This window comes from Synechococcus sp. MW101C3 (assembly GCF_002252635.1).
Taxonomy (GTDB): Bacteria; Cyanobacteriota; Cyanobacteriia; order PCC-6307; family Cyanobiaceae; genus MW101C3.
On record NZ_NQKX01000001.1, the window covers coordinates 278,900 to 388,055 of the forward strand.

Annotated in this window: 113 protein-coding genes, 4 tRNA genes and 1 other RNA gene (2 of these 118 cut by a window edge); 63 read left to right on the forward strand and 55 right to left on the reverse strand. The window is 68.3% G+C overall.

Annotated elements, in window-relative coordinates:
- A protein-coding gene (locus CJZ80_RS01360; protein WP_233132702.1) for an MFS transporter crosses the window boundary here: on the forward strand, positions 1-1,193 show its 3' portion. The gene continues 49 nt to the left of window position 1, outside the view; the window shows 1,193 of its 1,242 coding nt (coding positions 50-1,242); its start codon lies off the left edge, out of view; the stop codon is at positions 1,191-1,193.
- On the opposite strand, the gene CJZ80_RS01365 is transcribed toward CJZ80_RS01360, so the two are convergent.
- Together CJZ80_RS01365 and ychF are read right to left on the reverse strand one after the other, a co-directional pair.
- Positions 1,149-1,487 carry a hypothetical protein gene (locus CJZ80_RS01365; RefSeq protein ID WP_094510278.1) on the reverse strand — a complete coding sequence of 113 codons (339 nt, stop codon included), beginning with the start codon at positions 1,485-1,487 and terminating at the stop codon, positions 1,149-1,151. The genes CJZ80_RS01360 and CJZ80_RS01365 overlap by 45 nt on opposite strands.
- A 133-nt stretch (positions 1,488-1,620) precedes the next feature.
- Positions 1,621-2,712, reverse strand: coding sequence for a redox-regulated ATPase YchF (gene ychF / locus CJZ80_RS01370; protein ID WP_094510279.1), 1,092 nt, complete (start codon positions 2,710-2,712; stop codon positions 1,621-1,623).
- Between the two features lie 208 nt (positions 2,713-2,920).
- Between ychF and CJZ80_RS01375 the strand changes: the two genes are divergently transcribed.
- Positions 2,921-3,997 carry an efflux RND transporter periplasmic adaptor subunit gene (locus CJZ80_RS01375; protein ID WP_315856314.1) on the forward strand — a complete coding sequence of 359 codons (1,077 nt, stop codon included), beginning with the start codon at positions 2,921-2,923 and terminating at the stop codon, positions 3,995-3,997.
- A 46-nt stretch (positions 3,998-4,043) separates the two neighbouring features.
- On the opposite strand, the gene wecB is transcribed toward CJZ80_RS01375, so the two are convergent.
- Complete coding sequence (gene wecB / locus CJZ80_RS01380) at positions 4,044-5,165, reverse strand: non-hydrolyzing UDP-N-acetylglucosamine 2-epimerase (RefSeq protein ID WP_369802964.1); 1,122 nt, start codon at positions 5,163-5,165, stop codon at positions 4,044-4,046.
- A 137-nt stretch (positions 5,166-5,302) separates the two neighbouring features.
- On the opposite strand from wecB, the gene CJZ80_RS01385 reads away from it, so the two are divergent.
- Complete coding sequence (locus CJZ80_RS01385) at positions 5,303-6,472, forward strand: type IV pilus twitching motility protein PilT (RefSeq protein ID WP_094510281.1); 1,170 nt, start codon at positions 5,303-5,305, stop codon at positions 6,470-6,472.
- A 41-nt stretch (positions 6,473-6,513) separates the two neighbouring features.
- Here the strand turns inward: CJZ80_RS01385 and CJZ80_RS01390 are convergent, their stop codons facing one another.
- On the reverse strand, positions 6,514-6,753 hold the full coding sequence (locus CJZ80_RS01390) for a hypothetical protein (RefSeq protein WP_094510282.1): 240 nt from the start codon (positions 6,751-6,753) through the stop codon (positions 6,514-6,516).
- Between the two features lie 38 nt (positions 6,754-6,791).
- Positions 6,792-7,889 carry a tRNA (adenosine(37)-N6)-threonylcarbamoyltransferase complex transferase subunit TsaD gene (tsaD, locus tag CJZ80_RS01395; RefSeq protein ID WP_094510283.1) on the reverse strand — a complete coding sequence of 366 codons (1,098 nt, stop codon included), beginning with the start codon at positions 7,887-7,889 and terminating at the stop codon, positions 6,792-6,794.
- Between the two features lie 76 nt (positions 7,890-7,965).
- Between tsaD and CJZ80_RS01400 the strand changes: the two genes are divergently transcribed.
- Both CJZ80_RS01400 and psaJ read left to right on the forward strand, forming a co-directional pair.
- Positions 7,966-8,445, forward strand: a complete 480-nt coding sequence (locus CJZ80_RS01400; protein WP_094510284.1) for a Photosystem I reaction center subunit III — start codon at positions 7,966-7,968, stop codon at positions 8,443-8,445.
- 49 nt (positions 8,446-8,494) lie between these two features.
- The gene (psaJ, locus tag CJZ80_RS01405; protein WP_011935127.1) at positions 8,495-8,611 is read left to right on the forward strand and encodes a photosystem I reaction center subunit IX; all 117 of its coding nucleotides are present in this window, start codon (positions 8,495-8,497) and stop codon (positions 8,609-8,611) included.
- Between the two features lie 92 nt (positions 8,612-8,703).
- On the opposite strand, the gene gmk is transcribed toward psaJ, so the two are convergent.
- Complete coding sequence (gmk, locus tag CJZ80_RS01410; protein WP_094510285.1) at positions 8,704-9,288, reverse strand: guanylate kinase; 585 nt, start codon at positions 9,286-9,288, stop codon at positions 8,704-8,706.
- Positions 9,289-9,392: 104 nt separating this feature from the next.
- Between gmk and CJZ80_RS01415 the strand changes: the two genes are divergently transcribed.
- Together CJZ80_RS01415 and tatC are read left to right on the forward strand one after the other, a co-directional pair.
- Positions 9,393-11,105, forward strand: a complete 1,713-nt coding sequence (locus tag CJZ80_RS01415) for an NFACT family protein (protein ID WP_094510286.1) — start codon at positions 9,393-9,395, stop codon at positions 11,103-11,105.
- On the forward strand, positions 11,102-11,890 hold the full coding sequence (gene tatC / locus CJZ80_RS01420; RefSeq protein ID WP_094510287.1) for a twin-arginine translocase subunit TatC: 789 nt from the start codon (positions 11,102-11,104) through the stop codon (positions 11,888-11,890). The genes CJZ80_RS01415 and tatC overlap by 4 nt, the downstream gene beginning before the upstream one ends.
- A gap of 8 nt (positions 11,891-11,898) precedes the next feature.
- On the opposite strand, the gene CJZ80_RS01425 is transcribed toward tatC, so the two are convergent.
- Entirely contained in the window at positions 11,899-12,300 is a 402-nt protein-coding gene (locus CJZ80_RS01425) for a DUF3067 family protein (protein WP_094510445.1), read from the reverse strand.
- Between the two features lie 99 nt (positions 12,301-12,399).
- Between CJZ80_RS01425 and petC the strand changes: the two genes are divergently transcribed.
- The 4 genes from petC (at position 12,400) to cobM (ending at position 15,709) form a co-directional block, all read left to right on the forward strand.
- Positions 12,400-12,936, forward strand: a complete 537-nt coding sequence (gene petC, locus CJZ80_RS01430; protein WP_094510288.1) for a cytochrome b6-f complex iron-sulfur subunit — start codon at positions 12,400-12,402, stop codon at positions 12,934-12,936.
- A 44-nt stretch (positions 12,937-12,980) separates the two neighbouring features.
- Positions 12,981-13,913 carry a cytochrome f gene (gene petA / locus CJZ80_RS01435; RefSeq protein ID WP_094510289.1) on the forward strand — a complete coding sequence of 311 codons (933 nt, stop codon included), beginning with the start codon at positions 12,981-12,983 and terminating at the stop codon, positions 13,911-13,913.
- A 63-nt stretch (positions 13,914-13,976) separates the two neighbouring features.
- Positions 13,977-14,840 (forward strand): prolipoprotein diacylglyceryl transferase, encoded by an 864-nt coding sequence (lgt, locus tag CJZ80_RS01440; RefSeq protein WP_094510290.1) that lies wholly within the window; start codon positions 13,977-13,979, stop codon positions 14,838-14,840.
- Complete coding sequence (gene cobM, locus CJZ80_RS01445) at positions 14,837-15,709, forward strand: precorrin-4 C(11)-methyltransferase (RefSeq protein WP_094510291.1); 873 nt, start codon at positions 14,837-14,839, stop codon at positions 15,707-15,709. The genes lgt and cobM overlap by 4 nt, the downstream gene beginning before the upstream one ends.
- Here the strand turns inward: cobM and CJZ80_RS01450 are convergent.
- Positions 15,652-17,148 carry an FAD-dependent oxidoreductase gene (locus CJZ80_RS01450; protein ID WP_233132704.1) on the reverse strand — a complete coding sequence of 499 codons (1,497 nt, stop codon included), beginning with the start codon at positions 17,146-17,148 and terminating at the stop codon, positions 15,652-15,654. The two genes, cobM and CJZ80_RS01450, sit on opposite strands and share 58 nt — an antisense overlap.
- A gap of 79 nt (positions 17,149-17,227) precedes the next feature.
- Entirely contained in the window at positions 17,228-18,100 is an 873-nt protein-coding gene (locus CJZ80_RS01455; RefSeq protein ID WP_233132705.1) for an EamA family transporter, read from the reverse strand.
- Between the two features lie 80 nt (positions 18,101-18,180).
- Here CJZ80_RS01455 and CJZ80_RS01460 point away from each other — a divergent pair.
- Positions 18,181-18,252: transfer RNA gene (locus CJZ80_RS01460), tRNA-Val, on the forward strand.
- Positions 18,253-18,326: 74 nt separating this feature from the next.
- Here the strand turns inward: CJZ80_RS01460 and CJZ80_RS01465 are convergent.
- The gene (locus CJZ80_RS01465) at positions 18,327-18,833 is read right to left on the reverse strand and encodes a tellurite resistance TerB family protein (RefSeq protein WP_369802965.1); all 507 of its coding nucleotides are present in this window, start codon (positions 18,831-18,833) and stop codon (positions 18,327-18,329) included.
- Positions 18,834-18,917: 84 nt separating this feature from the next.
- Positions 18,918-20,618: a Ppx/GppA phosphatase family protein gene (locus tag CJZ80_RS01470; RefSeq protein WP_094510294.1), complete on the reverse strand. Its 1,701-nt coding sequence runs from the start codon at positions 20,616-20,618 to the stop codon at positions 18,918-18,920.
- 75 nt (positions 20,619-20,693) lie between these two features.
- Between CJZ80_RS01470 and CJZ80_RS01475 the strand changes: the two genes are divergently transcribed.
- Together CJZ80_RS01475 and CJZ80_RS01480 are read left to right on the forward strand one after the other, a co-directional pair.
- The gene (locus tag CJZ80_RS01475) at positions 20,694-21,575 is read left to right on the forward strand and encodes a 4-hydroxybenzoate polyprenyltransferase (protein WP_094510295.1); all 882 of its coding nucleotides are present in this window, start codon (positions 20,694-20,696) and stop codon (positions 21,573-21,575) included.
- Positions 21,572-22,531, forward strand: a complete 960-nt coding sequence (locus CJZ80_RS01480) for an LD-carboxypeptidase (protein WP_233132706.1) — start codon at positions 21,572-21,574, stop codon at positions 22,529-22,531. The genes CJZ80_RS01475 and CJZ80_RS01480 overlap by 4 nt, the downstream gene beginning before the upstream one ends.
- Here CJZ80_RS01480 and ispD read toward each other — a convergent pair.
- Positions 22,515-23,201 (reverse strand): 2-C-methyl-D-erythritol 4-phosphate cytidylyltransferase, encoded by a 687-nt coding sequence (gene ispD / locus CJZ80_RS01485; RefSeq protein WP_094510296.1) that lies wholly within the window; start codon positions 23,199-23,201, stop codon positions 22,515-22,517. The genes CJZ80_RS01480 and ispD overlap by 17 nt on opposite strands.
- 76 nt (positions 23,202-23,277) lie before the next feature.
- Between ispD and CJZ80_RS01490 the strand changes: the two genes are divergently transcribed.
- From CJZ80_RS01490 to fabG, 3 genes are read left to right on the forward strand one after another with little or no spacing between them, the layout of a single operon-like run.
- On the forward strand, positions 23,278-24,159 hold the full coding sequence (locus CJZ80_RS01490; RefSeq protein WP_094510297.1) for a glycosyltransferase family 9 protein: 882 nt from the start codon (positions 23,278-23,280) through the stop codon (positions 24,157-24,159).
- A 39-nt stretch (positions 24,160-24,198) separates the two neighbouring features.
- Positions 24,199-25,329 (forward strand): TrkA family potassium uptake protein, encoded by a 1,131-nt coding sequence (locus tag CJZ80_RS01495; protein ID WP_094510298.1) that lies wholly within the window; start codon positions 24,199-24,201, stop codon positions 25,327-25,329.
- 46 nt (positions 25,330-25,375) lie between these two features.
- On the forward strand, positions 25,376-26,134 hold the full coding sequence (fabG, locus tag CJZ80_RS01500) for a 3-oxoacyl-[acyl-carrier-protein] reductase (protein WP_198948193.1): 759 nt from the start codon (positions 25,376-25,378) through the stop codon (positions 26,132-26,134).
- Positions 26,135-26,149: 15 nt separating this feature from the next.
- Here the strand turns inward: fabG and CJZ80_RS01505 are convergent, their stop codons facing one another.
- Complete coding sequence (locus tag CJZ80_RS01505) at positions 26,150-26,389, reverse strand: hypothetical protein (protein ID WP_144036866.1); 240 nt, start codon at positions 26,387-26,389, stop codon at positions 26,150-26,152.
- 159 nt (positions 26,390-26,548) lie between these two features.
- Here CJZ80_RS01505 and groL point away from each other — a divergent pair, with 159 nt between their 5' ends.
- Positions 26,549-28,213 (forward strand): chaperonin GroEL, encoded by a 1,665-nt coding sequence (gene groL, locus CJZ80_RS01510; RefSeq protein ID WP_094510299.1) that lies wholly within the window; start codon positions 26,549-26,551, stop codon positions 28,211-28,213.
- A gap of 37 nt (positions 28,214-28,250) precedes the next feature.
- Here the strand turns inward: groL and CJZ80_RS01515 are convergent, their stop codons facing one another.
- From CJZ80_RS01515 to CJZ80_RS01540, 6 genes are all read right to left on the reverse strand, one after another.
- The gene (locus CJZ80_RS01515; RefSeq protein ID WP_094510300.1) at positions 28,251-29,000 is read right to left on the reverse strand and encodes an N-acetylmannosamine-6-phosphate 2-epimerase; all 750 of its coding nucleotides are present in this window, start codon (positions 28,998-29,000) and stop codon (positions 28,251-28,253) included.
- A gap of 57 nt (positions 29,001-29,057) precedes the next feature.
- Positions 29,058-30,962, reverse strand: coding sequence for a hypothetical protein (locus CJZ80_RS01520; RefSeq protein WP_144036867.1), 1,905 nt, complete (start codon positions 30,960-30,962; stop codon positions 29,058-29,060).
- 8 nt (positions 30,963-30,970) lie between these two features.
- Positions 30,971-31,843, reverse strand: a complete 873-nt coding sequence (locus tag CJZ80_RS01525) for an ABC transporter permease (protein ID WP_198948194.1) — start codon at positions 31,841-31,843, stop codon at positions 30,971-30,973.
- A 40-nt stretch (positions 31,844-31,883) separates the two neighbouring features.
- Complete coding sequence (locus CJZ80_RS01530) at positions 31,884-32,903, reverse strand: ABC transporter ATP-binding protein (RefSeq protein ID WP_233132707.1); 1,020 nt, start codon at positions 32,901-32,903, stop codon at positions 31,884-31,886.
- 75 nt (positions 32,904-32,978) lie between these two features.
- Positions 32,979-34,067, reverse strand: coding sequence for a heme o synthase (locus tag CJZ80_RS01535; RefSeq protein WP_094510302.1), 1,089 nt, complete (start codon positions 34,065-34,067; stop codon positions 32,979-32,981).
- Entirely contained in the window at positions 34,060-35,007 is a 948-nt protein-coding gene (locus CJZ80_RS01540; RefSeq protein WP_233132708.1) for a heme A synthase, read from the reverse strand. The genes CJZ80_RS01535 and CJZ80_RS01540 overlap by 8 nt, the downstream gene beginning before the upstream one ends.
- 186 nt (positions 35,008-35,193) lie before the next feature.
- Here CJZ80_RS01540 and CJZ80_RS01545 point away from each other — a divergent pair, with 186 nt between their 5' ends.
- From CJZ80_RS01545 to CJZ80_RS01560, 4 genes are all read left to right on the forward strand, one after another.
- On the forward strand, positions 35,194-36,111 hold the full coding sequence (locus CJZ80_RS01545; protein ID WP_094510304.1) for a cytochrome c oxidase subunit II: 918 nt from the start codon (positions 35,194-35,196) through the stop codon (positions 36,109-36,111).
- Positions 36,112-36,246: 135 nt separating this feature from the next.
- Positions 36,247-37,917 (forward strand): cytochrome c oxidase subunit I, encoded by a 1,671-nt coding sequence (gene ctaD / locus CJZ80_RS01550; protein ID WP_094510305.1) that lies wholly within the window; start codon positions 36,247-36,249, stop codon positions 37,915-37,917.
- Positions 37,918-38,120: 203 nt separating this feature from the next.
- Positions 38,121-38,735 (forward strand): cytochrome c oxidase subunit 3, encoded by a 615-nt coding sequence (locus CJZ80_RS01555; protein ID WP_094510306.1) that lies wholly within the window; start codon positions 38,121-38,123, stop codon positions 38,733-38,735.
- 109 nt (positions 38,736-38,844) lie between these two features.
- Positions 38,845-39,204 (forward strand): AbrB family transcriptional regulator, encoded by a 360-nt coding sequence (locus CJZ80_RS01560; RefSeq protein WP_094510307.1) that lies wholly within the window; start codon positions 38,845-38,847, stop codon positions 39,202-39,204.
- 15 nt (positions 39,205-39,219) lie between these two features.
- Here CJZ80_RS01560 and CJZ80_RS01565 read toward each other — a convergent pair whose 3' ends face one another.
- Together CJZ80_RS01565 and CJZ80_RS01570 are read right to left on the reverse strand one after the other, a co-directional pair.
- Complete coding sequence (locus tag CJZ80_RS01565) at positions 39,220-39,789, reverse strand: HdeD family acid-resistance protein (RefSeq protein WP_233132737.1); 570 nt, start codon at positions 39,787-39,789, stop codon at positions 39,220-39,222.
- A 229-nt stretch (positions 39,790-40,018) separates the two neighbouring features.
- Positions 40,019-40,687 (reverse strand): riboflavin synthase, encoded by a 669-nt coding sequence (locus CJZ80_RS01570; RefSeq protein WP_094510309.1) that lies wholly within the window; start codon positions 40,685-40,687, stop codon positions 40,019-40,021.
- A gap of 54 nt (positions 40,688-40,741) precedes the next feature.
- Here CJZ80_RS01570 and CJZ80_RS01575 point away from each other — a divergent pair, with 54 nt between their 5' ends.
- On the forward strand, positions 40,742-41,359 hold the full coding sequence (locus tag CJZ80_RS01575; protein ID WP_094510310.1) for a bifunctional nuclease family protein: 618 nt from the start codon (positions 40,742-40,744) through the stop codon (positions 41,357-41,359).
- Between the two features lie 58 nt (positions 41,360-41,417).
- Positions 41,418-42,479 carry an aldo/keto reductase gene (locus CJZ80_RS01580; RefSeq protein ID WP_094510452.1) on the forward strand — a complete coding sequence of 354 codons (1,062 nt, stop codon included), beginning with the start codon at positions 41,418-41,420 and terminating at the stop codon, positions 42,477-42,479.
- A 25-nt stretch (positions 42,480-42,504) separates the two neighbouring features.
- Here the strand turns inward: CJZ80_RS01580 and CJZ80_RS01585 are convergent, their stop codons facing one another.
- The 5 genes from CJZ80_RS01585 to topA form a co-directional block, all read right to left on the reverse strand.
- Positions 42,505-43,599: a hypothetical protein gene (locus tag CJZ80_RS01585; protein ID WP_094510311.1), complete on the reverse strand. Its 1,095-nt coding sequence runs from the start codon at positions 43,597-43,599 to the stop codon at positions 42,505-42,507.
- Between the two features lie 9 nt (positions 43,600-43,608).
- On the reverse strand, positions 43,609-44,757 hold the full coding sequence (gene cobT, locus CJZ80_RS01590) for a nicotinate mononucleotide-dependent phosphoribosyltransferase CobT (RefSeq protein ID WP_094510312.1): 1,149 nt from the start codon (positions 44,755-44,757) through the stop codon (positions 43,609-43,611).
- Between the two features lie 116 nt (positions 44,758-44,873).
- Positions 44,874-45,527, reverse strand: a complete 654-nt coding sequence (locus tag CJZ80_RS01595) for a DUF2232 domain-containing protein (protein WP_094510313.1) — start codon at positions 45,525-45,527, stop codon at positions 44,874-44,876.
- 9 nt (positions 45,528-45,536) lie between these two features.
- On the reverse strand, positions 45,537-46,157 hold the full coding sequence (locus CJZ80_RS01600) for a hypothetical protein (protein ID WP_094510314.1): 621 nt from the start codon (positions 46,155-46,157) through the stop codon (positions 45,537-45,539).
- Complete coding sequence (gene topA / locus CJZ80_RS01605; protein WP_094510315.1) at positions 46,157-48,964, reverse strand: type I DNA topoisomerase; 2,808 nt, start codon at positions 48,962-48,964, stop codon at positions 46,157-46,159. Before topA ends, CJZ80_RS01600 begins: the two co-directional genes overlap by 1 nt.
- Positions 48,965-49,075: 111 nt before the next feature.
- Between topA and CJZ80_RS01610 the strand changes: the two genes are divergently transcribed.
- A complete protein-coding gene (locus CJZ80_RS01610; protein WP_094510316.1) occupies positions 49,076-50,728 on the forward strand; it encodes an NAD(P)H-quinone oxidoreductase subunit N in 1,653 nt (550 codons plus the stop codon).
- Positions 50,725-51,447 (forward strand): ABC transporter ATP-binding protein, encoded by a 723-nt coding sequence (locus CJZ80_RS01615; RefSeq protein ID WP_094510317.1) that lies wholly within the window; start codon positions 50,725-50,727, stop codon positions 51,445-51,447. Before CJZ80_RS01610 ends, CJZ80_RS01615 begins: the two co-directional genes overlap by 4 nt.
- Positions 51,448-51,450: 3 nt before the next feature.
- Here CJZ80_RS01615 and CJZ80_RS01620 read toward each other — a convergent pair whose 3' ends face one another.
- From CJZ80_RS01620 to CJZ80_RS01640, 5 genes are read right to left on the reverse strand one after another with little or no spacing between them, the layout of a single operon-like run.
- The gene (locus tag CJZ80_RS01620; RefSeq protein WP_233132709.1) at positions 51,451-52,620 is read right to left on the reverse strand and encodes a M23 family metallopeptidase; all 1,170 of its coding nucleotides are present in this window, start codon (positions 52,618-52,620) and stop codon (positions 51,451-51,453) included.
- A gap of 26 nt (positions 52,621-52,646) precedes the next feature.
- Positions 52,647-53,426 (reverse strand): biotin--[acetyl-CoA-carboxylase] ligase, encoded by a 780-nt coding sequence (locus tag CJZ80_RS01625; protein WP_094510454.1) that lies wholly within the window; start codon positions 53,424-53,426, stop codon positions 52,647-52,649.
- Positions 53,427-53,454: 28 nt separating this feature from the next.
- A complete protein-coding gene (locus CJZ80_RS01630; protein ID WP_094510318.1) occupies positions 53,455-54,669 on the reverse strand; it encodes an aminotransferase class I/II-fold pyridoxal phosphate-dependent enzyme in 1,215 nt (404 codons plus the stop codon).
- Positions 54,656-55,009, reverse strand: a complete 354-nt coding sequence (trxA, locus tag CJZ80_RS01635; protein WP_233132710.1) for a thioredoxin — start codon at positions 55,007-55,009, stop codon at positions 54,656-54,658. Before trxA ends, CJZ80_RS01630 begins: the two co-directional genes overlap by 14 nt.
- A 43-nt stretch (positions 55,010-55,052) precedes the next feature.
- Positions 55,053-55,826: a PspA/IM30 family protein gene (locus CJZ80_RS01640; RefSeq protein WP_094510320.1), complete on the reverse strand. Its 774-nt coding sequence runs from the start codon at positions 55,824-55,826 to the stop codon at positions 55,053-55,055.
- 81 nt (positions 55,827-55,907) lie between these two features.
- Between CJZ80_RS01640 and CJZ80_RS01645 the strand changes: the two genes are divergently transcribed.
- A complete protein-coding gene (locus CJZ80_RS01645; protein WP_094510321.1) occupies positions 55,908-56,432 on the forward strand; it encodes a DUF721 domain-containing protein in 525 nt (174 codons plus the stop codon).
- Here CJZ80_RS01645 and CJZ80_RS01650 read toward each other — a convergent pair.
- Genes CJZ80_RS01650 through CJZ80_RS01660 form a run of 3 tightly spaced genes read right to left on the reverse strand, consistent with a single transcriptional unit; the run spans position 56,426 to position 60,430 of the window.
- On the reverse strand, positions 56,426-58,294 hold the full coding sequence (locus CJZ80_RS01650) for an ArnT family glycosyltransferase (RefSeq protein ID WP_369802967.1): 1,869 nt from the start codon (positions 58,292-58,294) through the stop codon (positions 56,426-56,428). The two genes, CJZ80_RS01645 and CJZ80_RS01650, sit on opposite strands and share 7 nt — an antisense overlap.
- Before the next feature lie 25 nt (positions 58,295-58,319).
- Positions 58,320-59,471, reverse strand: coding sequence for a glycosyltransferase (locus CJZ80_RS01655; protein ID WP_094510456.1), 1,152 nt, complete (start codon positions 59,469-59,471; stop codon positions 58,320-58,322).
- Entirely contained in the window at positions 59,468-60,430 is a 963-nt protein-coding gene (locus tag CJZ80_RS01660; protein ID WP_094510322.1) for a DMT family transporter, read from the reverse strand. The genes CJZ80_RS01655 and CJZ80_RS01660 overlap by 4 nt, the downstream gene beginning before the upstream one ends.
- Positions 60,431-60,483: 53 nt before the next feature.
- Between CJZ80_RS01660 and sppA the strand changes: the two genes are divergently transcribed.
- The 12 genes from sppA to CJZ80_RS01715 all read left to right on the forward strand — a co-directional run bounded on the left by sppA (position 60,484) and on the right by CJZ80_RS01715 (position 69,473).
- Positions 60,484-61,296: a signal peptide peptidase SppA gene (gene sppA / locus CJZ80_RS01665; RefSeq protein ID WP_094510323.1), complete on the forward strand. Its 813-nt coding sequence runs from the start codon at positions 60,484-60,486 to the stop codon at positions 61,294-61,296.
- Entirely contained in the window at positions 61,293-61,673 is a 381-nt protein-coding gene (gene aroH, locus CJZ80_RS01670) for a chorismate mutase (protein ID WP_094510324.1), read from the forward strand. The genes sppA and aroH overlap by 4 nt, the downstream gene beginning before the upstream one ends.
- A 90-nt stretch (positions 61,674-61,763) precedes the next feature.
- Positions 61,764-62,402 carry a DUF2808 domain-containing protein gene (locus tag CJZ80_RS01675; protein WP_094510325.1) on the forward strand — a complete coding sequence of 213 codons (639 nt, stop codon included), beginning with the start codon at positions 61,764-61,766 and terminating at the stop codon, positions 62,400-62,402.
- Between the two features lie 68 nt (positions 62,403-62,470).
- Entirely contained in the window at positions 62,471-62,608 is a 138-nt protein-coding gene (gene rpmH, locus CJZ80_RS01680; protein ID WP_006170261.1) for a 50S ribosomal protein L34, read from the forward strand.
- A 37-nt stretch (positions 62,609-62,645) separates the two neighbouring features.
- Positions 62,646-63,032, forward strand: a complete 387-nt coding sequence (rnpA, locus tag CJZ80_RS01685; RefSeq protein WP_094510326.1) for a ribonuclease P protein component — start codon at positions 62,646-62,648, stop codon at positions 63,030-63,032.
- Complete coding sequence (locus CJZ80_RS01690) at positions 63,029-63,481, forward strand: PH domain-containing protein (protein ID WP_094510327.1); 453 nt, start codon at positions 63,029-63,031, stop codon at positions 63,479-63,481. The genes rnpA and CJZ80_RS01690 overlap by 4 nt, the downstream gene beginning before the upstream one ends.
- A gap of 90 nt (positions 63,482-63,571) precedes the next feature.
- Entirely contained in the window at positions 63,572-64,711 is a 1,140-nt protein-coding gene (yidC, locus tag CJZ80_RS01695; protein WP_094510328.1) for a membrane protein insertase YidC, read from the forward strand.
- On the forward strand, positions 64,708-65,253 hold the full coding sequence (locus tag CJZ80_RS01700) for a DUF177 domain-containing protein (protein WP_233132711.1): 546 nt from the start codon (positions 64,708-64,710) through the stop codon (positions 65,251-65,253). The genes yidC and CJZ80_RS01700 overlap by 4 nt, the downstream gene beginning before the upstream one ends.
- Before the next feature lie 59 nt (positions 65,254-65,312).
- Positions 65,313-66,815: an AAA family ATPase gene (locus tag CJZ80_RS01705; protein WP_094510329.1), complete on the forward strand. Its 1,503-nt coding sequence runs from the start codon at positions 65,313-65,315 to the stop codon at positions 66,813-66,815.
- Positions 66,816-66,905: 90 nt separating this feature from the next.
- Positions 66,906-67,064 (forward strand): hypothetical protein, encoded by a 159-nt coding sequence (locus CJZ80_RS15405; protein ID WP_198948196.1) that lies wholly within the window; start codon positions 66,906-66,908, stop codon positions 67,062-67,064.
- A 212-nt stretch (positions 67,065-67,276) separates the two neighbouring features.
- Positions 67,277-68,272 (forward strand): 2-hydroxyacid dehydrogenase, encoded by a 996-nt coding sequence (locus CJZ80_RS01710; protein ID WP_198948197.1) that lies wholly within the window; start codon positions 67,277-67,279, stop codon positions 68,270-68,272.
- A gap of 19 nt (positions 68,273-68,291) precedes the next feature.
- The gene (locus tag CJZ80_RS01715; protein WP_233132713.1) at positions 68,292-69,473 is read left to right on the forward strand and encodes an aminotransferase class V-fold PLP-dependent enzyme; all 1,182 of its coding nucleotides are present in this window, start codon (positions 68,292-68,294) and stop codon (positions 69,471-69,473) included.
- A gap of 55 nt (positions 69,474-69,528) precedes the next feature.
- On the opposite strand, the gene aqpZ is transcribed toward CJZ80_RS01715, so the two are convergent.
- From aqpZ to yidD, 4 genes are all read right to left on the reverse strand, one after another.
- Positions 69,529-70,272, reverse strand: coding sequence for an aquaporin Z (gene aqpZ / locus CJZ80_RS01720; RefSeq protein WP_094510331.1), 744 nt, complete (start codon positions 70,270-70,272; stop codon positions 69,529-69,531).
- A gap of 135 nt (positions 70,273-70,407) precedes the next feature.
- Positions 70,408-71,940, reverse strand: coding sequence for a UDP-N-acetylmuramoyl-L-alanyl-D-glutamate--2,6-diaminopimelate ligase (locus CJZ80_RS01725; RefSeq protein ID WP_094510332.1), 1,533 nt, complete (start codon positions 71,938-71,940; stop codon positions 70,408-70,410).
- Between the two features lie 45 nt (positions 71,941-71,985).
- Entirely contained in the window at positions 71,986-72,288 is a 303-nt protein-coding gene (locus CJZ80_RS01730) for a glutaredoxin family protein (protein ID WP_094510459.1), read from the reverse strand.
- A gap of 28 nt (positions 72,289-72,316) precedes the next feature.
- Entirely contained in the window at positions 72,317-72,568 is a 252-nt protein-coding gene (yidD, locus tag CJZ80_RS01735; RefSeq protein ID WP_369802974.1) for a membrane protein insertion efficiency factor YidD, read from the reverse strand.
- Between the two features lie 98 nt (positions 72,569-72,666).
- On the opposite strand from yidD, the gene rpsD reads away from it, so the two are divergent.
- Positions 72,667-73,275: a 30S ribosomal protein S4 gene (gene rpsD / locus CJZ80_RS01740; RefSeq protein WP_094510334.1), complete on the forward strand. Its 609-nt coding sequence runs from the start codon at positions 72,667-72,669 to the stop codon at positions 73,273-73,275.
- A gap of 159 nt (positions 73,276-73,434) precedes the next feature.
- Here rpsD and trpC read toward each other — a convergent pair whose 3' ends face one another.
- The 5 genes from trpC to CJZ80_RS01765 all read right to left on the reverse strand — a co-directional run bounded on the left by trpC (position 73,435) and on the right by CJZ80_RS01765 (position 77,306).
- A complete protein-coding gene (gene trpC, locus CJZ80_RS01745) occupies positions 73,435-74,343 on the reverse strand; it encodes an indole-3-glycerol phosphate synthase TrpC (RefSeq protein ID WP_094510335.1) in 909 nt (302 codons plus the stop codon).
- Positions 74,344-74,412: 69 nt separating this feature from the next.
- Entirely contained in the window at positions 74,413-75,861 is a 1,449-nt protein-coding gene (lpdA, locus tag CJZ80_RS01750) for a dihydrolipoyl dehydrogenase (RefSeq protein ID WP_094510336.1), read from the reverse strand.
- 11 nt (positions 75,862-75,872) lie between these two features.
- Positions 75,873-76,670, reverse strand: a complete 798-nt coding sequence (locus tag CJZ80_RS01755) for an RNA methyltransferase (protein ID WP_233132714.1) — start codon at positions 76,668-76,670, stop codon at positions 75,873-75,875.
- A gap of 229 nt (positions 76,671-76,899) precedes the next feature.
- Complete coding sequence (locus CJZ80_RS01760; RefSeq protein ID WP_094510338.1) at positions 76,900-77,148, reverse strand: hypothetical protein; 249 nt, start codon at positions 77,146-77,148, stop codon at positions 76,900-76,902.
- Positions 77,149-77,222: 74 nt separating this feature from the next.
- Positions 77,223-77,306: transfer RNA gene (locus CJZ80_RS01765), tRNA-Leu, on the reverse strand.
- A gap of 170 nt (positions 77,307-77,476) precedes the next feature.
- Between CJZ80_RS01765 and murA the strand changes: the two genes are divergently transcribed.
- The 5 genes from murA (at position 77,477) to CJZ80_RS01790 (ending at position 82,200) form a co-directional block, all read left to right on the forward strand.
- Positions 77,477-78,778: a UDP-N-acetylglucosamine 1-carboxyvinyltransferase gene (gene murA, locus CJZ80_RS01770; protein ID WP_094510339.1), complete on the forward strand. Its 1,302-nt coding sequence runs from the start codon at positions 77,477-77,479 to the stop codon at positions 78,776-78,778.
- A 71-nt stretch (positions 78,779-78,849) separates the two neighbouring features.
- A tRNA-Leu gene (locus tag CJZ80_RS01775) sits at positions 78,850-78,931 on the forward strand.
- An 85-nt stretch (positions 78,932-79,016) separates the two neighbouring features.
- Positions 79,017-80,204, forward strand: a complete 1,188-nt coding sequence (locus tag CJZ80_RS01780) for an aspartate aminotransferase family protein (RefSeq protein WP_094510460.1) — start codon at positions 79,017-79,019, stop codon at positions 80,202-80,204.
- An 83-nt stretch (positions 80,205-80,287) separates the two neighbouring features.
- Positions 80,288-81,547: a folylpolyglutamate synthase/dihydrofolate synthase family protein gene (locus tag CJZ80_RS01785; RefSeq protein ID WP_233132715.1), complete on the forward strand. Its 1,260-nt coding sequence runs from the start codon at positions 80,288-80,290 to the stop codon at positions 81,545-81,547.
- Positions 81,548-81,672: 125 nt separating this feature from the next.
- Positions 81,673-82,200 (forward strand): pentapeptide repeat-containing protein, encoded by a 528-nt coding sequence (locus CJZ80_RS01790; protein ID WP_369802975.1) that lies wholly within the window; start codon positions 81,673-81,675, stop codon positions 82,198-82,200.
- A gap of 85 nt (positions 82,201-82,285) precedes the next feature.
- On the opposite strand, the gene CJZ80_RS01795 is transcribed toward CJZ80_RS01790, so the two are convergent.
- From CJZ80_RS01795 to CJZ80_RS01805, 3 genes are read right to left on the reverse strand one after another with little or no spacing between them, the layout of a single operon-like run.
- The gene (locus CJZ80_RS01795; RefSeq protein ID WP_094510342.1) at positions 82,286-83,728 is read right to left on the reverse strand and encodes an FAD-binding oxidoreductase; all 1,443 of its coding nucleotides are present in this window, start codon (positions 83,726-83,728) and stop codon (positions 82,286-82,288) included.
- Between the two features lie 35 nt (positions 83,729-83,763).
- The gene (locus CJZ80_RS01800; RefSeq protein WP_233132716.1) at positions 83,764-85,074 is read right to left on the reverse strand and encodes an amidohydrolase family protein; all 1,311 of its coding nucleotides are present in this window, start codon (positions 85,072-85,074) and stop codon (positions 83,764-83,766) included.
- Entirely contained in the window at positions 85,071-85,589 is a 519-nt protein-coding gene (locus tag CJZ80_RS01805; protein ID WP_233132717.1) for a DUF4359 domain-containing protein, read from the reverse strand. The genes CJZ80_RS01800 and CJZ80_RS01805 overlap by 4 nt, the downstream gene beginning before the upstream one ends.
- Between CJZ80_RS01805 and CJZ80_RS01810 the strand changes: the two genes are divergently transcribed.
- A tRNA-His gene (locus CJZ80_RS01810) sits at positions 85,576-85,648 on the forward strand. The genes CJZ80_RS01805 and CJZ80_RS01810 overlap by 14 nt on opposite strands.
- Here the strand turns inward: CJZ80_RS01810 and CJZ80_RS01815 are convergent.
- Positions 85,630-86,733, reverse strand: coding sequence for a DUF1611 domain-containing protein (locus CJZ80_RS01815; RefSeq protein WP_094510343.1), 1,104 nt, complete (start codon positions 86,731-86,733; stop codon positions 85,630-85,632). The two genes, CJZ80_RS01810 and CJZ80_RS01815, sit on opposite strands and share 19 nt — an antisense overlap.
- Complete coding sequence (locus tag CJZ80_RS01820; protein WP_094510344.1) at positions 86,727-87,872, reverse strand: dipeptide epimerase; 1,146 nt, start codon at positions 87,870-87,872, stop codon at positions 86,727-86,729. The genes CJZ80_RS01815 and CJZ80_RS01820 overlap by 7 nt, the downstream gene beginning before the upstream one ends.
- Positions 87,873-87,994: 122 nt before the next feature.
- Here CJZ80_RS01820 and miaB point away from each other — a divergent pair, with 122 nt between their 5' ends.
- The 5 genes from miaB (at position 87,995) to ftsZ (ending at position 93,178) form a co-directional block, all read left to right on the forward strand.
- Positions 87,995-89,431 (forward strand): tRNA (N6-isopentenyl adenosine(37)-C2)-methylthiotransferase MiaB, encoded by a 1,437-nt coding sequence (gene miaB / locus CJZ80_RS01825; RefSeq protein ID WP_094510345.1) that lies wholly within the window; start codon positions 87,995-87,997, stop codon positions 89,429-89,431.
- Between the two features lie 73 nt (positions 89,432-89,504).
- A complete protein-coding gene (locus tag CJZ80_RS01830; protein WP_094510346.1) occupies positions 89,505-90,602 on the forward strand; it encodes a D-alanine--D-alanine ligase family protein in 1,098 nt (365 codons plus the stop codon).
- A complete protein-coding gene (locus CJZ80_RS01835) occupies positions 90,599-91,009 on the forward strand; it encodes a hypothetical protein (protein WP_094510347.1) in 411 nt (136 codons plus the stop codon). Before CJZ80_RS01830 ends, CJZ80_RS01835 begins: the two co-directional genes overlap by 4 nt.
- Complete coding sequence (locus CJZ80_RS01840) at positions 91,006-91,848, forward strand: cell division protein FtsQ/DivIB (protein WP_233132719.1); 843 nt, start codon at positions 91,006-91,008, stop codon at positions 91,846-91,848. Before CJZ80_RS01835 ends, CJZ80_RS01840 begins: the two co-directional genes overlap by 4 nt.
- Before the next feature lie 169 nt (positions 91,849-92,017).
- A complete protein-coding gene (ftsZ, locus tag CJZ80_RS01845; RefSeq protein WP_369802968.1) occupies positions 92,018-93,178 on the forward strand; it encodes a cell division protein FtsZ in 1,161 nt (386 codons plus the stop codon).
- 171 nt (positions 93,179-93,349) lie between these two features.
- On the opposite strand, the gene ffs is transcribed toward ftsZ, so the two are convergent.
- Positions 93,350-93,446: signal recognition particle sRNA small type (gene ffs, locus CJZ80_RS01850), an RNA gene on the reverse strand.
- 46 nt (positions 93,447-93,492) lie between these two features.
- Here ffs and panB point away from each other — a divergent pair.
- Positions 93,493-94,305, forward strand: coding sequence for a 3-methyl-2-oxobutanoate hydroxymethyltransferase (panB, locus tag CJZ80_RS01855; protein ID WP_094510463.1), 813 nt, complete (start codon positions 93,493-93,495; stop codon positions 94,303-94,305).
- On the opposite strand, the gene hemW is transcribed toward panB, so the two are convergent.
- On the reverse strand, positions 94,187-95,488 hold the full coding sequence (hemW, locus tag CJZ80_RS01860) for a radical SAM family heme chaperone HemW (protein WP_144036869.1): 1,302 nt from the start codon (positions 95,486-95,488) through the stop codon (positions 94,187-94,189). The two genes, panB and hemW, sit on opposite strands and share 119 nt — an antisense overlap.
- Before the next feature lie 89 nt (positions 95,489-95,577).
- Between hemW and CJZ80_RS01865 the strand changes: the two genes are divergently transcribed.
- From CJZ80_RS01865 to CJZ80_RS01890, 6 genes are all read left to right on the forward strand, one after another.
- Positions 95,578-96,690 (forward strand): PIN/TRAM domain-containing protein, encoded by a 1,113-nt coding sequence (locus CJZ80_RS01865; RefSeq protein ID WP_094510350.1) that lies wholly within the window; start codon positions 95,578-95,580, stop codon positions 96,688-96,690.
- 30 nt (positions 96,691-96,720) lie between these two features.
- On the forward strand, positions 96,721-97,392 hold the full coding sequence (locus tag CJZ80_RS01870; protein WP_094510351.1) for an ATP-dependent Clp protease proteolytic subunit: 672 nt from the start codon (positions 96,721-96,723) through the stop codon (positions 97,390-97,392).
- 85 nt (positions 97,393-97,477) lie between these two features.
- Positions 97,478-98,080, forward strand: a complete 603-nt coding sequence (locus tag CJZ80_RS01875) for an ATP-dependent Clp protease proteolytic subunit (RefSeq protein WP_094510352.1) — start codon at positions 97,478-97,480, stop codon at positions 98,078-98,080.
- 59 nt (positions 98,081-98,139) lie between these two features.
- Entirely contained in the window at positions 98,140-99,135 is a 996-nt protein-coding gene (ilvC, locus tag CJZ80_RS01880; RefSeq protein WP_094510353.1) for a ketol-acid reductoisomerase, read from the forward strand.
- Between the two features lie 16 nt (positions 99,136-99,151).
- Complete coding sequence (locus CJZ80_RS01885; protein WP_094510354.1) at positions 99,152-100,441, forward strand: hypothetical protein; 1,290 nt, start codon at positions 99,152-99,154, stop codon at positions 100,439-100,441.
- Entirely contained in the window at positions 100,438-101,574 is a 1,137-nt protein-coding gene (locus CJZ80_RS01890) for a CobD/CbiB family cobalamin biosynthesis protein (protein WP_233132721.1), read from the forward strand. The genes CJZ80_RS01885 and CJZ80_RS01890 overlap by 4 nt, the downstream gene beginning before the upstream one ends.
- 123 nt (positions 101,575-101,697) lie before the next feature.
- Here the strand turns inward: CJZ80_RS01890 and CJZ80_RS01895 are convergent, their stop codons facing one another.
- Together CJZ80_RS01895 and CJZ80_RS01900 are read right to left on the reverse strand one after the other, a co-directional pair.
- On the reverse strand, positions 101,698-102,528 hold the full coding sequence (locus tag CJZ80_RS01895) for a sugar transferase (RefSeq protein ID WP_233132722.1): 831 nt from the start codon (positions 102,526-102,528) through the stop codon (positions 101,698-101,700).
- A gap of 259 nt (positions 102,529-102,787) precedes the next feature.
- Positions 102,788-103,981, reverse strand: a complete 1,194-nt coding sequence (locus CJZ80_RS01900) for a glycosyltransferase (protein ID WP_094510466.1) — start codon at positions 103,979-103,981, stop codon at positions 102,788-102,790.
- A 103-nt stretch (positions 103,982-104,084) separates the two neighbouring features.
- Between CJZ80_RS01900 and CJZ80_RS01905 the strand changes: the two genes are divergently transcribed.
- Complete coding sequence (locus CJZ80_RS01905; RefSeq protein WP_094510467.1) at positions 104,085-104,327, forward strand: hypothetical protein; 243 nt, start codon at positions 104,085-104,087, stop codon at positions 104,325-104,327.
- Between the two features lie 56 nt (positions 104,328-104,383).
- Here the strand turns inward: CJZ80_RS01905 and CJZ80_RS01910 are convergent, their stop codons facing one another.
- Positions 104,384-106,252: a GGDEF domain-containing protein gene (locus CJZ80_RS01910; protein ID WP_144036870.1), complete on the reverse strand. Its 1,869-nt coding sequence runs from the start codon at positions 106,250-106,252 to the stop codon at positions 104,384-104,386.
- Positions 106,253-106,502: 250 nt separating this feature from the next.
- On the opposite strand from CJZ80_RS01910, the gene CJZ80_RS01915 reads away from it, so the two are divergent.
- From CJZ80_RS01915 to CJZ80_RS15235, 4 genes are all read left to right on the forward strand, one after another.
- Complete coding sequence (locus CJZ80_RS01915) at positions 106,503-106,766, forward strand: DUF6737 family protein (RefSeq protein WP_233132723.1); 264 nt, start codon at positions 106,503-106,505, stop codon at positions 106,764-106,766.
- A 153-nt stretch (positions 106,767-106,919) separates the two neighbouring features.
- On the forward strand, positions 106,920-107,138 hold the full coding sequence (locus CJZ80_RS01920) for a hypothetical protein (protein ID WP_094510356.1): 219 nt from the start codon (positions 106,920-106,922) through the stop codon (positions 107,136-107,138).
- Between the two features lie 463 nt (positions 107,139-107,601).
- On the forward strand, positions 107,602-108,081 hold the full coding sequence (locus CJZ80_RS15410; protein WP_198948198.1) for a hypothetical protein: 480 nt from the start codon (positions 107,602-107,604) through the stop codon (positions 108,079-108,081).
- Between the two features lie 42 nt (positions 108,082-108,123).
- Complete coding sequence (locus tag CJZ80_RS15235; RefSeq protein WP_158217395.1) at positions 108,124-108,261, forward strand: hypothetical protein; 138 nt, start codon at positions 108,124-108,126, stop codon at positions 108,259-108,261.
- Between the two features lie 58 nt (positions 108,262-108,319).
- Here the strand turns inward: CJZ80_RS15235 and CJZ80_RS01930 are convergent, their stop codons facing one another.
- Both CJZ80_RS01930 and CJZ80_RS01935 read right to left on the reverse strand, forming a co-directional pair.
- Positions 108,320-108,739 carry a hypothetical protein gene (locus tag CJZ80_RS01930; RefSeq protein ID WP_094510357.1) on the reverse strand — a complete coding sequence of 140 codons (420 nt, stop codon included), beginning with the start codon at positions 108,737-108,739 and terminating at the stop codon, positions 108,320-108,322.
- An 82-nt stretch (positions 108,740-108,821) separates the two neighbouring features.
- Positions 108,822-109,156 carry the end of an ATP-binding protein gene (locus tag CJZ80_RS01935; RefSeq protein WP_094510358.1) on the reverse strand. 997 nt of this gene lie beyond the right edge of the window, so only the last 335 of its 1,332 coding nucleotides appear in the window; its start codon lies beyond the right edge, outside the window — the gene reads right to left on this strand; the stop codon is at positions 108,822-108,824.

A 109,156-nucleotide genomic window follows, 5' to 3' on the forward strand; every position in this document is an offset into this window, starting at 1 on the left:
TTCCCGCGCCCCTGCAGCAATTGTGCTGGATGCGGCTGCTGAGCGGCCTTGGCGGCGGCGGCGTGATCTATCTCACCGCTGTGGTGTTCCACAACGCCGGCTTCTCCGCCACCGCGGTCGGGCAGGGGCTGGCGGCAGCCGCATTGGCCGGTACGGCCGGTCGCTTGCTCTGCGGCTGGTGGCTCGACCGCGGCCGCTCCTGCAATGGCCCGATCGTGCTGGCCGCCTTGATCTCGGTGCTGGCCGACGCGCGCCTGTACAGCGCCACCAGCTTCCCCGCCTACATGAGCGGGCAGATGCTGATCGGACTGGCCCTCGGGCTCTGGTGGCCCGCGATCGAGCTTGCCGTGACCCAGAGCTGCGCGCCGTTGCCCTCCAGCCGCGCCTTCGCGTTGGTGCGCACCGCTGATGCGCTTGGTATCGCCACCGGCGTGCTGCTCGGCTCCGGGCTGGCGGCCCTTGGCCGCTTGCGGGGCATCTTCCTCGTCGACATCGCCTGCATGGTCGTGCTGCTGAGCCTGCTGCTGCGCCGGCCGCTGCCGCCGGCACCAGTCCGCAGTGCCGACATCCGACTCGATTCCTGGCAGGGATGGGTGCGGCCCCTGCTGCCCCTGCTGGCGATGACGGTGCTGTCCACCGGCATGGTGGCCCTGCTGCAGGGCGCCCTGCCCCTGGATCTGGTGCGAGGCGGGCTGGCCCGCCCTCCCCTGCCGGAGAGCACCGGTGCCCTGCTGCTTGCGCTGCAGCTGGGGCTCCTGCTGGCCCTGCAATGGCCGCTGGGGCGCTGGCTGTCAGAGCGTTCGGTGGCCTTCGGGCTCGGACTGAGCCTGCTGGGCTTCGCGCTCGGCAGCTCCCTGCTGGCCTTCTCCAGCCTGGGCTGGCACAGCCTCACGGTGCTGCTGCTGGCCCAGCTGCCGCTGGCGGCGGCTGTGGCCGCCTTTCTGCCCACGGCCACCGAAGCGGTGGTGGAGATCACGCCCCCCGCCCATCAAGGCATGGCCATGGCGCTGTTCTCGCAGTGTTTTGCGCTGAGTGCCTTCGTAGCGCCGCAGGTGGCGGGCCTGTTCCTCGATCAGCAGCGGCATGGGGGCGGCCTCTGGCTGGCGATGGCGGCGCTCTGCCTGCTGGGCCTCACCCTGGTGCGTCCCTTAGCCCGCGTCCACCCCCACGCCAGCCCCTCCAGTGTGATCTGAGGCCCCGGCCCCGCCAGGGGCGGGCCGGGAGATCCAGCCCTGCTGCTCGTGAGGCAGGGGCTCGGTGCCGTACTCCCAGTCGTCGTAGTCGGGGTCGTTGCGGATGCGCTGGTGCAGTTCCTTCTGAATGTCGAAGTTGTGTGCGCCGGCATTGCGCGCACCGGTGGCGGATCCCGCACCTCGGTCAGGGGGCGCCGCGGTGGCGCCTGTGACCTCGTCCAGCGGCGGCTCAGCGGCAGGCAGATTTGCAGGCGCTGCCGCGCTGCCAGCAGAGGGCTCCTGGGAGGGGTTCATCAGGCTTCGCCTCGTCGGACACCATTCTCGCCGAAGGCGGCCGCCGCCCCGGTCACGGAAGCCAAAGAGGAGGGCGGCTCAATGCTCTGCGCCTGCATCAGCCGCCGAAACGTCTGCTGAAGTTGAAACCGCTTCAGACGTTGAACAGGAACTCCATCACGTCGCCTTCGGCCACCACGTACTCCTTGCCCTCGCTGCGCAGCCAGCCTCGGTTGCGTGCTTCCGACAGGGAGCCCGCTTCGATCAACTGCGCGTAGGCCACGGTCTGGGCGCGGATGAAGCCCCGTTCGAAATCGGTGTGGATCACGCCGGCGGCCTGAGGCGCGGTCATGCCGGCTGTGATCGTCCAGGCCCGGGTTTCCTTTTCGCCGGTGGTGAAGTAAGTGCGCAGGCCGAGCAGCTGATAGGTGGCGCGGATCAGGCTCTGCAACCCGCCCTCGCTCACCCCCAGCCCGTCGAGATAGTCGGCGCGCTCGGCTTCGCCGAGTTCAACGAGTTCCGCCTCCACCTGCGCCGAAATCCGCACCACCTCAGCCCCTTCACGCTGGGCAAGGGCCACCACGGCCTCGCTGTGGCCGTTGCCTGCCGCCAGGTCGTCTTCCGACACGTTGGTGGCGTAGATGATCGGCTTGAGGGTGAGCAGGCCGAGCGGACGGATCGTCTCGCGCTCGTCGGCGCCGAGGGCAACCCCGCGTGCCGGTGCGCCGGCTTCCAGCGCAGCGGCGATGCGGCCCAGCACCTCGTCTTCTGCCTGGGCTTCCTTGCTGGTGCGAGCCTGCTTCTTGAGCCGTTCCCGCCGCTTCTCCACCTGGGTCAGGTCAGCGAGAGCCAGTTCCAGATTGATGATCTCGGCGTCCTGGGCGGGATCCACCTGACCAGCCACGTGGATCACGTCGTCGTCCTCAAAGCAGCGCACCACGTGCACGATCGCGTCCACCTCGCGGATGTTGGCGAGGAACTTGTTGCCGAGCCCTTCGCCCTGGCTGGCGCCCTTCACCAGGCCGGCGATGTCGACGAACTCCACCCGGGTTGGCACGATCTCGCGGGAACTGGAAACGTCTGAGAGCATTTTCAGGCGCCCGTCGGGCACCGCCACGGAGCCCACGTTCGGCTCGATCGTGCAGAACGGAAAGTTGGCGGCCTGGGCCTGGGCGTTGGCCACCAGGGCATTGAAGAGGGTGGATTTGCCCACGTTGGGCAGCCCCACGATTCCGGCTTTAAGCATGGGGCTAAATCTAAACGGCGCCCCCCGGGCCTCCCATGGCCACGTTTTTCGCCGCGACCATCAAGACTGGTTACAGCGACCGCTGACCGTCATTCCCCGCTCCGACCTTCGCCCTGCGCCGGTGCTGACACCGCCCCAGGAACAACCGGTCCCGGCCGCCCCTCGCCGGCCCGGTCCCAAAAAGCGGCGCTGGCCTCTCTGGGCAGGGGTGGCCGCGGCAGTGCTCGTGATCGGCGGTGTGGCCCTCTGGCAGCGCCAGCGCAGCACCACCCAGCAGCAGCAGTCGCTGGCCGCCTATGTGGTGAAGGCCGAGCGCGGCAGCCTGCCGGGCATCGTCACCTCCAGCGGGGAGCTGGAAGCGGCCCGCAGCGTCAACGTCAGCCCCAAGCGGGGCGGCGTGCTCGCCGACCTGTTCGTGGATGAGGGCGATCTCGTGCAGGCCGGCCAGCCGATCGCTCTGATGGACAGCGGTGACCTTCGCGATCGGGAGAATGAACTGCTGGCCCAAGAGCGGCAGGCGGCCGCCGAGTACGCCCGCAGCCGCTCGGAGTTCGAACGTCGCCAGAAGCTGTATCAGCAGGGCGCGATCAGTCAGGACGACATCGTCAGCTTTCGCACCCGCATGCTCACCAGCAAGGCGGCCCTTGATGCAGCCCGGCAGCGCAACGCTCAGCGGGACGTTGAACGCGGCGAGCTCACGATCCGCGCCCCCTTCAATGGCGTGATCACCCAGCGGTTCGCCGACCCCGGAGCCTTCGTCACCCCCACCACCTCCGCCTCCGCTAACGCGGGCGCGTCCAGTTCATCGGTGGTGGAGCTCGCCCGCGGCCTGGAGGCGGTGGCCAAGGTGCCGGAAAGCGACATCGGCCGCATCCGCCTCGGCCAGATCGCCACCGTGCGGGTGGATGCCTTCCCGGACCGCCGCTTCACCGCGCGCGTGCGCCAGATCGCCCCCCGGGCGGTGAAGATCAACAACGTCACCTCCTTCGATGTGAAGCTGCTGTTCACCGATCCCCACAGCGAGCTGAGGATCGGCATGACCGCCGACATCGACTTCAAGACCGGCACCCTGCCGGCTCAGACCCTTGTGCCCACTGTGGCAGTGGTCACCGAGGAAGGGCGGCCTGGGGTGCTGCTGGTGGGCAAGAACAACCAGCCCACCTTCCAGCCGGTGACGCTCGGCTCCAGCAGCGGCCGAAACACCCAGATCCTCTCCGGCCTCAAACCGGGTACCCAGGTGTTCATCGATCTGCCTCCCTGGGCAAAGAAACGCCCCGGCAGCTGAATCCCACTCCGATCAGGCCCACTGCCAGCTCAGGCCAGTGGCCAGCTCAGTTCCGTTCTGCCAGGAAGGCACGGCAGGCCGCCACGATCCTGCCGCTCGCCTGGCCGTCCCCGAAGGGGTTGTGAGCCATGGCCATGGCCGCGTAGGCCGCAGGGTCGTCGAGCAGGCGCCCGGCTTCCGTGGCGATCGCTGCCGCATCGGTGCCGATCAGGCGCGCCGTGCCGGCAGACACCGCTTCCGGACGTTCCGTGGTGCGCCGCAGCACCAGCACCGGTTTGCCCAGGGCTGGGGCCTCTTCCTGCAGGCCGCCGGAGTCGGTGAGCAGCAGCGTGCAACCGCGGATCGCTCCCACCAGCTCGTCGTAATCGAGCGGCTCGGTGAGAAAGGCCCGCGGGTGATCGCCCAGCATCTTCTGCAGGGGTTCCCGAACGGTGGGGTTGCGGTGCAGCGGAAGGAGCAGGGCGGTGTCGGGGTGTTGCTCCAGCAGTCGCAGGAAGCCATCACCGATGGCGAGCAGACGCTCTCCCCAGTTCTCCCGGCGGTGCACGGTGGCCAGGATCACCCGCTGCTGGGTCCAGTCGAGGCCAGGAAGCTGCAGCAGCGGCGCCTGCTTCGCCATCAGCAGCAGCGCATCGATCACAGTGTTGCCCGTGACCAGCACCCGGCCCACCACCCCGGAGGCCAGCAGGTTCGCCTCCGACACCGAGGTGGGGGCGAAGTGCAGTTGGCCGATCTGGGAAATCAGCCGGCGGTTGGCTTCCTCGGGGAAGGGGTCAAGCAGGTTGTCAGTGCGCAGGCCGGCTTCCACGTGCCCCACGGGGATCTGCTGGTAGAACGCCGCCAGAGCGGAAGCGAAGGCGGTGGTGGTGTCGCCCTGGACGAGCACCAGATCCGGCCGGTGCTCAGTGAAGTCCTGCTCCAGCCCCATCAGGGCGGCGCAGGTCACGTGGGTGAGCGTCTGGCGGGGCGTCATCAAGGCCAGGTCGCGATCAGCGGTGAGGCTGAAGAGCTCCATCACCTGCGCCACCATTTCCCGATGTTGGCCGGTGAGCACCACCCGGGTGCGAAAGCCTTCGGCTTGTTGGAAGGCGCGGATCACCGGTGCCAGCTTGATCGCTTCGGGCCTGGTTCCCAGCACGATGCTGACGAGCGGAGCGGTGGTGATCAAAGAGCCCATGCGGGGGTGTCGATCCTAAGGAGAGCCGGTGTCGCATTCACGTGGCGGAGCATCCCCGTACCGATCAGCAGCTGCATGTGAACTCAGGCGAGTACTTGCCCCAAAATGGCTGCAATGCTGTCCAGCCGATGACCAGTTCCCTGTTTCCCCCTAGCTCGGTGCCTGCGCCCGACTCCCACCCCGCCGGCGTGGATGGTGTAGATCCGGCCCCAGCGCCACCACGGCCATCCGTGGCTACGCCCTGCACACTGGAGGAGGTGGTGCGCGTGGCTTTTGAGGCCAAGTGCTCAGATGTGCACCTCGGCGTCGGTGAGGAACCGCGGTTGCGCTTTCGCGGCGATATGCAGATGACCGGTTGGCCGATCATCACGAACCAACGGTTCTCGGAGTGGCTGAATGAGATTCTCTCTCAGGAGGATCGTCAGGCTTTTCGCAGCGATAAGGAATTCGACGGATCACATTCTTTCGGTTTCGTGAGGGTGCGGATCAACCTCTTTGAATCGCTTCTTGGCCCAGCCATGGTGCTGCGGCTTATCCCCTTTGAGGTCCCCACACTGGAATCCCTTGGGTTTCCGGATGTCTTTAAGCATCTTCTCAAGTACACCAAGGGCCTGATCCTGATGACAGGCCCCACGGGCTGCGGCAAATCCACCACTCTAGCCGCAATGATCAATTGGATGAATTCAACTCAGTCGAAGCACATCCTCACCATTGAGGATCCAGTTGAATTCGTTCATGTCAGCAAATCCTGTCTGGTGCGGCAGCGTGAGATCGGCCACCACACAAAGTTGTTCTCCACTGCTCTGCGGGCGGCATTGCGGGAAGATCCTGATGTGTTGCTGATCGGGGAGATTCGCGACCAGGAAACCCTCTCCACTGCCTTGGAGGCTGCTCAGACCGGCCACTTGGTCTTCGGCACGCTCCACACTAACTCCGCCGTAAAAACCGTTGAGCGGATGCTGGGTATGTTTCCGTCCGAAGAACAAAAATCAATCCGCACAAGTGTGGCCGAATCGTTGTTGGCGGTGATCTCGCAGGGGCTGCTCAAGACGACTGAAGGTGGCCGAATCGCTTACCACGACATTTTCATCAACACCGATGCCTGCCGGGATTACCTCCTTCGCGGCGAATTCGACGAGGTGGAGGAAATCATGAAACGCAGTTCGTTTGAAGGCATGAAAACATTGAACCAGTCCCTTCTTGAGCTGGTAGTGGCAGGCAAAGTGAGTGCGGATGAGGCGTTGGCCGTGAGCCTCAAGCGTGGTGAGCTCTCCCAGGCCCTACGAGGCCGCGAATAGGGCGGAGTCCACTGGCAAAACGTTTGTTGACTTGGCCTGGCTCAGTGGGCCCTGGCCAGGCGGAGAAGCAGCAGGGTGGCGATGCCCAGCGAGAGCCCGAGCATGGCCAGGCGGCCATTCCAAATCTCGGCTTGGGGGGTGAAGCCCCGGCGCCAGGCGTTCAGCTCTTCCGGCCCCACTTCAACGGGCTGGCTGGAGCCGAGCCCCTCAGCAGCGGCTGGTGATGCTGCAAGAGAGCTGTTCGGCAGCAGTGCATTCTCTGTGGTGTCAGCTGAAGCCATCCACCCCCTTAACAACGGGTTCGGCCACCATAAAGGGATCAAAAGCAAGGCTGTTGCTCGTAGAGCGCGTCGCTTTGCTGCAATGGCAGGCGGGCCGCCACACCCAGGGCCGTGCTGCTGCTGGATCCGGCGGCAAGCCGCTGGGCTGCTGCCACGCCGATCATGGCGGCGTTGTCGGTGCAATAGGCAAGTGGTGCCCGGCGCCAGTGCAGCCCCAGCGCGCCGCAGCGTTCCTCCAGCCGCTGGCGCAGGCGTTGGTTGGCGGCCACCCCGCCCACCAGCACCAGGGTGCCGAGTCCCTCGTCGCGGGCGCAGCGGCAACTGCGCTCCACCAGCACGTCGACCACGGCCAGTTCGAAGCTGGCGGCCACATCAGCCAGGTCCTGCGGAGCCAATTCCCCAGTTGAAGGCGGATCCGCCGGCCCCGCGGCACCGGTGCCGGCGCGCAGCGACTGCACAAGGCGGAGTACGGCCGTCTTCAGCCCGCTGAAGCTGAAGTCGTAGGGGTGGTAGCCCCCTTCCGGCCTCGACACGCGCCCTTTCGGCAGTGGAAAGCGCAGGGGATCCCCCAGCGCTCCGGCCGCCTGGATCGCCGGACCGCCGGGATACCCCAGCCCAAGCAGCCGTGCCACTTTGTCGAAGGCCTCGCCGGCCGCGTCGTCGTGGCTGCGGCCAAGCCGCCGGTAGTGGCCGGCGCCGTCGACGCGGATCAGCTCGGTGTGGCCGCCGCTCACCAACAGCACCAGGAACGGACCCTCCGGCAGGGGGTCTCCCAGGTGGACGGAACAGAGATGGCCTTCGAGGTGGTGCACCCCCACGAAGGGACGATCGTGCAGCCGCGCCAGCGTGCGGGCTGTGACCGAGCCCACCAGCAGGGCCCCCACCAGGCCCGGCGCCACGGTGGCGGCGATGCCGTCGAGGTCGGCGAAGCCGAGGCCGGATTCGGCCATCACACTGGCGATCAACTGGGGCAGCGCCTCCACGTGCCGCCGCGAGGCAATCTCGGGCACCACACCTCCCCAGCGAGCATGTTCGGCGATCTGGGAAGCCACGGCACTGGCGAGCACCTGCTCGCCGCGCACCACGGCCGCCGCTGACTCGTCACAACTTGTTTCGACGGCCAGAACGGTGTTCAAGTGCCTCCATGGCCTCCCTTACTCTCCGCAAGTGACATCCTGCCCGCTGGCAGGCCTTTCCCCGGATCCGGATACGATGCGCCGCCTTTTCGCCGTTCTGATTTCCGCCCTGCTGATCTTCGGCTTCGCCCCTGTGGCCCATGCCGATGTGGCCGGGCTCACCCCCTGCTCCGAAAGCCCCCGCTTTCAGCAGCGTGCCGCCGCCGCTGCCACTCCGCAGGCCAAAGCCCGCTTCGAGATGTACAGCCAGGCCGTGTGCGGCACCGATGGCCTGCCCCACCTGATCGTTGATGGCCGCTGGAGCCATGCCGGCGACTTCATGATCCCTGGCATCGCCTTCCTCTACATCGCCGGTTGCATCGGCTGGGCCGGTCGCGTGTACCTGCAGGCCATCCGTGGCAGCAAGGACGCCACCATGCGCGAGATCCAGATCGATGTGCCCCTCGCCCTGAAGAGCACCATCGCTGCAGCCACCTGGCCTCTGGCGGCCTTCAGCGAATTCACCAGCGGCAAGCTGCTGGAATCCGATTCCAAGGTCACCGTTTCACCGCGCTGAATCTCGGTTCAGTCGACCAACCCCTCTGTTCTCCATCCGGAGCACGCCCATGAAGAAATTCCTCACCACAGCCCCTGTTTTCGCTGCGATCTGGTTCACCGTCACCGCCGGAATCATGATCGAATTCAATCGCTTCTTCCCGGATCTTCTGTTCCATCCCCTTTGATCCGCTGGCCTCCAGCCGGAGGCTCTGAACGTCACAAGCGGCCGTAAAGGCCGCTTTTTTGTGACTTGCACGTTGTGGCTGGCGCTGGAGCTTCAGCTGCCGGCCAGTTGCAGCAGGGCTTCCAGCTCGCCGATGGCGGTGTCCAAGTCGCCGTTCACCACCACGGCGTCGAACTCAGCGGCGGCCGCCAGTTCCTCCCGGGCCCGGCGCAGGCGCCGTTCGATCGCGCTGTCGTCGTCGGTGCCGCGGCCGCGGATGCGCCGCTCCAGTTCCTCCAGCGACGGAGGTTCGATAAACACCTGGAATCCCTGCGGGAAGCTGCGCCGCACCTGGCGGGCCCCCTCCAGTTCGATTTCCAGCAGCACCGGTTGCCCCTGGGCCAGATGCTCGCTGACGGGCGCCCGTGGCGTGCCGTAAAGGTTGCCGGCGAATTCCGCCCACTCCAGCAGCCCTTCGGCAGCCACCTGCTGCTCGAACTGCTCCCGGCTCATGAAGAAGTAGTGCTCCCCGTCCTGTTCGCCGCTGCGGGGCGCGCGCGTGGTGGCGGACACAGACAGCCAGATCTGCGGATGGCGCCGGCGCAGCGCGGCCACGAGTGTGCCCTTGCCCACGCCGCTGGGGCCGGTGATCACCGTGAGTTGTCCCGGACCCGCCGCTGCTGCCTTTGTTGCTGCCATTGCCACTGCCGCTGCCTCCGCCATCAGGCCCTCGCACGTGAGCCAGCAGAGTAAGGGGCATCCCTGTCCACGCGGTTCCCTTGACCTCCCGGACGCTCCAACCCATGGACGTCACCACCTTGCGGGCGGTGCTTGCCGAGCTGCGGCCGCAGCTGTTGCCCAGCCGCTTCGAGAAGGCCCAGCAGCCCAGCGCCCACAACCTCCAACTCGGCTTTCGCGCACTTGATGGTCGTCACTGGCTGGAGCTGAGCTGGTGGGCGGATGCGCCGCGCCTGCTGCCGATCGACCCTCCCGCCCGGCGCGGTGAGGGCAGCACTCTGGCCCAGCAACTGCAGCACGGCCTGGGCGGCCTGGCGCTGGTGGCGATCGATCAGCACGGCTGGGAACGGGTGGTGGAGCTGGGCTTTGCCCCCCGCCCCGGTGAGGCGATCTGCCGCACGCTGGTGGTGGAGCTGATGGGCCGCCACAGCAACCTCTTCCTCCTGGATGGCCAGCGTCGGGTGGTGGCCCTGGGCCGCCAGGTGAAGCCGAACGAATCCCGGCTGAGGCCGATTGCCAGCGGCGACACCTACAGCCCGCCGCCGCCCCTGCAGGCCGATCCCCCCGATGCCGGCGAAGCTCTGTGGCACTGGCGTCGGCGCCTGCAGCTCCTGCCGCTGCCGCTGGGCAAGGCGCTGCTGCAGAGCTACCAGGGGATCAGTCCTGCCCTGGCCCTGCAGTTGGCCGGCGATCATCCCGACACATCCACGGCGCTGCTGAAGCTGCCGGTGGAGCAGCTCAGCGAGCTGCAGTGGAGTGCCCTCTGGGTGGCCTGGCAGCAATGGCTGGGCGACCTGGCGGCGGACCGCTTTGGCTTCGTCACCGGTGGAGCCACCGCCTACCGCTGCTGGGGCGCCGAGCTGGCCGGCCCGGTGGGGCGCCCGCTGGCGCAGCTCTACGACCGGCAGCTGACAGCCCAGGCCTTCCAGCTGCGCCACGATCAGCTGCAGCGGCGCCTGTTCACGGCCCGGGATCGCCAGAGTGCCCAGCGGGCCGAGCAGCAGGCGTTGCTGGAGCAGGCCGCCGGCTGCGACCAGTTGCGGCGGCAGGCGGATGCCCTGCTCTGTCTGGCCGACCCCAGCCGCGAGCAGGTGGCTGAGGCACAGGCTCTCTATAAGAAGGCGCGCCGCCTGCAGCGCTCCTCCGCCGTGATCACCACCCTGCTGGAGCGTCACGACCTGCAGCTGGAGCGCATTGAGGCCAGCCTGGCCTTTCTGGAGCTGCACCGGCCCGAGGAGACCACCCCCCATGCCCTGCGCGGGGCGCTGGAGGATCTCGCCGCCCTCGAAGACGACGTGGAGGAACTGCTCAGCGTCGGCGGCCGCGAGCGGGACAAGGGACGAAGCAAGGCGCGCGCCCGGCGGCATCCCCTGCCATGCCAACCGCTGGAGTTCCTCACTGCCGGAGGGCTGCGCGTGCAGGTGGGCCGCAACCATCGCCAGAACGAATGGATCAGCCTGCGGCAGGCGCGGCGCGGTGATCTCTGGTTCCATGCCCAGGAGTGCCCGGGCAGCCACGTGATGCTCAAGAGCTCGGAAGCTCCCGCCACCGACGCCGACCTGCAGGCGGCGGCCGATCTGGCCGCCCGCTTCAGCCGTGCCCGCGGCAATGCCCGTGTGCCCGTGGTGATGGTGCCCAGCGACCAACTGCAGCGCATTGCCGGAGCCGGACCCGGCACCGTGCGCCACCGGGGCGGCGAGGTGGTCTGGGGCGATCCCGGCCGCGGCGCCACCCTGTGCAGTCGCTCCTTAGGCTCAGCTCCAGCGCCTGCGCCATGAGCGACTCCCCCCTCCCCGCACCTCCCCCACCGATCCGGGTGCCACCGGCGGATGAGTTTCCCGCCGAGGTGGAGATGAGCCTTGTGGACCACCTCGAGGAGTTGCGGCGGCGGGTACTGCGCAGCCTGCTGGCGGTGGTGGTGGCGGCCGGCGGCTGTCTGCTGCTGGTGAAACCGCTCGTTCGGCTGCTGGAACTGCCCGCCGTGGGCATGCGCTTCCTCCAGCTCGCCCCGGGTGAATTCCTGTTCGTGTCGATCAAGGTGGCTGGTTATGCCGGGCTCACGCTGGCGCTGCCCTACGTGCTCTACGAGGCGCTGGCCTTCGTGCTGCCGGGGCTCACGCGCCGGGAGCGGCGACTGGTGGCGCCAGCCGTGGCGGGGTCGGCGGTGCTGTTCGCCGCAGGGCTTGCCTTCGCCTGGTGGGCGCTGGTGCCGGCGGCGCTGCGGTTCCTGGTCAGCTACGGCGCGGATGTGGTCGAGCCGATCTGGTCGATCGAGCGCTACCTCGATTTCGTGCTGCTGCTGATGGTGGCCACTGGCCTGGCCTTTCAGCTGCCGGTGCTGCAACTGCTGCTGGGTGCCTTCGGCCTGATCCGCTCCGAAGCCATGTTGAAAGCCTGGCGCTGGGTGGTGCTGGTGGCGGCCCTGGCCGGCGCCGTGCTCACTCCTTCCACCGACCCCGTCACGATGCTGCTGCTCACCGGCTCGATCACGGCCCTGTTCCTGGTGGGTGTGGCCCTGGTGGCCCTCACCGAGCGGCTCCGGCCTGCGGCCAGCGGCGCCTGAGGCCAGGTTCAGAGCAGGAATTCACTGCTGCGCCCGCCCTCGGCCGGCTCCAGGGTGAGGCTCATCGCCCGTCCCAGTCGGGGTTTGTCGCGGGTGGTGGTGAGCCACTGGCGCACCTGATCGGCCACCCCGAGGCCGTTGAGCAGCTCGATCAGCTCCTGCAGCTTGGCCTCATAGCCCTCGGCATCGAGTGGAAAGGACTGCTGCTCCAGGTAGGCCCACATCACCTGCAGGTAGAGGCGGCCGCGCCGCTGTACAAGCTGGAGGTCGTAGGACGCGTGCCAGCGCTCACGCAGCACCTGCAGCACTTCATCGAGCCGGAGGGGGGCGAAGCGGCCGCTGGAGCCGGGCTCAGCAGCCGGATCAGGCAGGGACACGGCGGCGAGGGTGAGGACACTCCACAACAGCATGTTGCGCCGCAGGCGCAAGCTGCGTCCTGGCAAAACGTGACGGCCAGGGCAACGTCCATAATGGGCGCCTCGTTGCTTCGGCACCCAGGAACGTTCCGTATGACCCAGATCCCAGTGAGCGATGTGCCCGGAATGGGCCGTCGTCAGTTCATGAATCTGCTGACTTTCGGCTCCGTCACTGGTGTCGCACTGGGTGCTCTCTACCCCGTCGCCCGCTACTTCATTCCCCCCCGGCCCGCCGGCGGTGGCGGTGGCACCACCGCCAAGGATGAACTGGGCAACAACGTCACCGCCTCGGGCTGGCTCAGCACCCACAAGGAGGGTGACCGCAGCCTCGTGCAGGGCCTGAAAGGTGACCCCACCTACCTGCTGGTGGAAGGTCCCGACGCCATCGGCAGCTACGGCATCAACGCCATCTGCACCCACCTGGGTTGCGTGGTGCCCTGGAACAGCGGTGCCAACAAATTCATCTGCCCCTGCCACGGGAGCCAGTACGACCCCACCGGCAAGGTGGTGCGTGGTCCTGCTCCGTTGTCGCTTGCCCTGGCCAACGTCTCCGTCGAAAGCGACAACGTTTTCCTGAGCACATGGACCGACACCGATTTCCGCACCGGTGAAAAGCCCTGGTGGGCCTGATCGTCCGACCGTCCATCTCCTCCCGTCGCCCGTCCGCCCACCCCATGCGCCGCACCCTTTCCCTGCTGCTCTCCACCGTCCTGGCTTCGGCCGCCCTCTTCCTGGCGCCATCTGCCTCCTGGGCCTACCCCTTCTGGGCCCAGCAGAACTACGAGAGCCCCCGCGAAGCCACCGGCAAGCTCGTCTGTGCCAACTGCCACCTCGCCAAGCTGCCCACCCAGGTGGAAGTGCCCCAGGCCGTGATGCCTGACACCGTGTTCAAGGCGGTGGTGAAGATCCCCTACGACACCAGCGTTCAGCAGGTGGCCGCCGATGGCAGCCGCACGGGCCTCAACGTGGGTGCGGTGCTCATGCTCCCCGATGGCTTCACCCTTGCTCCCGCTGATCGTCTCAGCGACGAGCTGAAAGAGGAAACCGCCGGGGTCTACGTGACCCAGTACAGCGACGACAAGCCCAACATCCTGCTGGTGGGCCCCCTGCCGGGTGATCAGCACCAGGAGATCGTCTTCCCGATCCTCTCCCCCGATCCCGCCACCGACAGCGCTATCCACTTCGGCAAGTATTCGGTGCACGTGGGTGGCAACCGTGGCCGTGGCCAGGTGTACCCCACCGGTGAGAAGAGCAACAACGGCGTCTTCACAGCTCCTGCCGCCGGCACCGTGAGTGCCATCACCGCCGGTGAGAACGGCGCCAGCGTCGTGGAGATCCGCACCGCCGACGGCACCACCGTGAGTGAAACCATTCCGGCTGGCCCTGCCCTTGCTGTGGCTGTGGGCGATGACGTGGTGCTCAACGGACCCCTTTCGGAAGATCCCAATGTGGGCGGCTTCGGTCAGCTGGATTCCGAGATCGTGCTGCAGAACCCTGTGCGCATCTACGGCATGCTCGCTTTCTTCGCCGCCGTTGCTCTCGCCCAGATCATGCTGGTGCTGAAGAAGAAGCAGGTGGAGAAAGTGCAGGCTGCCGAAGGCGTCTGAGGCTGACCCCCATCTGCTGAGCCGTTTCCCTTGGCGCTTCTTCCCCCAGCCCTGCCGACGGCAATGTTCACTTCACCGGGGCCCCTGCTCTTCCAGCTGGGGCCTTTCTCCCTGCGCTGGTATGGCCTGCTGATTGCCGTGGCGGTGCTGCTCGGCCTGATGCTCTCCACCAGGCTGGGCCGGCGGCGCGGCATCGAGCCGGCCATGATCGCCGACCTTCTGCCGATTCTGGTCCTTGCTGCTGTGCTCGGTGCCCGCCTCTACTACGTGGTGTTGGAGTGGCGCCAGTATCAGCTCAACTGGCTGGATGCCCTGGCCATCTGGCAGGGGGGCATTGCCATCCATGGCGCCCTGATCGGCGGCTCACTGGCGGTGGTGGTCTACTGCCGCTGGCGCAAGCTCGCCTTCTGGAATCTGCTCGATGTGCTCGTTCCCTCGGTGGCCCTGGGCCAGGCGATCGGCCGCTGGGGCAACTTCTTCAACTCCGAAGCCTTCGGCCTGCCCACGGATCTCCCCTGGCGGCTGTTCATTCCAGCGGTGAACAGGCCGGCCACCTTCGTCGACGAGCAGTTCTTCCACCCCACCTTTCTCTACGAATCGCTCTGGAACCTGGCGGTGGTGGCGTTGCTGCTCACCTTGTTCCAGCTTGGTTCGCGGGGCCGCATCGCGTTGCCTGCCGGGGCGCTCAGCTGCATTTACCTGATCAGCTACAGCCTGGGCCGCTTCTGGATCGAAGGACTGCGCATCGATCCGCTCTGCCTGTTCTCCACCCCGCCCTTCTGCGAAGGCGGCCTGCGCATGGCGCAGCTGATGAGCCTGCTGCTGATCGCGGCCGGATCGATCGGCCTGATCTGCTTCTACCGCGGAGCCCGTCGCCTTCAGAGCGAGTCTGGCCCCAGTGAACCTTTCCAGGGCACCAACCCTTGACCACTTTCCCCAGCCAGCCGGAAGCCACCCCGTCGGAACCGGCGGCGGTCACGATCGTGGGAGCAGGGCCCGGCGCCCCTGATCTGCTCACGCTGCGGGCAGCCCGTGCCATCGAAGCGGCCGAGGTGCTCGTCTGGACCGATTCCCTGGTGTCGCCCCAGATCGCAGCCCTGGCCCCGGCGAGCGCTGAACGGATCCGCACCAGCACCCTCACCCTCGAGCAGGTGCTTGAGGTGCTGATCGAGCGGGCCCGCGCCGGCAAGCGGGTGGTGCGACTCCACGATGGCGACCCCTGCCTCTACGGGGCACTGGCGGAGCAGGTCAGCAGGCTCACCGAGGCGGGCCTGGTGGTGGAGGTGGTCCCGGGTCTCAGCGCCTATCAGGCCACGGCGGCAGCGCTGCAGACTGAGCTCACCATCCCCGGCCTGGTGCAGACGATCGTGCTCAGCCGGGCTTCCGGACGCACCGGCGTGCCGGAGAAGGAATCCCTGGAACGCCTGGCGGCCCTGGGGGCCTCCCTCTGCCTGTATCTCAGCGCGCGCCATGTGGAAGAGGTGCAGGAGGTGCTGCTGGCGCACTACGCCGCCGACACCCCGGTGGCGATCGGCTACCGCGTCAGCTGGCCCGACCAGTGGATCACTGTGGTGCCCCTGAGCGAGATGGCGGAAACGAGCCGCCAACGCCAGCTGATCCGCACCACCCTCTACGTGGTAAGCCCTGCTCTCGACGCCCCCCAGCAGGCCCGCTCGCGTTTGTACTCCTCCTCCCACACCCATCTGTTTCGCCCCGGTGGGAAGGGACTGCCTGTCGATCAGGCCGCCAGCGACTGCGGGCAGCTGGCTGAATCCTCCCCCGCGTCCTTGCCGTAGAGCTCGGCCTCAAAGCGTTCGCGGGCGAAGCGGCAGCCGCTGCGCGCCACGATCGCCTCGAGATCCAGTGCTGCCACCCCCAGGCAGCAGGTGCCTCCCGGCGATGGCGTCACGTTGAACACCAGCCCGGGCCCGGCTTCGATCCTCACCTCCCCGAGCATCAGCTTGCGGGCCTGCTTGTCGATCAGCTGGGGGCGCACCCCTCCATAGCCTTCGGCGAAGCTCAGGTCATTGAGCGCCATGCCGGGAACGATCTTGCGCACATCGCGCAGAAACAGCCGTCGCCGCAGCCAGGGCACCTCGAACAGCAGGTTGCGCACGATGTAGGCACGGATGTCGCTGTTGCCGAGCAGTTGCCACAACACCGCCAGCACGGCCAGATCGAGCCTGAGCACCTCAAGGAATTCGAAGAACGAGCCGAGCCGGTAGCGCTCGAGCAGGGGCAGCAGCAGCGCGGTGGGGCCGAAGCGCGTCTGGCCGGGAGCTCCCACATCGGGGTCCCCGTGCAGGGCGGCGAAGGGCAGCTTGTCGTTCTGCACCGTGTAGACCTTGCCGTTCAACAACTCGGGGGTGAAGTAGAAGCTGCCGGCCACCGGCAGGCAGGAGTAGCGCAGTCCGTGGCCCATGCGCTGGGCCATCAGCAGGCTGTGGGCGCCGGCATTCACCACCACATGCCGCGCCCGCCAGAGCTGGCGGCCCGCCGCCTTGCTCTGCGTCTCCACCAGAAATGTCTCGCCCTCGGGGGTGATCGTCTCCACGCTGGTGCCGAGGGCCAGGTCGATGCAGCGCGCGCTCCCCTCCACAGCGGCGTGGGCCTGGCGCACGAACGCGGCCGAGAGCGCTTCGTAGTCGACGGCGGTGGCGGCCTCGCGGATGCCGATCGCCACCATTTCCTCGCTGCGTGGCACGCCATTCACCAGCGCCACCGCTGGCTCCCAGGCGGCGATGTCCTCTTTCTCCAGCAGTTGCATCGCCGGAAAGTGAGGCGAAAACAGTTCAAAGCGCTGGCGCAGGCTGGCGCATTCCCGCTCGCCCACCCCCAGCACCATTTTCGGGGTGCGGAACAGGCAACGCTCACGCTCCTCGCCCTCCAGCAGGTTGCCGAAGCGCACGACCATCTCAGCCGTGCGCTTCACCCGCAGCGCCTTCTCCAGGGTGTAATTGGTCTCGATGTCGCCGCAGTGGATCGTCTGGCTGTTGCTGGTGGCCTTCGAGTTCACCTGGGCCAGCTGTTCATAGCGCTCGATCAGCGCCAGCCGGGGCAGGTCGGTGTAGCGGGCGAGCTCGAAGAGCAAGGCCGTGCCACAGACCCCACCACCCACCACCAGCACGTCCACCTCCCGCGGGGTCGGAGCCTTGGCGGTCTCTGTTCCCTGCCCCGCAGGCTGGGGGGAGGTTGAGGCCGGGGCGGACGCACGGATCGGAGAGACAGAAGACACGCGGTAGCGGCGAAACAGAGGGTGCGCAGGCCATGTTCGCCGATCCTGTGCAGGCGGGCGTAGCCATTGGCGGAGCGCTTCAACGGGCTGCATTGAGCACCGCAATGGCGCCGGCGAGCATCAATGCGGCGGCGGGCAGCCGCAGCCCGCCCCGCGGTTCGTCCAGCAGCGTGACGCCCACCGTGGCGCTCATCAGCGTGCTCAGGCGCTTGATGGCGATCACATGCACCACGGCGGTCTGGCGCAGCGCCTCCATCTGGCAGACCATGCCCACCGCCCCGGTGAGACCGCAGAGCAACACCAACAACAGCAGCCCCTCAGAGGTCGCTGCCGCAGCCAGCCGTGCGGTGCCCCCTCCTGAGCCGGTGAGCTCGGGGGCCAGCAGCGGTACAGCCACCACCAGGTTGAACAGCACCACCCAGGTGAGCGAGCCGCCAGCGTTCACCCCCACCTTGTCGAAGGCGGCGCCGAGGCCCCACAGCACGGCCACCAGCAGCATCGAGCGTGCCCCCGGACTGCTCAGCAGGGGCAGGCCACCACCCGTGCCGCGGCCCAGCAGCAGGGCTCCCAGCACCAGCAGCGCCACACCCGCCAGGGCCGCCGGTGCTGGCCGCTCCCCCAGCAGCCACCAGCCGCTGAACAGCAGCACCAGGGGCGAGAGGTTGATCAGGGGCAGCACCAGGCTGAGGTCGCCGCGGGCGAGGGCGCGCCCGTAGGCCCAGAAGGCCAGGGCGTTCACCAGCCCCCCGGCAGCCAGGGCCAGCAGCAGACGGGTGCCGTCGCTGGGCCAGCCGCCTCCGCCTGGGGCCAGCAGCAGCCATGGCAGGGTCAGGGCGGCACTGATCAGGCAGCTGAGGCCCATCACCCGCGCCGCCGTCCAGCCGCTGCGCTGTAGCAGGCGGCGGACGGCCAGATCGCGGCCGCTTTCGCAGCAGGCCGTGAGCAGGGCCAAGGCGGGCCAGGGAAGCAGCAAAGGAAGCGGGGGAAGGACAGGCTGGGTGGCGCCGCCCGTGTTTTAAGATCCAGAGGTGCGGGCGATTAGCACAGCGGTAGCGCACTTCCTTCACACGGAAGGGGTCACTGGTTCGAGTCCAGTATCGCCCATAACTTCTCCACTATTTCCCTAGTCAATTCTCCGGAAACTTTCAATTGTTTTGGTCCGGGAGAGGCCAGCTCAGTCAAGCCAGCACTGGATTTCCCACCAGGCTGGCGTGCAACAGATCCATCACCTGGAGGATCTGGTCGTGTTGGGCGGCGGGGATGGTGAGGTGGCTGGCCAGATCCTCGAGGATCCGCTGTTCCTCGGCCACCAACTCGCCGTCGGAGCGCATGATCTCGGCAGCCACGGTGAAGGCCGTGAGTCGCTGCCGCGGATCCAGCACGGCGGAGGCATGCTCCATGAGCTGGCGGCAGCCTTCCAGGCGCAGCTGGGCCAGCAGGCGGTCGAACAGCTGGATCATTTCAGCGTCCGACATATGGCGGAAGGGTTCGCGGTAATCGAGCGCATGGCGCAGAGCACGCGAGCCTGCCTTGGTGAGCACCCCATCCCAGGACACGGCCGCCAGCGCCACGGCCACGAAGGCGGTGGGTGAATCCATTGGTTGCATCGCGTTCATCACGTCCTGTGCTGGGAGCTGCGCCATTGCCTTCAGCGGAGTCATGGCGGTGATCGAAGCCAACGCCATTGCGGCCGCTCAGGCAGGCCTCCATCTGTCATGGCGAACGGCTGGGGCCTGTGGTGTGAGCTCCGCTACCAAGCGCCACCAAGCTCAGGATTCCACCACAAGCCGCAGGCCGGCGGCTTCCGCCAACGGCTCCCGGCAGGCCGCCAGGCTCCAGCGCTCCAGGCTGAGATCCTGGGCTGGATCGGCGGAGATCAGGCCGATGCGCAGCTCGCCGCCACGGCAGCGGATGCGCAGGTCGTCCACGGCCGGCACCGGCCGCCGATCCAGCGAGGTGGCCAGCCGCAGCAGCAGCGCCATCGCATTCACCGTGCGCCGCTGGTCACGGCCGGGGATCTGCAGCCAGGCCTCGTGGCGCTTTTTCGGCAGGCTCTTGCGGTGGTAGCGGGCGATCGCCGCCACCATCAACTGCTCGCTTTCGGAATAGCCCAGCAGGTCGCAGTGCCGGATCAGATACCAGCTGTGCTTGTGGTAGGCGCTGATGTTGATGTGCTGGCCGCAGCTGTGCAGCAGGGCGGCGGCCCAGAGCAGTGCCCGCCCGTTGCCGGCGTCGTCGTGCAGCACGCCGCGGGTCTTGTCGTAGAGCAGCAGGGCCTGCTTGGCCACGTGTTCGGCGCGGCGCTGGTCGACCCGGTAACGCCGGGCCAGATCGAGCACGGTGCGCTGCCGGATGCCGCTCTGGTAGGCGAAGCGGTCCACGATCAGGTCGTGGCGGAGCATCCAGTCGACGATCAGGCCCTCGCGCAGGGCCCGCTCACTGATCACCAGTTCCCGCACCTGCAGCATCGCCATCGCCTGCTGCAGCACCAGGGCCCCCGGCACGATGATCTCGGCCCGGCGTTCATTGATCGGTGGCAGCGCCTTGCGTTGCTCCAGGGTCAGCGTGGCCAGCTGGTTCACCTGGGCGTCGATGCGCTCCCGGCTCACCCGGTAGCCCTGCAGCCGCGTCGGCGGGCGCTCCTCGCTGGCGGCACAGAGCGCGGCCAGGGCCAGGGCCGTGCCGCTCGTGGCCACCATCACCGGTCGCTCCCCCCGCCGTAGCCGCCGCTTCACCCGGTCCACCGCCGGCTCCAGTGAGCCCTGGATGAAGGCCCGCAGAAAACTGAGCCGTTCCGGCGTCACCGGATCCTGGGTGATGAAATCCCGCTGCAGCCGCACCGCACCCAGCCGCGTGCTGGTGAGCTCCCTGGCATCACGGCCGTCGGCCAGGATCAGCTCCGTCGATCCGCCGCCGATGTCGAGGATGAGGTGGGGGTCATCGCCGAAGGCCATGCCCGAGAGCACGCCCAGGTAGATCAGCCGGGCTTCCTCAGGGCCGCTCACCAGCTCCACATCAAGGCCGAGCTGCTCCTGCACCGCCTGCACGAACTGGCGGCCGTTGGGGGCCTCTCGCACGGCACTGGTGGCGGCAGTGAGGATCTGCTCCACCCCGTGGCTGGTGGCGAGCTCGCGGCAGTGACGCAGGGCCAGGAAGGCGCGCTCGATCGCCGCCGTGCTGAGGTCGCCCGTTTCCGGATCGCGCTCGCCCAGGCGGGTGGTGGATTTTTCCGCCTGCACCACGCGGAAGGTGCGCAACACCGGGTCGACGGCGGCGATCAGCAGGTGGATGGAATTGGTGCCGATGTCGATGGCCGCCACGTGGCGCAGACCAGACCCTTCCGGGCGCTGCTCGGCGGCCTCCGGCAGGGCCTCCAGAGCGGCCGGCTGAGCCGGCGCCTCTGTCTGAGCCGAGTCAGTCGCTGAGGCGCTCAGCGTCGCCGCTGCGGGAGAAGGATCGGAACGGGCCATCAGCCGTCGGAACCGGCGCAGTCGGCGTCACTTTGCCATTGCAGGGCCGGTGAACCCCGGTTCTACGCTCCCTCCATGCACATCCTCGGAGCCCTGCGGGGGTGGATCGAGTTGCTGCGCTGGCACAAGCCCAGCGGTCGACTGATCCTGCTCATTCCGGCCGGCTGGGCCCTCTGGCTGCTGCCGCAGGGTCCGCCTCTCCCCTCGCTGGTGGCCTTGATCGTGGTGGGAGGCCTGGCGGTGAGCGGCGCGGGCTGCGTTGCCAACGACCTCTGGGACCGCCGCATCGATCCGCTGGTGGAGCGCACCCGCACCCGGCCCCTGGCCAGCGGCCGGGTGCGGGTGGCCAGTGCCGTGCTGCTGCTGCTGCTGTGCCTGCTGCTGGCCCTGGCGGTGGTGCTGTTGCTGCCACTGCCCGGGCGGCAACTGTCGCTGCAGCTGGCGCTGCTCGCCCTGCCACCGGTGCTGCTCTATCCCTCCGCCAAGCGCTGGTTTCCCTTCCCCCAGCTGGTGCTCGCCCTGTGCTGGGGCTTCGCGGTGCTGATCCCCTGGGCCGCCGCCAGCGGCAACCTGGCCGGCGGCTGGCCGCTGCTGCTGGTCTGGCTGGCCACCCTGCTGTGGACCTTCGGCTTCGACACCGTCTACGCCATGTCGGACCGCAGCGATGACGCGGCGCTCGGCATCCGCAGCAGTGCGCTCACCCTGGGTGCGGCCGCCCCCGGCGCCGTGGCCCTCTGCTATGGGCTCACGTCGCTGCTGCTGGCCACCGCTGCCGCGCTGCAGACAGTGAGCTGGCCCTTCTGGCTGCTGTGGGCTGCCGCCTCGCTGGGCATGCAGAGCGAAGCCTGGCGCCTGCGGGGTACGCCGCCGCGCTCCCGCTTCGCGCAGCACTTCAGCCGCCAGGTGCTGCTGGGCGGGGTGTTCTGGTTGGCCTTGGTGGTCGGGAGGCTGCCGTGAGCGCCGCCGGCCCGCTGCCAGCTCTGCGGCGCGGTGATCGCGTGCGTCTGGTGGCGGCCAGCTCCGCCCTGGCTGAGCTGGGCCGCCTCCAGCAGGGGGTGGCGGTGCTGCAGAGCTGGGGCCTCACGGTGGAGATGCCCTTCGATCCCGCCCGTCGCTGGGGCTATCTGGCCGGCCACGACCAGCAGCGCCGCGCCGATCTGCAGCCGGCGCCGCTGCTGGCCTGCGTGCGGGGCGGCTGGGGCGCCGCCCGCCTGCTGGAGCAGCCCCTGCCGGAGGCCGACGGCTGGCTGCTGGGTTTTTCTGATGTGACCTCCCTGCTCTGGGCCCGCCAGGCCCGTGGCCAGGCGGGCGGGGTGCATGGGCCGCTGGTCACCACCCTGGCGGCTGAACCCGATTGGAGCCGCGAGCGCCTGCGGGCGCTGTTGTTCGGCGAGCCCTTGCCCCCCCTGACCGGGGACACCTGGTGTGCGGGGGTGGCGCAGGGTCCGTTGCTGGTGGGCAACCTCACGGTGGCCACCCACCTGCTCGGCACGCCCCACCTGCCGGCACTCGACGGCGCCATCCTCGTGCTCGAGGACGTGGGCGAAGCGCCTTACCGGATCGAGCGCATGCTCACCCACTGGCGCCTGTGCGGCGCCCTGCAGCGGTTGGCTGGCATCGGTTTCGGCAGTTTCGAGGCATGTGAAGACCCCGAGAGCGAGACGCCGGCGGCGGGGGTGGCGCAGGCTCAGGCACTGCAAGACATGGAACCGCAAGCCGAGGGCCCTGACCTTCAGAGGCCCCAGGCTGCGTCCCAGCGCTTCAGCCTCGAGCAGGTGTTGCGGGAGCGCACCGCCGACCTCGGCATTCCCGTGCTGGCGGGCCTGCCGCTGGGGCATGCGCCCGGCAATGGGGCCCTGCCGCTGGGCGTACGCGCGCGGCTGGGTGACGGCGTGCTCAGCCTGCTGCCCTAGTGGCAAGCACCGCTGCAGCAATGGTGAGATCGAAGGGGGTGGTGAGCTTGATGTTCGAGGGGGGGGCCTCGATCACGCCCACCGGCCAGCCTAGCCGCTCGAACAGGGCCGCGTCATCGGTGACGCTCCAGCCCGCCTGCTCCGCCTGGGCATGGGCCTGGCGCAGCCGCTCAAGCGGAAAGCCCTGGGGGGTCTGGGCTGCCCACAGCTCGCTGCGGTCGGGGGTGGAGAGAATGACCTGCTGCCCGTCCACCCGCTTGATCGTGTCGGTGACGGGGGTGGCGGCGATCACGGCCTCGCCGGCGTGCACGCGCGCGGCACAGCGGCGGATCAGCTCCGGTTCCACCAGGCAGCGGGCTCCGTCGTGGATGAGCACGGCGCCTGCAGCGGCGGGCAGGGCCGCCAGCCCGCGGCTCACCGATTCCTGGCGTGTGTCGCCCCCTTCGATCCAGCGCACGGGGCGATCGGGCTGCGCCGCCGCGATCATCGCCTCCACATCCGCCTGATCCACGGGTTGGCCCACCACCCCGATCCACTGGATCGCCTCACAGGCCAGCACCGCGTCCAGGGTCCAGGCGAGCACGGCGCGCCCGGCCACGGGGAGCAGCAACTTGTTGCGCTGCGACCCCATACGCCTGCCGCTGCCGGCCGCGGCGATCAGCAAATGCACAAGCGGCTCCCGAACACATCGAAATCGGATCAGATTCATACAATCAGCCCGCCCGAAACCCGATCGCTGCCGCCTGATGCGAGTTCTGTTTTTGATCCCGGGCAGCGGCGCCACCCAACTTCAGGCCATGCCGGCGGTGGCCGCCACCGCCAGCCAGCTGGGGGCCACCGTTCAGGTGGCCTGCCCCCCGGCCCAGGTGTCCATCTGGAAGCTGCTGCCGGCCGTGGAGAAGGTGCTCCCTTACAGCTTTGACACCGGCGTCAGCCTGGCGGACTGGGCCAACCTGCTCGGCGCCGTGCGCGAGCCCGATTTCCAGCTCTGCCTCAACCTCTCCTCCGGCTGGCCGATCGATCTGCTGCTTTCCCTCACTCACATCCCCACCCGCATCGCCGCCGGCGGCTTCTCCGCGACCGTGCGGGTGCCTGCCCCAGGCACGGCCGGATCCGTCAACGGCAGCCAGTCGCCCACCGGCGGCTGGCCCAACCAGCAGTACGAGAGCTGGCTGCGCCCGCTGGAGATCCCGCTCGATGCTGAGGTCTTCCGTCTGCGGCTTAAGCCAAAGGCGCTGGAAGCCGCTGCCGCCGCCCTGCCGGCGGGGGATGGTCCACTGCTGCTGCTGGCGCCCAGGCCGGCGGCCGCCGCTGCCGACTGGCCTGCTGCCCACTGGCAGGCGTTGCCGGAGGCGATCCGCTCCCGCCTCCCCAACCTGCGCGTGGTGACGCCCCCGGCTGGGGCCACGCCGCAGGAGCTGGCGGCCCAGGTGGCTGCCGTGGATGTGGTGCTCAGCAGCGACCCGGTCATCACCGAACTGGCCCTGCTCACGGCCACGCCGTTGGTGGCGCTGGGTCGCAGCAGCGACAGCCTGCCGCCGCGTCAGGGGGTAAAAGCGGTCGGTATCCCTGGATCCCTGGATCAGCTGAGCGTTGCCGAGGTGCTGTTGGCGTTGGGGATGGCTTGATCCTGCGGTCACGGTCCCGCAGGCTCCTCGTGGTGCGTCATGATCCCTGCCCCTCGACGTCGCCGCCGCTCGGCTCCTTCCACCGCTTCCCGGCGGCCCTGGCGCACCCCCGTGCTGGCGCTGTCGCTGCTGATCAACCTCACGGCCGTCGGCTACAGGCTCACCGAAGGCTGGGACTGGGGTGATTGCTACTGGATGGTGGTGGTCACGCTCAGCACCATGGGCTGGAGCGACGGAACCACGCAGCCTCTCTCCACGGCGGGCCGCGTCGTCACCACCCTGGCGATCGTGGGCGGGCTGGTGGTGGTGCAGGTGACCATCCAGAGCCTGCTGGGGCTGAGCGAATCGGGCTACTTCCGCCGGCTGCGCGAACGACGTTTCAAGAACTGGCTGAGCATGATGGAAAACCATGTGATCCTTTGCGGCTACGGCCGTATCGGCCGCGAGATCGCCGATCAGCTCGTCTCCGAAGGCGTGCCGCTGGTGGTGGTGGAGATGGACACTGCCCAGAAGGAGGCCGCCGAGGAGCGGGGGCTGCCCGTGCTCCAGGCCGATGCCACCCTGGACGAAACCTTGGTGGAGGCCGGCATTCATCACTGCCGCAGCCTGGTGGCCGCCCTGCCGAACAACGCCGCCAATCTGTATGTGGTGCTCAGCGCCCGCGGCATCGCCCCCCGCTGCCGCCTGATCGCGCGCTCTGACAGCGAGGAAGCGGCCCGCAAGCTGCGGCTGGCCGGAGCGGATCAGGTGGTGAGTCCCTACGTGGCGGGCGGGCGCACGATGGCTGCCACCGCCCTGCGTCCGCTGGCGGTGGGCTTCATGGAGCTGCTGGCCGGCTCCGACTGCGAGGTGGAGGAGTTCCAGCTCACCGACGATCCCCAGCGCATGGTCTCCATCAACGGCCGCAGCCTGGCGGAACTGCAGCTGGGCCGCCAGACCGGCGTGCTGGTGCTCGCGATCCGTCAGCCGGCCCCTGCCGAGCCGGTGATCAGCTACTACCGCGGCGTGGCCTACCGGGAGGATCAGCCCCGCCTGATCGCCAACCCGGGCAGTGATCTGCGCCTGGCGCCAGGGCAGCTGCTGGTGGTGCTGGGCAGCAAGGAGCAGCTGGCCCGCTTCGGGAAGCTGCTGGGGCCGGCACTGGTGAGCATGGACGCCATGGAGCGGTAGGCCTGGCGAGGCGGCCGCATACGATCGCCGCCATCGCCAGCTTCCGATGCCCGTGTCCACCGCCGCTCCCCTGGCCGATCAGGTCGCCCTGGTGACCGGTGCCAGCCGTGGGATCGGCCGTGCCATCGCCCTGGAGCTGGCTGCGGCCGGCGCCGAGGTGGTGGTGAACTACGCCGCTTCGGCCACGGCCGCCGAGGCCGTGGTGGAAGCGATCACTGCCGCCGGTGGCCGGGCCTATGCCCTGGCGGCCGATGTGTCGGTGGAAGAGCAGGTGGACGCGCTGGTGAAAGCCGTGCTGGAACGCAGCGGCCGGCTGGATGTGCTGGTCAACAACGCTGGCATCACCCGCGATGGCCTGCTGCTGCGCATGAAGACCAGCGACTGGCAGAGCGTGATCGATCTGAACCTCACCGGCGTGTTCCTGTGCACCCGTGCCGTGAGCCGCTCCATGCTCAAGGCCCGCAGCGGCCGCATCATCAACATCACCTCGGTGGTGGGTCTGGTGGGCAATCCCGGCCAGGCCAACTACAGCGCCGCCAAGGCCGGCGTGATCGGCTTCACCCGCAGCACCGCAGCGGAGTTCGCCAGCCGGGGCATCACCGTCAACGCCGTCGCCCCCGGCTTCATCGCCACCGACATGACCAGCGAGCTCAACCAGGAGCCGATCCTGGCCGCCATCCCGCTCGGACGCATGGGCCAGCCGGAGGAGGTGGCCGGGGCTGTGCGTTTCCTTGCCGCCGATCCCGCCGCTGCCTACATCACCGGCCAGGTGCTGCAGGTGGATGGCGGCATGGTGATGGGCTGAGCGGGCCGGTGAGGTTTAGCTCTCGATCGGTTGCACGAGCTCATCGCGCAGCCGGCGGATGCGCTGCAGCAGGCGCAGCCGCCGGCTGCGGGCGGTGATGGTGAGAAACAGGCGGATCGGCACGTACACCAGGGCCATCAGCAGCCCCAGCCCGGCGATCAGCAGGAAGGCCATGGCGCTGGTGCCCGCCATGGTCGGGTCCGAGGTCACGTCGCTGAGCGCGTCAGCGAGGCTGGTGCTGAGGGAGTCCTCCATGCCCCGACCCTATCGGGGGTCAGCCGCCGTTGCCCGTGCCATGGGAATGTGCAAACGCATTCGGCTTTCCCCACCGCAGCCATCCCGCTGGCCACAGGGCGCTATGGGAATCTGAACGCACTTCCAGGGCTTGCCCCAGGCGCGCCTCTTTCCACGCCCATGGCCAAACTGATCAGCTTTTCGGATGCTTCCCGCACCTCCCTTGAAAAGGGTGTGAACGCCCTGGCCAATGCGGTGAAGGTCACCATCGGCCCCCGGGGGCGCAATGTGGTGCTCGAGAAGAAGTTCGGCGCCCCCGACATCGTCAATGACGGCGTGACGATCGCCAAGGAGATCGAGCTCGAGGACCCCTTCGAGAACATCGGCGCCAAGCTGATCCAGCAGGTGGCCAGCAAGACCAAGGACCAGGCCGGAGACGGCACCACCACCGCCACCGTTCTCGCCCAGGCGCTCGTTCATGACGGCCTGATGAACGTGGCTGCCGGTGCCAATCCCGTCGGCCTGCGCCGCGGGATGGAAAAAGCCCTGGCCCGGGTGGTGGAGGGCATCCAGACCCGCGCCATCCCGGTGGCCGGTGAAGCGATCCGTCAGGTGGCCACGGTGAGCTCCGGTGGCGATGAGGAAGTGGGCCGCATGGTGGCCGAAGCCATGCAGCTGGTCACCACCGATGGGGTGATCACAGTCGAGGAATCGCGCTCTCTGGCCACCGAACTGGAGGTCACCGAAGGGATGGCCTTTGATCGCGGCTATTCCTCTCCCTATTTCGTCACCGATGGTGAGCGCCAGGTGTGCGAATTCGAGAACGCCCTGCTGCTGGTCACCGACCGCAAAATCAGTGCGATCACCGATCTCGTGCCGGTGCTGGAGGCCGTCTCGCGCGCCGGCGCCCCGCTGGTGATCCTTGCGGAAGAGGTGGAAGGTGAAGCCCTGGCCACCCTCGTGGTCAACAAGACCCGCGGTGTGCTGCAGGTGGCGGCGGTGCGGGCCCCCTCCTTCGGCGATCGCCGCAAGGCCGCCCTGCAGGACATCGCCGTGCTCACCGGCGCCACGCTGATCAGCGAAGACCGCTCCATGTCGCTCGACAAGGCGACACTCGCCGATCTGGGCCGCGTGCGCCGGATCACGATCAGCAAGGACTCCACCACGATCGTGGGTACCGAAGATCACCGCGACGCCGTGGCTGAGCGGGTGGCCTCGATCCGCCGTGAACTGTCCGCTACCGACTCCGACTACGACCGCGAGAAGCTGAGCGAGCGCATCGCCAAGCTGGCCGGTGGCGTGGCGGTGATCAAGGTGGGGGCCCCCACCGAAACGGAGCTGCGCCACCGCAAGCTGCGCATCGAAGATGCCCTCAATGCCACCCGGGCGGCGGTGGAGGAGGGGATCGTGCCCGGCGGCGGCAGCACCTTGATGGAGCTGGCTGCTGAACTCGAAGGCTGGATCGCCGGGCTCCAGGGCGACGAGCGCACCGGCGCCGAGATCCTCTGCCGTGCCCTCTCTGCTCCCCTGCGTCAGATCGCCGCGAACGCCGGTGCCAACGGCGATGTGGTGGTGGCCGATGTGCTGCGGCTGGGCAAGGGCTACAACGCGCTCACCGGTGCCTACGAAGATCTGATGACGGCCGGTATCCTCGATGCCGCCAAGGTGGTGCGACTGGCCCTGCAGGATGCGGTGTCGATCGCTGCGCTGCTGATCACCATCGAAGTGGTCATCGCCGACAAGCCCGAACCTCCCGCCCCTGCCGGTGGTGGCGGTATGGAGGGAATGGGCGGCATGGGAGGAATGGGTGGCATGGGCGGCATGGGCATGCCCGGCATGATGTGAGCCCTGCTCCCTGAGAGCTCAGCAGCAGCTCAGCCGTTCAGCGGCTCAGCTGCTGCACGTAGGCGGCCACCTGAAGATCCACCCCGGTGATGGCGGTCCCCACCACCACCGCGTCGGCTCCCTGCTGAAGCGCCCGCTGCGCCTGCTCCGCACTGGCGATGCCGCCTTCACAGATCAGCGTGGTGGTGGCCGGCAGGGCAGCGCGCAGCGGCCCCAGCAGATCCCAGGCCGGCGGCTGCAGCCCTGCCGTGCTCTCCGTGTAGCCGTACAGGGTGGTACCAACCCAGCGGCAGCCGAGGGCCGCGGCCTGCACCCCGTTGGCCACGCTGTCCACATCGGCCATCAGCGGTGCGCCAAGCTCCGTCGTGGCCCGCTCGATCAGCTCGGCCAGTGGCTGTCCGCCCGGCCGTTGCCGCTCGGTGGCATCGATTGCCACCACATCGGCTCCTGCTGCCCACACCGCCAGCAGTTCTTCCCAGCCGGGCGTGATGTACACCGGGCTGCCTGGGAAGCTGCGCTTCCACAACCCCACGATCAGCGCCTGCGGGCAGCGGCGCCGCACGGCACCGATGTGCTCGGGGCTTTCCAGGCGCACGCCGATGGCCCCGTTGGCCAGGCTGGCCTCCGCCATGGCGGCGATCACCTGCGGATCCCGCAGCGGCGAGCCTTCAGGCGCCTGCACCGAAACGATCAACCCACCCTGCACGGCCGCCCTCTCCAGCCGCTCCGCAGGTGTGACGCCGGTGATGGCACAAGGGGCCCCGAGGGGCGTAGAGGCAGGGGGCATGGTGGGAGCTGAAAAGGGGCAAGGGGCCGGTGGCCGCAGCCGAGACTGACGGCCGCGTCAGCTGCTGCGGGTGTCCTCTGAGGAGGAGTCATCCGGCAGCCAGGAGCGCAGCGAGGCCAGACCGGGATGGGAAGGAGCGGGGGCCGGCCGGCCGGCGACGGCAGCCGCAGCCCGCTCGCGCAGGGGCGGGGTGCGGCCCTGGGGCGTGAGCTCCGGGGCGATCTCCGTGGCGCTGCGGCGGGCTGGGCCGGCAGGGCGGTCCGGTTCCAGCGGCGGACGTTGTCCTGTTGGCGAGGTGCTGGCGGGAGCGGAGCCACGGGCCTGGCCGCTGCCCCGGGGTTGGAACGTGTCGCCGAACTGAGCAGGGCCGCGGGCCGCAGAAGTGGTGCTGGTTGAAGCGTTGTCGCTGGCGGAAACTGTCTCGCTGCCTGAATCCGTGTTGCGGTCGCTGTCCATGGTCTGGAAAGTGCTCACCACTTCTTCCACGCAGACGCGGACCAGGTGTTTCACCCGGGCCAGTGGGCGCTGCCAGATCGGAGCCTGCTCGGGTTCGGGGGCTTCCGGCTGTGTGGGGCTGGATTCGGCGGGGAGCGAGGCCACCAGCGCGACAGGCGCCTCAGCACCTTCAGGTTCAGCAGCAGGAGCAACCTCGTGGAGGTCAGCAGCGGGAGCAACGGCCACTGGGTCAGCCGCTGGAACGGCAGCAGTGGCTTCGCCCGACGGGGGCCCGACGGGTTGTGGGGCCGTCACCACAGACTCGGCTCCGAAGCTGAACACCCCTGCCGCCGCAGGCCGAGCCGGAATGAAGGGAGGAACGGCCGTCCCTGGATCGGGGGAGAACTCCGGGACAGGACGTGGCCACTGGGCTAAGCCATCGAGGGCCTGATCCCCCGGGACTGGAGCAGAGGCAGAGAGTGTCTCTGCGCCAGGGTCATCGGTCACGGGCGCGGCGGTGGAAACGCTCGGAGGCGTTTCGTTTGCGGGAGCAACGGATTCGATGAAACCGTCTTGGCCCACCAGCTCCCTGGCAGCAAGCTGATTGCTGAGCAGGCCTTCGTTGATGGAGCTCTCGGTGGGCGGGATGTCCGTGAGATGGCTCTCAGCGCCCAGCACCGCACCAGCTCCGATCGCAGAGGGCTCGTCGTTGGAGGTCAGATCGTCCGCAGGCGGTTTGGTGCGTGAGGCCGGGTGCTCCGCTGGGTTCTCAACCAGGGGGATTGAAACGGCGGGAGCTTCAAGCCAGGGATCAAAGGCGAGTGGTTGGCCCAGGAATTCAATCGGTGCCTGAGCAGGCACGCCGGGCTGAGCATCTGGCTCTGCGGAGGCGGCACCTTCGCCGGCGATCCCGGTATCACCGCCATCGCTGCTTGCCGGGCTGATCTGAGCCTCCACGCCCGCATTCACGTCAAGGTTGGGAACCGGCTCCGTGCTTGTACTCCCCTCGCAGGGGACGGCGGGCTCAAGGCCAGCAACATCCGCAAAGCTGAGCACCAGCTCTGTCGAAGGTTCCTCAACCTCCTGCGGCTCCGCCTCCAGGGTGATCTCCGCAAAGGAAAATCCCGGCGCCACCTGCACCGATGCAACGCTAGGTGTTGCTACTGCTGCAGACGTCGAATCGGCTGTGGAGGCCGAATCCACCGCTGAGGCCACCACTGGAGCTGCCTCCTCGGAAGCCACTGCCCCTGCAGCCGGCGCAGAAGCAAAGGCACCAGCAGCAGGAACGGCCGTGGCATGCAGGTGGTCGTGCCACCAACCTTTCAGTGAGGCATCGCCGGCAGTGAGCTCCTGCATCAGTGGCGAGAGAGCCTCGACGCCATGGCGGTGCACCCAGCGCAGCGACAGCCAGGCCACTGCTCCCTCATCCCTGCGGTCGAGGGCACCCTTCAGCACCAGGCGCTCGGAGAGCCGTTTCTGCTGGGGTCGGGGCAGCACGGGCGCAGGCAGGGAAGGGGACGGGGTCACAGCGGGGCTCAGCTGAGTTTGCGATCCAGCAGCGGCCGGATCAGAAGGAACAATCCGATTGCCAGCAGAGCCAGCACGCCCAGACAGGTGGCACCGGTGAGCTCCCCGTAAGGAGCGATCAGCACCACGTCGCCGAGGGAGGGGTGGCCGGCATAGGCCGCACGAATGGGTTCAATCGCGAAGGTAAGGGGATTCAGGGCGGCAAGCCAGCCCAGCCAGGTGGGCATGAAGGAAATCGGGGCCAGGGCCGTGCTGGCGAACAGCAGGGGCAGGTTGGCCACGAAGATCACCGCGATCAGCTCGATGTGGCCGGGCAGCGCGAAAGCCAGCCCCAGACTCATGGCCGTGACGGCGAACACCAGCAGCACCAGGGTGACCAGCACCAGCGCCAGCCCGGCGGTGCCGGGCCAGCCATAACCGAGCAAGGCTGCGGTGCCCATGATCGCCAGGCTCTGAACCAGGCTCAGGCTGGTGATGTAGAGCACCGAGGCCAGCACGATCGAGCTACGGGAGCGCAGCGGTGCCACCAGCAGCCGGTTGAGGAAGCCGAATTCCCGATCGAACATCACCGGCAGGCCGGCATTGAGAGCGGCGCTGAACGCCGTGAACACGATCACCCCCGCACCGAGAAAGCGTCCGTAGCTCATGCCATCGGGCAGCAGACCTTCCGGCGCCTTGGCGAAGAGGGCCCCAAACAGCACCAGCCAGATGAGCGGCTGCAGCACGCCGGCCACCAGCGTGGTGGGCCGTCGGGCCAGTTGGAGGAACAGCCTGCGGGTGAGCGCCAGGGTTTCCTGCGTCACGTCGGCCAGGGCGGAACGGTTGGCCGCCGGTAGGGCCGGAAGGGGCGGCTGGGTGGGGAGGGTGGAGGCGCTGGTCATGGCCGAAGGGTGTCGGAGGGTGGGACGAGGGGGTGGCGGGTCAGCGCATGGCCTGTTTGCGCTCGGCTTTGGCATCCCGGCTGCCGGCAACCGCCAGCTCTGCGTCCATCAGGGTGCGGCCGGTGGCCTGCAGATACACATCATCAAGACTGGCCTGGCTCTGGGCCAGCGAGAAGACGGGCAGTTCGGCGGCCTCCAGCTGGCGGCGCAACTGCTCGATCACGGCCTGGTGTTCCACCACCAGGTTCAGCGAGTGGCCCTGGGCCCGGTTCACCACCACCTGCCGCACGCCGGGACAGGTCTGAAGCAGCTCACTGACGTGGCCGGCTTCATTCTCGTCGCTGAATTCACGCACGCGCAGGGTGACCCGGTCGCCGCCCAGGGCCTCCTTGAGCGAGCTGGGGCTGCCTTCGGCGATCACGCGGCCGCCGTCGATGATGGCGAGACGATCGGCGAGCGCATCCACTTCCTCCAGGTAGTGGCTGCTCAGCAGCACGGTGGTGCCGGCCTGACGCAGCTCACGCAGCACCTGCCAGATGGCAGCGCGGCTTTCGATGTCAAGGCCCACCGTGGGTTCGTCGAGCACGAGCAGCTCGGGGCTGTGCAGCAGGCCGCAGGCCAGATCGAGGCGTCGACGCATCCCGCCGGAGTAGGAGCCGCAGCGCCGGTCGATCCAGTCGCCCATGCCCATGCGCTCCACCAGTTCCTCGATGCGAGGAGCGAGCAGGCGGGCGGGCTGGTGGTAAAGCGCCCCCTGCAGCTGGAGCAGCTCCCGGCCGGTGAGGATCTTGTCGATCGCCACCTCCTGGGCCACGTAGCCCAGCAGTTCCCGCACCTGGCGCGGTTCCTTGAGCGCGTCGTGGCCCGCCACGATCACCCTGCCGCTGTCGGGGGCCAGCAGGGTGCACAGAATGCGCAGGGCGGTGGTCTTGCCGGCTCCGTTCGGACCCAGCAAGCCGTAGAGGCACCCCCGCGGCACACTCAGATCGAGCGACTGGAGGGCCTCCACCGGGCCATAGCGTTTGGTGAGTTGCTGCAGCTCAATCACCGCGTCTGGCACCGCTGAGCAGGCTTGCGCCCGTTGGAAAGGAGAACCAATCTAGAAAGGAGCCCCATCAAGCGGCTCTGGCGAGGATCAGCGGCTGCCTACAACATTCAGGAGCGGAAAGCCGCTCAGCTGCGGAAATCCCAGGGGTGCGAACCCGCTCAGGCCGTTGAACACAGGCAGCCCGTCAATACCGGTCGCCCAGCCGATCAGGTCACCGGCCTGATGAGAGAAGGCAGCCGCAGCCGGTAGCCGGCAGATCAGCAGCAGCAGGCAGATCCCGAACAAGTAAAGGATCGACCAACGGAACAGGCCCTTGGCCCGCACGGGGTCGTCGGGTGAGGCTGCCAGGGACCGGCCCATCTGCAACAGGCGGCTGTTGAAGGGCAGCAGCAGCAGGCCATAGAGCAGCCCTCCACTGGGCAGGGCCACGATGCCGAGGGCACTCACCAGCACCGTGGCGCGGGCGTAGTGCACGATCGCTTCAGCGGTGACCTGGGAGCCCTTGACCACCGGCAGCATCGGGATGCCCACCGAGCGGTAGTCCTCGCGCAGCAGCAGGGCCAGGGCCCAGAAATGCGCGGGGGTCCAGAGCATCACCAGGCTGAACAGCCACCAGCTGCTCAGGCCCAGATGGCCGGTGGCGGCCGCGGCGCCCACCAGGGGAGGGATGGCCCCAGCCACGCCGCCGATCACGATGTTCTGGGAGGTGCGCGGCTTGAGCAGGGCGGTATAGAGCAGCACATAGCTGCAGAGACCCAGCAGGGAGAGCCCGGCGGCCAGGCAGTTCACGCCGCTCACCAGCAGGGCGGCCGCCACGCACGTGAGCGAGACAGCCACCGAGAAGGCAGTGGCGGGAGAGAGGCGGCCGGAGGGCAGGGCCCGGCCGCTGGTCCGGACCATGCGGCCATCGAGGTCCTGCTCCCAGAGGCAATTGAGAACGCCGGCAGCGGCAGCGGCCAGGGCACCACCTCCCAGCGTGCAGGCCAGGCGCGGGGCCGGCAGCGGCCAACCTTCCGACAGGGCCATGCCGCCGAGGGTTGTGGCCAGCAGCAGCGGGATCAGCCGCGGCTTGGCGATCTCCAGCCAGGCCGGCAGTTTGACCTTGGCGCGGGAGGGAACGGCCTCGCTGCGGGGGAGCGTGGGGGAGGCGCCGCTCCCTGCGGTGGCGCTAACCATGACAACTCTCCAGGGTGGAAGAACGAAGCGGTTGGACCGCCGCAGGCTGGGCTGGGGCCAGGCTCCAGTTGCGCACCGCCAGGGCAGTGAGCAGACCCAGCAGCAGGGCGGCCGTGATCTGGTGCCCGACCGTGATGAGCGGGACGGCCAGCGACAGACGCAGGGTGAGCACCCCGAGCATCACCTGCACAACGACAAGCAGAACCCCACCGAGGGCAAAGGGCCAGCTGCGCCGGCGGGTGGCAGGCGTGAGCAGGGTGACGCTGCAGCAAAGCACCACCACCAGTGCCACCGGCGCCGCCAGCTGGCGGTGGGTGGCCAGGAGGCTGCAGGCTTCGCCGCTGCTGAGGCAACGGCCTGAGGCCCACTGGGTGGCCATGAGCGCTCCGGAAATCGCCTGAGCAAACACCGCGAGAGCGGCCATCGCCGTGGCCGCACCTGCAGCGCGGACGAAGAGGAGAGCAGGAGGGGTGACGGCTGTGCCGACCGTGGTGGTGTTGGCCCCCGGGAAGGAGGGCTGGGGGATCAGGCCCTGGTGGACGCCGCTGAGCAGGGCCACCAGCACCAGGGCGGTGCCGAGATGGGCCGTCACCACATCGAATCGAAGCAACTGGGTGACGGTGAGGGCGCCCAGCAGGCCCTGAACGGCAACCAGCAGCAGCGCGGCGCCGCTGGCCCAGGGAAGCCACACCGGCAGCGCCAGGCGCCGCAACACGCTCCAGCCGGCGAGCACCAGCAGAGCCATCCCCACCAGAAAGGCATCAAGGCGGTGAAACCACTCCAGAAACACCTGGAGGTTCATGCGTCCGCCCGGCAGAAAGCTGCCATAACAAAGTGGCCAGTCAGGGCAGGCCAAACCGGCCTCCATCACCCTGGTGGCGCCTCCGATCGCCACCAGGGCCACCAGGGCTACGACCAGGTGAGAAGTGAGAAAGAGCAAACTTCGCCTCATGGCGATCAAGTTAGCCATCACTTCTGAAGCTTCGAGACCCGGTGTGGTGGAGTCGCAACAGTGGGGGTCTGTGTTGAATTCCTGACGCCTCATTGCGTTTGTTTCGCTGTTCTCACGTTGGCCAAGCGCCCCTGTGGCGGCTCCCCATAGGGTGGTGAAAGCCTGGCTTGCTCCGTGCCGATTCCTTCAACCATCGTCACCCTGGTGGTGGGGATGCTGCTTGTCCTCGTTGGCCTCTGGGTTGGTCAGAACGTCAACCTGCTGCCGGTTGCCGCCAGCTCCAACGCCCCCCTCTACGACCAGCTCTTCACCGTGCTGTTCGTGATTGGAACCATACTTTTCCTCGGTATTCTCGGGCTACTTCTGTATAGCTTGATTCGTTTTCGCCGCAAGGACGGCGATCTCGGCGATGGGGTCGCGGTGGAAGGAAATCTCCAGCTTGAGATCTTCTGGACGGCCGTTCCCGCCGTGGTGGTCCTGTTTGTGGGCATCTACAGCTACGACATCTATGACCGCATGGGCGGGATGATTCCTCTCAGCGACCCCCACGCCATGCACAGCGGCATGGCGATGCAAACCGCCTCGCCTGCCTCCAGCGATCCGATGCCACCGGGAATGGTGATGGCGGCGAACCTGCCTTCAGCGGCAGAAGGCGTGGAGGCTCGCACCTGGGGCGGCATCGGTGGTTCGCCCGGCAGCAGCAGCGGCGCCTTGCCCGTTGACGTCACCGCCCTTCAGTTCGCCTTTCTGTTCCACTATCCCCAGGGTGATTTCATCAGCGGCGAGCTGCATGTGAAAGAGGGGCAACAGGTGGAGTTACGCATGGAGGCCCGTGATGTGATCCATGCCTTCTGGGTGCCGGAATTCCGCCTCAAGCAGGACGTGATTCCAGGCCAACCCACGATCCTCACCTTCACGCCTACCCGCGCCGGCAGCTATCCGATCGTGTGCGCCGAGTTGTGCGGCCCTTATCACGGCGGCATGCGCTCCACCGTGGTGGTGCATGAGCCCGATGCCTTCGACGCCTGGCTGGATCAGAACCGTCCTGCCACCGTGGCCAGTGCCGTGCCGGGGCCATCAGCGACCGGTTGAGCGCTTGGCGCCACCCCGGTTCCGTCCCCACGCTTACGGCTCCTCCCTTTCCCTGCTGACGCTGACTCCCCCTTCTTTCTGGCTTCCCCCCAGCTCACCCGTCTTCCGCTTCCCCTCCACGCGCTCCCCCGTCCGATGACCCTGGCCCTGCCGCCCACCACCAGCTCAGCTCCGCCGAGCCTCCAGCCCGAGGGTTGGCTTCGGTATCTGAGTTTCAGCCTGGATCACAAGGTGATCGGTCTCCAGTACCTGGTCACAGGATTCCTCTTCTATTTCATCGGCGGCGCCCTGGCCGGCATGATCCGCATTGAGCTGGTCAGTCCGATGTCGGACTTTCTGCAGCGGGACACTTACAACGAGGTGCTCACCCTGCACGGCACGGTGATGATCTTCCTCTGGATCGTGCCTGTCGTGAACGGGGCCTTCGGCAACTACCTCATCCCCTTTTATGTGGGCGCCAGGGACATGGCCTTCCCTCGGCTCAACGCGGTGGCCTTCTGGTTGATCCCCCCCGCGGGCATCCTGCTGATCGCCAGCTACTTCATTGCCGGCGCCTCCCAATCAGGTTGGACGGCTTATCCACCCCTGAGCCTCACCACTCCGGCAGCCGGGCAGGTGGTGTGGATTCTGAGTGTGCTGTTGCTGGGGGGCAGCTCAATCTTCGGCGGCATCAACTTCATTGCCACCGTGCTGAAGATGCGCCGGCCAGGCCTGAAGATGATGCAGCTGCCGATGTACTGCTGGGCCATGCTCGGCACCAGCTTTCTGGTGGTGCTGGCCACGCCGGTGCTGGCAGGAACCTTGGTGCTCCTCAGCTTCGACATCCTCGCCCACACTGGCTTCTTCAATCCCGCCCTGGGCGGCAATGCGGTGGTGTACCAGCATCTCTTCTGGTTCTATTCACACCCGGCCGTTTACATCATGGTGCTGCCGGCTTTTGGCCTGGTCAGTGAGATTCTGCCGGTTCATGCCCGCAAGCCCCTGTTCGGCTACACCACCATGGTGTATTCGATCCTCGGCATCGTGTTTCTTGGACTGATCGTGTGGGCCCACCACATGTTCACCAGTGCAACACCGCCCTGGATGCGCCTGTTTTTCACGATCGCCACGGCCTTCATCGCCGTGCCCACCGGCATCAAGTTCTTCAACTGGCTGGCCACCCTCTGGGGCGGCAAGATCGCCCTCAACAGCGCCATGCTGTTCTCCTGTGCCTTCATCGTTCACTTCGTGTTCGGGGGCATCACCGGGGTGGCCCTGGCCCAGGTTCCCTTTGATATCCACGTCCACGACACCTACTTCGTGGTGGCCCACTTCCACTACATCGTCTATGGCGGCACAGTGTTTGTGGTGTTTGCCTCGCTCTACCACTGGTATCCGAAGTTCACCGGCCGCATGCTCAATGAAGATCTGGGCCGGCTGCACTTCCTGCTCACCTTCGTGGGCTTCAACCTCTGTTTTGCGCCTCAGCACTGGCTGGGCCTGAACGGCATGCCCCGCCGGGTCGCTGAATACGACCCCCAGTTCACCCTCGTGAACCAGATCAGCAGTGTGGGGGCTCTGCTGATGGCGATCAGCACCCTCCCCCTGCTGATCAACGTGATCTGGAGTGCCTTCCGGGGTCCTGTGGCCGGCGACAACCCCTGGAATGCACTCACCCCTGAGTGGCTGACCAGCTCGCCGCCGCCGGTGGAGAACTGGAAGGGCCCGGCCCCCCTTGTCACCCACCCCTACGGCTATGGCGTTCCCGAAGGGCAGATCGATCTGAAGGGAGCCTCCGGCAGGGAACTCTGGACCTCAGGCAGCTGATGGATGACCAGTTCACGCTTCTGCCGCACAGGACCGGCCCGCCATCCTCCGGCTCACGTTCATCCCGGTCACCGGTGGCTGTAGCCCTCACCGACCAGCTGCCTTTGATCCCCAGCCCGCCTCCGCTTCACTGATCTCCAGCTGCTCATCTCCGTTTTTCCCCTCCCATCCGTTCCGGCCACCGCCCCCACGCCTTTTCCCCGATGACCATCCTCTCCCCCAGCACCGATTCGCTGCCGGCCGTTGCTGGAGCTGCAGCACCGGTTCTTGAAGAGGGGCACGGCGATTACCGCATGTTCGGGCTGGCCACCTTCCTGCTGGCCGATGGCATGACCTTCGCCGGCTTCTTCGCCGCTTATCTCACCTTTCGGGCTGTCAATCCGCTGCCGCCCGGTGCGGTGTATGAGCTGGAGCTGATCCTGCCCACGATCAACACCGCCCTGCTGGTGCTGAGTAGCTTCACCTTCCACCGCGCGGCCTCCGAGCTGAAGCAGGAGCGCATGGGCCGCTGCCGCTGGTGGCTGCTGGTGACGGCGAGCCTGGGCTTCGCCTTTCTCGGCGGGCAGATGGTGGAGTATTTCTCCCTGCCTTTCGGTCTCACCGACAACCTCTACGCCAGCACCTTCTACGCGCTCACCGGGTTTCACGGCCTGCACGTGTGTCTGGGGGCCCTGATGATCATGATTGTTTGGTGGCAGGCGCGGCAGCCCGGCCGCTTCACCCCCAGCGAGCACTTCGGCCTGGCGGCTGCGGAGCTCTACTGGCATTTCGTCGACGTGATCTGGTTGATTCTCTTCGGAATTCTCTATCTGCTGTAATCGGCCCTTGCCGGATCACCAATCCAATCGGCAGAATTGTTGTCTGTCAGGCCCGTTCATCTTGAACTATCAAGTCACGCCGAGCCTCAGCTCCAACGGCAGACCCCCCATGCTGGTTGGCGATGCTCTGCTCGAGAAGGCCCGTTCGCTCAGCAGCCGCTCCGAAGACGAGATCGCCCGTGGCTGCGGCTATGTCTCCCCTGCCGGCCGTTTGCTGAAGAAGAGCTTCTACAAGGCCCTGGTGGATGCGAAGGGCTACAGAATTTCCAGTGATTCCGCTGCCCAGGCGGCCGCCAGAGGGCGACAGGCCGAGTTCCGCACCCGCGTGCATGGCAACGGCAACCTGCTGATCGGCAACGCCTACACCCGCCGCATGGGGCTCACCCCCGGGCAGGAATTCAGGATCCAGATCCATCAGGAAACCGGCTCCATCTGGCTGCTGCCACTGCAGGAGGAGGCCTCGGCCTGAGCCGCCCGCTTGGCTTCAGGATTCCTGACCGTCTGCAGGCCTGCCATCGGCAGGCTTTCCGTCTGCGGGATGGCCATCCGCAGGCTGGGCGTGAAAGCTGGTGCTGAAGCCGATCAGATCGATGCCGCTGAACAGGAAGCTCACTCCCACCAGCACACCGATCACCGACAGCTGATTCCAGAACTTCATCGTCAGGATCAGCACGCCGAGCAGCAGGGTGACGGCCCCATTGGCCAGGCCCCAACCCCAGCCGCGGGCAGCCCGGTGCGCCAGTGCCACCAGGATCGCCACCAGGCCTTCGATCACGAACACCACGCCGATCGCCAGCGCAAAGGCCGCCACCTGGGCGGCGGCACTGGGAAAACCGGCGCGGAACTGCAGGATCATCCAGGCGCCCGTCACCACGAACAGGGTGGACACCACCAGCCGCCAGAAGGTGTGCGAGCGGCTCAGGTGTGGCGACCGGGCCAGGTTGTCGATCCAGCTCACGATTCCCCCCACCAGGAAGGCCACCGCCACGATCGCGGTGACCCACAAGGAGGCCACCACTGGAAAGATCAGCGCCAGCACCCCCAGCACGATCATCAGCACCCCTTCCGCCAGCGTGAAGCTGCGCAGCGCGGCGATGCGGCGGGGGTCGAACCGGGGCGTCAGGCCCCCAGGCGCTTCAGCAGCGGCTGTGTCTTGAGGCGCCATGGCTCGCAAGGGCGTGCGGGGAGAACCGAGCCGCCGCCCTCGGCGCGGTCTCTTCAACCCTAGGCCGGGTTCCCAGGGCAGGCCGCGGCGGGGGAGCCCGATGAAGGCGGTGGCGGAGTCAGCCCCAGCCGTGCTGCGCCAGCCAGTCGCGCTCCAGCTGAGGGCTGTGGTCAGCCGTGGCGGCGGGGGACGCTGCGCCGGCCGCCAGCAGCCGCTCGGTGTACTTGGCGAGCAGGTCGGCTTCCAGGTTCACCCGGTCCCCCACCCGCCGAAGCTTCAAGGTGGTGACCTCCCAGGTGTGGGGAATCACCGCCATCCAGAAGCGTTCCCCCTGGGGGCTGCAGCCCGCCACGGTGAGGCTGATGCCATCGATGCCCACACTCGCCTTGTCGCAGACATAGCGGCCGTAGCTGGGATCCAGCCAGCGCAGCTCCAGTCGCCAGGACTCCCCCTGTCGGGCCACGCCCACCACCTCGCCCAGGCCGTCCACATGGCCGCTCACCAGGTGACCGCCGAGCCGGTCGCTCAGCCGCAGGGCCGGCTCCAGATTCACGGCCGCGCCCACCGCCGCCTTGGCCGCCAGGGTGCTGCGGCTCAGGGTCTCGTCGCTGACGTCGGCGCGAAAGCTGCGGCCGTCGGGGTGCAGCTCGGAGATCGTCAGGCACACCCCATCGACCGCGATGCTGTCGCCGAGGGCCAGGGGCTGCAGGTGCTCCACGCCTTCCACCAGCACCCCCCGGGGGTGGCGCCTGAGCTGCCCCACGGCCCGGACCAGACCGGTGAACATTCGCGGTCTCGCAGGCCTGGCCATAATCGGATATCGGGCGTGCGTGGCACAACCATGGTGGAAATGTGTGTGGCCGGGATCGCCCTGGACGCGGCCAGCCGGAGTCCGATCGTGTTGCTCAGGGACCCGAACGGCCGGCGTCAGGTGCCGATCTGGATCGACCAATCCCAGGCCCAGAACATCCTGGCCGGCATGGGTGATCAGCAACCGCCCCGCCCGCTCAGCCATGACCTGATGGCCAACCTGATGGCGGTGGGAGGCGTGCAGCTGGAGCGGGTGATCATCCACACGATCGAAGACAACACCTTCCGGGCTGTGTTGAAGCTCACCGACAACGAAGGAGAGCCCAGTGAGCTGGATTGCCGGCCCAGTGATGCCATCGCCCTGGCACTGCGCACCGGCAGCGGCATCTGGATGCTGGAGGAGGTGGTGGCCGAAGCCTCGATCCCCGTGGATGCCGAAGCCGACGCCGAGGACCAGGAGGATTTCCGCCGCTTCCTGGATCAGGTGAGCCCGGCGGAGCTGATCCGCAACGTGCGCCGTGCCCAGCAGGAGGGCTATGGCGAAAGCGGCGGTGGCACCGACCCCCCTCCGACCGTTCCAGGCATGGGGCCGGCCGGCCCCGCAGGCAGCGGACCCAAGCCCAGCGGGCCTGACGGTGTTCCCGGCTGAAGCCTGCCGCCGCCCCTTCGGACGGGGCCCGGCCGTTTCGCTGTTCACCCTCGGCACCATGCGCGCGGTCGATTCGGCCGCCCAGATGGGCGCTGTGGTGGAAGCGGCTATGGCGGCGGGCATCAACCACCTGGAAACCGCGCCCGCCTACGGCCCGGCGGAGGCCCACCTGGGTGCCGCCCTGCGGCAGCTCGCCATCCCGAGGGAGCGGCTGCTGCTCACCAGCAAGCTGTTGCCGGGGGTGGATCTGGCCACCGGCCAGGCCCAGCTGCAGTCCTCCCTGAAGCGGCTGGGACTGGCCCGCCTCGACAACCTGGCGGTGCACGGCCTCAACCGGCCGGATCATCTCGAGTGGGCCCTGCAGGGGGACGGGGCCGCCCTGCTCCGCTGGGCGCAGGCCGAAGGGCTGGTGGGGCAGGTGGGGTTCAGCAGCCACGGCAGCACCGATCTGATCGAGCGGGCCCTGGCCAGTGGCCGTTTCGGTTTCTGCAGCCTGCATCTGCATCTGTTCGATCAGGAGCGCCTGCCCCTGGCCCGCCAGGCCCTCGCCGCCGGCATTGGCGTGATGGCAATCTCCCCCGCCGACAAAGGGGGGCGGCTGTACGACCCACCCCCCGAACTGGTGGAGGATTGCGCGCCCTTCACGCCCTTGCAGCTCGCCTATCGCTTTCTGCTGGACGCAGGCGTGTCCACGCTCACCCTCGGCGCCGCCCGGCCGGAGGATCTCGCTTGGGCCGTGGCCCTGGCCGGCGCCGATGGGCCGCTCAGCGCAGTGGAGAAGCAGGCGCTGGCGCGGCTGGCGGAGGCGGGCCGGCGCCGCCTGGGGGCGGGGGCCTGCGGCCAGTGCCGCGCCTGCCTGCCCTGCCCGAGCGGGGTGCCGATTCCGGCGCTGCTGCGCCTGCGCAACCTGGCTCTCGGTCATGGCATGACCCCCTTCGCCAGCGAGCGTTACAACCTGATCGGCAGGGCCGGTCACTGGTGGGAGGCGCTTGATGCCTCCGCCTGCCAGCAGTGCGGCGCCTGCCTGCCCCGCTGCCCCCACGGCTTGCCGATCCCGGACCTGCTGGCGGCCACCCATCAACTCCTCGCCGCGCCACCACGGCGGCGGCTGTGGGGCTGAACGGCAGGGGGGTGGGACTGCCGGCTCAGGCGGCGGCGTCCCAGAGGCCCTGATACCGCTGCTGTTCGCTGCTGCTCAGCGGCGGCAGGGTGGTGCAACGCGCAAGCACGGCATCGTCGGGGTAGAGCAGGCGCGCCACATGGTCGGGCCATGGCTCCAGGGCCGCCTGCAGCAGCTGGCGCTTCACCGGCGGCACCCAGCCTGCCGCCAGCAGGCGATCGAGGGTGGGCCGCTCCATGCCGCGGGCGATCCAGGCCAGCGGTGCCGGTTCGCGGCTGCGGCGCGGCCGCAGCAGCAGGTTCCACCAGAGCGGTGAGCCGCTGGCCGGCAACAGGGCGGTGAGCCTGGCATCGCTGCGCAACAGCGGCAGCACCCGCTGGCTGGGCAATACGGCCGCCTCGGCATCGCCGCTCAGCAGAAGGTTCAGGCCGTTCTTTTCGTCGAAGGCGAGGGCCTGCTCCCTTAGGCGCTTGAGCTGGCCGGGCAACGCCGCCGCTGCCAGGCGATCAACGCCGGCGGCAGTGGCGCCGGGGCTGAGGGTGCGCAGCGCCAGCTCGATCACGACGCGGGGGCTGGAGGGAAGCACGAGCTGACGGCGCAGGCTCGGATCGAGCAGCAGGTTCCAGCCCTCTGCGCTGCGGCGGCTGAGGTCGGTGCGGTTGCGCAGCACCAGCACCCAGGTGCCGAAGGCCCACGGATAGGCGATCGGCGCCGCTGCGGCGGAGTCTTCGGGCGCCGCCACAGGATTCCGGAACCCATCGCGCACCGCCGCGCTGAACGGAGCCAGCTGCTCGAACAGGGCAGTAGCGGTGCTGCTGGCGCTGAACGGCTGCAGGGCGTCGGCGTTCAGGGCGCCGAGCCAGCCATCGGAGAGCTGCAGCAGATCGGCATCGCTGTGCTGCGCGAGCACCGCCTCGGGGCCCTCCAGCGCCTTGCCTCGCCACGGGGAGGGAAGCTGCTTGCCCCAGGCGGCGGGCAGCTGGCCGCGGCTGTACAGGAGGGTGGGGGAAGAGGACGCGCCACGGGCGCAACCCGCCAGCCAGCCGCTGCCGACCAGAACGCCGGCCTGCAGCAGGTGGCGGCGGCTGAAGCGGGCGGGAAGGGGAGGGCGTTCCTGCATGGTTGGACCCTAGAGGGAGGCGATCAGACGCTCCTGGGCCCGGTCGCAGTCGGCAGCCAGGTCGCCGGGGCTGCGGCCGCTCCACTCCCACAGCAGCGCCAGGCCGCCGGCGCCCACCCCCTCCTTGACATAACCGCGCTCGTAGTCCTGCAGGGCCGGGCTGCGGCAGTTGCTGAAGCACAGCTCCGTGGCGAAGCTGGCCGGTGCCGCCACTTGCCAGCGGTCTGCCACGCGCTGCAGCAGCAGCGCCAGATCGCTGCTGCGTTCCCGCGCCACCCAGCTGGTGGTGCCCACGGCCGCTGCCGCCACCAACCGGCCCCGCAGCGGCACATCGGCCAGGGCCAGGGCCAGGGCCAGCACCGCCGCCATCTGGCTGCCTCCCGCCAGCAGCACCGGCCAGTGCCCTTCGGCTGCCGCCAGCAGCACCCCCGCCGCCAGCGGTTGCATCGGATCCCCCACCGCCGCCACCACCTTTACGGGATCCAGGTCCGCAGCGCCGGCACCGGCCAGGCCCGCTGCCCGCAGCCCCTGGTCCACCAGGGCCGCCTTGAGGTCGTGGGCGGGGCTGCGCAGGCTGCCGCTCACCAGCCCGCCGGCCGCCACGCCCAGACCGGTGAGCACCGCCTGGGCGGTGCTGGTGCCGCCCGGGACGCATTCGGCCAGCACCAGCGGCGGGAGCTGCGGGGCCGCCCGCCAACGCTCCTGCCAGCTCTGCGCCCAGCGGCGCCCCAGCGCCAGCAGTGCCCGCACCCGCTCTTCGCCCATGGCACGGCCGCTGCTGAGGCAGAGCGCCGGCTGCTGCCCCAGGCGGATGTGGGGCACCGCCGGTGCCACTGGACAGCCCAGGTCGACCACCAGGGGCGTGAGCTGCAGCCCCTGCATCACCACATGGGAGATCAACGCCGGACTGACGCCCGCCGGCAGGGGGGGCAGGGCATGGGGCCGGGCTGTGCCAGGGCCCAGCAGCAGCAGCTCAGCATCGGCGGCGGCCGTGCGGCGACGGGAGTCCGGGGTGGCGCCGGCTGCGGAGATGCCCGGCACGGCGGCGGTGTCGGTGCCGGCCAGCAGCAGCAGCACCAGCGCGTCCTGCCAGCCGGCGGTCATCTGCATGGTCCAGCGATCGGCTTGAGCAGCGTCGCCCGTCAGCTGCAGCACCATGGGCCTCCAGGCAAGGGCCTCAACACCATGGGCCTCCAGGTAAGCGCCTCACTGCAGGCCTGCAGGCCGCTGTCTCAGCCCGGGCCTGCTGGCACGCGCATGGGTCGCCCACCAGCTCAGAGAGGGTCAAGGGCCACCAGGGCCCGCAGGGCTTCGGGCGGTTCGGGGATCGGCGCCTGCAACCGGGGAAAGATCCAGTAGGCCACCGCGTGCAAGGCCAGCACGTAGATCAGGTTCTGAACCACCACCAACCCCAGGGCCAGGGCCTGCACCTGCAGCAGGTCGGGGCCACCACCCAGGTTCAGCAGGGCGCTGATGCGCTCCAGCAGCCCGGCGGCGGCGGCCGTGATCAACACCCACAGGTTTTCGCCCACCAGCACCGACAGCACCGTGACCCGCACCAGGAAGCCGCCCGCACCGATCACCAGCCCCACGCCCCAGGTGAGCCACCAGCTCCAGTTGCTCCGCCAACCCCAGCCGAGCCAGAGTGCCAGCGCTCCGTAGGGGAAGAGCACCAGCGGCCCGCGGATCGGGCCCATCAAAGCCACCAGCAGCAGGGAGGCCACCACCATCCCTTCCCAGCCGCAGCGCCAGCCCTGGCGGAGCAGCAGCAGGGCGATCGGCAGGGGGAGAGCCAGGCGGAACAGGGCGCCCCCCACCGGCAGGTAATAGAGGCCTGCCCAGAGCAGGGCGGTGGCGGCAGCCATGTAGGCGGTTTCCACCAGCTGAAGGGCCTGGCGCCGACTGAGGCGGTGGAGGGAAGGGGGCATGGCGGCGGCTCAGCGTGGCGCCGGCGCCGGCGTGGTCTTCGGCGCTGCCGCGCCGGTTTCCGGCGTTGGGATCCGCTCGATGGTCTCCACCTCAAAGCGCAGGCCGGCGGCCCGCAGTGCCTCGGTGACCGCTTCGGCAGGTGCGGAAGGATCGGCGCCGGGCAGCTTCAGAGTGATCCTGTAGGGCACAGCGGCGGCCGGTGCCTGTCCTTGTCTCCCAGCGGCTCGGTTACCGGCGCTGGGGCCGCCGGTGGGGCTGCGGGCGGCATCACCTGCCTGTCCTGCGGCGCGGCCAGGGACCGCCGGCGTGGGGGAGAGTGACTGTGTTCCTGGCGCCGCGCCCGGGGCGGCGGTGGCCGGCGTGGCAGTGCCGGGGGAAGCCGTGGCCGCGGTGGTGGCGTTCGCGCCTGTGGCCGGTGTGGTGGGATTCGAGCCTGTGGGGGAAATGGCGGTGCCGGAAGAGGCACCCGGCCGGGCGGCACCGGAGGCGGGGGATGTGGTGGCGGCCGGTGGCGCCGGAGCATCGAACCCGGCTGCCAGCTGCTGGCCGAAGGGCGTGCCGGCACAGCCGGCCAGTGTGAGCAGCAGCGACGCCAGCAGGAGCAGGGGGCGGCGGGGGTAGTGGCCCATCAGCCGGAGGCGGCCTTGATGATCCGCACGGCGCTGGCGCGTGGACGTCCGGTCTTGGTGGTGGCCGGCGGCTTGGCTTTGGCGGTTCCGCCGGCAGCCTTGGCCTCCGCCGCGCCGCTCCTGCTGCTCGCTGCCGAAGTGCCGGTGGCCTTGCGGCTGCTGGTGGTCTTGGTGGCGGCTGGCTTGGTTCCGGTGGTCTTGGCAGCGGCGGTCTTGGCGGCGGAGCGGGCGGCGGGCTTGCGGGTCTTGGCCTTGCCGCTGGCGGCCTTCGCGGCCAGGAGCTCAACGGCCTGCTCGATCGTGATTGTGTCCGCCGTGGCGCCCTCCGGCAGCGAGGCGTTCACCTTGCCCTGCTTCACGTAGAGGCCGTAGGGACCGTCGAACACCTGGATGGTTTCCTCGTCCCCCTCAGGGATGCCCAGGTCCTTCAGGGCCGTGCGGCCGCCCCGGCCCCGCTTGGGGGTGGCCAGCAGCTCGATGGCGCGCGACAACCCCACCAGCAGCACGTCGTCTTCTGCCTTGAGCGAGCGGTAGTCCTTTTCTCCCTTCGCCTTGTCGTGCACCACGTAGGGACCGAAGCGGCCCAGGCCGGCCTGAATCCGCCCACCATCGGGGTGCTCGCCCAGCAGCCGCGGCAAACGCAGCAGGCCAAGGGCATCATCGAGGCTGAGATCCTCCGGCTTGACGCCCTTGGGCAGGGAGGCCCGCTTCGGTTTGGGGTTCTCCTCGCTCACCTGCCCCCGTTGCAGGTAGGGGCCGTACTGGCCGAACAGCAGGTAGATCGCATCGCCGGTTTCGGGGTCTTCCCCCAGTGATTCAGGCCCCTCGGTTTTCTGGCGCAGGATCTGTTCGGCATGCTCGGCATCGAGCTCGGCCGGGGTGATCTCCTGGGGCAGGGTGGCCTTCACCAGCTCCTCGCTGCCGTCGTCCGCGACCCGCTTCGACTCCAGGTAGGCGCCGAAGCGCCCGATCCGCACCACGCAGGGCAGGCCCTCCATCACGATCGTGCGTGAGGCGGTGGGATCGATGTCGCCCTCGCGCTGCTGCACCTGGGCTTCGAGCCCCTTCTCCCCCTTGAAGAAGCTGTTCAGATAGGGGAGCCACTGGACCTTGCCGTGGGAAATCTCATCGAGTGTGTTCTCCATCCGCGCGGTGAAGCTGGTGTCCACCAGGTCGGGGAAGTGCTCCTCCAGCAGGGCGGTCACCGCGAAGGCGGTGAAGCTGGGGGTGAGCGCGTTGCCGGCGAGGGTGGCGTAGCCGCGGTCGGTGATCGTGCCGATGATGCTGGCGTAGGTGGACGGTCTGCCGATTCCTTCCTTCTCCAGCATCTTCACCAGTGCCGCTTCGCTGTAGCGGGCCGGCGGCTGGGTCTGGTGGCCGAGTGCCTCCACTGACTTGCAGACCGGTGCATCGCCCACCGCCAGGGCGGGCAGCAGCAGTTCCTGCCCCTCCAGCGCCGCGTCGGGATCGTCGCTGCCCTCCACATAGGCGCGGAAGAAACCGGCAAAATCGATGCGCTTGCCGCTGGCCCGGAAGCGGGCGTCCCCGGCGACGATCTCCACTGCCAGCATCGTGAGCCGTGCATCGGCCATCTGGCTGGCCACGGTGCGTTTCCAGATCAGCTCGTAAAGGGCGAGATCCTTGCCGTCGAGACCGGTGTCCTTGGGGGTGCGGAAGCGTTCACCGGAGGGGCGGATCGCCTCGTGGGCCTCCTGGGCGTTGCGGCTCTTGGTGCTGAACTGCCGCGGGGCGGGGCTTAGGAAGCTGTCGCCGTACTTCTCAGCCACACAGGCACGGGCGGCGCTGATCGCCTGCTCGGAGAGGTGCACCGAGTCGGTGCGCATGTAGGTGATGAAGCCGCGCTCATAGAGCGCCTGGGCCGTGCGCATGGTTTCGCGGGCCGAGAGCCGCAGCTTGCGGTTGGCTTCCTGCTGCAGGGTGCTCGTGGTGAAGGGCGGCACGGGCTTGCGCACCGTGGGTTTCTCCTCCACCTGCTCCACCCGCCAGGGCAGGGCCAGCACGCTTTCGCGCAGGGCGCGCGCTTCGCTCTCCGCCAGCAGCTTCACTGTGCTGCCGGGCTTGAGCCCCCCGGTGCTTTCGTCGAAGTCGCTGCCCTGGGCGATGCGCTCGCCGGCCAGGTGGGTGAGCTTGGCTTCGAACCGGCCGCCCGGCTGCTCCAGCTCGGCCTTGAGGTCCCAGTAGCTGCCGCTGCGGAAGGCCCGCCGGGCACGCTCCCGCTGCACCAGCAGCCGCACCGCCACCGATTGCACCCTGCCGGCAGAAAGCCCCCAGGCCACTTTTTTCCACAGCAGCGGTGAGAGGGTGTAGCCCACCAGCCGGTCGAGGATCCGTCGCGTTTCCTGGGCGTGCACCAACTCCATGTCGAGTTCGCGCGTCTGGTCGAGGGCGCGGTGGATGGCGTCCTTGGTGATCTCGTGGAACACCATCCGCTTGACCGGCACCTTGGGGCTGAGCAGCTCCAGCAGGTGCCAGCTGATGCTTTCGCCTTCCCGGTCTTCATCCGTGGCCAGGAGCAGCTGGTCGGCGCCCTTCAGCGCGTCCTTCAGCTCCTTCACCACCTTCTTTTTGTCTTTCGGCACCACGTAGAGCGGCGCGAAATCCTCGCTGGTGTTGACGCCCAGGTTCGCCCACTTCTCGCCCTTGTAGGCGGCGGGAATCTCGCTGGCGTTGTTGGGCAGGTCACGGACGTGCCCCATCGACGCCTCCACCCGGAACTCCTTCGGCAGGAAGGCGCGGATGGTGCGGGCCTTGGTGGGGCTCTCGACGATGACCAGGGTGTGCGCCACAGGCAGGCGATGAACCGGTTCCCTCTTTATCGCATCGGCGGCCCGCCCCGCCTGAGAATGATCGGCGCCGCCGCTACAGTCCGCTCGAAAAGGCGATCGTTTGAAGCCGACATGGATCTGTTTGGCGCCCTTCCCGCCCTGACGGAACTGCCCCACCTGGCCGTCGCCTCCCTGGCCACAGCGCCCGCGATCGGGCTGGGAATCACCGCCGCCCAGCTCAATTCCGGCGCCATTGCGCCAGAGGCTGCCATCCTCATCGCCCTGCTGATCTGCCTGCTGGTTGATCTGGCCGGCGAGGAAGCGGCGATCCGCTGGGTGCCGCCGATCTGTTACGCCGGCCTGGGCACGGCTCTGGTGCTCCTGGCTCTGCAGTGGAACACGCCGCTGGAGCCTTCGTTCCTTGGCTCGTTCCTGGCGGACGATCTGGCGGTGGCTTTCCGCGCCGTGGTGGCAGCCTCCACCCTGCTCTCTCTGATGATCAGCTGGCGCTACGTGGAGCGTTCTGGCAGCCCGGTTGGCGAATACGCCGCGATCCTGCTGGCGGCCACGCTCGGCGCCATGTTCCTGTGCGGCTCCACCGATCTGGTCAGCATCTTCGTGTCGCTGGAAACCCTTTCGGTGTCCAGCTACCTCCTGTCGGGCTACATGAAGCGGGATGCCCGCTCCGGCGAGGCAGCGCTCAAATATCTGCTGGTGGGTTCCGCCGCCGCTGCGGTCTTTCTCTACGGCGCCTCCCTCCTCTACGGCCTCACTGGCGGCTCCACCGGCCTTGACGCGGTCGGACTTGCCCTTCAGACCAGTGCCACGCCGGTCACGGCATTGGCGCTGGTGTTCGTGCTGGCCACCGTGGCCTTCAAGATCGCTGCGGTGCCCTTCCACCAGTGGACCCCGGACGTCTACGAGGGGTCGCCCACCCCGGTGGTGGCGTTCCTTTCCGTGGGCTCCAAGGCCGCCGGCTTCGCCTTGGCCCTGCGCTTGCTGGTGGGCTGCTTCGACACCTTCGACACGCAGTGGAAGCTGCTGTTCACCGTGCTGGCGGTCCTGAGCATGACCCTGGGCAACGTGGTGGCCCTGGCCCAGACCACCATGAAGCGGATGCTGGCCTACAGCTCGATCGGCCAGGCCGGCTTCGTGATGATCGGCCTGGTGTGCGGCACCGAAGACGGCTATGCCGCCATGGTGCTCTACATGGCGGCCTACCTGTTCATGAACCTGGGCGCCTTCGCCTGCATCATCCTGTTCTCGCTGCGCACCGGCAGCGACCGCATTTCCGATTACGCCGGCCTTTATCAGAAAGATCCACTGATCACGCTCGGTCTCAGTCTCTGCCTGCTGTCGCTGGGGGGAATCCCGCCGATGCTCGGCTTCTTCGGCAAGATCTATCTGTTCTTTGCCGGCTGGGCCGACCACCAGTATCTGCTGGTGGTGGTTGGCTTGATCACGTCCGTGGTGTCGATCTACTACTACATCTCGGTGATCAAGATGATGGTGGTGAAGGAGCCGCAGGAAGCCTCCGATGTGGTGAAGGCCTACCCGGCGATCACCTGGAATCTGGCTGGCATGGGCACCCTGCGCACCGCCCTGGTGGCCTGCGTGCTGATCACGGCGGTGGGCGGTGTGCTCTCCAATCCGCTATTCAGCTGGGCGAATGAGGCCGTCACCGGCACGCCGATGCTGCAGCAGTCGATTGCCTCTTCAGCCGCCCGTGAAGCCACCGCCATCGCCGTGGCCCCCGTTCCTCCCACGCCTGCCCTGCTGGGATGACGCTCACGGCCCCGGCGGACCTCTCACGGTCCCGGGCCCATGAGCCCGTGGCCGTCCTTGATCGCGTGAGCAAGGTGTACGGCTCAGGCGACACCGAGGTGCGTGCCCTTGATGAACTCAGCCTCACGGTGATGGAGGGCGACTATCTCGCCGTGATGGGAGCTTCCGGTTCAGGCAAAAGCACGGCGATGAACATCATCGGCTGCCTTGATCGTCCCACGTTTGGCCATTACCGGCTCAGCGGATCGGCGGTGGAGGATCTCGACGACGACGAGCTGGCCGATCTTCGCAACCGCAAGCTGGGTTTCGTGTTCCAGCAGTTTCATCTGCTGGCCCACATGAGCGCAATCGACAACGTGATGTTGCCGATGATCTACGCCGGCATCCCCGCCGAGCAGCGCCGCCAGCTGGGCATTGAAGCCCTCGAACGTGTCGGGCTCGGCCATCGCCTGCAGAACAAACCGAACCAGCTCTCCGGCGGTCAGCAGCAGCGTGTGGCGATCGCGCGGGCGATCATCAACCGGCCGGCCCTGCTGCTGGCCGACGAACCCACAGGGGCGCTGGATTCCCAGACCACCCAGGAGGTGCTGGAGATCTTTGATCAGCTGCACCAGGAAGGGATGACCGTGGTGATGGTCACCCATGAAGACGACGTGGCTGCGCGGGCCGATCGCATCGTGCACTTCCGCGATGGCCGCCTGGATGACGCCTTCGCCTAACGCTTAGCCCGGCCCTGCGGCGCTGGAAGCGGCTGGTGCGCTGGGCCGCTCGAGCGTTTCCAGCAACTGGCCCATCAGCAGGGCAATCGCATCGCTGCCGCCCAGCAGCTGACGGCCCGGGTCGAATTCTCCAGGCTCCACCGCCACCCAGCCGCCATTGGCCGGCTGGCGCAACTCGAAGTGAAGATGAGGGCCGGTGCTCAGCCCGGTGCTGCCGACCCGGCCGATCACTTCGCCCTGAGCCACCCACTCCCCTTCTTTGACGAACAGCTCGGAGAGGTGGCCGTAGAGGGTGCGGCGCAGGGGACGCTCATGCTCCACCTCCACCGCCAGGCCGTAGCCGCCGGCCAGGCCACTGCTCACCACTCGCCCGGCCAGGGCCGCCACCACTGGGGTGCCCTCCGGCGCCGCCAGATCCCGGCCCGCATGCATCAGCCAGCTACCGATCACCGGGTGCATCCGCCAGCCGAATTCGCTAGTGGTGACAGCCGATCCGATCAGCGGAAACAGCAGGCTGCGGTTGCCGTTGCCCAGGAGCGGCGCAGGCCTGGGGGTGATGCGGAACACGCTGGCAAGGCTGAAGTTGCCCCCCTGGCCGGCCAGCAGTGCCGACACGGGCACGGTGATCGGAGGCAGCGGCATGGATCCGGGCCCGCCGCTGGCATAGGTGCCATCGGGGAGCAGGCCGCCGGAGCCGGTGACAGAATCACTACCAGGCCAGCTCACCACCACGCCGCGGCATTCGGAGGGGGAGAGGGCGCCCTCGCTGCAAGCCTGGCGATGGGCCGGCATGTTTTCAGGTCGCACCACGGCGCCGAGGCGTGCCCGCCGCCGTTCGGCCGGTGTCACCACTCCCTCACGCTCGAAGCGATCCAGCACCTGGTCAAAGGAGAGGGCTGGGGTCTGGGAACGCTGCAGGCTGGGTCGTAGCGGCTGGGGGGAGGTGTCGCTGGAGCCTGCCTGGGGTACCAGGGGCGGGGCTGGCGGCGTGAGCGCCTGGGGCACCGCCGGCGGGGGGGGTGCGGGAAGGGGCGCAGCAGGAGCTGTGGGAGCTGGTGCGATGGCGGCTGGGGCACCGGCCGCGGCATCGCGCAGCTCGGCGAGGGCGAGCGGCGCTCCGATCACAGAGGCCAGTCCGATCGCGAGCACGGGCAGATGACGAAGGCGGTTCACACCAGGTGGCAAAATGCGAGTTCAGCTTAGGCAACCTGGGGCGACAGTTCTGCGAAGCGGCGGCGCACGATGGTGCACTCCGCGCCACGTCGCAGTTCCAGGCCGCCGTCGCGGGCCAGCCCGGCCACCATCCAGGTCTCTCCCTGCCACAGCAAGGGTTGACCGCGGCCATGCAGTCGCCTGTCGGCTTCTTGCCACACCCGCTCCGGTTCAACGGCCGCCGCCACGGCCCAGTCAAGCGCCAGCAGCACCCGGGCTGCCAGGCGGATGGCATCGGCTCCCTGCCGTCGAGCCTGGCCGCTGAGCGCCAGCGCCTGGCGCACGTTGATCGCCCCAGCCGGTACAGGGTTCTCCCCGTTGAGGCCGATGCCCACCCGGGCCGCCTGGATGCGGCCGCCGCGCAGGCGCAGCCGGGGCAGCAGTCCCGCCACCTTGCAGTTGTGCAGCAGCAGATCGTTCGGCCATTTCAGCGTGGGCGCCAGCCCTAGCGCCTCCAGCTGCAGCGCCAGACCCACGGCCGCCGCCATGGCGAGGGAAGCCCCCTGAGGCGGCCACGGCAGAGCCGCACTCAACCAGACCCCACCGTGGGGCGAGACCCACGGGCGACCCTGCTGGCCATGGCCGAAGCGCTGCCGCTGCGCCAGCAGTGCCAGTGGCCCGGAGCCCCACCCTGCCTTTCGTTGATCGAGCAGCCGTTCCGTGCTCCCGCATACCGGCACCATCGCCAGCCTCCAGGGCAGAGGTGGCGCGAGGTACCCCTCCCGCAGCTGCAGCTCGCGTCGGGCAGCGGCGATGCGGCCGATCATGGGCCGGTGCGGCCAGCCAGCGACCACCTCACCCGGAGAAGGAACGCAGCCAGTTCCCGATTCGCCCCGCGCCGGCCTCCAGCTCCGCCGCCGGATGCACCAGCGCCAGCCGCACCCACCCCTCGCCGCCGTCGCCGAAGCCGTTGCCCGGGGTGAGCGCCACACCGCTGCCCTTCAGCAGGGCCGCGCAGAAGGCTTCCGAGCCCATGGCGCGGGCCACGGGCGGCAGCTCCAGCCAGAGGTAGAGGGCCATGGAGGGCCGCTGCACCGGCCAGCCCTGGGCCTCGAGCGCCCCCATCATGCGGTCGCGGCGCTCCCGGTAGGTGGCACGCAGTTGCTGCGGCCACTGCGGCGCCTGCTCCAGGGCGGCGATCGCCCCGGCCTGCAACGCCAGCGACTGGTTGAAGTCGACCACTCCTTTCACCTGGCGCAGGGCGGTGATCAAGGGGGCGGCACCGATCGCGAAGGCGAGCCGGAAGCCGCCCAGGCACCAGCTCTTGGAGAGCGAGAAGAATTCGATCCCGCACTGGCGCCAGTGCGGACTGCGCAGCAAGGCGGGCGCTTCGCCCTCTAAGGCCAGGTCCACGTAGGGGTTGTCGTGGGCGAACACGAAGCCGTGCTGCACGGCTCGTGCGGCCGCTTCCTCCAGCCAGGCCTGTTCGCCCGTGGTGGCGGTGGGGTTGTGCGGATAGCCAAGCACCATCAGCTTGAGCTGCTCCCACTGGCTGGAGGGCACCTGCTCGAACGGCGGCCGCCAGCCCTGCTCGGCCTGCAGGGGCAGCAGCAGGGAGCGCGCGCCTGCCAGCTCCAGGCCGCCGCGGTGGGAGGGGTAGAAGGGATCCAGCAGCAGGGCACGGTCGCCCGGGTCAAGCACAGCCAGGGGAAGGTGGGCGGTGCCTTCCTGCGAGCCCACCAGCAACAGCACTTCGCTGTCAGGATCGACGGCCACATCGAAGCGGCGCCGGGCCCAGGCGGCGGCCGCCTCCCGGAACGGACGCGTGGAAGCGTGCAGGCAGTAAGAGGAGCTGCCCGGCTCGGTGAGTGCCGCCGCCATGGCCGCCAGCGCCTGCGGCGGCGGGGGCAGATCGGTGGAGCCGAGCGAGAGATCCAGCAGCGGCGCGGGGCTGCTGCTGGGATCGGCAGCGCTCAGGGTGCTGCAGTATTGCCGGTAGTCGGATTTGCGTTGATCGTTGCGGGCGAAGACTCCGCTGCCCAGGCGGGCGACCCGCTCAGAGATGGGCATCAAGGAAGGCGTTGAGCTGTGGACGGGCCATCGCCCCTTCATGGCGGGCCACTTCTTCGCCGCCCTTGAACAGGATCAAGGTGGGTAGCCCCTGGATCTTCAGGGCATCGCGCACGCTGGGGTTGCCATCGGCCTCCAGCTTGCCCACCTCCAGGCGCCCGGCGTAATCGCTGGCGGCCGCCTCCATCAGCGGCGCCATCAGGCGGCAGGGGCCACACCAACTGGCCCAGACGTCGACCAGTACCGCGCCGGGCCGCTCAAGCACGTCGGAGGCGAAGTTCGCGTCGGTGAACTGGGCAACGGCCACGGGAGGGAACGAGCAGGGATCGGGAGAGTCCAAGTCTAGGAATCCCCTGGCGGGGATCCTGCCGCACCGCCGGAGCTCAGAGCTTGTCGATTGAGCGCTTGAGCTCTTCGAGCTCGGCATCCACTTCCGCGGCCTTCACGGGTTCCAGCAGGGGGGTGGGACTGTCGGCGGCCAGCAGGGGGGTGGCGGCAGGGCCGCCTTCCAGCCGGTTCTTGAGAGCGGCCAGCTCGTCGTCCACCTCGCTGCCCTCCAGGGAGGCGAACTGGCTTTCCAGGTCGGCGCCGGCCAGCTCGGCCGCGGCCTGGCTACGGGCCTCCTGCTGCAGCACCTTCTCCTCCATCTGCTCGAAGGCGGCCATGGCGGAGTTGGTGCCCAACCCGCTGACGGCGCTCTGCAACTGCTCCTGGGCCTGCGCCGCCTGGGAGCGGGCCTTGAGCATGTCCTTCTTGGTCTTGGCCTCGGCGATCTTGCCTTCCAGTGCCAGCAGACTCTTCTTCAGCGCGTCGACCTGGCCTGCCTGGCTGGAGAGCTGGTTGTTGAGCGCGGTGGCGGTGTCCTGATAGGTCTTGCGGCGGCTGAGCGCTTCGCGCGCCAGATCCTCCTCGCCTTTCTTGAGCGCCAGCTCGGCCCGCTCGTACCAGGTTTTGCTCTGGGCTTCCGCCTGCTGCGCCTGATTCTGGATGCGCTTCTGGCTGGCGATCGCGGTGGCCACGGCCGTGCGCAGCTTCACCAGGTCGGACTGCATGTCCGCGACCGACTGATCCAGGATCTTGCCCGGATCCTCCGCCTTGCTGACCAGATCGTTGAGGTTGGCCCGCAGCAGGCGGCTGAGCCGATCGAAGAAGCCCATGGATCATGGAGGGGGCACGTCCGAGGGTAGCGGTGGCGGGCGGCCCTGGCTCCGCCGGTTGCCCGCACCTAACCTGGCCCCATGGCGATCGCCCCCCGCGACCAGACCCGTCGCTTCGGCTCCCTGCAGGTGCTGGTGGCGCCGCAGCGGCGGCCTGCCACCGCGGTGGGCACCTGTCTCACCGCCCTCTCTGCCCAGTGGCGCCGCAACGGCAGCCTGGCGGCGCTGTGGCAGGCCTGGCCGAAGGTGGCGGGTGCTCAGCTGGCGCCCCATTGCCGCCCCCTGTCGCTGCAGGCCGGGGTGCTGTGGGTGGGGGCGAACCACCCGCAGTGGCTGCAGGCGCTCCGCTTCAACCGCCATCAGCTGCTGGGAGCGCTGCGGGGCGCGGGCTTCCAGATCCGTGATCTGCGCTTTCAGCACCACCACCCAGCCGCCGCCGCCAGCGCTGGCAGCGAGAGTGAGGCAGAGGTCTGGGCTGCCCACCCCAGCCGCATCGATGTCCAAGGCCTCACCGATTGCCCCCGCTGCGGCGCACCCGCTCCAGCTGGTGAACTGAAGCGCTGGGGGCATTGCAGCTTCTGCGTGCGCCAGGACGGCGCTCAATAGCGCTCCGGCCTTGGATCCCGCCAGCTAGGACGGCCTGCCCCCCTGTTCACCAGCGCCGCGGCGGCGCTCTCCAACCGCGCGCGGTCCACGCGCCAGAGGCGGTAGATGCCGGCGCGATCGAGCTCTTCCCCCTGAACGGCGCGCCAGTAGGGCAGCTGGCTCGTGTTGTGATCGATCACCACGAGCACGGTGGGGGACTCGGCGCGGGTACTGGGCTGCTGCCCCTCGCGCTGCTCGTGGCGCAGGCGATCGCTGAGGTTCACCATGCCATCGACGGAAATCCCCTCGTAGATCACCACTCGACCGGTGTAGTAGTGCAGCGAAGGCTTGAGTACCCCCACCATCGCCAGGGCCTCGCTGGGGCGGATCTCCCGCTGCACGCTGGCGGCCATTTCTCGCACCGGTCGCTGCCGCACGCCATCACCGAGTTGCCATAGCGGCAGCAGGGCGAAGAGATGGAATGCCACCAAGGGAAGCTGCAGCCCCAGCAGCCAGCCGGGCACCACCCGCCACAGGCAGAGCAGGCCGACCAGGGCCGCCAGGGTCCAGAACAGGGCTGCCCTCTCGACGAACCCGCTGGCGGTGAGCTCCGCCGTCAGGGTGGGCATCTCTGGATCCTTGATCAGGGGTATCCAGGTGTTGGACACCCAAAGCGCCACCGCCACCGTGGTGGTGAGCAGCACGGTGGCGGCCTGGGCGAGCAGGAACCAGCGGCCGGCCCCAGCGCCACGCCCTTCGCCGTCCCGCCTGCCGCTTTCGCCGTCCTGGGCCGCCAGGGAGATCAGCAGGCCCGCCGCCGGGGTGGCAGGCAGCCAGTAGCTCGGCAGTTTTGTGGCTGCCATGGTGAAGAACACCAGCACAGCCAGCAACCACCAGGCGGCAAAGCTGCGCAAGGAGTGCTGGGGCGCCCTCGGGGTTCTGGCCAGGCCACGCTTCAGGCCGAGCAGCAGCAGCGGTGTGAATGGCAGGCTGGCGATCACCAGCACCGGCAGGAAAAACCACCAGGGCTGGAGGTGGTCGTTCACCACCGAACTGAAGCGCTGCAGGTTGTGGTAGCCGAAGAAGCTGTCCCAGAAGGGCTGCCCCTCCACCACCAGCATCGCGGCATACCAGGGCACGGCCACCAGCGCTGTGATCACCAGGCCGCGCCCGGCCTTCAGCCGTGCCCAGAGGGCCGGCAGACTGCCCTGATGCCACCCGAAGCCGACGAGGGTGAGGCCGGCGAGCACCACAGCCACCGGCCCCTTGGCCAGCACCGCCAGGCCCAGCACCAGCCAGCCTGGCCACCAGGGGCGGCCGGGGTCGGCCCAGGCCTGCCACAGCAGCAGCAGGCTGACGGCCAGACAGCCGCTGAGCAGGGCATCGCTGACGCCGATGCGCCCCCACAGCAGCACCAACGGAGAAAGCGCAAAGGCCAGGGCCGCCACCACGGCGCTGCGGGCAGGCCGCCGGGGCAGCCGTTCTCCCCCCGGGCCCAGGCTGGGCTGGGGCCAGCGCAGCAGGGTGGCGCAGAGGGCCAGCATCACGCCGATGCTGGAGAGGGCTGACGGCAGGCCGGCGGCCCAGCTGCCGAGCGGGTCGAAGCGGGCGTGATCCGGCAGGGCGTACACCAGCCCCATCAGCCAATAGATCAAGGGCGGCTTGTCGTAGCGGGGCAGTCCGTTCACCCGCGGGGTCAGCCAGTCGCCGGTCTCGGCCATCGCCCGGGCGGCGCCAGCGAACAGCGGTGGCGTTTCGTCCACCAGCCCAGCCTCGCCGAGTTGCAGAACGAAGATCCCCAGCCCGAGCACTGCCGTGACAAGGAGCGCAAGCCGCCAGCCCTTGCCTCGACGAACCGCGGCCGGCGGGTTGGCAGGGGGCACGAGCAGCGGAACGATCGTGGGAAACCTACGTCCCGGCGTCCGGCGTCCGGCCCGCCGTTTGACCTTGTAGTGAATGACCGGCGGGGGAGCCTGGCTCCAGACCGGCCAGCAGCCAGGCCTCCACGCGCCCTGCGAATGCCTCCCGCGAGGCATGGCGCTCCACCCAGTGCCTGCAGGCCAGCCGGTCGAGGCCTTCGGCGGCAAGCACGGCCGCCTGCATCGCCTCCAGGTCGTCGGGAGGAACGAGCAGGCCGTTGATGCCGGGCTCCACCAGCTCGCCGGGGCCGCCACGGCGGTAGGCCACCACAGGCACACCGCAGGCCATCGCCTCCACCACCACGTTGCCGAAGGCTTCGTTCCATTTCGGCGTGTTCAGGAACACGCGGCAGCCGCCGAGCTCCGCCTGCAGCTCCCCGGTGGGCAGAAAGCCGCGCCAGTGCACGGTGCCGGCCGGCACCGCCGCCTCCACCGCTTCCCGGTAGGCGGCGTCTTCCACCACCCCCCACACCAGCAAGCGCCGGCCCAGCCCGGCGGCCACCCGCGCCGCGTCGATCAACCCCTTCTCCGGAGCGATGCGTCCGGCCCAGCCCAGGGGGGCTTCCGGGTCGGGCTCGGCGCGGAAGCGATAAGCCGTCAGATCGAAACCGTTGCCCAGCACCAGCGGCGGGCCGGGCAGGTCGAAATCCGCCGCCTGGGAGCGCGTGTGGAAGGCCAGCCGCCCCGGGCAGCGACGCGCCACATCGGCGATCACCGCATCCATCACCCGCGCCACCGAGCCCATGCTCACCAGATGGAACAGCGGCGTGGCGCAGTGGGGCGTGAGCCAGAGAGGCAGCCAGTCGTAGGCCAGGTTGAGCACCGCATCGAAGCTGCCCTGCTCCTGCAGCACCCGGTCCCACAGGGCCGGCAGCAGGCCGTCGGCAGGGATCTGCACGGCACTGTCGTGGCTCTGGTGCTGCCAGCTGGGCTGGTCGTGGCCGGAGCAGGTCCAGAGCTGCACCGCCCCGCTGCCGGGGGGCAGCCGGGAACCTTCACCGGCTAGCACCGTGAGCCGGTGGCCGCGCCCGCCCAGTCCTGCCACCAGCGCCGCCAGGGTGAGCTCCACGCCCCCACCCCGGCCACTGCCGAGCGTGCCCACCGGCGTGCTCACCAGCAACAGCCGCAAACCCGTGCTCATGGGGCCGGCTCCGGTGTGGCGCTGGCGGGCACCCACAGTTGGCGGCGCCGGTTGATCAGCAGCACCGACACCATCGCCAGGGCGGCCCCCAGCCACTGCAGCGGGCGCAGGTGCTCATCCAGCAGCAGCAGACCGCAGAGCAGGGCGAACACCGGGGTGAGGAAGGTGAGGGCCGAAAAGCCGGTGAGATCGCCGCTGCTGGCGAACCAGAAAAACAGGCCATAGGCCAGGGCGCTGCCCAGGAGGCTGGCGTAGGCCATCCAGCCCCATTCCTGCAGGGTCCAGGTCGGCCAGAAGGGCGGCAGCGCCGGATCGAGGGCGGGCCCCAGTGCAGCACCGATCAGCAGCGGCACCCCGCCGATCACCATGTGCCAGCCGGTGATGGCCACCGGATCGCTGCGCCGCATCGCAAAGCGGCAGAGCACCGTGCCCACCGCCATCGCCACGGCGGCGCCCAGCATCCAGAGCTCGCCGTGGCTCCAGGCCCGCACCCCGAAGCTGATGGGACCCTCCAGCCACCAGTGCTGGAGCAGCGGCGCCGGCAAGCCCAGGCAGAGGATGCCGGCCAGCCCCAGCAACAGGCCGAGCCAGCCCACCGGGTTGATCGCTTCGCCGAACAGGGCACGGGCCAGCAGCGCCACCAGCAGCGGCTGCGAATCGATCAGCACCGAGCCCAGCCCGGCGCCGGTTCCCTCCAGCCCGCGCGCCAGCAGTCCCTGAAACAGCGTGCCGTCCACAAGCGCGAAGGCCAGCAGCCAGAGCCGGTCGGCGGGATCCACCCCGAGCGGGCGCCGCAGCGCTACGGCGGCCAGCAGCACGGCCACGCCAGCGGGCAGCAGACGCATCCAGGCCAGCGTGAGCGGCCCGCTGTGGGCGAGCAGCGGCTTCATCGCCGCCATCGCCGTTCCCCACAGCGCGAAGGGAAGCAGCATCGGCAGCCAACGGAAAACGGGAGTCATCGGAGCGGCCGCCAACAACCTTTTTAAGATCCAGCCACTACGTGCCGCAGCGCATGCCCTGGCCCTGGCGCCGAAAGTCCCGCAAAACCCTGGCCCGCGTCGTGATCGAGGGACCGATCGCCGGGGGCACGCGCGAGCGGGTGCTCAAGGCGTTGCGCCAGGTGGAGGAACGGGAATGCCCGGCCCTGCTGCTGCGCATCGACACCCCTGGTGGCACCGTTGGCGACAGCCAGGAGATCCACGCTGCCCTGCTCCGCTTGCGGGACAAGGGTTGCCGAGTGGTGGCCAGCTTCGGCAATATCTCCGCTTCCGGCGGGGTGTACGTGGGGGTGGCGGCGGAGCGCATTGTGTCCAATCCGGGCACGATCACTGGCTCGATCGGCGTGATCCTGCGGGGCAACAACCTTTCCCGCCTGCTTGAGCGGGTGGGCATCAGCTTCGAGACGGTCAAGAGCGGCCCCTACAAGGACATCCTTTCCCCCGACCGCGCCCTCACCACCGAGGAGCGCAGCCTGCTGCAGGGCTTGATTGATTCCAGCTACGACCAGTTCGTGGCGGCGGTCGCCACCGGTCGGTGCCTCAGTGAGGAAGTGGTGCGTGGCTTCGCCGATGGGCGGGTGTTCACGGGCGCTCAGGCGCTTGAGCTGGGCCTGGTGGATGAACTGGGCGACGAGGACACCGCCCGTCGGCTGGCGGCCCGGTTGGCAGGCCTCGATGAACAGGAGGTGCGTCCCACTACCTTCGGCAAGCCCGCCAAGCGGGTGCTGTCGTTCCTGCCAGGCCGCAACCTCTTCGCCGGCCTCCACCAGGCGCTCAGCCTGGAACTGGCCTGGAGCGGCCAGCCGCTCTGGCTCTGGCGGCCATGAACCAGCCACTTGCGCTGCGGGCGCTGCGGGCCGCAATCACCGTCGAGGCCAACACCAGCGCGGCCATCGCCGAGGCAGTGGCCGAGCTGCTCGACGCCCTGATTGCCCGCAATGGCCTGGAGGGCCCGCAGGTGCTCTCGGTCACCTTCTCGGTCACCCCCGACCTGAACGCCTGCTTCCCTGCGGCGATCGCCCGCCGCTACCCCGGCTGGGACGCGGTGGCTTTGCTGGACTGCCAGCAGATGGCGGTGACTGGCGACCTTCCTCGCTGCATCCGGCTGCTGGCCCACGCCTGGATGGAGGCCTCCCGCCCTCCGGCCCATCCGTACCTGCGCGAGGCAGCCCGGTTGCGTCCGGACAGATCCGGTCATAACTGACAGCTCGGCCGCTGCACCCGCCTGGGCTGAACCGCCGGAACAGGGGAGGGAGAATGCACCCACAGCCTTTCGGCCCCCACCCCCGTCCCAATGACCCTTCCGTTGCTCGGCCCGCTCCGCTCCCGTCCGGCGCGTCCGGTGAGCCCGTTGCGGCGGCGATTCTCCCGGGCCAGCGCTGCGCTGGCTCTAGCCCTGGCCGGCACGGCCCTGGCGGCCACCATCGGCGATGTGCCCGCAGCCCGCTCCCAGGGCACGCCGGGCCTGCTGGAATTCCGCTGGGACAACAACCGGGATTACCGCAAGCTCTACTTCTTCATGACCGAGACGGCACGGCTGAAGCGCTCGGAGTATTACCTGATCCTGAGGCCCAAAGACCGCAACACGGCCATTCTCAAGCTCACCGTGGCCGTGCCTGCCACCTTCGACACCAAGATCAATCCCAAGGACCTCAAGCTCTGCGTGATGCAGGAAGGCGGTGTGATGTCGCGCACCCGCTGCAAGGAGCAGATCCCCGCCACCATCGAGGTGAACGCCAATGGCAAGGCGATCGAGATCTTCCCTGACCGCCCCATCCCCGACGACATCACCATCGGGGTGTACATGAACCTGTTCAATCCCTTCAACACGGGCATGTATCAGTTCAATGCCCTGGCACAGGCGCCAGGGGATGTGCCATTTGCCGGCTACCTGGGCAGCTGGCTGATCCAGATCGACCCCACCAACAACTGAGCCCGGGCCCACGGGCACCTGCCTGATAAGTTGGCCAATCGACCACAAGCAAGACCCAGAGCGGCACCATGACAAAGCGCACCCTCGAAGGAACCAGCCGCAAACGCAAGCGCGTCTCCGGATTCCGGGTGCGCATGCGCTCCCACACCGGCCGCCGCGTGATCCGCACCCGCCGCCGCCGCGGCCGCGCCCGCCTGGCCGTCTGATCCGATTCCCTTCGCCAGGCCGTTCAGGCCCTTCTCCATGGCCTTGCCCGCCGCGCTGAGGCTGCGGAGCCGCCGGGCCTTCGACCGCCTCTACCGCAACGGCCGCAGGGTGCATGGATCGCTCCTGGTGTTGCGTGTCACTGAGGCGGACCCCGCCCTGCTGCGCACTGGTGGCCCACACCCGCCCAGCCGCTGGCGTTGTGCCGTGGTGGTGAGCAGCAAGGTCAGCAAGCTGGCGGTGCGGCGCAATCAGCTGCGGCGCCAGCTGCACGCCTGGCTCCACCAGCGCTGTGCCGGCCCCCAGCCCTCCGGCCGTGCCCTCTGGCTGCTGCTCAGCCTCAAGCCGGGCAGTGCGGACGCGGACACCGAGGCCTTGCTGGGAGAATGTGCGGAGCTGTTTCGCAAGGCAGGTCTGAGCCCATGAGCGGTACCCCGGCCGATGGTCTCCCCGTGATCCCCACCATTCCCGAACCCGTCTTTTATGAGGGTGGTCCGGCCAAGGGCGATCTGATCTTCAACCTGCTGCTCGGTCTCACCTTGATCGGCATCCCCTTCGCCGTGGGGGCCATCGTGCGTGCGCTCTGGCTGCGCTTCCGCATCACCAGCCGGCGCATCTCCGTGAGCGGTGGCTGGCTGGGCCGCGACCGCAGCCAGGTGGTGTACAGCCAGATCCGCGAGCTGCGCTCGGTGCCCCGCGGCTTCGGCGCCTGGGGCGACATGGTGCTGGTGCTCAACGATGGCGCCAAGCTGGAAATGCGTTCCGTGCCCCGCTTCCGCGAAACAGAGGCCTACATCCTCGAGCGCATGGCAGCCAAGACCAGCGCCGCAGCAGGAACGAAGGGATTCGGCGATGCCCAGCTGGCCACGGCCTGACGCCCCCCACTCCCTCCCGGTGCGCTCGCACCGCCCCATTGGTCGGGCACACTGGGCCGATCAGATCCTTCCCCCCGTCCCCACCCCGCTGTGATCGGCTACATCTCCGACAACCTGCTGCTCCCCATCCTCGATTTCTTCTACGGATTGGTGCCGAGCTACGGGCTGGCCATCATCGCGCTCACCGTGGTGATCCGGCTGGCGCTCTTCCCGCTGAGCGCCGGCTCCATCCGCAGTGCCCGCCGCATGCGCATCGCCCAGCCGGTGATGCAGAAGCGTCAGGCGGAGATCAAATCGCGCTACGCCAGCAACCCACAGAAGCAGCAGGAAGAGCTGGGCAAGTTGATGAAGGAGTTCGGCAGCCCGCTGGCTGGCTGCCTGCCGCTGGTTGTTCAGATGCCGATCCTGTTCGCCCTGTTCGCCACCCTGCGGGGGTCCCCCTTCGCCGATGTGCCCTACACCCTCAACCTCAAGGTGCTCCCCGCCGACCAGATCGCTGCGGTGGAAGCCAAGCCGTTCAACAGCGCCAGCCATTCGATCTTCATCACCGAAACCAGCCACGTGCCAGTGGTTGCCAGCCTTGAGCAAGGCACCAAGCTCGGCGTCGGCGACACGGCCCAGATCGAGCTGCACACCCGTGACGGCAAGCCGTTCACCTCCGTCCTCGCCGATGTGGAGAACGGTTCGGCCTTCCTGCCCACCTGGTCGGTGACCAAAGGCGATGGCGTCGTGGCGGTGAGCGACGACGGCAGGATCACGGCCATCGGCACCGGTGACGCCACGGTGGAGGCCAAGGTGCCCGGCCTGGCAGCCCGCAGCGGCTTCCTGTTCATCAAGGCGCTCGGTCAGGTGGGCTTCTACACCGATGGGGCGATCAACTGGGACATCGCCATCCTGGTGGGAGCTTTCGGCGCCAGCCTGTTCGTCTCCCAGATCCTCTCGGGCATGGGCATGCCGCCGAACCCGCAGCAGTCCACCGCCAACAAGATCACGCCCGTGATGATCACCGGCATGTTCCTGTTCTTCCCGTTGCCCGCCGGCGTCCTGCTTTACATGGTGGTGGCGAACATCTTCCAGGGCCTGCAGACCTTCCTGCTCACCCGCGAAGCCCTTCCCGACAACCTCCAGGAGATTCTTGACCAGCAGCTTGCTCAGCAGACCGTGTCGGTGGCCTCCAGCGGCGCCGCCGCCCTCGACCGGCTGCCGTTTGAGCCCAAGAGCAAGAAGTGACACAGCGCGGCCCCTCCCACCCTCCGCAGGCGGTGCCGCTGCAGCCGATCCCCCTGCAGCAGCTGCGGCTGATGCCCCAGGGGTGTCACTGGGCGGTCGACCAGCATCTGCCGGCCCTCACCACCCTCACGCCGGTGCGGGGCACGATCACTGCCCTGCATGGCGGCAGCGTGCTGGAGGTGAGCGGTGCGGCCCACACGATCATCACCCTCTGCTGCGACCGCTGCCTGCGCCACTACAACCAGCCGATCGCCTTCAAGGAGCGTGAACCGCTCTGGATCGGCGACGCTGAACCGAGCGAGCCAGATGACGACCCGCTCGATGGCCCCTGCGAGCGCCTTGATCCCCAGGGCAGTTTCGATCCCGCCCATTGGCTGTTCGAGCAGCTCAGCCTGCAATGGCCCCTGCGCAACCATTGCGGCCCCGACTGCCCCGGGCCTGCCAGCTGGGGCACCCACGACGCGGCCCCGATCCCCGATTCCGCTTCCCAGGATGGTGCTGGGATCGACCCGCGCTGGGCGCGGTTGCGTGAGCTCCGCTGATCCGCTCCCATGCCCCACGTCGCCGCTCCCTTCCCGTTCAGCGCCCCTGAAGCCGGCCGATGACGGCGCCCTGGATCGACCAGCTGGATCTGCTGATCCGTTCGCGCACGCCGATCCTCTGGATCCGCAGCCCTGAAGAGGAGCGCATCCAGACGCTGCTCACCACCGCGGCCGAGCGGCTGGGCCAGCGGCTGCTGCTGCGCTGGGATTTCGTGCAGGGGCTGGAGGGCCTGCCCAACCGGCGGGGGGAGGCAGCCCGCAACCCGATGGCGGCGCTCGACAGCATCGAATCCCTGCCTCCGGATCAACCAGCGATCCTGCTGCTGCTGGATTTCAACCGCTACTGCGAGGACCCGGGCATCTCGCGCCGCCTGCGCAATCTGGCTACCAGCCTGCGCCGCCAGCCCCGCACCCTGGTGATCACGGCCCCCGACTGGCAGGTGCCGCGCGAACTGGAGGAGTGCATCACCGTGCTCGAGCTGCCCCTTCCCAGTCCCAGCGAGATCAGCCAGCTGCTCACCAACATCGGTCAGGCCAGCGGCCGGCCGCCGGAGCCTGCCCTGCTGGAGCAACTGGCCCACTGCTGTAGCGGCCTCACCGAGCAACGCATCCGTCAGGTGGCCGCCCGGGCCCTGGCCCGCCGGGGGCAGCTCGGCGAAGCCGATCTCACCGAAGTGCTGGAGGAGAAGCGGCAGGCGATCGCCCGCAGCGAGCTGCTGGAGTATTGCCCAACCGAAGCGACCCCCTCCGACATCGGCGGCCTCGACGCCCTCAAGCACTGGTTGAAGCAGCGCAAGCTGGCCTTCAGCGACGAGGCCGAGCGCTATGGCCTGCCGCTACCCCGCGGTGTGCTGCTGGTCGGTCCACAGGGCACGGGAAAATCGCTCACGGCCAAGGCGATCGCCCACAGCTGGGCGATGCCGCTGCTGCGCCTCGATGTGGGACGCCTGTTCGCCGGCCTGGTAGGAGCCAGCGAGGCCCGCACCCGGGACATGATCCGCCGCGCCGAGGCCATGGCCCCCTGCGTGCTCTGGATCGACGAGATCGACAAGGGCTTCGGTGGCGACAGCCGCAGCGACGGCGGCACCAGTCAGAGGGTGCTGGCCAGCCTGCTCACCTGGATGGCGGAGAAAACCTCCGCCGTGTTCGTGGTGGCCACCGCCAACGGGGTGGACAGCCTGCCCCCCGAGCTGATGCGCAAAGGACGCTTCGACGAGATCTTCCTGCTCGATCTGCCTGATGTGGCTGAGCGGCTGGCGATTCTCGATCTGCAGCTGCGCCGGCGGCGCCCCGACCACCGCATCCCCCTGGATGTGCTCGTGGACCGCACCGCTGGCTTCTCCGGCGCAGAACTGGAGCAGGTGGTGGTGGAGGCCATGCACCTCGCCTTCGGCGACCACAGGGAGTTCGGTGAGCCTGATCTGATTGCCGCCGCCAGTGATCTGGTGCCCCTGTCGCGCACGGCGCGGGAACAGTTGGAGGCGCTCAAACACTGGGCCGAGAGTGGCCGGGCCCGCCCGGCCTCCAGATTGCGCGGCGTAACGAAAACAGACGCCGAGTAACGAACCCCGACGCCGGGTAACGAAACCCGGGGAATGGCGAAGTCTCCGCAATCTCCATCCCTACGGTTCCGTGCAGTTGTACAGAACACCGTGGATCGTCCCGCCGTCGCTACCCAGATCGCCGTGGCTTGTCTTGGTGCCGGTGTGGTGACCACCTTCGCCGTGGCCCAGGGTCAGAACCCCCTCACCGCCCTCGGCATCACCCTGTTTTCCGCTCTCGCCGCTGTGATGGTGGGCCAGGTTCTCTGAACCCACACAGGCCAGGGTTGACGGTCGCTGTGGCTGGTTAGGGTCGCCTGGATGATCCATCCAGTGCGGTTCGTTTGGTCATGGATGCTTCGAAGCCTTCGCTGAACGTTGAGGCCACGGCGACTCACGTTCAGCCTTCGCTCACACACCCAGAGCCTTCGCCCACACAGGTTCTGCCATCTGTCACCCCTCCGGACCCTGCCGCCACGACGTTGACCGTGGCGGTGTTTGATGCGAAGCCCTACGACCGGCTCCATCTCCCAGCGGCCACAGGCGCAGATGTGCAGCTTCGCTTTCTTGCCTTTCGCCTCACTGCGGATACTGCCGCCGCCGCTGAAGGGGCCAAGGCTGTCTGTGTCTTCGTCAACGATGTGGTCGACCGGGCCTGTATCCAGCAGCTGGTGGCGAGGGGCATCACACTGGTGGCCCTGCGTTGCACCGGCTTCAACAATATCGATCTGGATTCAGCCAGGGAACTGGGGCTCACGGTGAACCATGTTCCGGCCTATTCCCCCTATGCGGTGGCTGAACATGCGGTGGCGTTGCTGCTGAGCCTGAACCGCAAGGTGCACCGGGCTTATAACCGGGTGCGGGAGATGAATTTCTCGCTGCAGGGCCTGGTGGGGAGCGATCTGCATCGCAAGACGGTGGGAATCGTGGGTACGGGCAAGATCGGCAAGATCGTGGCGCGCATTCTTCACGGCTTCGGCATGGTGGTGGTGGCCTACGACCCCTATCCCGACCCCGCCTGGGCGGCGCGGGAGGGCATCACCTATCTCGATCCGATCACATTGGCCTCGATGAGTGATGTGATCTCCCTGCACGTTCCGCTCACGCCGGAAACCCATCACATCATTCGGCGCGAAACCATTGAGCGCATGAAGCCGGGCGTGATTCTCGTCAATGTGAGCCGTGGCGGCCTGATTGACACCTCCGCGCTGATCGAGGCGCTCAAGTCGGGCCGGCTCGGTGGAGTGGCACTCGATGTCTATGAGGAAGAGGAGGGGGTGTTCTTCGAGGATCTCTCCAGCCATGTGCTTCAAGACGATCTGCTCGCCAGGCTGCTCACCTTCCCCAATGTGCTGATCACCGCCCACCAGGCCTTCCTCACCCACGAGGCGCTCGGTGATATCGCCCACGTGACCGGTGTCAACCTGCGGGCACTGGCGGCGGCGCACCCCTTCCTGAAGGGCTCCGTGCTCACCTGACGACGGCATCGTTTCCCCCATGGATCCACACACCCCTGCCCAGCTGCGGCAGCTCATGCCAGCGCTGGCGAACAAGAGCTACTTCAACTACGGCGGGCAGGGCCCGCTGCCGACGCCCTCGCTCGCGGCGATCACCGCCAGCTGGCAGCGGCTGCAGGAGCTGGGCCCGTTCACGACAGACGTCTGGCCATGGCTGTCAGCCCAACTGAGCAGCCTGCGCGGGGTTCTGGCGGCCGGTTGCGGCGTTCCTCCCGATCGGTTGGCGCTCACCGAGAACGTGTCGAGTGGCTGCGTGCTGCCGCTCTGGGGGCTCCCCTGGCAGCCCGGCGACACCTTGCTGATCAGTGATTGCGAGCACCCCGGCATCGTGGCGGCCTGCCGCGAGCTGGCGCGCCGCGAAGGCCTCAGCCTCGACACCCTGGCGGTGAAGGAGATCCGCGGCGATTCCCCCGCTGCTGTGGATGACGCTGTGCTGGCGGCGCTCGAAGCCGCACTGACGCCGCGCACGCGCCTGGTGGTGCTCTCCCACTTGCTCTGGAACACAGGCCTGGTGATGCCGATCGCGGCCGTGGCTGCGCGGCTGCGGGAGCATGGGCGCCAGCCATGGTTGCTGGTGGATGCGGCCCAGTCGGTGGGAAGCCTGCCCGTGGCTGAAGCCGCCAGCCAGGCCGACATCTACGCCTTCACCGGCCACAAGTGGTGCTGCGGCCCTGAAGGGCTGGGTGGGGTGGCGCTGTCGGCGCGGCTGCTGGTGGAGTCGCAGCCCACGCTGGGAGGCTGGCGCAGCCTGGCGAACGAATCCCAGGGGGGCAGTGCCTGGCACACCGACAGCCGCCGCTTCGAGGTGGCCACCTCCTGCACGCCGCTGCTGGCAGGGTTGCACACCTCGCTGGCGTTGCTGGAGTCGCTGGGCTCGTGCGAGCAGCGGCTTTCGCTGATCCAGGAGCGCAGCGGCCAGCTGTGGCAGGGGCTGCAGGCGATTGATGGGATCACGCCGCTGCTGAGTGCAGCGCCACCCGCTGGCCTGGTGAGTTTCACCGTGGCCGGTCAGACCCCCCAGGCGGTGGTGGAGGCGCTGGGGAAGCAGGGACTCTGGCTGCGCAGCCTCGACGACCCGTGCTGTCTGCGGGCCTGCACCCATGTGACCACCAGCGCAGCCGAAGTGGAACGGCTGCTCGATGCCCTGTGTCAGCTGGTGTGAGGCGCCGGCGGTGACCCAGGAGGGCTCCGCCGACGGTGACGTGAGCCAGGAGCGTTCAGCCGACCGTGTCGGACGCCATCAGGGTGCGGTGAACCCAGCCCGCCAGCAGGGCGCCGGCAATCGGTGCCACCCAGAACAGCCACAGCTGAGCCATGGCATCGCCGCCGACCCACACCGCCACGGCGGTGCTGCGGGCGGGGTTCACGGAGGTGTTGGTGACGGGGATGCTGATCAGGTGAATGAGGGTGAGGCTGAGACCGATCGGCACCCCGGCAAAGCCGCCGGGAGCCAGGCGATCGGTGGCGCCCATGATCACCAGCAGGAACACGAACGTGAGGATCACCTCGATCACCAGCGCGGCCAGGAAGCCGTAGCCGCCGGGGGAGTGGGCTCCCCAGCCGTTGGTGGCCAGCGGATTGCCACCAGTGAGGGCGAAGCCCTCCCTGCCGCTGGCCACGAGCAGGATCACACCGCCGGCGATCACGCCGCCGAGCACCTGGGCGATCACGTAGGGCAGCAGCTGGGAGCCGGGAAACTTGCCGCCGGCCCACAGCCCGAAGCTGACGGCCGGGTTGATGTGACAGCCGGAGATGTGCCCGAAGGTGTAGACCATGGTCAGCAGGGTCAGACCGAAGGCGAGCGAGACGCCGAGGAAGCCCAGGCCCAGAGGGTTGGCGGCGGGGTTGTCGTAGGGGAACACCGCTGCCAGCACGGCGCTGCCGCAGCCTCCGAGCACCAGCCAGAAGGTGCCGATCAGTTCAGCGAAGAACTTCTTCGCCAGTGGAACACTGGAGGCCATGCGGGTTAAGCGGCGGTATCGCGGTTGATCTTCTCACCGCCTGGTGCTGGTTTTCGGCCGTTTGTGTGTTCAGACGCACAGTTTTCAGGGGGGCGGTCAGTGTGCCTGCCGGCCCCTGCAAGGGTCGTTTCCTCCTCAGACGGTTCTGAGCTGCAGCGCCTTCTGCGCTTCTTCCCGGTCGTCGAAGTGGATCTTGGTGGTGCCAAGAATCTGATAGTCCTCATGGCCCTTGCCGGCGATCAGCACCAGATCGCCGGGCGCGGCGCTGGCGATGCCGAGGGCGATGGCGGTGGCCCGGTCTCCCTCCACCACCAGGTCGGTGCCGGCGGGAATGCCGGCCACCACGTCGTCGAGGATGCGCTGGGGGTCTTCCGTGCGCGGATTGTCGGAGGTGACCACCACCCGATCCGCCAGCCGGGCGGCGATCGCCGCCATCTGGGGCCGCTTGCCGCGGTCACGGTCACCGCCGCAGCCGAACACGCAGATCAGCCGGCCGGAGCAGAAGGGCCGGCAGGCGGCCAGGGCGTTCTCCAGCCCATCGGGGGTGTGGGCGTAGTCCACCAGCACCGCCGGCAGGTCAGTGCCGGCACCACCAGCCAGCACCACCCGCTCCATGCGGCCGGGCACCCCGCGGAAGCTGTCGATCGCCGCCAGCAGCGGGGCCAGATCCAGCCCCTGCTGCAGCAGGGCGCCCACCGCCTCCAGCAGGTTCATCAGGTTGAAGCGCCCCACCAGCGGCGAGCAGAACGGCCCTGAGCCCAGCGGGCTCACCAGGGTGCCGCTGACGCCATCGGCCCCGACCACCAGATCACGCACACCCAGCTCCGCCACGCCCGCCCCCGCCGGCGCTTCGGCCGGTGTCGCCAGGGAGCAGCGCCAGAGTCGCTCGCCGAGGGTGTCCGTCAGGCGCTCCGCCAGCTGCGCGCCCCACGGGTCGTCGATGTTCACCACGGCGCCCCCTGCCAGCCGCTCGGAGGCGAACAGCAGCGCCTTGGCCTCGAAGTAGGCCTGCATCGACGGGTGGTAGTCGAGGTGGTCCTGGGTGAGGTTGGTGAACACGGCACCGGCGAAGCGGCAGCCCGCCACCCGCGCTTGATCAAGGGCATGGGAGCTCACCTCCATCGCCCCGACCCGGGCGCCTGCGGCCACCGCCTCGGCCAGTTGCCGCTGCAGCTCGTCGGCGAAGGCGGTGGTGTGCGAGGCGGTGGCGCTGTGTCCGGGCCAGCGGTTGCTGAGCGTGCCGAACAGGGCGACCGGCTGGCCGCAGGCGGCTGCCAGATGTTCGATCAGATGGGTGGTGGTGGTTTTGCCGTTGGTGCCGGTGACGCCGATCAGGGCCAGCTGCTGGCTGGGCTCCCCCCAGAAGGCCGCGGCCAGCCGTCCGGCAATTTCCGCCAGCGGTCCCTGCACCACCAGCACTGGGTCGGTGGCGGAGGGCGGGCACTGGGCGGCGGCCGCCGCGCCGATCACCGCAGCCACCGCGCCATTGCTCAGCGCCTTGGGCCAGAACACGCCGCCGTCCACCTGACCACCGGGCACCCCCACGAACAGGGTGCCGGCGCCCACTTGGCGGGAATCGCAGCTCACGCCGGTGACGGTCTCATCCCCCAGGGTGCGGGGCACCTCCAGACCGCTCTGGTGCAGGAGGGAATGGAGAGGCTGGGTCATGGGGGTGGGGGCAGCCGCCGCCGTGGGATCGGGGTTCGCAGGGTTTTAGGCGGATTCGGGGGCATCCGATAGCGCTGCCAGACACTTCCTCAGCCAGCGGTCGAGGGCGGCCCCGCTGAGCCGCGGCGATGCCCGCGGCAATTCCTGCAGCTGATCGGCGCGCCGTACAGCCAGCACCGGAATCTCCAGCCCGTAACGGGCCTCGAGCGCGGGGTCGCTCGCCACATCCACCAGCACCAGGTCGGGACGGGGTTCAAGCGCCCGCAGCCGTTGCTCCAGCCCGTCGCAGAGGCAACAGCCGTCGCGCCGGTAGAGCGTCAGAGGGGGCAGGCCGGCCGTGGCGGTCATCAGCAAGGGAGGGTGTGGGGGGAGAGCTTCAATCGGGAACCGGATCGCAGCCGCACGGGGTGAAGGGGTGACAGCGCAGCAGGCGGCGGGCCGTGAGCCAACCACCCCGCCAGGGGCCATGGCGTTGAATGGCCTCCAGGCCATAGGCGCTGCAGCTGGGGATGAAGCGGCAGCGGGGCCCCAGCAGGGGAGACAGCCACTGCCGGTAGGCCTGGATCAGGCCCATAAGCACCCTCGCGACCAGGGCGGAGAGGGCGTTGGCCCGGAAAGATAGAGTGATGGGCTGGCGTTCCACTGCCGGGAGCTGCCGAGGGAAACCTCCAGCATGCTCCCAGGTCAACGGCGGCGCCGGTCCATCCCTTTGAACAGCTTTCCCCGATGTCCCGATACCGCGGCCCTCGCCTGAGGATCACGCGGCGCTTGGGAGACCTCCCCGGTCTCACCCGTAAGTCCGCCAAGCGGGCTTATCCCCCCGGTCAGCACGGCCAAGCCCGTCGCAAGCGCTCCGAATACGCCATCCGCCTGGAAGAGAAGCAGAAGCTTCGCTTCAACTACGGCATCTCCGAGCGCCAGCTCGTGCGCTACGTGAAGAAAGCGCGCGCCCAGGAAGGTTCCACCGGAACCAACCTGCTCAAACTGCTCGAGAACCGTCTCGACAACGTCTGCTTCCGTCTCGGCTTCGGCCCCACCGTGCCCGGCGCCCGCCAGCTGGTGAACCACGGCCACATCACCGTGAATGGCCGTGTCGTTGACATCCCCAGCTATCAGTGCCGAGCCGGTGATGTGATCATCGTGCGTCAGCGCAAGGCCAGCAAGCAGCTGGCTGAAGGCAACCTGGAGTTCCCAGGCCTCTCCAACATCCCCCCCAACCTCGAGCTCGACAAAGCCAAGCTCTCGGCCAAGGTCAACGGCCGCATTGAGCGTGAATGGGTGGCGCTGGAGATCAACGAACTGCTGGTGGTGGAGTACTACTCCCGCAAGGTGTGACCCTCGGGATCCTCCCCATCCAGCTTTGGTTCACCACACCCCGCCCTCGGCGGGGTTTTTTCATGGTCGAGCTCTGGCTTGCACTCTCACAGTTCCGCAAGGGCTGTACTGAGCCGTCGCAGACGACGGCCAAGCCTCAGCCGGCGCGGCCAGCCGCCCTCAGCCGCTGATCAGCTGCTCCAAGGCGGCGGTCACATCCGGCTGGCGCATCAGTGCTTCCCCCACCAGCACCGCATCGGCGCCGGCGCTCTGCACCCGGTCGAGGTCGTCGCGGCTGAACAGCCCCGATTCGCTCACCAGCAGTACTCCCCGCTGCCGCACCTGATCGCCGAAACGGACCATCAGTTGCTCGGTGGTGGCGAGATCGGTGTGGAAGCTGGTGAGGTCGCGGTTGTTGATGCCGATCAGGGTGTGAGCCGCCGTGATTGGCTCCGACCAGATGGGCAGGCGCAGCATCCGCTCCAGCTCGTCGGCGTCATGCACCTCCACCAGCACGGCCAGCCCCAGGGCACGGGCCACCTTCATCAGGTAAACCACGTCCTGGTCGGTGAGAATCGCCGCGATCAGCAGGGCCGCATCGGCGCCGGCGGCGCGTGCCTGGTGCAGCTGGTAGGGGGAAAGGATGAAGTCCTTGCAGAGCAGGGGCAGATCCACCACCTGGCGCACCTCAACCAGCACCTCGAAGCCGCCCTGGAAAAACCTCTTGTCGGTGAGCACCGACAGGCAGCTGGCGCCACCGGCCGCATAGCCCCTGGCAATGGCCACCGGATCGAAATCGGCGCGGATCACGCCTTTGCTGGGGCTGGCTTTCTTGATCTCGGCGATCACCGCGGGCTTGCGGCAGCTCGCCCGCAGCGCGGCAACGAAATCACGGGTGGGGGGCAGGTCGCGCAGTTGGCGCTGCAGCGTTTCCAGCGGCACCCGCTCTCTGGCGGCGGCCACCTCGCGATCTTTCTCCCAGACGATCCGCTCGAGGATGTGCTGGGGCTCCTGCTCGGGATGGGGAATGCCGAACTGAAGATTGGCCACCTTCACCGGCGGATTGGGTGGACGGCGACGAATCTCCAAAGCCTCAGGGCAACAGGAGCCGATCGTAAGGGCGGGCACCGAGACGGCCCGTGAGTGGGCCAGGCCTCATCAGGCCACGGCCATGGCCGCCTGCTTGTAGGCCACCTCCACCACTTCACTGAGGGTGGGGTGGGTGTGCACTTCCGTGGCGAGGTCCCCCACCCGCTGGCGGCGGGCCACGGCGTTGGCGACCTCCTGAATCAGGTCGGCGGCGTGCAATCCATAGATGTGGGCGCCCAGCACCTCGCCGGTGTCCTTGCGGAACAGCAGCTTCATCAGCCCATCGCTTTCCAGTTCCGCCAGCGCCTTGGAGTTGGCCTTGAAGTAACTGCGCACGCTGCCTAGCTCAAACCCCTCGGCCGCCGCCAGCGCCTTGGCGTCGGCTTCGCTCAGGCCCACCGAGCTGATCTCGGGATGGGTGAAGGTGGCTGCCGGAATGGAGCGGTAGTCGATCGCACGCGCATGGCCAAGGATGTTGTCCACTGCCACGGTGCCCTGGGCGGCGGCGGTGTGGGCCAGCATCATCTTTCCGGTCACGTCGCCCACGGCCCAGAGATGGGGCACGGGCGTCTCGCCCGCCAGCACCTGGAGCTGGTCGTTCACGGGGATGAAGCCGCGGTTGGTTTCCACGCCCACGCTGGCCAGGTGTAGATCCTTGCTCACCGGCACCCGCCCGGTGGCCACCAGCACCGCATCCACTTCCAGCACCTCCACCAGCTCCTTGGTGGCCATGGCGGCCAGTTCGATCCGTACCGGCGCCCCCGGGGTCACCTTGCGGGCCAGCAGACCGGCCCGGGTGTCGATGTCCCGGCCGTCGATCAGGTGGCGAGCGGCGATCTTGGCGATGTCGGGATCAAAGGTGGGCATCACCCGATCGAGCGCCTCGATCATCGTGACCTCGCAACCCAGTGCCGTGTACACATCGGCGAATTCCAGGCCGATGTAGCCGCTGCCCACGATGGCGATCCAGCGGGGCAGCCACTCCAGGCTGATCGCTTCGTCGCTGGTGAACACCGTGCGTCCGTCGGTTTCGATTCCGGGCGGCACGAAGGGATCCGAGCCGGTAGCCACGATCACATCGCGGGCGGTGAACACCTGTTCCACCCCGTTGCTCTGGCGCACCGCCACCCGCTGATGCCCGTCGAGGCGCCCCTTGCCCCGCAGGATCACGGCCCCCGACCGCTCCAGGGTCTTGGTGAGATTGGTGCGGATCGTGGCCACCAGCTGATTGGCGTGATCGGCGATCTTCTGCCGCTCGAAGCGCACCGGCGCGGCGTGGATGCCGAAACCTTGCAGGTGCTTGGCATCAGCCAGCTCCCGCACCCGGCCACTGGCGGCCAGCAGCGCCTTGGAGGGCACGCAGCCGCGGTTCACGCAGGTGCCGCCCATGTCACGCGATTCGATGATCGCCGTGCGCAGGCCATGGTCGGCCGCATGCTTGGCCGCATCGAAGCCGCCGTAGCCGGCGCCGATCACGATCACGTCGTAGTCGAAGGAAAAGGCGCTGCTGTCGCTCACCGGGGCGTGTCTCAGGGAGTGACCGGCATTCTCTCCTGTTGCTGGCGCCAGCGTTCCAGCAACAGGGGCCCGGCCGCCACGGCCACGTTGAGGGATTCCACGGCGGCGCTGTGGGGAATCGTGACCCGGTGGCTGCAACAGCTGAGCAGCTCGGCGCTCAGCCCTGCACCTTCGTTGCCCAGCAACAGCACGGTTGGCAGCGTCCAGTCGAGCTGCCAATAGGGAATCGCGGCAGTGTCGGCCCCAGAGGCGCTGGCCTCAGAGGCGGTGGGTGCGCTGCGGGCCATCACGGTGGTGGCCACCACCTGGGCCCCTTGCGCGCGGGCCTGCTGCAGGCGCAGGGCGAGGCCTTCGAGGCGCTCAAGCGGCAGGGTGAGGGCCGCGCCGGCGGAGGCGCGCACCACTTTCGGTTGCCAGGGGTCGGCGCCACCGGCCAACCACAGCGCCTCGACCCCGGCCGCCAGGGCCGTGCGCATCAAGGTGCCCAGGTTGCCCGGATCCTGCAATTGCTCCAGGGCCAGCACGAACCCCGGCCTGGCGGGCGCGGCGGGACGGGGCAGGGCCAGGCTCAGCACCACCCCATCGGGATGCTGGGTGGTGGCCGCGGCCGCCAGCACCGCCTCATCCACCGGCTGCAGCACCGCCGCCATCGACGGATGCTGGTGTAGCAGGGCCTGATGGGCCTCGATCCAGGCGGGTGTGGCGAGCAGTTCGCCCGCGGCCAGGCCAAGTCGGGCGGCTTCCTCGATCAGGTGGGTGCCTTCCAGCAGCACGCGTCCCTGGTCGCGCCGTCCACGGGATTCATGCAAGGCGCGGAAGCGCCCCACAACTGGATTGCGCCGGCTGGTGATCAGCGGACGAAAGAACGTTGCTGGCTCCCGCGACTCTGAAGGCTGGCCAGTGGCCTCATAGTGGCTCTGTTCGGCAGATTGGCCAGATTGTCTTGGCTCTGCAGATTGCAGTGGCTCACCAGGTTGGCTGGGGTCGCCGGATTTCCGGAGTTCTTGGGCTGGCCAGGGGCCGCCGGCCTGCGGTAGTTCAGAAGACCTGATGTTTTCTGACATGCATGGAATCCTTCATCACCAGTTCGGTGGCATGAAGATCCATTCCTTTGACCGCCGCCACTTCGCCGCGGATGCCCTCCTCGCGGAGGTTTTCAACGAGCTTCTGCAGCACAATGTCCTCGACGGTGGTTTCGTCGAAACCGCCAGGGGTGAGGCGTTCAAGAAAGCGCCCGATCTTCCCCGCCACGACCTCGGAGGAATTGCTGATCTTGAGGACGATCATGGAAACGGGAGCGCGACGGAGGAGAACCCGGATTGGAGGTTCCTACAGGACAGAGGGAGTGGGCTGAAAAATGATGCGGATGGGGAGACTTGAACTCCCACGACATTGCTGCCACTAGTACCTGAAACTAGCGCGTCTACCAATTCCGCCACATCCGCTGGCGTGCCGCCGCAGCGACCGAGCAACCCTAGATCATCGCCTGCACGGCCGGCCACCGGCTACCGCGTCACGCCACGGGGTACTCCGGAAGACAGTTCAGGGGGCGGACGGCTAGACGGTGCGCCTCTGAATTGTCAAGATGCCGGCACCATCGGCTATGTAATCAGCCATGACCGTGACCGCCGCCGTGGCTCCCCAGCTGATGGTCAATCCCCGCCTGGAGATCCTGGGGGGACACCGTCTGGCCGGCGAGCTGCGCGTGAGCGGCGCCAAGAACTCGGCGCTGGTGCTGATGGCGGCCTGCCTGATGAGCACCCAGCCCCTGCGCCTGCGGAACATCCCTCCGCTCACCGACATCGCGGCGATGGGCGAGATCCTCGGTGCCTTCGGCGTGAAGGTGAAGCGCGGTCCCGACTGGATCGAGCTTGATGGGGCCCATCTCACCCACTCCACCGCCCCCTACGAACTGGTCAACAGCCTGCGGGCCAGCTTCTTCTGCATCGGCCCGCTGCTGGCTCGCCTGGGTGTGGCGAAGATTCCCCTTCCTGGTGGCTGCCAGATCGGTTCCCGTCCGGTCATTGAGCATGTGCGGGGCCTCAAGGCGCTCGGCGCCCAGGTCACCATTGATCACGGTGTGGTCTCGGCCGTGGTGCCCGGCCGCAGCCATCGGCTCCACGGCGGCCACATCCACCTGGAATGCCCCAGCGTCGGCGCCACCGAAACGTTGATGATGGCCGCGGCTCTGGCCGAAGGCGAAACGGTGATCCACAACGCCGCTCTCGAGCCTGAAGTGGTGGACCTGGCCGGCCTGCTGATCGCCATGGGGGGCAAGGTGCGCGGCGCTGGCACCCCCACGATCACGATTGTTGGCGTCGAGCGGCTCCATGGCGCCGATTACGCCGTGATTCCCGATCGCATCGAGGCCGGTACCTTTCTGCTGGCAGCGGCGATCACCCGTTCCGAGCTGCGCGTCGCCCCGCTGATCCCCGACCACCTCGGTGCCGTGATCAGCAAGCTCGAAGAAGCCGGCTGCTCGCTGGAAGCGGATGGGATCGGCATGACCATCCGCGCCGACCGGATTCAGGCCCTCGACCTGCGCACCCAGCCGTTCCCTGGTTTCCCCACCGACCTGCAGGCCCCATTCATGAGCCTGCTGGCCACGGCCTCGGGCACGAGCATGGTCGTCGAGACGATCTTTGAAAACCGCCTGCAGCATGTGGCTGAGCTGCAGCGCATGGGAGCTTCGATCCGCATGCAGGGCAATACGGCGTTCGTGGAGGGGGTGGCCCGGCTCAGCGGCGCTCCCGTGCAGGGCACCGATCTGCGCGCCTCGGCGGCGATGGTGCTGGCGGGTCTGGCCGCCGATGGCACCACCAGCGTGCAGGGCCTGGAGTTCCTCGACCGCGGCTACGCCGATCTGGAAGGGAAGCTCAACAGCGTCGGCGCGGTGATCCGCCGCGTGAATGGCTGAGCGGAGCTTCGGGCGGTTGCCCGTTGCTCGGGCGAGGGGCTGATTCCCGCCTCCCCCTACAGTCGTTGAGCGGGAGCGTGCCGGAATTGGTAGACGGACTCGACTCAAAATCGAGCGCCTTCGGGCATGTGGGTTCGAGTCCCACCGCTCCCATCCCTCCAGCCTCAGCCCCATGTCCGTAGAGATCGCCGCGCCACCGCGGCCCGCTCCCACGCTGGTGCTGGTTCCCGACCCGGTGATGGACACCTACGCCCGCTTCCCCCTGGAGTTGGCGAAGGGCAAGGGCGTCTGGGTGCAGGACACTGCCGGCCGCCGCTACCTCGACTGTGTCGCCGGCATCGCCACCTGCACCCTCGGTCACAGCGACCGTGTGATGCGCAAGGCGCTGTCACGGCAACTGGGCCGCCTGCAGCATGTGTCGAACCTCTACCGGATTCCCGAGCAGGAGGAGCTGGCCGCCTGGATCACCAGCCGCAGCTGCACCGATCGGGTGTTCTTCTGCAATTCCGGCGCCGAGGCCAATGAGGCGGCCATCAAGCTGGCCCGCAAACATGGCCACACCGTGCGGGGCATCGAGCGGCCGATCATCCTCACGGCCCAGGCCAGCTTCCACGGCCGCACCCTGGCGGCGGTGAGCGCCACCGGCCAGCCGAAGTACCACCACGGCTTCGAGCCCATGGTGGAAGGCTTTCGCTTCTTCCCCTACAACGACATCGCCGCGTTCGAGGCGCTGCTGACGGCCTGCGAGGCCGACGGCCCCCGCGTTGCCGCCGTGCTGATCGAGCCGCTGCAGGGCGAAGGGGGGGTGAACCCCGGGGATCCCGCCTTCTTCCGTCGCCTGCGGGAGCTCTGCGACCGGCACAGCATCCTGCTGATCTTCGATGAGGTGCAGATCGGCGTGGGCCGCAGTGGTGCGCTGTGGGGCTACGAGCAACTCGGCGTCGAGCCCGATGCGATCACCCTCGCCAAGGGCCTCGGCGGTGGCATCCCGATCGGAGCCCTGGCCGTGAAGCGCTCGGTGGATCACTTCCGCCCGGGCGACCACGCCAGCACCTTCGGCGGCAATCCCTTTGCCTGCCGCGCCGCCCTCACGGTGGTGCAGGAGCTGGAGCGGCGCGCCCTGGTGCCGCATGTGGCGGCCATGGGCATGCTGCTGCAGTCGCTGTTGCGGGAACTGGTGGACCAGCGCCCCCACCAGCTCGAGGGGGTGCGCGGCTGGGGGCTGCTGCAGGGTCTGGTGCTCAAGGCCGACGGTGAGCTCACGGCACCGGCGATTGCCCTGCGGGCGATCGAAGCCGGCCTGTTGGTGGTGCCCGCCGGCCCGCGTGTGGTGCGCTTCGTGCCGCCGCTGGTGATCCGGCCCAAGCACCTGCGCCTGGCGGTCAGCCGCCTCGCGCAAACGCTGGATGCGTTGGCCGGCGCCTGAAGCTGTCGAACGCCTCGGTTTCTCATCGGTTCCCAACCATCGACGACTTCGCCGACCTGATCGAACCGTTCAGCCGTCGCGGGGTGGACCTGGGCCTGGAGCGTCTGCGGGCGGCGCTGGCGGAGCTGGGCCATCCCGAACGCCGCTTTGCCGCCGTGCAGGTGGCCGGCACCAACGGCAAGGGCTCGATCTGCGTGCTGCTCCATGCGGCGCTTCAGGCCGCCGGCCATCGCTGCGGGCTCTACACCTCGCCCCATCTGGTGAGCTGGTGCGAACGGATCCAGCTGGGGGCCGCTCCCATCGCTCCCGCCCACCTGCGCCGCCTGCTGACGGCCCTGCAACCGCTGGCGCGCCGCCACGATCTCACCCCGTTCGAGCTGGTGACGGCGGCGGCTTTCGTGGCCTTCGCCGAAGCCGGGCTGGAGATCGTGGTGCTGGAGGTGGGGTTGGGGGGACGGCTGGATGCCACCACGGTCCACCCTGATCGCCGCGTGCTGGGGTTCGCCAGCATCGGCCTCGACCACGCTGAATTCCTCGGTGACAGCGAGGCGGCGATCGCCGCTGAAAAAGCCGGCGTGCTGCATGGGGCCGCTGCGGCCGTGTCTGGGCCCCAGCGGCCCGATGTGGCGGCCGTGCTGGCGCAGCGGGCGCAACAGCAGGGCTGCCCACTTCACTGGGTGAGACCGCTGGAGCAACAGGGGCAGGAGCTGGTGGCGGGTCGGTTGCGCTGGCGCCATGGCCTGCCGGGCGACATGCAGCGCACCAATGCGGCGGTGGCGCTGGAGATGCTCCAGGTGCTGCGCCGCCAGGGCTGGCACCTCCCCGACGGGGCGATCAGCGCGGGGTTTGCCGCCGCCCGCTGGCCAGGCCGCCGGCAGCGGGCGCGCTGGGGCCAGCTGCCCCTGCTGCTGGACGGGGCGCACAACCTGCCGGCGGCCCAGGCGCTGCGGGCCGAACTTGACGGTGGCGGCAGGGGCACGCCGGCGCCGCCCCAGCTCTGGGTGCTGGGCATGCTGGCCAACAAGCAGGGCCCGGAGATGGTGCACGCCCTGCTGGCCCCCGCGGATCGCTGCTGGCTGGTGCCCGTTCCCGGCCACGCCTGCTGGAGCGCCGCCGAGCTGCGCAGCGCCTGCCCAGAGCGGGCCAGCGCCCTGCTGGCTGCCGCCAGCCTGGAAGAGGGACTGGCGGCGGCGTCCACCGTCTGGGAGACCGTTGCCGGGGCCGCGCCGGTGGTGGTGGCGGGCTCGCTCTACCTGCTGGGCAGCCTGCTGGCGGCTGGCACGCTGGACCTGGTCCCCGGGGCAGGGGAGAGTGAGGACGGCATGTCCGGGCTGGAGCGATGACAGTGAGGCATCAAGAGGGAAGGACGCAGAGAGAGGTGGTGGTGCGTAAAGAGGCAGTGGAAGCGGCCACGCTGCCGGGCTGGCGCTGGCTGGCGGTGCGCCCAGCCCTGGCCGTGAACACGCGCTTGGCCGCACTGGCCGTGCTGGTAGCGGCGCTGCTGCTGGGGGCAGGCCTGGGGCCGCTGCCGGCTCTTGCGCTCGACACCTCCGCCGGGGTGGGCCTCCAGGAGCGCGCTCTGTTTCAGGACCGGGTCGATTACACGCTCACCAACCAGAGCGGCGTGGATTTCAGTGGTCAGCAGCTCGCCAACACGTCGTTTGCCGGCGCGCTGGGGCGGGATGCCGATTTCTCTGGAGCCGATCTGCACGGCTCGATCCTCACGCAGGGAGTGTTTTCGCGCTCCGATTTCCGTGGCGCCGATCTCTCCGACGCGCTGATGGACCGGGCTGACTTCAGTGAAACCGATCTGCGCGGTGCCCTGCTGCGCGGGGTGATCGCCGCCGGCAGCAGCTTCAGCGGCGCGCAGGTGGAGAACGCCGACTTCACCGATGCTCTGCTGGACCGCGCCGATCAGCGCGCTCTCTGCCAGCGGGCCAGCGGCACCCACCCGCTCACCGGCATCAGCACCCGGGCCAGCCTGGAGTGCGGCTGAGCGCAGGCAGCCCCGCCCTGTTTGGCCGGGGATGGCCGGGCGTCCGCGTGTCTGAATGTGGGCAGGCTGATCAGCCGCGTTTGGATCAGCCGCAGCTGGTCCAGCCGCGCAGTTTGCCGGGGTTGAGCAGCCCCGCTGGGTCGTAAGCCATCTTTGCGGCCACCTGGTCGGCATCGATCACCCCCAAGCCGCCGTCTTCCACCGTGAGGCTGTGGGGGTTGAAGAGCAGGGCGCCCAGGTCCCTGGCCTGCTCCATCAAGGCCTGCAGCGCCGCCCGATCCCGCCAGCGCACCAGAGGAATCGCCGCCAGACGTTGCTGGCCCTGCTGACGCACGCCCTCCAGGTGCCAGAGCAGGTCGTCGCCCCAGCGCTGCTTCAAGGCGGCGAGCGTCGGCCCTTCCGGCTGGGGCAACAGCATCTGCAGATAGGTCCAGCCCTTGTCCTGCGCCCGCAGATGCAGGGTGGTGTGGTTCCAGGTGAGTTCGCGCAGGGGCAACCCGCGGCTTTCCCCCTCCGCTGCTTGCCACACCAGGGCCCCGCCCAGTTGGGACAGCAGCGGCATCAGGGCCGGCAGGGCATGGGGGGCGGCGAGCAGCAGCAGCCGGTGGCCGCGGGCCGCCGGGCAGCCGCCGGGCAGGGGGAGCTGGCGGGCGATGGGTGCCTCCAGCAGGCAGAGTTCCTGCAGCACCAGGGCAGCGCAGGGCAGCAGCCTGGCGGCCTCCAGCGCCCTATCCCAGTCTGCAAAGTCGACCACCAGCTGCTGCCAGGTCTCGGCGGTGGCGGTGGGCACGGTCACCGCCGTGAGGATGCCGTTGGTGCCGTAGGCGTGATTGAGCGGCCGGCTGCCGGTGGCATCGAGTGTCAGCAGGCGCGGCTCGGGCTCCACCGTCACGATCTCCAGGCCCAGCAGGTTGCCGGGATCCCGCAGGAAGCCCCAGCGCAGGGAACCGATGCCTCCGGATCCCCCGGCGATGAAGCCCCCCAGCGTGGCGCTGCGGGAGGTGCTGGGGGTGAGCCGCAGGGCGCGGCCCCGGACCGCCAGTTGACGGTCGAGGTCGCCCAGCAGGCAGCCCGCCTCTGCGGTGAGCACGCCGCTGGCCGCATCGAACTGCCGCAGCTGTCGCAGGCCGCTGAGATCGAGCACCACGCCACCGGCGAGCGGCACGCACTGGCCGTAATTGCCGGTGCCGGCGCCCCGCACGGTGAGCGGCACCTGCTGCTGGGCGCAGGCCGCCGCCACCTGCTGCACGTGCCCCAGCTGCGTGGCCTTCACCACCAGCTGGGCGTGGTGACCGCTGAGCAGCGGCGTGAGTACCGGCGAATAGGTGAAGAAGTCGTGGGAGAGTTTCTCAAGCTCGCTGCCTGGCCCCACCAGCTCCGCAGCGGGGCCGCTGCCCGGGGGGCCGGCGGCGGCACGGAGCTGCCGGGACACCGCTTCGATCCGCTCTGCGCTCACGGGAGCGGGCAGGGCGGCTGGCAGGGCCACAGGGAGCAGCGCGACCGGTGCGCTGGCAGGGGAGGGGGTCACGGGGAACGGGGCGGTGGTTTCAAGCTGGCAGGCTTTCAGGCTGGCAGCGCTTCGAGCAGTTGCTGCAGTGGCGACGGCGACGGGGACGGCAACCAGCGACCCGCGCGCAGCACCCGCCGCGGTACAGGCCGGGCCAGCAGGTCGCTCCAGCCGGAGGCGCCCAGCAGGAGCAGATCAGCGGGTGCCCCTGGTCGCACCACCCCGTCCCAGGCCAATCCCATCAGGCGGCTGGAGGCGGTGGTGAAGGGCATCAGGCCCTGGCGCTGCCATGGGGCCAGGTGAGCGGCCGGCATGGAGAAGCGCAGCAGATCCAGGGGATCGAAGTCTCCGCCCGGATACCAGGGATCCTGCACGTTGTCTCCCCCCACCGCCACCGTCACCCCGGCGCGCTGCAGCTGGCGGATCGGTGCCAGCGGGCGTTGGGCGGGGGTGTGGCCGTCGCGGTGCCCCAGCAACCAGAGGTTGGTGGTCGGCAGCGCCACCACCGCCAGCCCCGCCTCGGCCATGGCGTCGGCGAGGGGCAGCAGGCGGCGCACCGGTAGCTGGGACATGCTGCAGCTGTGGCTGCAGCACACGGGCACACCGATACGGAGCTCGATCACGAGGCGGGCGGCCAGGGCCACACCGGCGCCACCGCCATCGGCGCTTTCGTCGATGTGGAGGTCCACGCCGCAACCCAGGCCATCGGCCAGGCGCAGCAGAGCCCGCAGTCCTTCGCCATCGGCGCCGTCGGGGGGGAACGGGGCGCCCAGCACGCCGCCCAGCAGCACCCCGCCGGCCGCGGCTGCACTCTCCCCCCGCCGGCCCAGCAACTGACGCGCCAGTTGCTCGCCTGCCGCGGTGGCCCAGTGTCGCACCGGCACCAGTGCCACCAGTTGCAGCGGCAGCCGCTCCGCCCACGCCTGCTGCAGATCGAGCAGGGCCTCCCAGCTCACCTCGGCGCCGGGGCCAAGGCTGTCGACATGGCTTCGCATGGCCCGCAGGCCGTAGCGCCAGCCCTGGTCCAGGGCACGCTCCGCGCGCGCGTGCACCTGTTCCACACTGCGTTCGTGATGCTCGCGCTGGTTGGCGGCCAGGGCGCCCGCCATCGTTCCCGTCCGGTTGGGATGGCGCTCCCAGCTGAAGGCCTTGTCGAGGTGGGCGTGGGGCTCCAGCAGGGGGGTGAGGGCGAGCGGCAGCCGTGCCTCGGCCTGGGCTGGATAGGGCTTGATCGCGGTGAAACGCCCTTCGGCATGCTCCAGCTCGACGGCTACCAGGCCATCGGCATCAGCTGTCGGCAGGTGGACGGCGCCTGGATCCAGAAGGCAGCGCGGCAGCCGCAGGGGCGGCAGGGGTGTGGCGCTCACGGTCTGGCGTCGCTGGTGGCGCCTGCGTCGTTCTCCTCTCTGCCGTCCTTCGAGGTGGAGAGGATCACGAAGTGCCCGGCGCCGGCCAGGGTGATGACCCGGTAGCGGGGAATGCGCAGGAAGGGCAACACCTCCTGGCCCCCGATCTCCGTCTGGTACAGGCTGAAGACGCCGAAGTTGTGCCGCGTCGTGCCCTGCCGGGCCAGGGCGCCAAGCACCTGCGACTGGCTGCGGATCAGCTCCGGGCAGTTCTGCACCACCAGCCGCAACGGCATCGGCAGCCCATCGGCGCCGCAGACCTCCTCCACCGCCAGTTCCACCAGCTGATCGCCGGCGAAGCTTTCGAAGTCGTTCGGTGGAGGGTTGGTGAACAGGAGGGCCAGGGCGGTGCCTCCGAGGCCAGCCGCTCCGGCCAGCAGCGGCCAGAGGCGCGAGGCGGATGGGGGCGCGGCGGGCAAGGGGCAGCGGGCGGGGCTACTTGATACATTGGCAAAGACCACGGCGGGCGTAGCCAAGTGGTTAAGGCAGCGGCTTGTGGCGCCGCCATTCGGGGGTTCAAGTCCCCTCGCTCGCCCTCAAAGCCGCCACCAGTCGATCGGCTGCTGCGCGGCTCCTCACCGGATCCCCGCAGGGGAGTCCGGTTTTTTTCTGCCCATCCGCGCAGGCCGCCGCCGCTTCCGCCTCCCCCAGCAGCGCCGTGTTGAGCGCTACGGCCCGCACCCGCACCGGCGGCAGGCCGCCCGGACGGCCCAGCGCCGCCAACTGCTCCACCGCCGCGATCAGCTGAGGCAGCGGGGGGATGGGGATGGTCGGATGCCGCGAGATCGCCCGCTGACCGGCGCGATGCACCAACAGCAGACCGGTTGGCTGGCTGCCGCGCAGCAGCGGCAGGGTGGCGGTGGAGCCCGGATGACAGAGCGAGCCCTGGCCTTCCACCAGCACCAGGGTGGCGTCGTTGCAGGCCGCCACGGCCGGGTCGCCGCCCCCACCGGCCTGGCAGGCCTCCAGCACCGCCCCCTCCACGGCCCCGGCGGCGTAATCCACGCGCACGGCATCGAGCGGCACCCCGCCGCCGCTGATCAGGATGCCCGCCTGGCCGGTGCCCACGAAGCGGGCGTCGAGGCCTTGGCGGCGGGCGGCGGCCACCAGCTCCAGGCAGGCGCTCATCTTGCCCACGGCCATGTCGGTGCCCACAGCGAGCAGACGCTGGCCGGGCAGGGCTGCGCAGCGTGCCGCAGCCACCTGCAGTCCTGGCGGCTCCTGCCGCAGGTCCCAGATCCACTGCTGGGGACCGCGCAGGGCCGCCAGCGCGGGGTCGTCGGCCAGGCGAGTGTGCAGCCCGCTGGCCACATGCAGACCGGCCTGCAGGGCGGCGGCCACATCGCGGCGCAGTGCTTCCGGCAGCAGGCCGCCCGAAGGCGCCAGCCCCACCACGGCCACCTCCGGGCCGTAGGGGAGAGCCTCCGCCAGGCTGGCCACCACCGGAATGGCGCGGGGGATGCCGGTGACCTGCTCCAGCGGCAGACCTGCCTGCGCCGGATCGATCACCGCCACGATCGGCCCGCTGCGGTAGCGCAACAGCGCCAGGCCCGTCTTGCCGGACAGATTGTCGAGGCCATCGTGCTGCAGCAGCACCACCCGGGCCGAGGCGCTCAGCACCGTGGCGGCTCCGGCGGGGAAGGGCCGGCGGCGGTCCCATCGGGGACGGCACCCTCTGAGGGGGGCTGACCCAGGCCCGGCCGGGAGCTGGGGCGCAGGATGTCGCCATCCCGCTCCGGCTCGCTGAAGGGGTCGTCCACCAGGTTGAGGTGGCTGTCCAGATCGGGCCAGCGCACCAGCGGCAGCAGCTGGGCGGCGGCCCCGTTGAGCAGGGCGCTGTCCGAGTAGCAGCCGAGCATCAGATCGAGGCCGAGGCGTCGGGCGGTCTGCGCCATCAGCCAGGCCTCCGACAGCCCGCCCGTCTTGAGCAGCTTCATGTTCACCCCATCGACATGGGGGGCCAGCCGCAGCAGGTCCTGCAGATCCCAGCAGCTCTCGTCGGCCACGAGCGGGATCGGGCAGTGCAGGTCGAGAGCGGCGAAGGCGGCGGCATCGGCCTCCGGATCCTGCAGGGCGGGCAGCGGCTGCTCCACCAGCACCACCCCCTGCTGCGCCAGCCAGGGAATCAGCTGGCGCGCCGTGGGCAGGTCCCAGCCGCCGTTGGCATCCACCTGCAGCTCGGCGCCGGGGAACCCTGTGAGAGTGGTGGCCACCGCCTGCACCAGGGCCCGGTCGTGGTCGGCACCATCAGGGCTGCCGAGCTTGAGCTTCACCCGCCGCGGCCTGACACCGAGCCGCTCCTGCCAGCCCACCAGCCGGGCGCGCACCTGCTCCACCGTGCCCAGCCCCAGGGTGACGCTGGTGGGGGTACAGGCCTGGCGATCGAGACCCCAGAGGCGCCAGAGCGGCTCGCCCAGACGGCGGCCCCACCAGTCGTGCAGAGCCAGATCGACGGCGCAGCGGGCCGGCGGCGAAAGCCCCGCGAGCAGGGGCTGAAGGGCCTGCCGCTCGCTCGGATCGCGGGGGCGGCCGAGGGCATCGGGGCTTTCCAGGCGCGGCAACAGGGCGTCCAGTTCCGCCGCCACGTCATCGGTGCTGAACCGTCGATGGCCGGTGTCGAAGCCGCCGGCCTCGCCCTGGCCGATGGTGCCGTCGTGCTCGATCTCCACCAGCACACGCTCCACCCCACGCGAGGTGCCGCGGCTGATCGTGAGCGGCACGGCCTTGGTAAGGGAAAAGCGGCGAAGACGAGCGTGCATGCTCGGAAAGGGGCGTGCATCGGTTCCCCCCACCGGCAGTCTCCGCCATGGCCGGCGGTTTGCGCCATCCCCGGCTCCTCGCGCCGTGATCCGCAGACGCACCCTGCCCAGGGATCCATGCCATGGCCGAAACTGGTGCGATGAGCGCGACCCCACCCACCAAAGGCAGCTACTGGATCACCACCTTCGGCTGCCAGATGAACAAGGCCGATTCCGAGCGCATGGCCGGAATCCTCGAAGCCATGGGCTACGCCGCAGGCAGCGATGAGCATTCCGCTGATCTGGTGCTCTACAACACCTGCACGATCCGCGACAACGCAGAACAGAAGGTCTACAGCTATCTGGGCCGCCAGGCCCAGCGCAAACGCACCAATCCCCACCTGACCCTGGTGGTGGCAGGCTGCGTGGCCCAGCAGGAGGGAGCGGCGCTGCTGAGGCGCGTGCCCGAGCTTGATCTGGTGATGGGCCCCCAGCACGCCAACCGGCTCGGCACCCTGCTGGAGCAGGTGGCCAGCGGTCAGCAGGTGGTCGCCACCGACGACCACCACATCCTCGAAGACATCACCACCGCCCGCCGCGACAGCGCCGTCTGCGGCTGGGTCAACGTGATCTACGGCTGCAACGAGCGCTGCACGTACTGCGTGGTGCCCGCGGTGCGGGGCCAGGAGCAGAGCCGCACCCCGCAGGCCATCCGGCTGGAGATCGAGGGGCTGGCGGCACGGGGCTTCAAGGAGATCACCCTGCTGGGCCAGAACATCGATGCCTATGGCCGCGATCTGCCCGGCATCACCCCGGAGGGCCGCCGCGCGCACACCCTCACCGACCTGCTGCACGCGGTGCACGACGTGGAGGGGATCGAGCGGATCCGCTTCGCCACCAGCCACCCCCGCTACTTCACCGAACGGTTGATCGAGGCCTGTGCCGTGCTGCCCAAGGTGTGCGAGCACTTCCACATCCCCTTCCAGAGCGGCGACGACGACGTGCTCAAGGCGATGGCGCGGGGCTACACGGTGGAGCGCTACCGCCGCATCCTTGAGCGCATCCGGGAACGCATGCCCGATGCGGCGATCAGTGCCGACGTGATCGTGGCCTTCCCCGGCGAAACCGATGCCCAGTTCCGCCGCACCCTGGCCCTGATCGAGGAGATCGGCTTCGACCAGGTCAACACAGCCGCTTACTCGCCCCGCCCCGGTACCCCCGCCGCCGGCTGGCCCGGCCAGCTGAGTGAAGGCGTGAAGGTGGAACGGCTCCAGGAGATCAATGCCCTGGTGGAGACCACCGCCCGGGCGCGGAGCCTGCGTTATCTGGGCCGCACCGAAGAGGTGCTGGTGGAGGGGCGCAACCCCAGGCATCCCGATCAGTGGATGGGCCGCACCCGCACCAATCGGCTCACCTTTTTCCCCGCCGCTGAGGCTGACCCTGCGGCAGCCCGGGCACAGCAGGGAGCAGCCCCGGGGGCAGGGACGATCCAACCGGGGTCGCTGGTGCCGGTCAGGATTGAGTCGGTGCGGGCGTTTTCGCTCTCCGGCCTGCCGCGTGTGCCGGCACTGAGCTGCTGAGCCGGCGGGCCGCGTCTTCCCAGCACTGATACGTTTGGCCTCTCGCTTTCGGCCCTGCGGCCTGACTGACGCCATGCCCTCAGCCCCGTGCACGATCGGACTGGTGTTCGGAGGGGTCTCCGGGGAGCACGCGGTCTCGATCCGCTCGGCGGTCACGGTGGCCGGTGCCCTGCGCCGTGGCGCCAACGTCGGCCGTTACCGCCTCTGCTGCTTCTACATCGACCTGCAGGGCCACTGGTGGCCGCCGGCGGTGGCCGATGCGGTGCTGGCCCAGGGCGTGCCACCGGCGGCCGACCAGTTGCCGGCTACCCCGGTGCGCGCCGGCTTCCAGGGCCTGCCCACCGGCGCCGCTGATGTGGAGGTGTGGTTTCCGGTGCTGCATGGCCCCAACGGCGAGGACGGCACCATCCAGGGGCTGTTCAGCCTGATGCAGGTGCCCTTCGTGGGATCCGGCGTGCTCGGCTCCGCCGTGGGCATGGACAAGCTGGCGATGAAGGCCGCCTTCGCCGCCGCCGGTCTGCCCCAGGTGGCTTACCAGGGCGTGGATGCCGCAGAACTGGAGGGCCAGGGTGTTCCCCTGAAGCTGCTCGAGCGACTGGAGCACCATCTTGGCTACCCCTGCTTCATCAAACCGGCCAACCTCGGCTCTTCCGTGGGCATCAGCAAGGCGATCGACCGCCCCAGCCTGCTGGCCGGGCTGCGGGAAGCGGCCCGCCATGACCACCGCCTGGTGGTGGAACGGGGCGTGAAGGTGCGGGAGCTGGAGTGCGCCGTGCTGGGCAAACGCCAGCTGCGCGCCTCGGTGGTGGGCGAGATCCGCTTCGACGCCGACTGGTACGACTACACCGCCAAGTACAGCGAAGGGCTCAGCCACACCCTGATCCCGGCGCCGGTGGCGGAGCCGGTGAGCGAGCGGGCGCGGGCCATGGCCATCGAGGCCTGCCGGGCGGTGGCGGCCGAGGGGCTCGCCCGGGTGGATTTCTTCTACGACGAGGCCAGCGGCGATCTCTGGCTCAACGAGATCAACACGCTGCCGGGCTTCACCTCCCAGAGCATGTATCCGATGCTCTGGGAGGCCACTGACCTTCCACTGGAGGGTCTGGTGCACGAGTTGGTTCAGTTGGCGAGAGAATCACGCCGTGATCTGCAGGCAGGAGCTCAGGCGGCATGACGCACGGATTGCTCTGGCTCCCGCTGCTGCTGGTGTTTGTATTGCTCACGGCGCTGGGCTGGCTGGAGCGCCGGCGGCAGCGTCTCTTCCGCGACTGGGCCTTGGGGGCGGAGCTGGCCAAGCTCGATGGCTGTGGGGCGGCGCTCCTGCGCGACGGCCAGCTGATCTGGAGCACGTTTGAAGCGGGGCAACTCAAGCCCCAGGGCGAGTTCCAGATCAGCAAGCTGGAATTGCTTGAGCTGATGGCGCTTGGATCCGGTGATGCGCCGCTCACCGAAGAAAGCCAGGGCAGCTGCCGGCTCAGGCTGGTGGGCAACGGGGTGCAGAAGGATGTGCCCTTCTCCGATGCCGAGCGTGCACGCCGCTGGATGCACGACCTGATGGCCCGCTCCCGTTGCGAGCTGTGAGCCAGGCCCCTCTGCCTCCTGGGGTGGAGCGGCGCCGCCAGTTGCGCCTTCAGCGCCGCAATGAGCGCCTGCGCAATGTCTGGCGTCTGCTGCTGCTCTCCGCTGGTGCCGCCGGTCTGGGGTACGGGCTGCTGCGCCAGGGCTGGTCGTTGCGGGGGCCGGATCAGGTGCTGGTGATCGGCAGTGAGCAGGTGAGCCGCGAGGAGGTGATCCGCGCCGCCCAGCTGCGCTTTCCACTCACCCTGTTGAGCCTGCAGCCACGGGAGCTCAAGGACCGGCTGGCGGCGACGTTGCCGGTGGAGCAGGTGGGCGTCCAGCGCCTGATGCTGCCGCCCCGTCTGCGCATCGATCTGGTCGATCGCCAGGCAGTGGCCATGGCTGAACGCCGCACCCCTGCCGGCCTCCAGCGGGGCTGTGTGGACCGGCTCGGCAACTGGATGAACTGCGGCCCCCACCAGCTGACGGCCAAATCCGGCGGCGTCTCACCCAGCAGCCTGCTGGTGCTGGGCTGGCAGCCGGCCTACCGAGCGCCCCTGGCCCAGGTGTTGGCTGAACGGGAACAGCTGGGTGGAAACCTCAGCCAGATCCGCTTCGAGCCCACCGGCACGATCGTGCTGCTCACCCGCAACCTGGGCGAGGTGCGCCTGGGGCCCCCAGATGGCCAGCTCACCCGTCGCCTCGAGGTGCTGGAGCATCTGGAAGAGGAGCTTCCTGCCCGGGTGAAGGGCAAGCCGGTGAACACGATCGATCTGAGCGATCCCGACCGACCGGAACTGGGCCTCAGCGTGCGCACGCCTGCGTCTGCCGCCCCTCGCCGTACCCCACCCACGACCAACTGAGACCACCGATGCCGTTGCAGCTGCCAGCCCGTGTGCTCAGGCCTTTCTCCTCACCTGACGGGCTCGGTTGCGAGAATGGAAGATTCGGGCGAATGTGTGGGATCAGACAATCCTTTTCCCGCACCTGAAGGACATAATGCTGTCCGAGATGAACGGTTCAGCGCGCTTGATGGAGACTGCACCGGAAGGCCTCCCCCTCGTCGACCACGTTGGCTCCAACGGACACGCCGTGACTTCTTCTCATCCCAGCAGCAACGGCATCGTTCCCAGCCAGACGGCCCGCATCGAGGTGATCGGCGTCGGTGGTGGAGGAAGCAACGCCGTGAACCGGATGATCGCTTCCGATCTGCAGGGGGTGGGCTTCCGCGTTCTCAACACCGACGCCCAGGCCCTGCTCCTCTCCCAGGCCCAGAACCGGCTGCAGCTCGGCCAGAAACTCACCCGCGGCCTCGGTGCCGGTGGCAACCCTGCCATCGGTCAGAAAGCGGCGGAAGAGTCCCGCAATGAGCTCCAGGAAGCGATGCAGGGTGCCGATCTGGTGTTCATCGCCGCAGGCATGGGGGGTGGCACGGGCACCGGTGCCGCACCGATCCTTGCCGAGGTGGCCAAGGAGTGCGGCGCCCTCACCGTGGGGATCGTCACCAAGCCATTCAGTTTCGAGGGTCGCAAGCGGCTGCGCCAGGCTGAGGAGGGCATCGCCCGTCTGGCGGAGCACGTCGACACCCTGATCGTCATCCCCAACGACCGCCTGCGCGATGCCATTGCCGGCGCTCCCCTCCAGGAAGCCTTCCGTCACGCCGACGACGTCCTGCGCCAGGGCGTCAAGGGCATCAGCGACATCATCACCAAACCGGGCCTGGTGAACGTCGACTTTGCTGACGTGCGCTCGGTGATGACCCTTGCGGGCACCGCTCTGCTGGGCATCGGCGTGGGCTCGGGGCGCTCCCGCGCGATCGAGGCCGCTCAGGCGGCGATGAGCAGCCCGCTGCTGGAATCGGCCCGCATCGACGGCGCCAAGGGCTGTGTCATCAATGTGAGCGGCGGCAAGGACATGACCCTTGAGGACATGACCACCGCGGCGGAGGTCATTTACGACATGGTCGACCCCGACGCCAACATCATCATTGGCGCCGTCGTCGACGACCTCCTCGAGGGCGAGATCCACGTGACCGTGATCGCCACTGGCTTTGAGAGTGGTGCTCCTTACCGCTCAGAACGCTCCACCCCCTCCTTCGCCACGCCGCCAGCCGCCGAATCCCCCGCCGATCACCGCGGCGCCAAGATTCCTCCCTTCCTGCTCAACCGCCAGTCCCACCCCCGCGAGGAGTGAAGCGTCAGCCAGGTCGAGGGTTCCTAAGGGCGTCTGGCGATGAGCTACGGCCTGCGCGGATTTCAGTGGAGCTGATCCCGTTCTATCCAGGGCTAGCGGCGTAGCAGCTTGGCCGGCGGGTCTAAGCGGCGGAAGGCCTGCGTTGAAAGCCGAAACGCCTGTGTTGAAGAGGGTGACCCGGAGACCACGCCTGCCTGGAGCATCCCGTGTGGCTGCTCCCTTCCAGGCCTGACCAGATTTGGGCGTCCGGGCCGCGTGGGTCCGAGTCGTGGCGATGCTAGCAAGGGGGTGCCTGCGCCCTAGCTCGCGTGCCCCTGCGCCCTGCAGATCTGATCCAACGCAAGCAGGCCGGTCTGCCGATCCGGGTGCTCACTGCCTGGGATGCCCTCTCGGCAGCGCTGGTGCAGGCCGCCGGCGTGGAAGCGGTGCTTGTGGGCGATTCGCTGGCGATGGTGGTGCTCGGCCACGCCACCACCTTGCCGGTCACGCTGGAGGAAATGATCCACCACACCAAGGCGGTGGGCCGCGGCCTACAGGGCGCTGCGGCGGAGCGGCCCATGGTGATCTGTGATCTGCCCTTTCTCAGTTATCAGTGCGGCGGTGATCTGGCCATGGCTGCCGCCGGCCGGGTGCTGAAGGAAACCGAGGCGGCGGCGGTGAAGCTGGAAGGCGGTGAGGCGGAAACCGTGCAGGTGGTGGACCGGCTGGTGCGCAGTGGCGTGCCGGTGATGGGGCACCTCGGTCTCACCCCCCAGTCGGTGCACCAGCTGGGCTACCGGCGCCAGGCGAACGATCCGATCAGCCAGGAACGGTTGCGGCGCCAGGCCAGGGATCTGGAGGCGGCCGGCTGCTTCGCCCTGGTTCTGGAGCATGTGCCTGCCCCGCTGGCTTCCAGCCTGCGGAGCCAGCTCGCGATTCCTGTGATCGGCATCGGTGCCGGCGACGACTGCGACGGCCAGGTGCGGGTCACGGCCGATCTGCTCGGACTGACCAGCCGGCAGCCGCCGTTCAGTCCGCCACTGATCGATGGGCGCCAGCTGGCGGTGCAGGCCCTGCGCCAATGGACGGAAGACTGGACGCCCGCTGCTCCCACCATTCGACCATCACCCGCAGCACCGCATTGCTGAGGGCGAGGCCGGCGGGATCGCTGAGCCGCCAGCGCCCCCCCTCGATCCGCAACAGTTCGCGGCAGTGGGCGCCTGAGAGCTGGGCCAACAGATCCTCGAGGTCGGCGTTGCTGAGGCCATGGCGGCGGGCCAGCTCGGCCATGGCCACCCCCTCGCGCCGCCGCAGCCCCACGATCATCAGTTCATCGAACGCCATGCCGCCACCGCTGGGCTCAGTTGCCGGCTGGTCTGTTTCTGTGGCTTTGGGCTGTTCCATCCCCTCTGTCAACCAGGCGGCATAGGCCGCGCGGGTACGGGGCCGGGCCAGCCGCAGGCCGTAAGGCGCCGAGGTGGCACCCATGCCGAAGCCCCACCAACCCGCGCCGCTCCAGTACACGCGGTTATGGCGGGAAGCGTGGCCAGGCCTGGCGTAGTTGGAGATCTCGTAGTGGCCGTAGCCAGCCGCGCGCAGGCGCTCCCCGGTGAGATCCATCAGGTCGGCGCCCAGATCCGGCTCCGGCAGCTCCAGCTGGCCCTGCTGTTGCCGCCTGGCGAACACGGTGCCGGGCTCCACGATCAGGTCGTAGATCGAGAGGTGGGGCGGGCTCAGGGCAAGGGCCTGCTCCAGTTGCCCGCGCCAGTGGGCCAGGTCCTGCTGCGGCAGGCCCTGAATCAGATCCAGGCTCCAGCTGCGCAGGTCACCGTGCTGGCGCGCCTGCTGCAACCAGCTGGCCGCTTCCAACAGATCCCGGCGCCGGTGGCGCCGCCCCAGCCGCTCCAGCACCCCGTCATCGAAGCTCTGGCCCCCCAGGCTGACGCGGTTCACCCCCGCCGCCAGCACACCATCGAGCCGGGGGCGATCAAAACTGGCGGGATCCATCTCCAGGGTGATCTCGGCCCCGGCGGCGATGCCGTAGCGCTGCTTCAACGCCTCCAGCACGGTGCGGATCTGGCCAGGGGTGAGCAGCGAAGGTGTGCCACCCCCCAGATACACCGTGGAGAGCGGCGGGCCGGCGGGGCTGGCGGCGATTTCGCTCAGCAGCAGCCTCAGGTAGGCCTGGATCGAGCCGGAGCTGGCGCCATCGGCCCGATCACCGAGCGGCACCACGGCGAAGTCGCAGTAGAAGCAGCGCCGCTGACAGAACGGGATATGCACATAGGCGCTGCGCGGCCCCCGGGATTCACCAGTGGTGGGGATGTCCATCGCCAAATGGTCGGTTACGACGCCCGGTCAAAGCGACCGGAATCGGGCATGCTGCAGGTCCTGAGCTGAGGGACCCCACAACCGAACCCATGGTGGATCCGCTCATCCTGCTGCTGTTTCTCATCTCCGGCGCCGCCACCGGCTGGCTGGGGGTGGATCTGCTGCCGGAAAACCTGCTGATCCAGGTCACCAATCTGGAGGGCCTGCGCTGGGTGCTGGGCGGTTTCGGTGCCTTCTTCGGTCTGTTGGCGGGCTTCTTCTTCCAGCTGCTGCGCCGCCGGCTGATGCGGCAGGTGCGCACCATGCCCACCGACCTGCTGGTGAGCCGGGCGGTGGGCTTGATCCTGGGGCTGCTGGTGGCCAACCTGCTGCTGGCGCCGATCCTGCTGCTGCCGCTTCCCTGGGAGGTGGTGTTCGTCAAGCCGTTGGCGGCGATCCTCAGCAACGTGTTCTTCGGCGTGCTGGGCTACAACCTGGCCGAGGTGCACGGCCGCACCCTGCTGCGCCTGTTCAACCCCTCCAGCGCCGAGGCGTTGCTGGTGGCCGAAGGGGTGCTGCAGCCCGCCACCGCCAAGATCCTCGACACCAGCGTGATCATCGACGGCCGCATCCGGGGGCTGCTGGAGTCGGGATTGCTGGAGGGCCAGGTGATCGTGGCCCAGGCGGTGATCGACGAACTGCAGCAACTGGCCGATTCCGGCAACGCCGAGAAAAGGGGCAAGGGCCGGCGCGGCCTCAACCTGCTGGCGGCGCTGCGGGAAACCTACGGCCGCCGCCTGGTGGTGAACAGCACCCGCTACGAGGGCAGCGGCGCCGACGAGAAGCTGCTCAAGCTCACCGCCGACACCGGCGGCACCCTGCTCACCGCTGACTACAACCTGGCCAAGGTGGCCCAGGTGCAGGAGCTCAAGGTGATGAACCTCAGCGCCCTGGTGGTGGCCCTGCGGCCTGAGGTGCAACCAGGCGATGCCCTGCAGCTCAAGATCGTGCGTGAAGGCAAGGAGGCCGATCAGGGCGTGGGTTACCTGGAAGACGGCACCATGGTGGTGGTGGAGGCTGCCCGCAAGCGCATCGGCCAGCGGCTGCCGGTCACTGTCACGGGCGCCCTGCAGACGCCCACCGGCCGCATGGTGTTCGCCCGCTGCGACCATGAGGATCCCCGACCTGCCGCCGAGGTCCGTCAGCCCGCAGGCCCCCGCTAGGCTCCCAAGAGGTTTTCCGGGCGTTCCCTGATGTCGGTGTCGGCTCCCTACTACGGCGATTCCGCCGTGATGCGCACACCGCCGCCCGACCTGCCGTCGCTGCTGCTCAAGGAACGCATCGTTTACCTGGGCCTGCCCCTCTTCTCCGACGACGACGCCAAGCGCCAGATGGGCGTGGACGTGACCGAGCTGATCATCGCCCAGATGCTTTATCTGGAGTTCGATAATCCCGAGAAGCCGATCTTCTTCTATATCAATTCCACCGGCACCAGCTGGTATTCCGGTGACGCGATCGGCTTTGAAACCGAGGCCTTCGCTATCTGCGACACGATCCGCTACGTGAAGCCGCCGGTGCACACGATCTGCATCGGCCAGGCGATGGGCACCGCCGCGATGATCCTCTCGGCTGGGGCCAAGGGGCACCGGGCGGCCCTGCCCCATGCGTCGATCGTGCTGCACCAGCCCCGCTCCGGCGCCCGCGGCCAGGCCAGCGACATCCAGATCCGCGCCCAGGAAGTGCTCACCAACAAGCGCACCATGCTGGAGATGCTTTCGGAAACCACCGGCCGCAGCGTGGAGCAGCTCAGCAAGGACTCCGACCGCATGACCTACCTCACCCCCCGCGAGGCTCTGGAATACGGCCTGATCGACCGCATCCTCACCACCCAGAAGGTGCCGGTGCCACTGGCTGGCGCCGTCTGATGCCGCGCGGGCCGGCCACTCCTGCCTGCTTGTTTCCGCCTTCCTGTTCCCGCAACGTTTTCCGCACCCTCACCACTCCCTCGCCATGCCCATCGGCACCCCCAGCGTTCCTTACCGTCTCCCCGGCAGCCAGTACGAGCGCTGGGTGGACATCTACACGCGGCTCGGCGTGGAGCGCATTCTCTTTCTGGGCTCGGAGGTGAACGACGGCATCGCTAACAGCCTGGTGGCGCAGATGCTCTACCTCGATTCCGACGACAACAGCAAACCGATCTACCTCTACATCAACTCGCCGGGTGGCTCGGTTACGGCGGGTCTGGCGATCTTCGACACCATCCAGTATGTGAAGTCGGAGGTGATCACCATCTGCGTGGGTCTGGCGGCCAGTATGGGCGCCTTCCTGTTGGCGGCAGGCACCAAGGGCAAACGGCTCGCCCTGCCGCACGCGCGGATCATGATCCACCAGCCCCTTGGCGGCACCAGCCAGCGCCAGGCCAGCGACATCGAGATCGAGGCGCGCGAGATCCTGCGCATCAAGGACATGCTCAACCAGAGTCTGGCGGACATGTCCGGCCAGAGCCTGGAGAAGATCGCCAAAGACACCGACCGCGACTACTTCCTCAGTGCCGCCGAGGCCAAGGCTTACGGGCTGATCGATCGGGTGATCGACCACCCCAGCGAGGTCTGAGCCCGAGGTCGGGTGGGGCGCGACCGTAAAGTCGCTGTTTGCCCTGCCCGATTCGCCGGATGGCCCAGCTTTTCTACGACTCCGACGCCGATCTGAGCCTGCTTGACGGCAAAACGGTGGCCATCATCGGCTATGGCTCCCAGGGCCACGCCCATGCCCTGAACCTCAAGGACAGTGGGGTGAATGTGGTGGTGGGCCTTTATGAAGGCAGCCGCTCGGCCGAGAAGGCCAAAGCCGATGGCTTGGAAGTGCTCAGCGTGGCCGAGGCGGCCGAGCGGGCCGACTGGATCATGGTGCTCCTGCCCGACGAAACCCAGAAGAAGGTCTACGACGCCGAAATCGCGCCCCATCTGAGCGCCGGCAAGATCCTCAGCTTCGCCCACGGCTTCAACATCCGCTTCGGCTTGGTGGTGCCTCCCAAGGACGTTGACGTGGTGATGATCGCCCCCAAGGGTCCTGGCCACACCGTGCGCTGGGAATACCAGAACGGCCAGGGCGTGCCCGCCCTGTTCGCGATCGAGCAGGACGCCAGCGGCCAGGCCCGGCCCCTGGCCATGGCCTACGCCAAGGCAATCGGCGGCACCCGCGCCGGCATCCTTGAAACCAACTTCAAGGAGGAAACCGAAACCGACCTGTTCGGCGAACAGGCCGTGCTCTGCGGTGGCCTCAGCGAACTGGTGAAAGCAGGCTTCGAAACCCTGGTGGATGCCGGCTATCAGCCCGAGCTGGCCTATTTCGAGTGCCTGCACGAAGTGAAGCTGATCGTGGATCTGATGGTGAAGGGCGGTCTCACCGCCATGCGCGATTCGATCTCCAATACCGCCGAATACGGCGATTACGTGAGCGGCCCGCGCCTGATCACCGACGACACCAAAGCGGAGATGAAGCGCATCCTCGCCGACATCCAGGACGGCACCTTCGCCCGCAATTTCGTGGCCGAATGTGAGGCGGGCAAGCCCGCCATGACCGCCGCCCGCGAGCGCGATGCCCACCATCCGATCGAGAAGGTCGGCAAGGGGCTGCGCGCCATGTTCAGCTGGCTCAAAGTGGCCTGATCCTGAGCAGCCAGCCATGCGCCGCGGCCTGCTTTCCCTGGCCTGGGGAAGTGCCCAGGCAAGCGCCAGCCTCACCCTGGCGTCCGCGGCCTGGCTGGTGAGCGGCCTCACGGCCTCGCCGCTGATCAACAGCCTCCTGCCCGTGCTGGCCACGGCGGCGGCACTGATGCCGTTACCGCAGCAGCCGTTGCTGGGCAGCCTGTTGCAACTGCTCGCCACCCTGCTGCTGCTGGCCATCGGGCTGCACGGCCAGAACCTCGACCCTGCCACGGCTACTGCCTCAGCCACTGGCGCAGCCTCTGCTGCGGTCGGCGGCGGTGTTGTCCTGCCCCTGGCGCTGGCCTTGCTGGCGGTGCTGCTGTTCGGACTGGGCCTGCAGATCGGCCAGCTGCCGCTGCAGCGGTTCCTCGTGGGAGTCCAGGGGATTTCAATGCGGCGTCTGCGCTCCGGCTCCGAGCTCGGCGCCCTGCTGGGCCACCTGCTCACGGCCCTGCTGTTTCCGATCGGCAAGGCGGTGCTGCAGTTCTCGCAGGCACTCGTGCTGCTGCTGCCGCTGCTGCCTGCTGCCCTGCTCTCGCGCCGCCCGGGTCGTCGCCACCTCCCCCCTCGCTCAGGCCCAGATCTCGCCTCAGCAGGATCCTCTACGGCCTTAACAGCTTCCGCCGTAGCCGCTTCCACCGCAGTGGCGGCGGCCGCTGGGGCCAACCCTGGCGGCGGCGTGTCCTTGAACTGGCGCTGCTGCCTGCAGGGGGTTCTGTTCGGCAGCCTGTTCGGCTTGCTGCCCCTCTGGGTGCGTCAGCTCGGGGGGGGCAGCTGCTTCGATTTCGGCATGGTGCTCACCGCCTACGGGCTGGGACGCCTCCTGGCCGCCGCAGGACCCGCTGGCTCCCTGCCGTCCCCGCCTGCCCTCGTTGCCACAGCGGCGCTCGCCGGGCCGTGGCGGTTGCATCCGGCCCGGGGGGGCCTTCCCTACCTCCTGCTGGCCTTCACGCTGGCGGCCACCCAGTGGCTGCCGGGCTGGGGCTCCCTGGTGCTGTTCCTGCCGATGGGGGGCCTGGCCGCTTTGAGCGATGCCCGGCTGGTGGCCACGCTGGACACTCATCCAGATGACTCCGCCACGGACGAGCCGCTGCGGTGGCAGATCCTGGCGCGCTCCAGTGGTGTCGGAGCCCTGGCCGGCAGCCTGCTGATGGGCGGCACCGCCCAGTTGCTTGGTCTGCCTCTGGCGCTGCCCCTGCAGGTGCTGGCGTTCGCCGCCGCCGCCGTGCCCCTGTCACTGGCGGGCCGCCGCCGAGGACTGGCTTGAGCAGCAGCGGTGCAGCTGCTGCCCTGCTGGCCTGGCTGACCGTGGCAGCGGCCTGCGGACTTGACCGCTGGCTCGGCGATCCCGCCGGCTGGCTGCATCCGGTGCAGGTGATGGGTTGGTGGATCAGCGTCTTGCGCCGGAGCGCAGAAGCCTGGGCCGGCGATCGGCCTGGGCGGCTTCGCCTGGCCGGTGCCTGCATCACCGTGCTCTTGGTGGGCGGCAGTGCTGGCGCCGGTTGGCTGCTGGAGGCGCTGGCCTGGCGCCAGCCGGCGCTGGGTCTGCCGCTGCTCTGGCTGGGCCTGACCAGCTGCCTGGCGGGAGCAAGCCTGGAGCAGGCGGTGCGGGCGGCGGTGGCGCCGCTGGAGCGGCATCCGGCCGAGGCCCCGCCCTCTCCCGAGGCACTGGCGGAGGCCAGGGCTCGCCTGGCGTGGATCGTGGGCCGTGACGTCGACCAGCTGGACGAGGCCGGCATCCTGCGGGCAGCCGCAGAAACCGCCGCCGAAAACAGCGTGGACGGGCTGTTTGCCCCGCTCTTCTGGCTGCTTGTGGGCGCCGGCCTCTGGCTGACGGCTGGATTGATGCCGCCTGCAGCGGGCCTGATGGTCTCCGCAGACGGTCTGATCGTGACTGGGCACACCCTGGCCCACGGTGTGCCCCCTGTGCCCGGGCCGCTGGCGCTCGGCTGGGCCTTCAAGGCCAGCAGCACGCTGGATTCGATGCTGGGGTACCGGCGTGGGCGGCTGCGCTGGCTGGGCACCGCCGGCGCCCGGCTCGACGACCTGCTCACCTGGTTGCCCTGCCGCCTGGTGGCACTCACCCTCCCGCTGTTGCAGGCCGGCCGTTCGCAGGCCGTGGCCCAGCTGCGGCTGGCCTTGCGGGAGGGCGGCCCCGACCCGTCGCCGAATGCGGGCGTGTCACAGGCGGCCTTCGCTGCCGCCGCCCACCTGCGCCTTGGCGGCGCCAATCACTACGGCGGTGTGCGGATCGACAAACCGGTGCTCGGGGCGGGCTGGCCGGCAGCAGACCAGGCAGGCGTGGAGCGCCTGTTGCGGCTGTCCCGGCAACTGGAGCTGCTGTGGCTGCTCGTGGCGTTACCGCTGCTGGTGCTCATCGCGGCCCTGAGACCGCGTTGACTCCTGGTTGTCACGCGCGGCTTGACTCTGGCTGCCTGCGACTGACGGGCTTCCAATGCCGTCAGACGCGGCTGGCTGCGCTCGGAAAACTCGGTTTGCCGGACGCCAACCAGTCTGCGTTGCTCAGTATGCGCCGCGGTCTCTCGGGAAGAGGACCACCCCCACAGTGCGCAGAATGATCGAAAGATCGGCGCACAAGCTGCGGTGGCGGGCATAGGCCACATCCATCCGCACCCGTTCGGCGTAGCGGAGATTGTTGCGCCCCGACACCTGCCAGAGGCCGGTAATCCCGGGCCTTACTGCCAGCACCTCATTCATGCGGCGCCCGTAGCGCCTGAGCTCGTCCCTGACGATCGGCCGGGGACCCACCACGCTCATCTCACCTCGAAGCACATTGAGGAATTGGGGCAGCTCATCAAGGCTGGAGCGACGCAGAAAGCGGCCAATCGGTGTGATCCTGGGATCGGCCTTGAGTTTGAAATCCTTGCCGTATTCGCGTTTGAGTTCAGGGGATTGCTCGAGCAACGCCTGAAGCATGAGGTCAGCATCTTTACGCATGGTGCGGAATTTGATGCAACCGAAATCGCGGAAGCCCCGTCCGATGCGCCGCTGCACGTAGAACACCGGCCCAGGCGAACTCACCTTTACTAGGGCTGCCAACATCAGGAACAACGGGCTACCGAGCCCTAGCACCGCCAGCGAAAAGACGATGTCACCGGTCCGCTTGACCACCCGGGATGTGGTGCTCTGGGCTTCGATCAATTGCGCCGCGGTGGGCCGATCGCGGGAAGTCGGCACGGCAGTGAGTGCGGATCTCCTGCCTGGCAGCGGGGTGATGGCGGAGGAAGTGGCGGACAGGGCGGCGGAGTGGGAAAGGGTGGAAGGGGTCGCTGATGCGGACAGGAACGGTGGCGGGGTGGCGGGTCTGTAGGGGTTGCTGCTGGCGTTCACCATCTCGCCCCTTGGTGTTGAAACTCTAAAAATCGTTTTGTTCTCCCACAAGCCAGCAAGGTCACTCAGACCAGAGGCACAGCCAGGGCCTCTCAGCACGCTTGAGGTCCACAGTTCTGGACGCAAACTGCCGCACGACGCAGCGCCCTGCTCACCATGGGGCTCTGTTCAACTCTGAGCGATGCTTACCTTTGCGCGCTCTGGCAAGCCGCTCGGCTCCGGCAGGCTCAACTCAGAGTGTGCGTTCCCCTGGAGCCGTGGCTCAGCCCTGGGGCCATGGAAGGGGCTGACGGCCCTGATTCAGGCGGACCCCGTGCTGCTGCCAGTAGCGCTCCAGTAAGCCCAGCAGCCGCTCCCGGAAGCGCTCGGGGGCGAAGGTCTCGGCCCATGCCCGTTGCCGCTCTGGCGGGAACCGGGACCAGAGGCGTTGCTGTTCGAACTGCTCCAGGGCTGCCACGAGGCTGGAGCTGGTGGGCGCGTCGAACAACAGGCCGGTGGGGTGCGCGCTGCCGCTGTTGAGGCAACGGACACTGTCGAGCAGGCCCCCCTGCCCCAGACCGATCACAGGCGCTCCCGCCGCCATGGCCTCCACCGGCGCGATGCCGAAATCCTCCAGGCCGGCATGCAGAAACGCTCGGCAGCGACCCATCAGGCCGTTCACCTCCTCCTCCGAACAGCGCCCGAGGAAACGCACGCTCGGACCCGCCAGCTGCTCCAGGCGCTGCCGTTCCGGCCCGTCACCCACCAGCCACAACGGCAGACCGGTGCGGTTGAAGGCCTCCACCATCAGGTCCACCCGCTTGTAGGGCACCAACCGGCAGACGGAGAGATAGAAGTCGTCGCGGGGCAGATGGCAATCGAAGCGATCGACCGCCACCGGTGGGTGCAGCACCGCACTACGGCGGCCCCAGTAGCGCCGGATGCGGCGTGCGGTGAAGCGGGAGTTGGCGAGGATCCGATCGACGCGACCGGCACTGACCACGTCCCACTGACGCAGTTGGTGCAGCTGCCAGCGCAGCAGCGGCCCCAGCGGACTGCGGGCGATGGCGGAGCGCGACAGGTAGGCGTGCATCTGGTCCCAGGCGTAGCGCACCGGGGTGTGCACGTAACTGACGTGCAGCTGTTCGGGGTCGGTGAGCACGCCCTTGGCAACCAGATGGGAGCTGCTCAGCACCAGCGGATAGCCCCGCAGGTCGAGCTGTTCGATCGCCAGGGGCAGCAGGGGCAGATACTGCTGTACGTGACTGACCCCCCAGGGCAGTTGCTGGATGAAGGAGGTGCGGATCGTGCGCCTGTGCAGCCAGCTCTGGGACCGGCGGCTTTCCCCGTCCACAAGCGCGAACAGGTGCGGATGCAGCAGGGCGTCCATTTCCTGGACCACCAGCTCCGAGCCGCCCACGGACCGGGGGGTGAACCACTCGTGAACGAGGGCGATCTGGTCGGGCACCCTGGGCATGGCGGCACGGTAGGCGCTCCGATGGCCTGCGAGGTCACGAAAGCTCTCAGTGGATTGCCATCCCTGCCGCTGGTCTGGATGCTGAACCCAGTCCATGGTCGCCATGCCGATTCGCGATCTGCTTGAAGACGCCCTCGAGGAACCCTCGATCGGCGAGACCGACTGCTTCCAGTGGCATGCCACGGCTGTAGGCATCGCCGCGCTTTGGCGTGCGGGTCAACCGCCAGCTGTACCTCCCTTCGAGGTGGCACTGAAGGAAGGCCTGCTGGTGGGTCTGGATCTGAGCCGGGAGGAGCGCGAGTTTCACCAGCTCCGTAAGGGCCTGGTGCTGCTGTTCCATTCCTGAGGCCTGCGGAAAGCTACCGAGTCATTTCTCCGTCGGCGCAGCCAGCCGGATTGGTCTTAGTGCTCATAAGCCGGGGCCACCACGACACTGTTGCGTCCGCTGCGTTTTGCCGTGTAAAGCGCTTTGTCCATGCGTGCCAGGAAGGTATCCGCGTCGTCTTCCTCAAGGTGCAGCGAAGCGACTCCGAGACTCATGCTCACCGAGGTGGCAACATCTCCGCTAGAGATCCTTAGCTCCTGCACTTTGAACCGTAAAGATTCAGCGATCACAAGAGCTCGGTCCTGTGGGCAGTCAATCAACAGGATCACAAACTCCTCGCCTCCATAGCGAAAACAATAGTCAGTCGCCCGTATGCCGGTGCTGACCGCATGGGCTACGGCCTGAAGTGCTTTGTCTCCAAAGGGGTGTCCGAAGCGATCGTTAATCTCCTTAAAGTGATCGATATCAAGAAGAATCCCCGTCAAGGGATGCTGACTTCGCTTGGCTCTGGCCACCTCCTCTCCTAAACGCAAATGAAAATCGCGCCGATTTCTGCAGCCAGTGAGCGCATCTGTCATGCTCAGCTCGGCCATCTGATCGCGAGAGCGAGCGAGCTCAAGCGTAAGCTGATTGATTCGTTGAATTCGCATGTTGATCAGATTGATCATTGTGGCGAATTCGCTGATTGCGGTTACAGCCAAGGTTGGCATCAGCATGCTCGATTCTCCTGAGAGTTCGGCCCGTGGCTCGGATGTCAATGGCTTCAATAGCTTCTGTATTTCATTCTCAAACATCCTTGCAAGCTGTTCGGTGATCAAGACTCCCACAAGCAACAACAAGCCAAGAAGACCAAATGTATGCAAGGATTCCCTCTGTAGCTTCCTGATGAGTGGGGCCGCTGGAGAGACAACGCGTGTGATCACCTCATTGGAGGCAAGGGGAGCAGTCCCTTGGGAATCCTGATTTAGCATTTGAACTTTTGTTTCCCAGTAGCTATTCAGTAGCTTCATGAGGGGAACATCGCCGTCTTGAGGGATCAAGATCGTGAGTCCATTCTGAGTGATGAATTTTGCGCTGCCATTCACGTACTGGTGATCCAGGATGTGGAAAAGAGCTGGGTTTGAATTGACTCTGCTGACTTTGGTCTGGCTGTATTGGGTGGTGACTTTGCGTTCTCTTTCAATTGCAACGCGCTCTCTGCCAATCCAAAAATCTGATCCTTTGTCTTTCAAAAAGGAATCGGGAAGGGATCGGGAGGCATGAGCAATGTTGACCAAGTTATTCAGTTCATCGCGTTGCGAGACTTTGACGAGTTGATTCGCAGATAGCCCCCATGTGATCAGTGAAGGCGTGAGCAAGGAGAGAAGGCCAAAGGCGAATATTGCTGTTCGTATGGAAACGCTCTGATCCGGCCTTGGTCGGATCCACAGCCGATAAACCAGGACCAGCAACACGGCCATCAAGGTATTGAGGACCCCATTGACGGCCTGTTTGAGAGCGATAAGGGTAGTAGGGGTAAGATCAACTCCCAGGAATAGGTGATAGAAAACGAATGTAAGTGGGATGCCAGCAAGAAGCCAAAACGTCAGATCGTGAAGGATGATGCGATCGTTGATAACGCGTTCCTGGGCCTTGGACTCCCTGTTTGTGGCAACCGATAGCCAGGTGATTTCAAGAACATAAATAATTGTTCCCCACGGATGCCCCCATGTGGCCCAGGTAACAAGTGCTGCGAGCCCGCCGATGGCCAATCCCCACCACTGCTGCCAGATGAGGAGTGCAAGAACGGCAAAGATCGAGCCAAAAAAGATATGAATGCCAATCGTAATTGGAACATTGATTAGGGTGCCAAAGATGGCCCCCCAGAGGAGTATGGCAAAGGCCGGGATCGTGGGATGTGGTTGGCGGGCCGGCAAAAAGTGTTTTCCGGAAGGAAATGGCTCCAAACTTAATATACATGCTTAATGATTGATGCGCCTGCCAAGTTTCGTATGGATCGTTACTGGGCCTCTTCTGCCGGCTGATTTTGTGCGCTCGCATGCCTCCTCAGGAAGGCTTGTATGCCGTCAACAGGGCTTGTTGTTCGCCCTGTCCCCCGAAGCGCCTCTGCCCGTGAGCGCGTGCCGATGACCATTCCCTGAGAATGTGATCGGTGGCCTCCGTCAGAATGGACAAACATGTCTCTTGGGCTTTCTGATGACCCCATCTGCCCAGTTCTGGAGCCACAAGCCCTGGTGGTGCCAGCCTTGGTCGATCGTCGGCACCGGCCTTGCTATAGGCGCGGCCAGCCTTGTGCTGCTGCCTCGTTGGTGGATCTCCGCACCGGTGGTGGCCGCCGTACTGGCGTGGTGGTGGCTGTTCCTGGTGCTGGTGCCTGCTGCTGCCGAAGATGGCCAGCTCATGGACGCTGGTGGTGTGACTGATCCGGGCGTCAATGAATCCCCGGACCTGGACCCGTGACCGGGTGTGACCAGCGGACGAACAGCTGTGGAAATGGCAACCGATCTGACAGCAGGGGAGTGCCCAGACCCTTGAATAGGGTGTCTCTCATGGCGCTAACGCAGGGACCCTGCCGATGGCGATCCGCATGAGCCCTGATCAGAGAACGACACCATGAGCTACGAACCGGGTACGAACGAGTGCCGGTTGCTGATCGACAGCAAAGCCCAGATTGAGCTGGCTCTGGCCAGCCTCGCCAAACTCGAGAACACCGATCACATCCGCCTGCAACTGCTGGCGGTGTACAACCAGCTCGAAGGCCTCCACGACCTCAGGCGGGCCAAGCGCCCGGGGCCGATTCCTGCTGGAGCTCTCCCGGATGAAACCGATTGACAAAGTCCTCCAGGGGCATCGGGCCGCAATGTCGGCTCCAAATGGACTCATCCTCGGAGCGCGACCACATCGAGATCCGCAGGGGCCAGCGACCTGAGGCCCGGAACACGATCCGATAGCGGTAGAGGCAGCCAAGACAGTGATCAGGGGAGGGCACGGGCTCTCCTTCCCCATAGCGACGCAGAAAGCCCGTGAGCAGCCCACCGCCGCCGCCTCCTGCTCCTGGGTGTTCGGCTTCGCCGTCAAGGCTTGCCGTTTCCAACCGCAGAGCAGCGGCGGCCGGGTTGCCCGCGTGGGGCAGGTGCAGATGAAGGGCTCCCCAGCCAGGGAATCCCAGGAAGGAAAAAACGGCTCGGGTGGCCATCACGGCATGCGCAGAAGATCCACCCCTCCATTTCCCGCCCTGTCCCAGGGGATCGCGCGCCGGTGCTCCTCCCGTGCGTTCGTTCTGCTGCCGGGGGGGTTGGCAGGCCTGCTGGGTGCTGCCCTGCTCACTGGCTCGGCTCCCCCAGTTCCCTCGCCGCCGGCGTTGGCGGGTCTGCTGCGGGTGGGCTGGCCGGTATTGGCCGCCGACAGGCATCTGCGCAGGCTCGGCTGGCGCCCGGCCCCCGGGCGCCAGCCGGATGCGCTTGATCGCAAGCTGGCCGGCAACAGCCTGGCCAGCCTGAGTGACTGCTCGGGCACGGGCCTGGGTTTCTGCCGCTACGACTACCGCCGCGATGCCGTGAACCTCAGCGTGATCACGCTGCCAGAGCAGGCGATCTTGCAGCAGGTGATGCCGGCGCAGAAGCTGATCGAGGCGGGACAGGTTGAGCCGAAACCGCCAGGTGCAACAGGTGGTGCTCGCGTGGTGCGCTGGCTGCATTCCGATTCCGGGCGCACCTGGGGGCTGTGTCCCGGCAGCGAGCTGCCTCACCGGCTGGTGTCCTGCCCCGAGCCCTGAGCTCGCTCCTGCCGCATGGGCCCTGGCTTCACAGCGCCTGCGATGATCGCCTCAGTGGGGACGGCGGAGATGATTCCGGAAAACAAGCGCCGGCCGGCCTGGCTCAACTGGCTCTTCCTGCTGGCGTTCCTCTGGTCGTCGTGGCAGCTGGCCGGGCTCTGGCTGGCCCGGCTGAGCTGAGGCGGAGTCAGGCCAGAGCCCGGCCAGTCCTGTCCAGACCGGCCGCTCACGTCGATGCTCAAGTGGATTCGTCGGCAGGATCAGCCCCATCGCCCAGTGCCTGCCTCAACCGGCCCAGCAACACCTCGGTGGCCTGCTCCTGGCTGAGGCCGCGGCCACAGGCGGCATCCCGCCAGCTCCGGCTGGCCTGGATCAGTTCCTCCAGCGGACCTGCTCCAGCCCGCAGCGCTTCGAAGGCACCCAGAAGCCGTGCGCGCTCCGCCGCATCGGGGTCGCCGCAGACGATGTACTGCATTCCATCGCTGCCGGTGTAAAGCAGCGTTCCATCAGGCCCCAGTAACGGCGCGGTGGCTGGAATCGCCGGAGTGGGATCGGCCCCGTCCCGTTCCTGCAGATCGTCTTCCCATGCATCGCCATTTTGGTCATCGCCATCGGGGGCTTCGCCATCGGGGAGATCGGACGACCGGGGTGGGGACATGGGGAAGGCAGCAGGGGGACAGCGGTGCGGAGGCAGGCAGTCGATGGTCTGCCCATCATCACCGCCCCGTCACGGCCAGGAATCAGCTCGCCTGACGCGGGTTCAGCGAATGCCCCGTGAAGCGCACACAGAAACCGGTGGGCTCGCCGGTGACCAGCGACACGTCGCCGCCATGGGCGCGGGCGACCCGCTGGGCGATCGCCAGGCCCAGGCCGCAGTGCCCGTGGCCGCCGCGGGCCTGATCGAGCCGTTGGAACGGTAGGAGGGCCTGGGAGCGCTGGCTTTCGGCGATGCCCTTCCCCTGATCCCAGACCTCCATCTCGAAACCCTGCCGAGGCAAAGGGCGCAGCCGGAGCCGCACCGGCGGCTCCCCGTAGCTGAGGGCGTTGTCGATCAGATTGGCGACGGCCCGGCCCA

Coding starts and splice junctions, on each gene's coding strand:
- CJZ80_RS01365 (WP_094510278.1), bottom strand. CDS start 1,487: ATGAACCCCTCCCAGGAGCCCTCTGCTGGCAGCGCGGCAGCGCCTGCA.
- ychF (WP_094510279.1), bottom strand. CDS start 2,712: ATGCTTAAAGCCGGAATCGTGGGGCTGCCCAACGTGGGCAAATCCACC.
- CJZ80_RS01385 (WP_094510281.1), top strand. CDS start 5,303: ATGACCAGTTCCCTGTTTCCCCCTAGCTCGGTGCCTGCGCCCGACTCC.
- CJZ80_RS01390 (WP_094510282.1), bottom strand. CDS start 6,753: ATGGCTTCAGCTGACACCACAGAGAATGCACTGCTGCCGAACAGCTCT.
- CJZ80_RS01400 (WP_094510284.1), top strand. CDS start 7,966: ATGCGCCGCCTTTTCGCCGTTCTGATTTCCGCCCTGCTGATCTTCGGC.
- psaJ (WP_011935127.1), top strand. CDS start 8,495: ATGAAGAAATTCCTCACCACAGCCCCTGTTTTCGCTGCGATCTGGTTC.
- gmk (WP_094510285.1), bottom strand. CDS start 9,288: ATGGCAGCAACAAAGGCAGCAGCGGCGGGTCCGGGACAACTCACGGTG.
- CJZ80_RS01415 (WP_094510286.1), top strand. CDS start 9,393: ATGGACGTCACCACCTTGCGGGCGGTGCTTGCCGAGCTGCGGCCGCAG.
- tatC (WP_094510287.1), top strand. CDS start 11,102: ATGAGCGACTCCCCCCTCCCCGCACCTCCCCCACCGATCCGGGTGCCA.
- CJZ80_RS01425 (WP_094510445.1), bottom strand. CDS start 12,300: ATGCTGTTGTGGAGTGTCCTCACCCTCGCCGCCGTGTCCCTGCCTGAT.
- petC (WP_094510288.1), top strand. CDS start 12,400: ATGACCCAGATCCCAGTGAGCGATGTGCCCGGAATGGGCCGTCGTCAG.
- petA (WP_094510289.1), top strand. CDS start 12,981: ATGCGCCGCACCCTTTCCCTGCTGCTCTCCACCGTCCTGGCTTCGGCC.
- lgt (WP_094510290.1), top strand. CDS start 13,977: ATGTTCACTTCACCGGGGCCCCTGCTCTTCCAGCTGGGGCCTTTCTCC.
- CJZ80_RS01465 (WP_369802965.1), bottom strand. CDS start 18,833: ATGGCGTTGGCTTCGATCACCGCCATGACTCCGCTGAAGGCAATGGCG.
- CJZ80_RS01470 (WP_094510294.1), bottom strand. CDS start 20,618: ATGGCCCGTTCCGATCCTTCTCCCGCAGCGGCGACGCTGAGCGCCTCA.
- CJZ80_RS01475 (WP_094510295.1), top strand. CDS start 20,694: ATGCACATCCTCGGAGCCCTGCGGGGGTGGATCGAGTTGCTGCGCTGG.
- CJZ80_RS01490 (WP_094510297.1), top strand. CDS start 23,278: ATGCGAGTTCTGTTTTTGATCCCGGGCAGCGGCGCCACCCAACTTCAG.
- CJZ80_RS01495 (WP_094510298.1), top strand. CDS start 24,199: ATGATCCCTGCCCCTCGACGTCGCCGCCGCTCGGCTCCTTCCACCGCT.
- fabG (WP_198948193.1), top strand. CDS start 25,376: ATGCCCGTGTCCACCGCCGCTCCCCTGGCCGATCAGGTCGCCCTGGTG.
- CJZ80_RS01505 (WP_144036866.1), bottom strand. CDS start 26,389: ATGGAGGACTCCCTCAGCACCAGCCTCGCTGACGCGCTCAGCGACGTG.
- groL (WP_094510299.1), top strand. CDS start 26,549: ATGGCCAAACTGATCAGCTTTTCGGATGCTTCCCGCACCTCCCTTGAA.
- CJZ80_RS01515 (WP_094510300.1), bottom strand. CDS start 29,000: ATGCCCCCTGCCTCTACGCCCCTCGGGGCCCCTTGTGCCATCACCGGC.
- CJZ80_RS01525 (WP_198948194.1), bottom strand. CDS start 31,843: ATGACCAGCGCCTCCACCCTCCCCACCCAGCCGCCCCTTCCGGCCCTA.
- CJZ80_RS01535 (WP_094510302.1), bottom strand. CDS start 34,067: ATGGTTAGCGCCACCGCAGGGAGCGGCGCCTCCCCCACGCTCCCCCGC.
- ctaD (WP_094510305.1), top strand. CDS start 36,247: ATGACCCTGGCCCTGCCGCCCACCACCAGCTCAGCTCCGCCGAGCCTC.
- CJZ80_RS01555 (WP_094510306.1), top strand. CDS start 38,121: ATGACCATCCTCTCCCCCAGCACCGATTCGCTGCCGGCCGTTGCTGGA.
- CJZ80_RS01560 (WP_094510307.1), top strand. CDS start 38,845: ATGCTGGTTGGCGATGCTCTGCTCGAGAAGGCCCGTTCGCTCAGCAGC.
- CJZ80_RS01565 (WP_233132737.1), bottom strand. CDS start 39,789: ATGATCGTGCTGGGGGTGCTGGCGCTGATCTTTCCAGTGGTGGCCTCC.
- CJZ80_RS01570 (WP_094510309.1), bottom strand. CDS start 40,687: ATGTTCACCGGTCTGGTCCGGGCCGTGGGGCAGCTCAGGCGCCACCCC.
- CJZ80_RS01575 (WP_094510310.1), top strand. CDS start 40,742: ATGGTGGAAATGTGTGTGGCCGGGATCGCCCTGGACGCGGCCAGCCGG.
- CJZ80_RS01580 (WP_094510452.1), top strand. CDS start 41,418: ATGCGCGCGGTCGATTCGGCCGCCCAGATGGGCGCTGTGGTGGAAGCG.
- CJZ80_RS01585 (WP_094510311.1), bottom strand. CDS start 43,599: ATGCAGGAACGCCCTCCCCTTCCCGCCCGCTTCAGCCGCCGCCACCTG.
- cobT (WP_094510312.1), bottom strand. CDS start 44,757: ATGGTGCTGCAGCTGACGGGCGACGCTGCTCAAGCCGATCGCTGGACC.
- CJZ80_RS01595 (WP_094510313.1), bottom strand. CDS start 45,527: ATGCCCCCTTCCCTCCACCGCCTCAGTCGGCGCCAGGCCCTTCAGCTG.
- CJZ80_RS01600 (WP_094510314.1), bottom strand. CDS start 46,157: ATGGGCCACTACCCCCGCCGCCCCCTGCTCCTGCTGGCGTCGCTGCTG.
- CJZ80_RS01610 (WP_094510316.1), top strand. CDS start 49,076: ATGGATCTGTTTGGCGCCCTTCCCGCCCTGACGGAACTGCCCCACCTG.
- CJZ80_RS01615 (WP_094510317.1), top strand. CDS start 50,725: ATGACGCTCACGGCCCCGGCGGACCTCTCACGGTCCCGGGCCCATGAG.
- CJZ80_RS01625 (WP_094510454.1), bottom strand. CDS start 53,426: ATGATCGGCCGCATCGCCGCTGCCCGACGCGAGCTGCAGCTGCGGGAG.
- CJZ80_RS01630 (WP_094510318.1), bottom strand. CDS start 54,669: ATGCCCATCTCTGAGCGGGTCGCCCGCCTGGGCAGCGGAGTCTTCGCC.
- CJZ80_RS01640 (WP_094510320.1), bottom strand. CDS start 55,826: ATGGGCTTCTTCGATCGGCTCAGCCGCCTGCTGCGGGCCAACCTCAAC.
- CJZ80_RS01645 (WP_094510321.1), top strand. CDS start 55,908: ATGGCGATCGCCCCCCGCGACCAGACCCGTCGCTTCGGCTCCCTGCAG.
- CJZ80_RS01655 (WP_094510456.1), bottom strand. CDS start 59,471: ATGAGCACGGGTTTGCGGCTGTTGCTGGTGAGCACGCCGGTGGGCACG.
- CJZ80_RS01660 (WP_094510322.1), bottom strand. CDS start 60,430: ATGACTCCCGTTTTCCGTTGGCTGCCGATGCTGCTTCCCTTCGCGCTG.
- sppA (WP_094510323.1), top strand. CDS start 60,484: ATGCCCTGGCCCTGGCGCCGAAAGTCCCGCAAAACCCTGGCCCGCGTC.
- aroH (WP_094510324.1), top strand. CDS start 61,293: ATGAACCAGCCACTTGCGCTGCGGGCGCTGCGGGCCGCAATCACCGTC.
- CJZ80_RS01675 (WP_094510325.1), top strand. CDS start 61,764: ATGACCCTTCCGTTGCTCGGCCCGCTCCGCTCCCGTCCGGCGCGTCCG.
- rpmH (WP_006170261.1), top strand. CDS start 62,471: ATGACAAAGCGCACCCTCGAAGGAACCAGCCGCAAACGCAAGCGCGTC.
- rnpA (WP_094510326.1), top strand. CDS start 62,646: ATGGCCTTGCCCGCCGCGCTGAGGCTGCGGAGCCGCCGGGCCTTCGAC.
- CJZ80_RS01690 (WP_094510327.1), top strand. CDS start 63,029: ATGAGCGGTACCCCGGCCGATGGTCTCCCCGTGATCCCCACCATTCCC.
- CJZ80_RS01705 (WP_094510329.1), top strand. CDS start 65,313: ATGACGGCGCCCTGGATCGACCAGCTGGATCTGCTGATCCGTTCGCGC.
- CJZ80_RS01715 (WP_233132713.1), top strand. CDS start 68,292: ATGGATCCACACACCCCTGCCCAGCTGCGGCAGCTCATGCCAGCGCTG.
- aqpZ (WP_094510331.1), bottom strand. CDS start 70,272: ATGGCCTCCAGTGTTCCACTGGCGAAGAAGTTCTTCGCTGAACTGATC.
- CJZ80_RS01725 (WP_094510332.1), bottom strand. CDS start 71,940: ATGACCCAGCCTCTCCATTCCCTCCTGCACCAGAGCGGTCTGGAGGTG.
- CJZ80_RS01730 (WP_094510459.1), bottom strand. CDS start 72,288: ATGACCGCCACGGCCGGCCTGCCCCCTCTGACGCTCTACCGGCGCGAC.
- rpsD (WP_094510334.1), top strand. CDS start 72,667: ATGTCCCGATACCGCGGCCCTCGCCTGAGGATCACGCGGCGCTTGGGA.
- CJZ80_RS01760 (WP_094510338.1), bottom strand. CDS start 77,148: ATGATCGTCCTCAAGATCAGCAATTCCTCCGAGGTCGTGGCGGGGAAG.
- murA (WP_094510339.1), top strand. CDS start 77,477: ATGACCGTGACCGCCGCCGTGGCTCCCCAGCTGATGGTCAATCCCCGC.
- CJZ80_RS01780 (WP_094510460.1), top strand. CDS start 79,017: ATGGACACCTACGCCCGCTTCCCCCTGGAGTTGGCGAAGGGCAAGGGC.
- CJZ80_RS01820 (WP_094510344.1), bottom strand. CDS start 87,872: ATGCACGCTCGTCTTCGCCGCTTTTCCCTTACCAAGGCCGTGCCGCTC.
- miaB (WP_094510345.1), top strand. CDS start 87,995: ATGGCCGAAACTGGTGCGATGAGCGCGACCCCACCCACCAAAGGCAGC.
- CJZ80_RS01830 (WP_094510346.1), top strand. CDS start 89,505: ATGCCCTCAGCCCCGTGCACGATCGGACTGGTGTTCGGAGGGGTCTCC.
- CJZ80_RS01835 (WP_094510347.1), top strand. CDS start 90,599: ATGACGCACGGATTGCTCTGGCTCCCGCTGCTGCTGGTGTTTGTATTG.
- ftsZ (WP_369802968.1), top strand. CDS start 92,018: ATGGAGACTGCACCGGAAGGCCTCCCCCTCGTCGACCACGTTGGCTCC.
- hemW (WP_144036869.1), bottom strand. CDS start 95,488: ATGGACATCCCCACCACTGGTGAATCCCGGGGGCCGCGCAGCGCCTAT.
- CJZ80_RS01865 (WP_094510350.1), top strand. CDS start 95,578: ATGGTGGATCCGCTCATCCTGCTGCTGTTTCTCATCTCCGGCGCCGCC.
- CJZ80_RS01870 (WP_094510351.1), top strand. CDS start 96,721: ATGTCGGTGTCGGCTCCCTACTACGGCGATTCCGCCGTGATGCGCACA.
- CJZ80_RS01875 (WP_094510352.1), top strand. CDS start 97,478: ATGCCCATCGGCACCCCCAGCGTTCCTTACCGTCTCCCCGGCAGCCAG.
- ilvC (WP_094510353.1), top strand. CDS start 98,140: ATGGCCCAGCTTTTCTACGACTCCGACGCCGATCTGAGCCTGCTTGAC.
- CJZ80_RS01885 (WP_094510354.1), top strand. CDS start 99,152: ATGCGCCGCGGCCTGCTTTCCCTGGCCTGGGGAAGTGCCCAGGCAAGC.
- CJZ80_RS01895 (WP_233132722.1), bottom strand. CDS start 102,528: ATGGTGAACGCCAGCAGCAACCCCTACAGACCCGCCACCCCGCCACCG.
- CJZ80_RS01900 (WP_094510466.1), bottom strand. CDS start 103,981: ATGCCCAGGGTGCCCGACCAGATCGCCCTCGTTCACGAGTGGTTCACC.
- CJZ80_RS01905 (WP_094510467.1), top strand. CDS start 104,085: ATGCCGATTCGCGATCTGCTTGAAGACGCCCTCGAGGAACCCTCGATC.
- CJZ80_RS01915 (WP_233132723.1), top strand. CDS start 106,503: ATGACCCCATCTGCCCAGTTCTGGAGCCACAAGCCCTGGTGGTGCCAG.
- CJZ80_RS01920 (WP_094510356.1), top strand. CDS start 106,920: ATGAGCTACGAACCGGGTACGAACGAGTGCCGGTTGCTGATCGACAGC.
- CJZ80_RS15235 (WP_158217395.1), top strand. CDS start 108,124: ATGATCGCCTCAGTGGGGACGGCGGAGATGATTCCGGAAAACAAGCGC.
- CJZ80_RS01930 (WP_094510357.1), bottom strand. CDS start 108,739: ATGTCCCCACCCCGGTCGTCCGATCTCCCCGATGGCGAAGCCCCCGAT.